Annotated in this window: 97 protein-coding genes, 1 tRNA gene, 1 other RNA gene, 3 pseudogenes and 1 riboswitch (2 of these 103 only partly in view); of the genes and pseudogenes, 36 read left to right on the top strand and 66 right to left on the bottom strand. The window is 65.3% G+C overall.

Annotated features, from left to right (window positions below; genetic code table 11):
- From ACVIHF_RS32610 to ACVIHF_RS32590, 5 genes are all read right to left on the bottom strand, one after another.
- Positions 1 to 194, bottom strand: the 5' portion of a protein-coding gene (locus ACVIHF_RS32610; protein WP_456793140.1) for a GNAT family N-acetyltransferase. It extends 358 nt beyond the left edge of the window; only the first 194 of its 552 coding nucleotides appear in the window; the start codon lies at positions 192 to 194; the stop codon falls past the left edge of the window.
- A 7-nt stretch (positions 195 to 201) separates the two neighbouring features.
- Positions 202 to 735, bottom strand: coding sequence for a phage tail protein (locus ACVIHF_RS32605; RefSeq protein ID WP_456793139.1), 534 nt, complete (start codon positions 733 to 735; stop codon positions 202 to 204).
- 12 nt (positions 736 to 747) lie between these two features.
- A complete protein-coding gene (locus tag ACVIHF_RS32600; RefSeq protein WP_076834878.1) occupies positions 748 to 1272 on the bottom strand; it encodes a phage tail protein in 525 nt (174 codons plus the stop codon).
- 12 nt (positions 1273 to 1284) lie between these two features.
- A complete protein-coding gene (locus ACVIHF_RS32595) occupies positions 1285 to 1785 on the bottom strand; it encodes a phage tail protein (protein ID WP_225162022.1) in 501 nt (166 codons plus the stop codon).
- Positions 1786 to 2122: 337 nt separating this feature from the next.
- Positions 2123 to 10108, bottom strand: a complete 7986-nt coding sequence (locus ACVIHF_RS32590; RefSeq protein WP_456793138.1) for a cadherin domain-containing protein — start codon at positions 10106 to 10108, stop codon at positions 2123 to 2125.
- An 832-nt stretch (positions 10109 to 10940) separates the two neighbouring features.
- Here ACVIHF_RS32590 and ACVIHF_RS32585 point away from each other — a divergent pair.
- The 3 genes from ACVIHF_RS32585 (at position 10941) to ACVIHF_RS32575 (ending at position 16788) form a co-directional block, all read left to right on the top strand.
- Positions 10941 to 12158, top strand: coding sequence for an efflux RND transporter periplasmic adaptor subunit (locus ACVIHF_RS32585; protein ID WP_253609858.1), 1218 nt, complete (start codon positions 10941 to 10943; stop codon positions 12156 to 12158).
- Positions 12155 to 15328, top strand: coding sequence for an efflux RND transporter permease subunit (locus ACVIHF_RS32580; protein ID WP_225642972.1), 3174 nt, complete (start codon positions 12155 to 12157; stop codon positions 15326 to 15328). Before ACVIHF_RS32585 ends, ACVIHF_RS32580 begins: the two co-directional genes overlap by 4 nt.
- A 269-nt stretch (positions 15329 to 15597) precedes the next feature.
- Positions 15598 to 16788 (top strand): ABC transporter substrate-binding protein, encoded by a 1191-nt coding sequence (locus ACVIHF_RS32575; RefSeq protein ID WP_057021219.1) that lies wholly within the window; start codon positions 15598 to 15600, stop codon positions 16786 to 16788.
- Between the two features lie 42 nt (positions 16789 to 16830).
- Here ACVIHF_RS32575 and ACVIHF_RS32570 read toward each other — a convergent pair.
- A pseudogene (locus ACVIHF_RS32570) lies at positions 16831 to 17817 on the bottom strand (IS30 family transposase); the annotation flags it as partial.
- 197 nt (positions 17818 to 18014) lie between these two features.
- Here ACVIHF_RS32570 and ACVIHF_RS32565 point away from each other — a divergent pair.
- The gene (locus ACVIHF_RS32565; RefSeq protein ID WP_253605065.1) at positions 18015 to 19052 is read left to right on the top strand and encodes an IS110 family RNA-guided transposase; all 1038 of its coding nucleotides are present in this window, start codon (positions 18015 to 18017) and stop codon (positions 19050 to 19052) included.
- Between the two features lie 305 nt (positions 19053 to 19357).
- Here ACVIHF_RS32565 and ACVIHF_RS32560 read toward each other — a convergent pair whose 3' ends face one another.
- The 5 genes from ACVIHF_RS32560 to ACVIHF_RS32540 all read right to left on the bottom strand — a co-directional run bounded on the left by ACVIHF_RS32560 (position 19358) and on the right by ACVIHF_RS32540 (position 24996).
- Complete coding sequence (locus ACVIHF_RS32560; protein WP_057021220.1) at positions 19358 to 19747, bottom strand: MAPEG family protein; 390 nt, start codon at positions 19745 to 19747, stop codon at positions 19358 to 19360.
- A gap of 266 nt (positions 19748 to 20013) precedes the next feature.
- Complete coding sequence (locus ACVIHF_RS32555) at positions 20014 to 21099, bottom strand: lipocalin-like domain-containing protein (RefSeq protein ID WP_253606183.1); 1086 nt, start codon at positions 21097 to 21099, stop codon at positions 20014 to 20016.
- The gene (locus tag ACVIHF_RS32550) at positions 21089 to 23548 is read right to left on the bottom strand and encodes an FtsX-like permease family protein (protein WP_456793137.1); all 2460 of its coding nucleotides are present in this window, start codon (positions 23546 to 23548) and stop codon (positions 21089 to 21091) included. The genes ACVIHF_RS32555 and ACVIHF_RS32550 overlap by 11 nt, the downstream gene beginning before the upstream one ends.
- A complete protein-coding gene (locus ACVIHF_RS32545; RefSeq protein WP_253606185.1) occupies positions 23545 to 24198 on the bottom strand; it encodes an ABC transporter ATP-binding protein in 654 nt (217 codons plus the stop codon). Before ACVIHF_RS32545 ends, ACVIHF_RS32550 begins: the two co-directional genes overlap by 4 nt.
- Positions 24199 to 24234: 36 nt before the next feature.
- Positions 24235 to 24996: a class I SAM-dependent methyltransferase gene (locus ACVIHF_RS32540; RefSeq protein WP_253606187.1), complete on the bottom strand. Its 762-nt coding sequence runs from the start codon at positions 24994 to 24996 to the stop codon at positions 24235 to 24237.
- Between the two features lie 223 nt (positions 24997 to 25219).
- Between ACVIHF_RS32540 and ACVIHF_RS32535 the strand changes: the two genes are divergently transcribed.
- On the top strand, positions 25220 to 26548 hold the full coding sequence (locus tag ACVIHF_RS32535) for an MFS transporter (protein WP_253606189.1): 1329 nt from the start codon (positions 25220 to 25222) through the stop codon (positions 26546 to 26548).
- Between the two features lie 223 nt (positions 26549 to 26771).
- On the opposite strand, the gene ACVIHF_RS32530 is transcribed toward ACVIHF_RS32535, so the two are convergent.
- The gene (locus ACVIHF_RS32530) at positions 26772 to 28490 is read right to left on the bottom strand and encodes an N-acyl-D-amino-acid deacylase family protein (RefSeq protein ID WP_253606191.1); all 1719 of its coding nucleotides are present in this window, start codon (positions 28488 to 28490) and stop codon (positions 26772 to 26774) included.
- Positions 28491 to 28656: 166 nt separating this feature from the next.
- Entirely contained in the window at positions 28657 to 30477 is a 1821-nt protein-coding gene (locus ACVIHF_RS32525; RefSeq protein WP_253606193.1) for a chloride channel protein, read from the bottom strand.
- Positions 30478 to 30553: 76 nt separating this feature from the next.
- Here ACVIHF_RS32525 and ACVIHF_RS32520 point away from each other — a divergent pair, with 76 nt between their 5' ends.
- Complete coding sequence (locus tag ACVIHF_RS32520) at positions 30554 to 31006, top strand: MarR family winged helix-turn-helix transcriptional regulator (protein ID WP_456793136.1); 453 nt, start codon at positions 30554 to 30556, stop codon at positions 31004 to 31006.
- Positions 31007 to 31034: 28 nt separating this feature from the next.
- Here the strand turns inward: ACVIHF_RS32520 and ACVIHF_RS32515 are convergent, their stop codons facing one another.
- The gene (locus ACVIHF_RS32515; protein WP_253606195.1) at positions 31035 to 32273 is read right to left on the bottom strand and encodes an MFS transporter; all 1239 of its coding nucleotides are present in this window, start codon (positions 32271 to 32273) and stop codon (positions 31035 to 31037) included.
- Between the two features lie 162 nt (positions 32274 to 32435).
- On the opposite strand from ACVIHF_RS32515, the gene ACVIHF_RS32510 reads away from it, so the two are divergent.
- Complete coding sequence (locus ACVIHF_RS32510; RefSeq protein WP_253606196.1) at positions 32436 to 33683, top strand: ATP-grasp domain-containing protein; 1248 nt, start codon at positions 32436 to 32438, stop codon at positions 33681 to 33683.
- 18 nt (positions 33684 to 33701) lie between these two features.
- On the opposite strand, the gene ACVIHF_RS32505 is transcribed toward ACVIHF_RS32510, so the two are convergent.
- The 3 genes from ACVIHF_RS32505 to ACVIHF_RS32495 all read right to left on the bottom strand — a co-directional run bounded on the left by ACVIHF_RS32505 (position 33702) and on the right by ACVIHF_RS32495 (position 37467).
- Complete coding sequence (locus ACVIHF_RS32505) at positions 33702 to 34694, bottom strand: ABC transporter substrate-binding protein (protein ID WP_253606197.1); 993 nt, start codon at positions 34692 to 34694, stop codon at positions 33702 to 33704.
- A gap of 204 nt (positions 34695 to 34898) precedes the next feature.
- Positions 34899 to 35072, bottom strand: coding sequence for a hypothetical protein (locus ACVIHF_RS32500; protein ID WP_253606198.1), 174 nt, complete (start codon positions 35070 to 35072; stop codon positions 34899 to 34901).
- 112 nt (positions 35073 to 35184) lie between these two features.
- Positions 35185 to 37467: a TonB-dependent receptor gene (locus ACVIHF_RS32495; RefSeq protein ID WP_253606202.1), complete on the bottom strand. Its 2283-nt coding sequence runs from the start codon at positions 37465 to 37467 to the stop codon at positions 35185 to 35187.
- Between the two features lie 109 nt (positions 37468 to 37576).
- Positions 37577 to 37774, bottom strand: a riboswitch (cobalamin riboswitch).
- A 112-nt stretch (positions 37775 to 37886) separates the two neighbouring features.
- On the opposite strand from ACVIHF_RS32495, the gene ACVIHF_RS32490 reads away from it, so the two are divergent.
- The 3 genes from ACVIHF_RS32490 to ACVIHF_RS32480 all read left to right on the top strand — a co-directional run bounded on the left by ACVIHF_RS32490 (position 37887) and on the right by ACVIHF_RS32480 (position 40722).
- A complete protein-coding gene (locus tag ACVIHF_RS32490; protein WP_253606204.1) occupies positions 37887 to 38930 on the top strand; it encodes a FecCD family ABC transporter permease in 1044 nt (347 codons plus the stop codon).
- Positions 38927 to 39700: an ABC transporter ATP-binding protein gene (locus ACVIHF_RS32485; RefSeq protein ID WP_253606205.1), complete on the top strand. Its 774-nt coding sequence runs from the start codon at positions 38927 to 38929 to the stop codon at positions 39698 to 39700. Before ACVIHF_RS32490 ends, ACVIHF_RS32485 begins: the two co-directional genes overlap by 4 nt.
- Positions 39701 to 39906: 206 nt before the next feature.
- On the top strand, positions 39907 to 40722 hold the full coding sequence (locus ACVIHF_RS32480) for an ABC transporter substrate-binding protein (protein ID WP_253609859.1): 816 nt from the start codon (positions 39907 to 39909) through the stop codon (positions 40720 to 40722).
- 88 nt (positions 40723 to 40810) lie between these two features.
- On the opposite strand, the gene ACVIHF_RS32475 is transcribed toward ACVIHF_RS32480, so the two are convergent.
- The 8 genes from ACVIHF_RS32475 to soxX form a co-directional block, all read right to left on the bottom strand.
- Complete coding sequence (locus ACVIHF_RS32475) at positions 40811 to 41854, bottom strand: MBL fold metallo-hydrolase (RefSeq protein WP_253606207.1); 1044 nt, start codon at positions 41852 to 41854, stop codon at positions 40811 to 40813.
- A 339-nt stretch (positions 41855 to 42193) separates the two neighbouring features.
- Entirely contained in the window at positions 42194 to 42649 is a 456-nt protein-coding gene (locus ACVIHF_RS32470) for a DsrE family protein (protein WP_253606209.1), read from the bottom strand.
- A complete protein-coding gene (gene soxB / locus ACVIHF_RS32465; RefSeq protein WP_253609860.1) occupies positions 42646 to 44394 on the bottom strand; it encodes a thiosulfohydrolase SoxB in 1749 nt (582 codons plus the stop codon). The genes ACVIHF_RS32470 and soxB overlap by 4 nt, the downstream gene beginning before the upstream one ends.
- Before the next feature lie 34 nt (positions 44395 to 44428).
- Positions 44429 to 44743, bottom strand: a complete 315-nt coding sequence (locus ACVIHF_RS32460) for a hypothetical protein (RefSeq protein WP_253606211.1) — start codon at positions 44741 to 44743, stop codon at positions 44429 to 44431.
- A complete protein-coding gene (soxA, locus tag ACVIHF_RS32455) occupies positions 44740 to 45663 on the bottom strand; it encodes a sulfur oxidation c-type cytochrome SoxA (RefSeq protein WP_375167045.1) in 924 nt (307 codons plus the stop codon). Before soxA ends, ACVIHF_RS32460 begins: the two co-directional genes overlap by 4 nt.
- The gene (gene soxZ / locus ACVIHF_RS32450) at positions 45660 to 45971 is read right to left on the bottom strand and encodes a thiosulfate oxidation carrier complex protein SoxZ (RefSeq protein ID WP_057021236.1); all 312 of its coding nucleotides are present in this window, start codon (positions 45969 to 45971) and stop codon (positions 45660 to 45662) included. The genes soxA and soxZ overlap by 4 nt, the downstream gene beginning before the upstream one ends.
- Positions 45972 to 46041: 70 nt before the next feature.
- Entirely contained in the window at positions 46042 to 46536 is a 495-nt protein-coding gene (gene soxY, locus ACVIHF_RS32445; RefSeq protein ID WP_168859289.1) for a thiosulfate oxidation carrier protein SoxY, read from the bottom strand.
- Positions 46537 to 46570: 34 nt separating this feature from the next.
- Entirely contained in the window at positions 46571 to 46861 is a 291-nt protein-coding gene (gene soxX / locus ACVIHF_RS32440) for a sulfur oxidation c-type cytochrome SoxX (RefSeq protein WP_253609862.1), read from the bottom strand.
- 265 nt (positions 46862 to 47126) lie between these two features.
- On the opposite strand from soxX, the gene ACVIHF_RS32435 reads away from it, so the two are divergent.
- Positions 47127 to 47801 (top strand): DUF938 domain-containing protein, encoded by a 675-nt coding sequence (locus ACVIHF_RS32435; RefSeq protein WP_253606213.1) that lies wholly within the window; start codon positions 47127 to 47129, stop codon positions 47799 to 47801.
- A gap of 6 nt (positions 47802 to 47807) precedes the next feature.
- Here the strand turns inward: ACVIHF_RS32435 and ACVIHF_RS32430 are convergent, their stop codons facing one another.
- A complete protein-coding gene (locus ACVIHF_RS32430; RefSeq protein ID WP_253606216.1) occupies positions 47808 to 48680 on the bottom strand; it encodes a protein-L-isoaspartate O-methyltransferase family protein in 873 nt (290 codons plus the stop codon).
- Positions 48681 to 48766: 86 nt separating this feature from the next.
- Here ACVIHF_RS32430 and ACVIHF_RS32425 point away from each other — a divergent pair, with 86 nt between their 5' ends.
- The 3 genes from ACVIHF_RS32425 to ACVIHF_RS32415 all read left to right on the top strand — a co-directional run bounded on the left by ACVIHF_RS32425 (position 48767) and on the right by ACVIHF_RS32415 (position 52139).
- Positions 48767 to 49258, top strand: a complete 492-nt coding sequence (locus ACVIHF_RS32425; RefSeq protein ID WP_225162000.1) for a type II toxin-antitoxin system HicB family antitoxin — start codon at positions 48767 to 48769, stop codon at positions 49256 to 49258.
- A gap of 304 nt (positions 49259 to 49562) precedes the next feature.
- Positions 49563 to 50807 carry an MFS transporter gene (locus tag ACVIHF_RS32420; RefSeq protein WP_076834898.1) on the top strand — a complete coding sequence of 415 codons (1245 nt, stop codon included), beginning with the start codon at positions 49563 to 49565 and terminating at the stop codon, positions 50805 to 50807.
- Positions 50808 to 50924: 117 nt separating this feature from the next.
- Positions 50925 to 52139 carry an MFS transporter gene (locus tag ACVIHF_RS32415; protein WP_456793135.1) on the top strand — a complete coding sequence of 405 codons (1215 nt, stop codon included), beginning with the start codon at positions 50925 to 50927 and terminating at the stop codon, positions 52137 to 52139.
- Between the two features lie 180 nt (positions 52140 to 52319).
- On the opposite strand, the gene ACVIHF_RS32410 is transcribed toward ACVIHF_RS32415, so the two are convergent.
- The gene (locus ACVIHF_RS32410; RefSeq protein WP_456793134.1) at positions 52320 to 52757 is read right to left on the bottom strand and encodes a helix-turn-helix domain-containing protein; all 438 of its coding nucleotides are present in this window, start codon (positions 52755 to 52757) and stop codon (positions 52320 to 52322) included.
- A gap of 82 nt (positions 52758 to 52839) precedes the next feature.
- Here ACVIHF_RS32410 and ACVIHF_RS32405 point away from each other — a divergent pair, with 82 nt between their 5' ends.
- Both ACVIHF_RS32405 and ACVIHF_RS32400 read left to right on the top strand, forming a co-directional pair.
- The gene (locus ACVIHF_RS32405) at positions 52840 to 53703 is read left to right on the top strand and encodes a class I SAM-dependent methyltransferase (RefSeq protein ID WP_456793133.1); all 864 of its coding nucleotides are present in this window, start codon (positions 52840 to 52842) and stop codon (positions 53701 to 53703) included.
- Positions 53696 to 54199: a DUF2938 domain-containing protein gene (locus ACVIHF_RS32400; protein WP_076834901.1), complete on the top strand. Its 504-nt coding sequence runs from the start codon at positions 53696 to 53698 to the stop codon at positions 54197 to 54199. Before ACVIHF_RS32405 ends, ACVIHF_RS32400 begins: the two co-directional genes overlap by 8 nt.
- Before the next feature lie 366 nt (positions 54200 to 54565).
- On the opposite strand, the gene ACVIHF_RS32395 is transcribed toward ACVIHF_RS32400, so the two are convergent.
- Together ACVIHF_RS32395 and ACVIHF_RS32390 are read right to left on the bottom strand one after the other, a co-directional pair.
- A complete protein-coding gene (locus ACVIHF_RS32395; RefSeq protein WP_456778591.1) occupies positions 54566 to 55060 on the bottom strand; it encodes a VOC family protein in 495 nt (164 codons plus the stop codon).
- A 135-nt stretch (positions 55061 to 55195) separates the two neighbouring features.
- Positions 55196 to 55741 carry a carboxymuconolactone decarboxylase family protein gene (locus tag ACVIHF_RS32390; protein ID WP_028343517.1) on the bottom strand — a complete coding sequence of 182 codons (546 nt, stop codon included), beginning with the start codon at positions 55739 to 55741 and terminating at the stop codon, positions 55196 to 55198.
- A 170-nt stretch (positions 55742 to 55911) separates the two neighbouring features.
- Between ACVIHF_RS32390 and ACVIHF_RS32385 the strand changes: the two are divergent.
- Positions 55912 to 57098 (top strand): annotated as a pseudogene (locus ACVIHF_RS32385) (acyl-CoA dehydrogenase family protein).
- A gap of 152 nt (positions 57099 to 57250) precedes the next feature.
- Entirely contained in the window at positions 57251 to 58390 is a 1140-nt protein-coding gene (locus ACVIHF_RS32380; RefSeq protein ID WP_253606230.1) for an acyl-CoA dehydrogenase family protein, read from the top strand.
- Positions 58391 to 58745: 355 nt separating this feature from the next.
- Here ACVIHF_RS32380 and ACVIHF_RS32375 read toward each other — a convergent pair whose 3' ends face one another.
- The 9 genes from ACVIHF_RS32375 to ACVIHF_RS32335 all read right to left on the bottom strand — a co-directional run bounded on the left by ACVIHF_RS32375 (position 58746) and on the right by ACVIHF_RS32335 (position 67019).
- A complete protein-coding gene (locus ACVIHF_RS32375) occupies positions 58746 to 59783 on the bottom strand; it encodes an amino acid ABC transporter substrate-binding protein (protein ID WP_456778593.1) in 1038 nt (345 codons plus the stop codon).
- 59 nt (positions 59784 to 59842) lie between these two features.
- Positions 59843 to 60436 (bottom strand): L,D-transpeptidase, encoded by a 594-nt coding sequence (locus tag ACVIHF_RS32370; RefSeq protein ID WP_253606232.1) that lies wholly within the window; start codon positions 60434 to 60436, stop codon positions 59843 to 59845.
- Positions 60437 to 60606: 170 nt separating this feature from the next.
- Positions 60607 to 60735, bottom strand: a complete 129-nt coding sequence (locus ACVIHF_RS32365) for a DUF2474 domain-containing protein (protein WP_156436394.1) — start codon at positions 60733 to 60735, stop codon at positions 60607 to 60609.
- The gene (gene cydB, locus ACVIHF_RS32360; protein ID WP_057018993.1) at positions 60735 to 61736 is read right to left on the bottom strand and encodes a cytochrome d ubiquinol oxidase subunit II; all 1002 of its coding nucleotides are present in this window, start codon (positions 61734 to 61736) and stop codon (positions 60735 to 60737) included. Before cydB ends, ACVIHF_RS32365 begins: the two co-directional genes overlap by 1 nt.
- The gene (locus tag ACVIHF_RS32355) at positions 61733 to 63139 is read right to left on the bottom strand and encodes a cytochrome ubiquinol oxidase subunit I (RefSeq protein WP_253606234.1); all 1407 of its coding nucleotides are present in this window, start codon (positions 63137 to 63139) and stop codon (positions 61733 to 61735) included. The genes cydB and ACVIHF_RS32355 overlap by 4 nt, the downstream gene beginning before the upstream one ends.
- Positions 63140 to 63330: 191 nt before the next feature.
- Positions 63331 to 63909, bottom strand: a complete 579-nt coding sequence (locus tag ACVIHF_RS32350) for a thioredoxin family protein (RefSeq protein WP_076834906.1) — start codon at positions 63907 to 63909, stop codon at positions 63331 to 63333.
- 17 nt (positions 63910 to 63926) lie between these two features.
- Entirely contained in the window at positions 63927 to 64682 is a 756-nt protein-coding gene (locus tag ACVIHF_RS32345; RefSeq protein WP_456794142.1) for a cytochrome c biogenesis CcdA family protein, read from the bottom strand.
- Positions 64683 to 65093: 411 nt separating this feature from the next.
- Positions 65094 to 65705, bottom strand: a complete 612-nt coding sequence (locus ACVIHF_RS32340; protein WP_057018990.1) for a sigma-70 family RNA polymerase sigma factor — start codon at positions 65703 to 65705, stop codon at positions 65094 to 65096.
- 246 nt (positions 65706 to 65951) lie between these two features.
- A complete protein-coding gene (locus ACVIHF_RS32335) occupies positions 65952 to 67019 on the bottom strand; it encodes an acyltransferase family protein (RefSeq protein ID WP_456793132.1) in 1068 nt (355 codons plus the stop codon).
- Between the two features lie 211 nt (positions 67020 to 67230).
- On the opposite strand from ACVIHF_RS32335, the gene hrpB reads away from it, so the two are divergent.
- The 3 genes from hrpB to ACVIHF_RS32320 all read left to right on the top strand — a co-directional run bounded on the left by hrpB (position 67231) and on the right by ACVIHF_RS32320 (position 72083).
- Entirely contained in the window at positions 67231 to 69699 is a 2469-nt protein-coding gene (hrpB, locus tag ACVIHF_RS32330) for an ATP-dependent helicase HrpB (protein WP_253606239.1), read from the top strand.
- A 219-nt stretch (positions 69700 to 69918) separates the two neighbouring features.
- The gene (locus tag ACVIHF_RS32325; protein WP_057018987.1) at positions 69919 to 71370 is read left to right on the top strand and encodes an NCS1 family nucleobase:cation symporter-1; all 1452 of its coding nucleotides are present in this window, start codon (positions 69919 to 69921) and stop codon (positions 71368 to 71370) included.
- 212 nt (positions 71371 to 71582) lie between these two features.
- Positions 71583 to 72083 (top strand): TIGR02281 family clan AA aspartic protease, encoded by a 501-nt coding sequence (locus tag ACVIHF_RS32320; protein WP_316398627.1) that lies wholly within the window; start codon positions 71583 to 71585, stop codon positions 72081 to 72083.
- A 276-nt stretch (positions 72084 to 72359) separates the two neighbouring features.
- Here the strand turns inward: ACVIHF_RS32320 and ACVIHF_RS32315 are convergent, their stop codons facing one another.
- The 3 genes from ACVIHF_RS32315 to ACVIHF_RS32305 all read right to left on the bottom strand — a co-directional run bounded on the left by ACVIHF_RS32315 (position 72360) and on the right by ACVIHF_RS32305 (position 74020).
- The gene (locus tag ACVIHF_RS32315; protein ID WP_143029463.1) at positions 72360 to 72845 is read right to left on the bottom strand and encodes a hypothetical protein; all 486 of its coding nucleotides are present in this window, start codon (positions 72843 to 72845) and stop codon (positions 72360 to 72362) included.
- Between the two features lie 9 nt (positions 72846 to 72854).
- On the bottom strand, positions 72855 to 73580 hold the full coding sequence (locus tag ACVIHF_RS32310) for a hypothetical protein (RefSeq protein ID WP_253606243.1): 726 nt from the start codon (positions 73578 to 73580) through the stop codon (positions 72855 to 72857).
- A gap of 236 nt (positions 73581 to 73816) precedes the next feature.
- A complete protein-coding gene (locus tag ACVIHF_RS32305; protein WP_253606245.1) occupies positions 73817 to 74020 on the bottom strand; it encodes a hypothetical protein in 204 nt (67 codons plus the stop codon).
- A 261-nt stretch (positions 74021 to 74281) separates the two neighbouring features.
- On the opposite strand from ACVIHF_RS32305, the gene ACVIHF_RS32300 reads away from it, so the two are divergent.
- A complete protein-coding gene (locus tag ACVIHF_RS32300; RefSeq protein WP_253606247.1) occupies positions 74282 to 75781 on the top strand; it encodes a phosphomannomutase/phosphoglucomutase in 1500 nt (499 codons plus the stop codon).
- Positions 75782 to 75901: 120 nt separating this feature from the next.
- Here the strand turns inward: ACVIHF_RS32300 and ACVIHF_RS32295 are convergent, their stop codons facing one another.
- From ACVIHF_RS32295 to ACVIHF_RS32270, 6 genes are all read right to left on the bottom strand, one after another.
- Entirely contained in the window at positions 75902 to 77368 is a 1467-nt protein-coding gene (locus ACVIHF_RS32295) for a methyl-accepting chemotaxis protein (protein ID WP_253606249.1), read from the bottom strand.
- Positions 77349 to 77660, bottom strand: a complete 312-nt coding sequence (locus ACVIHF_RS32290; RefSeq protein ID WP_253606251.1) for a hypothetical protein — start codon at positions 77658 to 77660, stop codon at positions 77349 to 77351. The genes ACVIHF_RS32295 and ACVIHF_RS32290 overlap by 20 nt, the downstream gene beginning before the upstream one ends.
- A 160-nt stretch (positions 77661 to 77820) precedes the next feature.
- On the bottom strand, positions 77821 to 78321 hold the full coding sequence (locus ACVIHF_RS32285; protein WP_016848075.1) for an Lrp/AsnC family transcriptional regulator: 501 nt from the start codon (positions 78319 to 78321) through the stop codon (positions 77821 to 77823).
- Between the two features lie 76 nt (positions 78322 to 78397).
- Complete coding sequence (locus ACVIHF_RS32280) at positions 78398 to 79345, bottom strand: sugar kinase (RefSeq protein WP_456793130.1); 948 nt, start codon at positions 79343 to 79345, stop codon at positions 78398 to 78400.
- A gap of 78 nt (positions 79346 to 79423) precedes the next feature.
- Positions 79424 to 80374: an NAD(+) diphosphatase gene (nudC, locus tag ACVIHF_RS32275; RefSeq protein ID WP_076834914.1), complete on the bottom strand. Its 951-nt coding sequence runs from the start codon at positions 80372 to 80374 to the stop codon at positions 79424 to 79426.
- 7 nt (positions 80375 to 80381) lie between these two features.
- Positions 80382 to 80801, bottom strand: a complete 420-nt coding sequence (locus ACVIHF_RS32270; protein ID WP_016848078.1) for an HIT domain-containing protein — start codon at positions 80799 to 80801, stop codon at positions 80382 to 80384.
- Positions 80802 to 80912: 111 nt separating this feature from the next.
- Here ACVIHF_RS32270 and ffs point away from each other — a divergent pair.
- From ffs to ACVIHF_RS32245, 5 genes are all read left to right on the top strand, one after another.
- Positions 80913 to 81009, top strand: an RNA gene (gene ffs / locus ACVIHF_RS32265) — signal recognition particle sRNA small type.
- A gap of 111 nt (positions 81010 to 81120) precedes the next feature.
- Entirely contained in the window at positions 81121 to 82974 is a 1854-nt protein-coding gene (locus ACVIHF_RS32260) for a DNA polymerase III subunit gamma/tau (RefSeq protein WP_456793129.1), read from the top strand.
- A 23-nt stretch (positions 82975 to 82997) separates the two neighbouring features.
- Complete coding sequence (locus ACVIHF_RS32255; protein ID WP_028335943.1) at positions 82998 to 83318, top strand: YbaB/EbfC family nucleoid-associated protein; 321 nt, start codon at positions 82998 to 83000, stop codon at positions 83316 to 83318.
- A complete protein-coding gene (gene recR, locus ACVIHF_RS32250; protein ID WP_028335942.1) occupies positions 83319 to 83924 on the top strand; it encodes a recombination mediator RecR in 606 nt (201 codons plus the stop codon). It abuts the gene before it with no gap.
- A 147-nt stretch (positions 83925 to 84071) separates the two neighbouring features.
- Positions 84072 to 84515, top strand: a complete 444-nt coding sequence (locus tag ACVIHF_RS32245; RefSeq protein WP_456793128.1) for a hypothetical protein — start codon at positions 84072 to 84074, stop codon at positions 84513 to 84515.
- Between the two features lie 423 nt (positions 84516 to 84938).
- Here ACVIHF_RS32245 and ACVIHF_RS32240 read toward each other — a convergent pair whose 3' ends face one another.
- On the bottom strand, positions 84939 to 86309 hold the full coding sequence (locus ACVIHF_RS32240) for an AmpG family muropeptide MFS transporter (RefSeq protein ID WP_229192583.1): 1371 nt from the start codon (positions 86307 to 86309) through the stop codon (positions 84939 to 84941).
- A 195-nt stretch (positions 86310 to 86504) separates the two neighbouring features.
- Positions 86505 to 87725: a DNA recombination protein RmuC gene (locus ACVIHF_RS32235; RefSeq protein WP_225649462.1), complete on the bottom strand. Its 1221-nt coding sequence runs from the start codon at positions 87723 to 87725 to the stop codon at positions 86505 to 86507.
- Positions 87726 to 87895: 170 nt separating this feature from the next.
- On the opposite strand from ACVIHF_RS32235, the gene def reads away from it, so the two are divergent.
- The 3 genes from def (at position 87896) to truA (ending at position 90246) form a co-directional block, all read left to right on the top strand.
- Complete coding sequence (def, locus tag ACVIHF_RS32230) at positions 87896 to 88423, top strand: peptide deformylase (protein WP_038385628.1); 528 nt, start codon at positions 87896 to 87898, stop codon at positions 88421 to 88423.
- Between the two features lie 150 nt (positions 88424 to 88573).
- On the top strand, positions 88574 to 89509 hold the full coding sequence (gene fmt / locus ACVIHF_RS32225; RefSeq protein WP_253606256.1) for a methionyl-tRNA formyltransferase: 936 nt from the start codon (positions 88574 to 88576) through the stop codon (positions 89507 to 89509).
- Positions 89509 to 90246 (top strand): tRNA pseudouridine(38-40) synthase TruA, encoded by a 738-nt coding sequence (truA, locus tag ACVIHF_RS32220; RefSeq protein WP_253606257.1) that lies wholly within the window; start codon positions 89509 to 89511, stop codon positions 90244 to 90246. The genes fmt and truA overlap by 1 nt, the downstream gene beginning before the upstream one ends.
- Positions 90247 to 90385: 139 nt before the next feature.
- Here the strand turns inward: truA and ACVIHF_RS32215 are convergent, their stop codons facing one another.
- From ACVIHF_RS32215 to ACVIHF_RS32195, 5 genes are all read right to left on the bottom strand, one after another.
- Positions 90386 to 91732, bottom strand: a complete 1347-nt coding sequence (locus ACVIHF_RS32215; RefSeq protein ID WP_456793127.1) for an IS5 family transposase — start codon at positions 91730 to 91732, stop codon at positions 90386 to 90388.
- Between the two features lie 296 nt (positions 91733 to 92028).
- Positions 92029 to 93195 (bottom strand): succinyl-diaminopimelate desuccinylase, encoded by a 1167-nt coding sequence (gene dapE, locus ACVIHF_RS32210; RefSeq protein WP_456793126.1) that lies wholly within the window; start codon positions 93193 to 93195, stop codon positions 92029 to 92031.
- Positions 93196 to 93212: 17 nt separating this feature from the next.
- Positions 93213 to 93824 carry a DUF805 domain-containing protein gene (locus ACVIHF_RS32205; protein WP_225649466.1) on the bottom strand — a complete coding sequence of 204 codons (612 nt, stop codon included), beginning with the start codon at positions 93822 to 93824 and terminating at the stop codon, positions 93213 to 93215.
- Positions 93825 to 94035: 211 nt separating this feature from the next.
- Positions 94036 to 94881 carry a 2,3,4,5-tetrahydropyridine-2,6-dicarboxylate N-succinyltransferase gene (gene dapD / locus ACVIHF_RS32200; RefSeq protein WP_028335932.1) on the bottom strand — a complete coding sequence of 282 codons (846 nt, stop codon included), beginning with the start codon at positions 94879 to 94881 and terminating at the stop codon, positions 94036 to 94038.
- Between the two features lie 252 nt (positions 94882 to 95133).
- Entirely contained in the window at positions 95134 to 95829 is a 696-nt protein-coding gene (locus ACVIHF_RS32195; RefSeq protein ID WP_456793125.1) for a pyrimidine 5'-nucleotidase, read from the bottom strand.
- 210 nt (positions 95830 to 96039) lie between these two features.
- Here ACVIHF_RS32195 and ACVIHF_RS32190 point away from each other — a divergent pair, with 210 nt between their 5' ends.
- A complete protein-coding gene (locus ACVIHF_RS32190) occupies positions 96040 to 97077 on the top strand; it encodes an IS110 family RNA-guided transposase (protein WP_253605065.1) in 1038 nt (345 codons plus the stop codon).
- Positions 97078 to 97383: 306 nt separating this feature from the next.
- Here ACVIHF_RS32190 and ACVIHF_RS32185 read toward each other — a convergent pair whose 3' ends face one another.
- From ACVIHF_RS32185 to rpmH, 7 genes are all read right to left on the bottom strand, one after another.
- Positions 97384 to 98370, bottom strand: coding sequence for a DUF1036 domain-containing protein (locus ACVIHF_RS32185; RefSeq protein WP_253609864.1), 987 nt, complete (start codon positions 98368 to 98370; stop codon positions 97384 to 97386).
- 59 nt (positions 98371 to 98429) lie between these two features.
- Positions 98430 to 99323 (bottom strand): acetylglutamate kinase, encoded by an 894-nt coding sequence (argB, locus tag ACVIHF_RS32180; RefSeq protein ID WP_016848093.1) that lies wholly within the window; start codon positions 99321 to 99323, stop codon positions 98430 to 98432.
- Between the two features lie 224 nt (positions 99324 to 99547).
- Positions 99548 to 99916 (bottom strand): DUF423 domain-containing protein, encoded by a 369-nt coding sequence (locus ACVIHF_RS32175; RefSeq protein WP_253606264.1) that lies wholly within the window; start codon positions 99914 to 99916, stop codon positions 99548 to 99550.
- Positions 99913 to 100566: a ribosome biogenesis GTP-binding protein YihA/YsxC gene (yihA, locus tag ACVIHF_RS32170; protein ID WP_253606271.1), complete on the bottom strand. Its 654-nt coding sequence runs from the start codon at positions 100564 to 100566 to the stop codon at positions 99913 to 99915. Before yihA ends, ACVIHF_RS32175 begins: the two co-directional genes overlap by 4 nt.
- A gap of 113 nt (positions 100567 to 100679) precedes the next feature.
- Positions 100680 to 102551: a membrane protein insertase YidC gene (gene yidC / locus ACVIHF_RS32165; protein WP_253606273.1), complete on the bottom strand. Its 1872-nt coding sequence runs from the start codon at positions 102549 to 102551 to the stop codon at positions 100680 to 100682.
- A gap of 3 nt (positions 102552 to 102554) precedes the next feature.
- Positions 102555 to 102950: a ribonuclease P protein component gene (gene rnpA, locus ACVIHF_RS32160; protein WP_438075607.1), complete on the bottom strand. Its 396-nt coding sequence runs from the start codon at positions 102948 to 102950 to the stop codon at positions 102555 to 102557.
- Positions 102951 to 102982: 32 nt separating this feature from the next.
- Complete coding sequence (gene rpmH / locus ACVIHF_RS32155) at positions 102983 to 103117, bottom strand: 50S ribosomal protein L34 (protein WP_008542748.1); 135 nt, start codon at positions 103115 to 103117, stop codon at positions 102983 to 102985.
- A gap of 365 nt (positions 103118 to 103482) precedes the next feature.
- Here rpmH and ACVIHF_RS32150 point away from each other — a divergent pair, with 365 nt between their 5' ends.
- Positions 103483 to 104961: a sensor histidine kinase gene (locus ACVIHF_RS32150; protein WP_057018967.1), complete on the top strand. Its 1479-nt coding sequence runs from the start codon at positions 103483 to 103485 to the stop codon at positions 104959 to 104961.
- 152 nt (positions 104962 to 105113) lie between these two features.
- Positions 105114 to 105190 (top strand) — tRNA-Arg (locus tag ACVIHF_RS32145).
- Positions 105191 to 105238: 48 nt separating this feature from the next.
- Here ACVIHF_RS32145 and ACVIHF_RS32140 read toward each other — a convergent pair.
- Positions 105239 to 105760 (bottom strand): methyltransferase family protein, encoded by a 522-nt coding sequence (locus tag ACVIHF_RS32140; protein WP_456793124.1) that lies wholly within the window; start codon positions 105758 to 105760, stop codon positions 105239 to 105241.
- Between the two features lie 259 nt (positions 105761 to 106019).
- Positions 106020 to 106344 (bottom strand): annotated as a pseudogene (locus ACVIHF_RS32135) (recombinase family protein); the annotation flags it as partial.
- Between the two features lie 226 nt (positions 106345 to 106570).
- Here ACVIHF_RS32135 and ACVIHF_RS32130 point away from each other — a divergent pair.
- Genes ACVIHF_RS32130 through ACVIHF_RS32120 form a run of 3 tightly spaced genes read left to right on the top strand, consistent with a single transcriptional unit; the run spans position 106571 to position 108079 of the window.
- Positions 106571 to 107380, top strand: coding sequence for a sterol desaturase family protein (locus ACVIHF_RS32130; protein ID WP_225161513.1), 810 nt, complete (start codon positions 106571 to 106573; stop codon positions 107378 to 107380).
- Positions 107367 to 107654, top strand: coding sequence for a DUF5658 family protein (locus tag ACVIHF_RS32125; RefSeq protein WP_225161514.1), 288 nt, complete (start codon positions 107367 to 107369; stop codon positions 107652 to 107654). The genes ACVIHF_RS32130 and ACVIHF_RS32125 overlap by 14 nt, the downstream gene beginning before the upstream one ends.
- Positions 107655 to 107701: 47 nt before the next feature.
- Positions 107702 to 108079: a hypothetical protein gene (locus tag ACVIHF_RS32120; RefSeq protein ID WP_310881098.1), complete on the top strand. Its 378-nt coding sequence runs from the start codon at positions 107702 to 107704 to the stop codon at positions 108077 to 108079.
- Positions 108080 to 108158: 79 nt separating this feature from the next.
- On the opposite strand, the gene ACVIHF_RS32115 is transcribed toward ACVIHF_RS32120, so the two are convergent.
- The 3 genes in view from ACVIHF_RS32115 to ACVIHF_RS32105 are tightly spaced (each overlapping or abutting the next) and all read right to left on the bottom strand, a layout consistent with a single transcriptional unit that may run on beyond the window.
- On the bottom strand, positions 108159 to 109655 hold the full coding sequence (locus ACVIHF_RS32115) for a sugar ABC transporter ATP-binding protein (protein WP_212054233.1): 1497 nt from the start codon (positions 109653 to 109655) through the stop codon (positions 108159 to 108161).
- Positions 109652 to 110749, bottom strand: coding sequence for a hypothetical protein (locus ACVIHF_RS32110; RefSeq protein WP_456793123.1), 1098 nt, complete (start codon positions 110747 to 110749; stop codon positions 109652 to 109654). The genes ACVIHF_RS32115 and ACVIHF_RS32110 overlap by 4 nt, the downstream gene beginning before the upstream one ends.
- Positions 110746 to 112803, bottom strand: partial view of an ABC transporter permease gene (locus ACVIHF_RS32105; RefSeq protein ID WP_456793122.1) — the 3' portion only. It continues 69 nt past the right edge of the window; the window shows 2058 of its 2127 coding nt (coding positions 70-2127); its start codon lies off the right edge, out of view — the gene reads right to left on this strand; it ends in the stop codon at positions 110746 to 110748. Before ACVIHF_RS32105 ends, ACVIHF_RS32110 begins: the two co-directional genes overlap by 4 nt.

The following is a 112803-nucleotide window of genomic DNA, read 5'->3' as shown; positions in this document are numbered from 1 at the left end:
TGCTGTTCGAGAAAGGCGGCCTTGTCGGCCTCGCTCCACGGCACCGGCGCAAGTTCTTCGGTGCGCGTCGAGGCATAGAGGCGGCTGAGGAACGGCAGGTCCGCCTCCGACAGGCGGCGAAAGCCGCAACCGACTTCGGCCGCGCGCGCCCAGCCGAACGCGGGCATGATGGTGCCTGGCGCTTCGAGAGCCAAAACGAGCTCAGCCTCGCGCCGGGAAGACGCCCTGCAGTGCGATGCAGAAGTTCAGCGTGAGGTAAGGTTGCATGTTGTTGTGCGGAAGGTTGCCGCCCGTCATGCCGATCATGGTGGCGTTCATCTGCGACAGTGTTGGCGCCGGGCTCCCGGGCACGTAGGCGAACGCGTTGGCCGATTTGCCGAGGATGCGGGTCGGGCTCGGGACTTGAACGTCGGCCGTGTCCTGCGTACCGACGTTCACGGGGTGGTTGTGCTGCGGTATCTGGTTTTGCAGCAGCGTCACATTGGGGGAGCCGATGGTCTCGCCGAGGTCATACAGCGACAGCCCCGGGCCCTGTCCGGGCGCCAGCGGCGCGTTGCCCTGCATGTTGGGAAGCGCGAAATTCGAGGTGCCGTTGCCGCCATAGGTGACGCCGAGCAGCGAAAACAGCGCCGTGTTCTGCGAGATCGGCAGGATCTGGCCGCTGCAGAAGGCCCAGCCCTTGGGAGCGAAGTTGAACGGAAAGATGCGGATTTCGGCGACGAAGGGGTCGGCCATGGTGTCGCGCTCCTAACCCTGGCTCGGGAAAATGCCGGACAGCGAAATGATGAAGGTGACGCAAAGCAGCGGCTGCAAATTGCTGTGCGGCAGGTTTCCGCCGGTATTCGTCAGCATTCCGCCTGCCATGGGCCCGTCGGGCGGCTGGCCGTCGATATACATCGCGATTGTGCCGGTCGTCTGATCGAGAATATTTCCCTGCGGGTTCGACGCGGTGCCGGTCTGCTTCGCGGCGATGAAGGCGTGCGAATGCTGCGGGATCGTCTGCGTCGTGAGTGTTACGTTTTCGACGCCGCCAGTCTGCCCCATGGCATAGGTCGTGCCGCTGCTGGCGGTGCCCGTGTGGATTGGCACACGGCCGCGCAGATCGGGGACCGCGAAGGTGGATTGGCCATCGCCGCCATAGGTGGTGCCGATCAGATTGAACAGCGCGTCGTACTGGGAGATCGCCAACAGGCTGCCGTCACAGAAATTCCATCCGACCGGGGCAAAGCTGCCGCCGAACATACGGATTTCGCCTAAATAGGATTCTGACATCGGCGCTTCTCGTCAATTCTGCGAGGGGAAAATGCCCTGGAGGGCAATGCTGAAATTGATCGTCAGGAACGGTTGCATGTTCTGATGGGCCTGGCTGCCGCCGGCATTGCCCACGGTCAATGGATTGAGCGGGGTGATGTCGGTCGTCGACGTGCTGTAGCCGTTGTTGAAGGCACCGAGATAGGCCCCCGAATCGAGCGGCTGGCTACCGTTGCTGTTGGTGGCGTTGGCCAAATGATTGTGCTGCGCCATCTCGTTGATCGTGAGCGTGTGGCTCTCCTCGCCGCCGCGTTGGCCGAGCGTATAGCCGGGGCCCATACTTATCGGCACCCGGCCTCGAAGGTCGGGCAGGCCAAAAGTGACGCGCCCGTCCCCGCCATAGGTCGTACCTAGCAACGAGAACAGTGCCTGATTCTGAGCGATGGGAAGCAGTTGGCCGTTGCAAAATGCCCAACCCTTGGGCGCAAAGCCGAACGACATCATGCGGACTTCGGAAAGAAACGGATCGGCCATCGGTCCTCCGCGAATACGTCGTACGATTTGTGAAAAATTCGAAGCAATGATGCTGCGTGTGCAACGTCTGCACGATAGCGTGTTTTGCGGCTAGTGCAACCTCAACGATTGTCTGGTTTCCGCGATTTTTTCGATTCCGCGGCCGCGCGAGCCATTCGCAGTTCGCGACGAGACGGTATCGCTGCTGACGGGACCGTTGTCACGAATCGGACATGTCCAAGCGGACATCATGAGGCGATTGAAGTTTGCCGGGTCGACGGAAGCGCGGATCCCATCCATCTGAGGCAAGCCTGCCGGAACGCTTCGGCAGGCGTTGTGTAGTCGATACGGTGCCCGGTCAGACGATCAGGTCATGGTGCAACTGGGCGTGGTTGTCGGTTTGCGTGCCGCCCATGGCGGCGAACGTCGCCTCATGGCCGACCCACCAAGGGGTGCCGGCATTGGCGTGCCCGCTGAACAGATCGGACCAGGTCTGGGTGTTCGCGGCCGGGTCCGCGTGGCTCGTGCTGGCCTGCGACGGCGTCTGGGTGAACGACGAGAAGTCGAAGCCGTCGCGGTTCAGAGTCGAGGATGTGCTGCTCTGCATGGGCATCGCCTTCGCCGATCCCACGTTGGCCTGCGTGACATCCGCGGCGGTTGGGAGCCGCCGCTCGCCGTCGGTGAGACTGATATACATCAGGTCGTTGGCATCGGATGATGACGTCAGGTCGGGGAGGCCGAGCACGTGTCCCAACTCATGGACCACGGCGGTCAATAGATCGAGATGACCGGCTGCGGCCGTCGACGAATCGGTCTGCAGATCGGAGCCGGAAGCATTGAGCGCGTGGGGGAACTCAAAATTGTCAAACGGTGTCGAATCGACGAACCAGCCATGGCCGGCGGCATCGGCATCGATCGTAATGTGGCCGGCGCTTTCCAGGCCGACCACCTGGCCGGCGAGATCAGCGACGCTGAAGGTGACGGCATGCAGCGCGGCCAGTTGATCCGCGTCCACGCCAGCCTTTGCCCATTGGGTAATGGCCGCCGATACGACCGAGTCGAGCTGGCTTTGCGTCAGGTGGGTTTCACCCGGGGTCGCGACGGCGGCCTGCACGCCGCCATCCGCGGCGAGCAGCGGCGACGAGCCGAAGCCGTTGGTGCTGCCCGCCGTGACGCTGATGGTCGGCGCCGTGGTGACCGTATTGTGCGCCAGGACGTAGCTCGAGATTGCGGCGGTATCGGTCGCGCCGCCGCCATAGGACGAGCCGTCGCCCGCGTGCAGGCCGACGGTGGTGGCAAACCGATCGCGCAGCCGGATGTCGGTGCCGGTCGCGCCCGAACCGAGGAACTGATTTTCCTGGGCGCCGGTGCCGCCCAGCGTCAGCGAGACGCTCTGCGCATCGCCCGCGACCGTGCCGGCATTAAGTTCGAAGCCATGAGCGCCGAACGCACCCGGGTTGGACACCGTGTTGCCCATGACGATCGCGGTCAATAGGGCGTTGCCGCCGTTCGCAGCGTCACCGGTCTGCAGTTCGATTCCGTCGTTGTTGTACTGATACAGATGATTGTTGGTGATCGTGACGCTGGAATTGGCCCCGCCCATCGTGACGAAGCCGATGTCACTGCCCTGGGCGGAGCCGCTGTTGGCGACGCCGGCGACGCCGATCGTGTTGGAATCGATCGTGCCGTTGAACGAGCTTGCTCCTGATCCCGTGCTGATGCCGAGCGCGGTGCCGAGGGCATCACGCATGGTATTGTTGGCGATGTTGAAGGTCAGGTTGGCGTGGTCGCCGGTCCCGCCGGAGCTGATGGTGATGCCGCCGCCGCCCGAGACGATATTCTGGTTGTTGTTCGAGAAACTGTTTCCGTTCAGCACGAGGTCCGAGTTGACGCCGCCGTGCAGATCGAGCTGGAACAGGTCGCCGCGCGCCGACGTGAATGTCGAATTCTGGACGGTCGCGTTGAATGTTCCGTCGGTGGCCTGGAACACCAGGGCATCGCCCGAGCTGTTTCCGGCCGCCGAATTGGTCGCGAAGGTCGAGCCGGTAATGGTGATGCGGTTGAGTGTCTGACCGCTGTTGTTGAAGACGTGGAACGCATCGAGCGCTGCGCCCGTGAAGGTCGAATTCGTCACCGACGCCGTGCCGGACAGGCCGGTGAAGTAGACGTCGCCCTCGCCGATGCCGCCGACGTTGGTGCCGTTGGTGCCGGTCACCGTGGTGTTGCCGAGGGTAAAGCCGGTGACGCTGGTGCCGACGATGCCGTAGTTCTGGAAGTCGTGCATCGCCAGATAGGACAGCTGAACGTCCTTGGTGTTGTTCAGGTAGACGCCGCTGCCCTGCGTGGTGCTGCCGTCGGCGCCGGTCTTGTTGGCGATGGTGCCGCCGCTGCCCGCCGTCGAACCGTCGCCGGTGATGTGCAGGCCGCCATTGCCGGCGGCCGTGCCGGTATTCGACAGGATGATGCCGTTGTTGGACCCGCCGCTCGAGGTGATGCTCTTGAGGATGAGGTTGGACGAGCCGATCTGGGTGTTCTCGACATCGAGCGCGGTGCCGGTGCCCGACGTGATGGAGTTGTTGGTGCCGGTCAGCGTGATGGTGCCGCCATGGGTGAAGCTCATGCCGGTGCCGCTGGCAGTCTTGACCGTGATGTCGGACATCGTGACGGTGCCGACATTGTTGTTGTCGTCGCTGATGCCCATGCCGGTCGAGGCCGAGGTATCGATGCTGACGCCGCTGATGCTGTGGCCCGAGGTGCCGAGCAGGTCGATGCCGTTGTCGGCGCCGGTCACCTTGATCACCGGATCGGTGCCGGTCGCAGTGTTGGCGGTCACCACGGCGCCGGTCGCCGGATTGGTGAACGTCAGGGAGTGACTGCCGCCGACCAGGTTGACGCCATTGGCGAGGTTGATGCCGTTGGCCTCGGTATAGGTGCCGGACCTCAGCACGACATAGTCGCCAGAGCCGGCCGGATTCGCCGCGTTGAAGGCGGCAATCGAGGTGTATGGATCGGCCGCGGTGCCGAGATTGGCGCTGTTGGCCAGCGCCGTGGGCGAGTTGTCGATATAGAACACCTGCGGGACCACGCCGACGTGGAAGGTCTGGGCGCCCGACGTGAGCGGCCCGCCGGTGCCGGTGTTGCCGTTGTCGTTGATGTTCAGCGTGACGGTATCCGAGCCGGTGAAGCCGTCGTCGCTGTTGTATGTCAAGGTCGCCAGCGCGGTGTTGACCTGTGCGACGGTGCCGGTCAGCGTCACCGTGTGGCTGCTGTTGTTGGTGGAGCTGGCGAGCCCGGCGGTATTGAAGGTCAGGTTCGCATGGCTTGAGGCAATCGTCGCCGTGACGTTGCCGCTGGCGGCATCGATGTCGGCGACCGAAAGTCCTGAAATCGCGAAGTCGGTGTGCGAGAATGCCGTGCCGATCGAATTGTCCGCCGGCACCGACGCGGTGGGTCCGTCGTCCACCGCGGTGACGCTTCCCGTCGTCGATCCCGTCCCGGTGTTGCTGCCGCCATTCGCGGTACCGCCGTCATCGTGCACGGTCAGGCTGTAGGAGCGCGCGGTGGTGTCGGGGTTTTCGCTGGTGTTGTTGAACTGGATCAGGTCCAGCGCCGCATTGTAGTGCGCAAGCGTGTCGGTACCGGTGAAGCTGATCGTTTCGGTACCGGCGGTGCTGGTGATCTCGAAGTGGATGCCGCCGATATCGCCGCTGTTGCCGGCGTGGCCTGCGATCGACAGCGCATCCGACGGCTTCAGATTGTTCAGAACGAAGGTCGCATTGGTCAGGTTATTGTCTTCGGCGTCCGTGATCGTCAGGTTCGGCGTGATCGTGACCGGCGTCGAGTTCGCTGCCGGCGTGCCGTTCGGCGGCTCGGAGAAGCCGGTGATGGCACCGAAGCTCACGACCGGCGCATCGTTGACCGGCGTGACGTGGATGGTCGAGGTCGAGGTGTTGCTGCTGTCGGTGCCGTCGTTGACCGTAAAGCTGACGGTGCGATCCGCCCCGGATGGGTTGTCGCTCGAGTTGAAATAGGTGATGGAATCGAGCGCGGCCTTGTAGTTGGCGACGCTGGCGGAGCCGGTCAGCGTCAGCACGCCGGTCCCGGAATTGTACGAGCCGGTGATGCCGCTCTGGTTGACGAAGCCCAGCACGTCCTGGCCGGCGGCGAAGCCGCCGGTGATCTGCACCGTCGCGCCGGTCAGATTGGCGCTGTCGACGTCGGTCACGTTGACCGACGCATCGATCACGGTCGCGGCCTGGTTTTCGGTGTAGTTCAGCGTGCCGCCGGCGGTCGTGACCGGCGGATCGTTGACCGGCGTGACGTTGATGGTGCCGGTAACCGGCGTGGAGGTCGCCGTGCCGTCGTTTGCGATGATCGTGACGGTGCGCGCCAGGCCCGACGGGTTGTCGCTGGTGTTCTGATAGGTCACCGAGGCGAGCGCCGCCTGATAATCGGCGACGCTGGCGGTGCCTGTCAGCGTCAGCATGCCGGTTCCCGCATTGAACGAGCCGGTGATGCCGTTCTGGGACGTAAAGGCGAGGACGTCCTGACCGTTGGCGTAGTTGCCGGTGATCTGCACCGTCGCGCCGGTCAGCGTAGTGTTGTCGACGTCGGACACGATGATCGCCGGGTCGAACGCGGTCGCGGCCTGGTTCTCGGTGTAATTGAGGGTGTGACCGGCGGTGACGACGGGCGGGTCGTTGACCGGGGTGACGTTGATGGTGTCGGTGACCGGCGAGCTGTCGAGCGTGCCGTCATTGGTCGTGATGGTGACGGTGCGCGCCAGCCCGGACGGATTGTCGCTGCTGTTGATGTAAGTCACCGACGCCAGCGCGGCCTGGTAGTTCGCGACGCTGGAGGAGCCGGTCAGCGTCAGCGTTCCGGTCGCGGCATTGAACGAGCCTGTGATGCCGTTCTGGTTGGTGAAGCCGAGGACATCCTGGCCGCTGGCATAGTTGCCGGTGATCTGCACCGTCGCGGACACCAGATTGGCGTCATCGCCGTCGGTGACGGTGATCGCCGAATCGATCACGGTCGCGGCCTGGTTCTCGGTGTAGTTCAGCGTGTGGCCGGCGGTGACGACCGGCGCCTGGTCGACCACGACGGCGATGGTGAAGGTCTGCTGGCTGTGCAGCGTACCGTCGCTCGCATCGACCGTGACGTCATAGGACGGGTCGGCAATGTTGATCTTGCTGGGATCGGCGACCGTGATCTTGCCGGTGGTCGCATCGATGGTGAAGCCGCCGCCGGAAGTGTCGCCGACCAGCGAATAGGTCACGGCGGGGCCGTTGACGTCCGTCGAGGATGCCGTGACGCTGGTTCCCGCGCCGACCGGTGCGTTGACCGCAACGCGGTTGGCGCCGGCGTCGGCATCGACCGGGGTCGACGGCGCGACGTCGGTGACGGCGATGGTGAAGGTCTGCGAGCTCGTGAGCAAACCGTCGCTGGCCTGCGCGGTGACGGTGTAGGCGTGCCCGGCCGGGCTTTCGTAATCGATCTTGGAGCTGTCCGCGACGGTGATGACGCCCGTCGTCGCGTTGATGGTGAAGCCGCCGCCGGAGGTGTCGCCGATCAGCGACCAGGTCACGGCCGGGCCGTTGACGTCGGTTGCCGCCGCGGTGATGCCGACGGTCGAGCCGTTGGCAGCGCCTTCGGCGATCGTGTTGGTGCCGGCGTCGGCATCGACCGGGGTCGACGGTGCGGCGTCGTTGACGGCGATGGTGAAGCTCTGCGAGCTCGCCAGCGTGCCGTCGCTGGCCTGCGCGGTCACCGTATAAGAATGGGTCGGGCCGCTGCCCTCATAATCGATCTTGGTCGGGTCGGCGACGGTGATGACGCCGGTCGTCGGGTCGATGGTGAAGCCGCCGCCGGAGGTGTCGCCGATCAGCGACCAGGTCACGGCCGGGCCGTTGACGTCGGTCGCATGCGCGGTGATGCCGACCGCAGTGCCGGCGGCCGCGCCTTCGACAACGCTGTTGGCGGCGGCGTCGCCGTCGACCGGCGTCGATGGCGCAACATCCGCGATGTTGATGGTGAAGGTCTGCGAACTCGCCAGCGTGCCGTCGCTGGCTTGCGTGGTGACGGTGTAGCTGCCGCCCGAGCTTTCGAAATCGAGCTTGCTCGAATCGGCGACCGTAACGACGCCGGTTGCGGCATTGATGGTGAAGCCGCCGCCGGAGCTGTCGCCGATCAGCGAATAGGTCACGGCCGGACCGTTGATGTCGGTCGCCGACGCGGTGATACCGACGGTCGAGCCGTTGGCTGCGCCTTCAATGACGGTGTTGGCGCCGGCGTCGGAGTCGACCGGGGTCGACGGCGCGACGTCGGTGACGGCGATCGTAAAGGTTTGCGAGCTCGCCGTCGTGCCGTCGCTGGCCTGCGCGGTGACGGTGTAGGAATGGGTCGGACCGCTGCTCTCGTAATCGACCTTGGTGCTATCCGCGACGGTGATGACGCCGGTTGTCGCGTCGATGGTGAAGCCGCCGCCGGAGGTGTCGCCGATCAGCGCATAGGTCACCGGCGGGCCGTTGACGTCGATCGACGACGCCGTGACACCGACGGTCGAGCCGTTGGCGGCGCCTTCGGCGATCGCATTGGCGCTGGCGTCGCTGTCGACCGGGGTCGAGGGCGGGGCTTCGGTGACGGCGATGGTGAAGGTCTGCGAGGTCGCAAGGGTGCCGTCGCTGGCCTGCGCGGTGACGGTATAGGCGTGGCCGGGCGCGCTTTCGTAATCGAGCTTGCTCGGGTCGGCGACGGTGATGACGCCTGTTGTCGCGTTGATGGTGAAGCCGCCGCCGGAGCTGTCGCCGGTCAGCGAATAGGTTACCGCCGGGCCGTTGATGTCGGTCGAGGATGCGGTGACGCCGACCGTGGTGCCGACGGCCGCGCCTTCGACGACGGTATTCGCGGCAGCATTGCTGTCGACCGGGGCCGACGGCGCAACGTCGGTGACGTTGACGGTAAAGGTCTGCGTGCTGGTCTGCGTGCCGTCGCTGGCCTGCGCGGTGATCGTGTAGGCGTGGCCGGGCGCGGTTTCGAAATCGACCTTGGTGGGATCGGCGACGGTGACGACGCCGGTCGCGGCGTTGATGGTGAGGCCGTGGGCATCACCGACCAGCGAATAGGTCACGGTGCCGCCATTGATGTCGGTGGCGTGCGCGGTGATGCCGACGGCGGTGCCGATGGCGGCGCCTTCGACCACTGTGTTGGTCGCGGCGTCAGAGTCGGTGGGAGCCGACGGCGGGGCGTCGGTCACGCCGATCGTGAAGGTTTGCGTCGTCGTGGTCGCGCCGCTCGTCGCCTGCACCGTGATGGTGTAGGCGTGGCCCGGCGCGCTCTCGTAATCGAGCTTGTTCGGATCGGCGACGGTGACGACACCCGTCGTGGCATTGATGGTGAAGCCGCCGCCGGAGGTGTCGCCGGTCAGCGAATAGGTGGTTGCGGGGCCGTTCGGATCGACCGCGGAGGCGGTGATGCCGACCAGCGTGTTGACGGCTGCGCCTTCGACGACGCTGTTGGCGGCGGCATTGACGTCGACCGGGGTGCTGACCGCCACGTCGTTGACGTTGATCGTGAAGCTCTGCGAGCTGACGCCGCCATGGCCGTCGCTGGCCTGGACCGTGATGGTGTAGGCGTGGCCCGGCGCGGTCTCGAAGTCGATCTTGGCGGAATTGGCGACGGTGACGATGCCGGTGGTGGGATCGATCTTGAAGCCGCCATTGGAGGAATCCGATGTCAGCGAGTAGGTGACGCCGGGGCCGTTGACGTCGGCCGACGACGCGGTGATGCCGACCGAGGTGTTGACCGCGGCGCCCTCGTTGACGGCGTTGGCGGTGGCGTTGCCGTCGGTCGGTGTCGAGGGCGGCGCATTGCTGACCGCGATCGTGAAGCTCTGCGACGAGACGAAGATACCGTCGGTCGCCTGCACATTGACAACGTAGCTGCCGCCGGAGCTCTCGAAATCGACCTTGGAGGGATCGGCAATCGACACGACGCCGGTATTCGGATCGACCTTGAAGCCGCCATGCGAGGAATCGGACGCCAGCGAATAGGTGACCGGAAGACCGATCAGGCTGGTGGATTGCGCGGTGATGCCGACCGATGTACTGGCTGCGGCGCCCTCAACGACCGTGTTGGCGCCGGAATTGGCGTCGGTCGGAGGCGATAGGAAGCCGGGCACCGGCGGCCACGGCGTGCCGGGAGGACAGCCCAGGTAAAGATATTGCAGACCATACGTATTGACGAACGCCTGCGCGGCCGGATCCAGAATGATATTGCCGCTCGGATCGAGATGAAGCTCGGGGCGGGTTAAACCACCGATTGTATAGGCAGGTATGGTCGTCATGAGCACTCCCGCGATCGGCGTGAAAGCCGATCAACTAACTACAATTTTTGGGGACGACGAGGTGTGAAGCAGTTCACACGTTGAGGTTGATCACTTGCGATCCGAGATCGCACCGGTCCGCTCGCAATATGCGGACACCGCGACGGTTGCGGAGTCCCGACATCAGCAAGTTCAAATGCGCTTGCCATTACGTAATCGCTTCCACTCACTCACGCCGCGAGAAAAGCCCAATGAATGTTCGAGAAAAGCGCGGCGGCCAAGAAAATTTACCGGTTGGCAACCACGACCGTATTGTCGATGCTTCCGAGTGTCAATGTGTGTCCACGTGACACCGCGCCGTTAACCACGATTCGGCCATGCAGCGGGAGGTAGAGTGTGGGAACTCGACCATTTTTAATCTTGTGCGACCCCCGGTGGTTTCTGCGCCGCAGGCGGAATTGTCGTTGTGTGACGAACATGTGTCGGTGATTCGCCTTGGGATTGATTCCCGGCAAGCCGTCTGTGATCTCTCCTCACCCGAAAGGCCAGTGAATCTGTCCCTTCCTGTCGTCACGGCTTCGCGATCACGTCGTAAGGCTTTCAGATTGCGCAACTATTCGCTTGATCCGGCGGCCATCTTGAACAGACTGGGGAGCGGCTACATCTGTGACGTCCGCTGCCGCGACATTGCGGTGGTCCATCCGCGTTGAATCACCGCAAGTTTAATTGCGACTTTCGTAGCCCTGCACTGATCCTTGGGGAGAGGGAATTGAGTTCGATTGACAGAACGGGGCGTGTGGCTCCGGTGACCGGCGTCGAGCGTCATTCGCTTCGCCGCCATGCCTCACGCGGCCTGTCGCTCAGGCCTTGGCTTGGCCTTGCGCCGATCGGGCTGCTGGCGGCGCTGGCGCTCGGCGGCTGCGACAACAAGAGCGCGCAATCGCAGGCCGCGCCTGCGCCGCCACCCGTGACCGTCGCGCAGCCGGTCAAGCGCACCGTCACCGACTGGGACGAGTTCACCGGCCGCTTCGAGGCGATCGAGGAGGTTCAGGTCCGCGCCCGTGTCGGCGGCTTCGTCAACAGCGTCGAGTTCAAGGATGGTGCGATCGTCCACGCCGGCGATCTGCTCTACATTATCGACCCGCGGCCGTTCGAGGCGGTCGTGCTGCAGGCCGAAGGCCAGCTGGCCGACGCGCGCGCCAAGGGGGAGCTTGCCAAGCGCGATCTCGAGCGCGGGCTGAACCTCGTGCAGACCAGCGCGGTCTCGGAGCAAGTCGTCGATCAGCGCCGTCAGGCATTGCAGGCGGCGCGCGCCGCCGAGACCCAGGCCGAAGGCACGCTGAAGGCCGCGCAGCTCAATGTCGAATTCACCCATGTGCTGGCGCCGATCACCGGCCGCGTCAGCCGGCATCTGGTCACTCCGGGCAATCTCGTGCAGGGCAGCGAGGGCGGCGCGACGCTGCTGACCTCGATCGTGTCGCTCGATCCGATCTACATCTATTTCGACGTCGACGAGGCGACCTATCAGCGCAACAGCAAGCTGTGGTTCGAAGGCAGGCGGCCGAGCTCGCGCGACACGGCGAACCCGGTGCAGATCGCGTTGACCGGCGAAACCAAGCCCTCGCATGAGGGCAAGATGGACTTCCTCGACAATCGGCTCGACGTCTCGACCGCGACGCTGCGCAGCCGCGCGGTCGTTCCGAACAAGGATCTGTCGGTCCTGCCCGGCCAGTTCGGCCGCGTCCGCATCATCGGCTCCTCGCCCTATGAGGCGCTGCTGATCCCGGACAGCGCTGTTGCCACCGACCAGTCGCGCAAGATCGTGTTCGTGGTCAAGGACGACAATACGGTGGAAGCAAGAGCTGTCACGCTCGGGCCGCTCGACGATGGCCTGCGCGTCGTCCGCGAAGGCCTCAAGGCGGAGGATCACGTGATCGTCGACGGCCTGCAGCGCGCCCGCGTCGGCGCCAAGGTGACGCCGAAGATGGCGCAGGCTCCGGCGGATTCCAAGCCCGCGGCAGGCGACAAGCCCGCGGCCGCTGACAAGCCCGCCGCAGGTGCCAAACCATGAATCTCGGCAGGCTCTCCATCAACCAGCCCATCCTCGCGATGGTGCTGTCGATCGTGCTGCTGATCGTCGGCGCGATCGCCTATCCGACGCTGCCGGTCTCGGAATATCCGCAAGTGGTGCCTCCGACCGTCGTGGTCACCACGCAATATCCGGGCGCCTCGGCGCAGACTGTGTCCGATACCGTCGCTGCGCCGATCGAGCAGGAGATCAACGGCGTCGAGGACATGCTGTATCTCTACAGCCAGGCGACGTCGAACGGCCAGCTCACCATCACCGCGACCTTCAAGCTCGGCACCGACCTCGACAAGGCCCAGGTGCTGGTGCAGAACCGCGTCGCGATCGCGCAGCCGCGGCTGCCCGAAGAGGTGCAGCGCAACGGCGTGACCACGCGCAAGAACTCGCCCGACATCCTGATGGTCGTGTTCATGCTGTCGCCCGACGACACGTTCGACCAGCTCTACATCTCCAACTACGCGCTGCTGCAGGTCCGCGACCAGCTGTTGCGGCTCGATGGCGTCGGCGACATCCAGATGTTCGGCGCGCGCGACTATTCGATGCGGCTGTGGCTCGATCCCGACCGGATCGCCAATCTCGGCCTGACCTCGACCGAGGTGCTGGCGGCGATCCGGGCGCAGAACCTGCAGATCGCCGGCGGCCAGATCGCCGAGCCGCCGATCGCCGATCGCGCATTCCAGCCGAACCTCGTCTTCACCGGCCGCCTCAAGGACATCAGGCAGTTCGAGGACATCGTGGTGAAGGCCGGCTCCGACGGCCGCACGGTACGTCTGCGCGACGTCGCCCGCGTCGAGCTCGGCGCGCTGTCCTACGCCACCAACAGCTTCCTGCTGCGCAAATCCGCCGTCGCGCTGCTGGTGACGCAACGGCCCGGATCGAACGCGCTCGCGACCGCCAAGAGCATCTCCGACACGATGGAGCGGATGAAGGCGAGTTTCCCGAAGGGGCTCGACTACAATATCGGCTACAACCCGACCGAATTCATCGCCCAATCGGTCCACGAGCTGATCAAGACGATCTACGAGGCGATGGCGCTCGTCGTCATCGTGGTGCTGGTGTTCCTGCAGGGATGGCGGCCTGCGATCATCCCGATCATCGCGATCCCGGTGTCGCTGGTCGGCACCTTCGCGGTGATGGCCGCGCTCGGCTTCTCGATCAACAATCTGACACTGTTCGGCCTCGTGCTGGCGGTCGGCATCGTGGTCGACGACGCCATCGTGGTGGTCGAGAATGTCGAGCGGCATCTCGAGCACGGCATGAGCAGGCGCGACGCTGCGCTCAAGACCATGGAGGAGGTCGGCGGCGCGCTGGTCTCGATCGCGCTCGTGCTGTGCGCGGTGTTCGTGCCGACCGCCTTCCTCGGCGGCATCTCCGGGCAGTTCTTCCAGCAATTCGCGGTCACCATCGCGGTCGCGACCGCGATCTCCTGCTTCTGCTCGCTGACGCTGTCGCCGGCGCTGGCCTCGCAGATCCTGGTGCCGCATGAGGAGAAACGCCCGCCGGCGCGCTGGAACATCATCGCGCGCGGCTGGGACAGCTTCACCGCGCTGTTCAACCGGGTGTTCGACCGGCTCGCGCACGGCTATGCATCGGTGGCCGACTTCGTGATCCGGCATACGGTGGTGATGCTTGCGCTCTACCTCGTACTGATCGGCAGCGCCGGCTGGCTGCTCGCGACCACCTCGCAGGGCTTCATTCCGGCGCAGGATCGCGGCTACGTCATCATCTCGGCGCAACTGCCGGGCGCCGCGTCGCTGGCGCGGACCACCGCTGTTGTGCGCGAGATCGAGCGGATCGCGCTGGATACGCCGGGCATCGTTCGCGTCGCGGCGTTCGCCGGCTTCTCCGGTGCGACGCGCACGCAGCAGGGCAACGCCGCGGCGCTGTTCCCGGTATTCGACGAGCCGGAGGCGCGCCTGAAGAAGGGGCTGACGGCGAACGCGATCACGGCCGAATTGCGCAAGCGTCTGTCGGTGATCCAGGGCGCCTTCATCATCGTCATTCCGCCGCCGGCCGTGCCCGGCATCGGCACCGGTGGTGGCTTCACCATCCGCGTCCAGGACCGGCAGGGGCGCGGACCCGAACTGCTGGCTTCCGCGACCGATGAACTGGTGACAGCCGCGCGCAAATCGCCGTCTCTCACGTCGGTGTTCTCGCCGTTCACCGCGAACACGCCGCAGCTGTTCGTCGACATTGATCGCGTCAAGGCGCAGAAGCTTGGGGTGCCGATCGCCAACATTAATGACACGATCCAGACCTATTTTGGTTCGACCTATGTCAACGACTTCAACCTGTTCGGCCGCACCTATCACGTTACCGCGCAAGCCGATCTGCCGTTCCGGAAAGACAGCCCCGATCTCGCAAGGCTGCGCACCCGCAACGTCGCCGGCGACATGGTGATGCTCGGCAGCATCGTGGACTTCAAGGACGTCTCGGGACCCGACCGCGTCGCGCGCTACAATCTGTACTCGGCGTCCGAACTACAGGGTGAGCCGGCACCGGGCGTGAGCTCGACGACGGCGCTCAACACCATCAAGCAGCTCGCCGACCAGACATTGCCGAGCGGCTTTTCGTTCGAGTGGACCGACCTGTCCTACCAGCAGGTCACCGGCGCCAATGCCGGCCTCTACGTGTTTCCGATCTGCGTGCTGTTCGTCTATCTGGTGCTGGCCGCGCAATATGGCAGCTGGACATTGCCGTTCGCGGTGATCCTGATCGTGCCGATGTGCCTGTTCGCGGCCACGATCGGCGTGCGCCTGATGGGCCAGGACGTCAACATCCTGACCCAGATCGGCTTCGTGGTGCTGGTGGGGCTGGCCGCCAAGAACGCGATCCTGATCGTCGAGTTCGCACGCGACATCGAGCTCGAGGGGAGGTCGCGGCTGGACGCGGTGATCGAGGCTTGCCGGCTCCGTCTGCGGCCGATCCTGATGACCTCGTTCGCCTTCATCCTCGGCGTGCTGCCGCTGGTGGTGTCGACCGGTTCGGGCTCGGAGATGCGGCAGGCGGTCGGCGTTGCCGTGTTCTTCGGCATGCTCGGCGTCACCCTGTTCGGCCTGGTCTTCACGCCGATCTTCTACATGGTGGTGCGCAACCTCGCGGAAGGAAAGAACGAGGGCAAGCCGGCCGAGCCCAAGGCAACCGTGGCGGGGTGAGGGCGGCACCCAACGTTCCGCAGCAGCAAGTCCTTCCCCGTCATCCTGAGGAGCCTGCGAAGCAGGCGTCTCGAAAGACGCACGGCCACCGGCCGGGCCGTCGACCCTTCGAGACGCGCGTTCCGCGCTCCTCAGGGTGACGGGAAGTTAGCAAGTGCTGTCGACGCGAGCCCATACTTTTGGCTGAGCGGAAAGAGATGGGCAGGCGTGGGGTTATAAAATAATGTCGCGCCGATTTTTCCTGATAGAAACTGCTGGGAGAGCATAGAATGAAGTCCGGATTTTTGGCCGCGGTCGCGGCCTGCAGCCTGATGCTTGCGGCGCCGGCGATGGCCCAGGGCGTCAAGATCGGCATCCTGAACGATCAGTCCGGCGTCTATGCCGACTACGGCGGCAAATATTCGCTCGAAGCCGCGCGGATGGCGGTCGAGGATTTCGGCGGCGAGGTGCTGGGACAGAAGATCGAGATCGTTACCGCCGACCATCAGAACAAGCCGGATCTTGCGACCGCGATCGCGCGGCGCTGGTACGAGGTCGAGAACGTCGACATGATCACCGAGCTCACGACGTCGTCGGTCGCGCTCGCGGTGCAGGAGCTGTCGAAGGAAAAGAAGAAGATCGACATCGTGGTCGGCGCGGCGACCTCCCGTATCACCGGCGATGCCTGCACGCCCTACAGCTTCCACTGGGCCTATGACACCCGCGCGCTCGCCGTCGGAACCGGCGGTGCGCTGACGGAAGCCGGCGGCAACACCTGGTTCTTCCTGACCGCCGACTACGCCTTCGGCTACGCGCTGGAGAAGGACACCAGCGACATCGTCACCTCAAAGGGCGGCAAGGTGGTCGGCTCGGTCCGCGTGCCGCTCAATTCGTCGGACTTCTCGTCCTTCCTGCTGCAGGCGCAGAGCTCGAAGGCCAAGATCATCGGGCTCGCCAACGCCGGACTCGACACCACCAACTCGATCAAGCAGGCGGCCGAGTTCGGCATCGTGCGCGGCGGCCAGAAGCTTGCCGGCCTGTTGATGACGCTGTCGGAGGTGCACGGTCTCGGGCTCGAGGCGGCGCAAGGTCTCGTGCTCACCGAGGGCTTCTACTGGGACCACGACGACGCCTCGCGCGCCTTCAGCGAGCGCTTCTTCAAGCGCACCAGCCGGATGCCGAGCATGATCCATGCCGGCACCTATTCGGCGACGCTGAGCTATTTGAAGGCGGTGAAGGCCGCCGGCACCAAGGACAGCGAGGCGGTCGCCGCCAAGCTGAAGGAGCTGCCGGTCGATGACGCCTTCGCCAAGGGCAAGGTGCTCGCGAACGGCCGCATGGTGCACGACCTCTATCTGTTCGAGGTCAAGAAGCCCTCGGAATCGAAGAAGCCGTGGGACTATTACAAGCAGATCGCCGTGGTGCCCGGCGACAAGGCCTTCTTCACCGCCAAGGAAAGCGGCTGCCCGCTGACCAAGTGAGGCGAATATCCACGGGTGGTGTCGTCCTGGCGAAAGCCAGGAGGTGGATTCACATTCGAAGTGCAACACTTGAGCAAAGGACTCGGCAGGCGTGCGGTAGTCAAGGCATTTGCGCGGGGTGTTGTTGTAGGCGGCGATGAACTGGCGGAATCTGGCGGTCGAGAGGGTTACGAGATCCGTCTTGCGGGGAATAAAGCGGCGCATCCTGCCGATGGCGTTCTCGATGCCACCCTTCTGCCAGGGGGCATGGGGATCGCAGAAGAAGGTCGCGATCGAGAGGCGGTGCAGCGCCAGGTGACCGGCGAACTCGGTGCCGTTGTCGAAGGTAACGCTCTGGCGCAGCTCTTGTGGAAGGGTCGCGAAGAAGCCCACGAGATGGCGGGCGACACCGCGCGCGACCTTGCTGGCAAGGCGGATGCCGAGCAGCAGCCGCGAGGTGCGCTCGTGCACGGCCAGCACGGCCTGACCGTATTTCGAGAACATCATCAGGTCGGCCTCCCAGTGTCCGGGCACGCTGCGGTCGGCCGCTTCGAGCGGCCGATTTGCCAAGGGTACACGGCCTTCGATGAAGCTTGCGGGGCTGCCGCCCCGCTTGCCGCGGCAGCCGCGCTTGCTCTTGGCGCGCGGCAGATAGCGCCGCCAGTTGAAGTCCGTGGTGCGCCTGAGTTGGCCATAGATGAAGCGGTAGATGGTCTCGTGGGAGATCACCTTGCGCCCGCACTCGCGGGCCAGCCGGCCAGCGACCTGCTCGGGCGACCAGCCGCGGCGAAGGCGTTGCAACACCGCGCGGCGCAGGCCGGGCTCCCGTTCGAGGCGTCCGCCCGTCCAGCGCCGCGCTCGCATCTGGTGCTGGGCATAGCTCGGCTTGTAGCCGACCTGGCTCCCCCGATTGCGCCTCAGTTCCCGAGAGATCGTTGATGGCGAGCGATCCAGAGCTGCCGCGATTTGCCGGACCGAGCTGCCATTGGCCGATAGGCAGGCAATCTCGCATCGGTCGTCCAGAGAGAGCTGCTTGTAAGTCCGCCCCATGGCAACACCTCCTCAAGGAAGTGTTGCACTTCGTTTGTGAACTCAGGGGACCCATTACCCCGATTGGATGTTGTTGCACCACGCTGTGGCCATCAGATTGCCCATAACCACGCTCTGTGGTTGATGGTGTGGACGGCCCCCTACGGCATCAGTGTGCCAGAATGAGGTTGTCTAGATCTCATACATGGGAGCCGTCCGTGAACCAGATTATCCGCATTGGGATTGATACGTCGAAGTATATTTTTGTGCTGCATGGGGTTGATGCGGCGGAGCAGGTGGTGCTGCGCAAGAAGCTGTCGCGCAAACAAGTGCTGGAGTTCTTCGCCAAATTGCCGCCGACTGTGATCGGGATGGAGGCCTGCGGGGCTTCGCAACATTGGGCGCGTCAGCTTTCCAAGCTCGGTCACGAGGTGAAGCTGATGGCACCGCAATTGGTCAAACCCTACGTGATGCGGAACAAGAATGACGGGCGGGATGCAGAAGGCCTGTGTGAAGCGATGAGCCGGCCGAGCATGCGCTTCGTGCCGGTGAAGACGGCCGAGCAGCAGGCCGCGCTGATGCTGATGGGTGTCCGCGACGGATTGATCGTCCGGCGCACCCAGCTGACCAATACGATACGCGGCCACGCGGCGGAGTATGGCCTGATCGCCCCCAAGGGACTGGACGCGATCGAACCCCTGCTGGTGCGGATTGCGCAGGACGAGACGCTTCCGGTTCTGGCGCGCGAGCTGTTTGTGGTGCTGGGCCGGGAGCGCGTCAGGCTCGAGGGTGAGTTGGAGGCGGTTGAGGCCAAGCTGATGGCCTGGCACCGCGCCGATGCCACGGGCCGGCGCTTGGCTCAGATCCCCTCGGTCGGTCCGATCGTTGCAACCGCGCTGGTGATGAAGACACCTGATCCGCGCACGTTCCGTTCTGGTCGTCATTTTGCGGCCTGGCTGGGATTGACACCCAAGGACCACTCCACCGCTGGCAAGACCAGGCTTGGCAAGATCACGCGGGCTGGCGATGAGAACTTGCGCCGTCTGCTGGTGGTCGGGGCCACAGCGGTGATCCAGCAGGCCAGGCGGGGACGCGGTCATCACTCGCGCTGGCTGCTGGCCCTGATCAAGCGCAAGCCGCCGAAGCTTGCGGCCGTGGCGCTCGCCAACAAAGTGGCCCGTATCGCCTGGAAGCTGATGGCAACGGGCGAGAGTTACGAGGCGGCACGGATGAATCCCATGACAGCCGCCGCCTAATCGATTAGCCGGCGGGCTCGCTCGCCGGCCGACCGGAGCTGCAAGAGCAGATGGAGCGATCGATCGAGCAACGATGCGAGACAGTCCGCAGGACCCATCGGCCGCCAACAGGCCGCGTGGTTGTTTGGAACTCGCATCGCGCAAACCATCTTGGCCAGCGATCCATTCGATCGCACCCAACAGGCCGGACATATGGATGCAAGCGATCCGATCTCACCAAACAGCTCTTGTGCCACGGGGGCCGTCCACATATGGGTCCTGGCTTTCGCCAGGACGACGGTAGTGGTTATGGCGCGACCGCGCCTTCAATGCGCCAGCCGCCACACCGCGCCGCCGATCGCGCCAACCCAGAGGATGACGCAGGCGAGCGCCTGGATGGCGAAGCCGGGGCTGCGTTTTGCCACTGCTTCGCGATAGCCGATGAAATAGACGATGCGGCCGATCACCCAGATCGCGCCGACCGCCGCCGCGGCGGCATCGCCGACATAGACCGCGAACAGCCAGAGCGACGGCAGGAAGATCGGCATCCATTCCAGCGTGTTCATCTGGATGCGGTAGATGCGCTCGAAATCCGGATTTCCCGTGATCGCCGGCAGCTTGACCCCGTAGACCGCGCGGGCGCGGGCGACCTGCAGCGCGAAGAAGAAGTGCAGCGCGACCGCAAGGCAGGTGACGATGGCGGTGTAGTGGTACATGTCAGGCATTTCCTCTTTCCAATGGCCCCGATGTCATGACGGGTCAGCGAGGCCCGGTGTGACATGCGGCCTCGCTTTACCTCTCCCCGCGCGCGGGGAGAGGTCGGAACGCATCGTCAGATGCGTTCCGGGTGAGGGGGACCTCGGCGACACCAGCTGTCACCGGGTACGCGGAGACGGCCCCTCACCCCAACCCTCTCCCCGTAAGAACGGGGCGAGGGAGCACAGTTATGCCGCGGCCCCATTCGGACCAATTCCGTCACGTCCTAGTACCCCGTCATCTCAAGATAGCCGATTCCGGCGTGGCTGCCTGCAAAGCGGATCGGGCCTTCCCAATAGGGGAAGCTGGTTCCCATCCAGGCCTTCGGATTGAGCGGCGTGGTCTCGATGGCAAGGCCGCGTGCGGGCAGGTTGACGCGCCATGATGTCGGCAGCTTGCGGCCGTCGATCTCGGTGGTCGCGAGCGGCGCGATGCTGTTGCTGCCGGCGGCGATCTCGGCCGAGCGGCCGTCCGGCGTGATCCAGTTGCCGAACAGGTTTTCGCGGCCGTCCTTCTGGCGCAGCCGGTACAGCATCAGCTTCTCGTCGCCGGGCAGATGCAGCGAGAACCAGTCCCAGCCGGTCTGATCGGCCGCCAATGGCTGGCTGCTCCATTCGCGATCCATCCAGGCCATGCCCGTGACATCGATCGGTCTGTCGTCGATCACGATGCGGCCGGACGCCTTGTAGAACGGCTGGCTGTAATAATAGGAGGCCTGCCCGCGATCCGACTTGCGGCTGTAGCCGTGGTCGCCCTGCAGCACCAGGGCGCGGTCGGCGTCGAGCCGCAGCGCGGTGCTGAAGTCGGCGGCGGAGGCCTTGAGCTCGAGCGGTGCGACGCGCTGGGTATCGAACGCATCGCGCCCGCGCAGCTCCCAGGCGTCGATCCAGGCGCGGAACGGCGTGGCTTCGACCGCGGCCTGCCCGACGCCGCCGCGGGCAAAGGTCTCGCTGAAGCGGTGCGTGCCGGCGCTGGTCACGGCGGCGTGGCCCATCCAGAGCTGCTGATTGGCCCAGCCCTCGGCCGGTCCGCCCGCTTTCATCGCCTGGCGGAACAGCGTCCATTGCGCGCCATAGGCCGCGCCGCTCGTGTCGGACAGGTTGGCGGTCACGTACCACCATTCGATCCGGAATTCCGGATGCGGGCCGTGGTCCGTGGGGAACGTGAATGGCTTGCCCGGCGTGACGGCGGCAAATCCTTCCGCGGTCTCGCCGAGCCCGGCGAAGCCCTGCGCGAACGTCTTGCCGCCGAGCGCCAGCCCCAGCGCACCGCCGGCAAAGGCGCGACGGGTGATGGTGCCGCTAGCGCTCATTGACAAAGATCCTGATCAGGCTGGCGGGCTGCATGCGCGCCAGCCTCGCGACCGGAAGCGCCGCGGCACAGAATGCGGCGGCCAGCGCCACCGCGAGCAGCTCGATCAGCTGCAGCGGGAAAATGTGGAACGGCAGCCGCCAGCCGAACGCCTTGACGTTGACGATCGCAAGCAGGCACCACGCCACCAGCAGGCCGAGCGGCAGCGCAAACAGCGCGGTGATCAGCGCGACCGCCATGGTCTTCAACAGTTCGAGCGCGGCGAGCCGCCGCCGGGTCAGGCCGATCGCCCACAGCGGCGCCAGCTGCGGCAGCCGCGAATTGGCCAGCGTGAGCAGGCTGGTCAAAAGCGCAATGCCGGCGACGCCGAGCGTGAAGGCGTTGAGCGCGGCGGTCACCGAGAAGGTGCGGTTGAAGACCCGCTTCGATTCCGTTTTCATCCTGGCCTGGTCGGCGATGTTGTGATCATCGAGACCGAATTTCTCCTGTAGCGCGGTGATCAGCGGTGCGATCTTATCCGGTGCCACGCGGAGGCCCATCCGTGTCATTGGTGTCTGCGGGAAGCGCCGGGTCAGCGCGGCGAAGTTGACCGCGATCTGGCCCTTGGGGTTGCCGTAATCGGCATAGATGCCGACGATCTCGAGCGGCCAGTTGCCGCCGGGGGCGGGTACCTCGATATGATCGCCGATCGCCAGCTTCATCCGCCGCGACAGCTGCTCGCTGACGAGGCAGGTGTCGCCGGGCCGCAGCCGAACCCACGCATTTGCGACGCTTTCGAGCAACGGCCAGCTGTCGTGATAGGTGGCGTGGTCGGGCAGGCCGAGCACCTCGATCGGCGCGCCGTCGAGCTGGGTGTCGGCGCGGCCGCCGGGCAGGATGGCCTGAACCTCGGGCCGATCGCGCAGCCAGGCCTTGATCTCCTTTGCCTGCTGATCGCTGGCGGCGCTGATGTAAACGTCGGCGGCGAGCCTTCCGTCGAGCCAGACCAGGAAGGTGCGGTTGAAACTTTCCACCATGGTGCCGACGCCGACATTGACCGCGAGCGCAAGCAGCAGCGCCATCAGCGCCAGCGACAGTCCCGACAATTGCTGGCGGCTGTCGGCCCAGAACCAGATGCCGACCGGCGCCCGCGCGCTGCGCTGCCCGAAGGCCAGCGCAATCTGCAGGACCATCGGCAGGATCAGCGCCGCGCCGAGCATCAGCGCGGCGAGCACGGCGAAGCCCGCGATCAGGGAATCGCCGAACCAGATCAGGCCCGCGGCGACCGCAAACACCGCGAGTGCCGCCGCGCTCTGGAGCAGCAGCCAGCGCCGCTGCGCCTGCTGCCAGGCCTGCGGCTGCGCCGTCGCCAGCACCGGCATCCGGATCGCCTTGGCAAGGCTCGCAGCCGCCGCGGCGAGCGCGCCAAGAATGCTGATAGCGATGCCGGCGAACCACCAGGCGGGTTTAAGCGAAAGCTGTCCGGGAATCTGCGCGCCATAGAGCCCGCGCAGCGAGGCCGCGACATCCGGCAGCAAGGCAGCCGCAATGAAGTAGCCGCAGACGAGGCCGATGAGGCCGGCGACCAGCGCCAGCGACACCAGCTCGATCACCAGCACGGTGTTGAGCATTCGCGCCGAGACGCCACAGGCGCGCAGTGTGCGCAGCATCGGCAGCCGCTGCTCGAAGGCGAGGCCGATCGCGGAGTTGACGATGAACAGGCCGACGAAGAACGACAGCAGGCCGAACGCAGTGAGGTTGAGATGGAAGCTGTCGGTGAGGCGTTCGAGGTCGCTCTCCGCGCTCGGCTCGACCAGGCGGAGCTTGTCACCCGCCACGCTTTCGAGCGTTGCGTGCGGCGCTTTGGACCTGCCAACGAGGAGGCGCGAGACCTGGCCGGGCATTTTGAGGATGTCCTGCGCGATACCGATATCGACGATCAGTGCGCCGGGCGCGAGCTCGGCCTGTACGCGCAGCGGCGGCAAGCTCATGCCGTTGGCCTGCGGCTGCTCGCCTTCCTTGAGGCCGAGATCGCGTAGCGTTTCCGGGGCCACCAGCATTTCGCCCGGCGGCGTGACGAAGGATTGCAGGCTGCCGCGTCCGACCGCCGGCGCGTTGCCGACCTCGGACGGCAGCGTCACCGGCTCGATGCCGAGCAGGCGGAAGCTGCGCCCGTCGATCTGGACCCGGCCCTCCAGCATCGGCGACACCGGCCAGCCGGCACGGCGCAGATCGACGAACAGTTGTTGCGGGAAGGTCGCGCTGTCCCTGGCGACCAGCATTGCAGTGCGCGATCCGCCGAAGGTCGCGGCAGCGCGGTCATAGGCGATGCGGGCCTGCTGGTTCAGCGCCTGCACGCCGCTCCACAGCGCGGTGGCCGAGATCAGTCCGATCAAGAGCGTTGCGAGCTGCATCGGATGCCGCCGCCAGTGGCTGAGCAGCACCGCAAGGATCCACAGCGCGCGCCTCATGCGACGATCCCGGCATGCAGGGTGACCTGGCGGTCGAGCGTCGCCGCAAGCCGCGCGCTGTGTGTGACCATCAGGAAGCCGCAGCCGGTGCGGGTCACCAGATCGCGTGCCAGTGCCAGCACCTCGTCGGCGGTGTCCTCGTCGAGATTGCCGGTCGGCTCGTCGGCGAGCAGCAACAGCGGCTTTGGCGCCAGCGCGCGGCCGATCGCGACGCGCTGCTGCTGACCGCCGGACAGTTGCTCGGGATAGCGCCTGAGCAGGCTTCTCAGGCCGAGGCGCTCGACCAGTTCGTCGTGCCAGGCGGCGTCATGCCGGCCGGCGATGCGCGACTGAAACACGAGATTGTCCGTGACCGTCAGGCTCGGGATCAAATTGAATTGCTGGAACACGAGGCCGAGCCGGTCGCGGCGTAATTCGGCGCGGCCAGCGTCGTTGAGGTCGGAGACGACGGTGTCGGCGAGGGCGATCTCGCCGCTGTCGGCGGCATCGAGCCCCGCGATCAGATGCAGCAGCGTGCTCTTGCCGCTGCCGGATTCGCCCGATAGCGCCACGCTCTCGCCGGTCGCAACGGCAAGGTCGACGCCGCGCAGCACAGCGACGTCTTCGCCGGCAGAGCGGTAACTCTTGGTCAGTCCGGTGACGCGAAGCACTGCGGCGGTCTGGTCAGATGAAACGATGGCCGTGCCTCATTGCGGCTTCTGGTATTTCAGGACGAACTCGTCGATCGGCACCGGTGCCTTGAAGACGGGAATGTCCTTGGGGTCCTCCGCATGATGCAGGAAATCGCCCTCGGCCACCAGCTTGAAGCCGGCCGCCTCGATCTCCTGCTTCAAGGTGCTCTCCTCGATCCGGTGCAGCGTCTTGGCGACATTGGTGCCTTCGCCCGTCTTGGCGGAGTGATCCGCGATCACGAGGAAGCCGCCCGGCTTGAGCGCGGCGAACATCTTCTTGTTCATCGCGGCGCGGTCGACCGGCAGATAGGTGATGTCGTGATAGAAAAAGAAGAAGGTGATCATGTCGAGGTCCTTGACCTCGGGCGGGATCGGGTCGTCATAGTCCCGCACCACATGGACGACGTTCTTCATCGCCGGCGCCTTGGCGCGATTGTCGAACTTGTCCTTGACGAAGCGCTCGAGCACGGTCGCGGAATCCTGTGCGTAGACCTTGCCCGACGGGGCTACGGTGCGCGCCAATAGTTCGGTGCTGTAACCCGCGCTCGCCGCCATGTCGAGGATCGTCATACCGGGCTTGACGCCGGCAAAGGCGAGCATCTTGGCCGGCTGCCGGCGCTGGTCGACCTGACGATCCGCATCGCTGCGATCGGGTGCGGCGACGATCGCGGCGTAGTCGGGATTGGCGGCGTCTGCCGCGCGAACTTGAGGCGCGGCAAGCAGCGCGGCGGATACAAGTGCTGCGCAGGTGGCGGCACATAGGATCAATCTGTTCATGAAATAACCCCGGGCTTTTCGTTGGCCCTGAACATAGCAGTCGGGACATGACAGTTCACCGCTCCACTGGCGCGACCGACGCGATCGTGATCGGGCCGTTAGAAGCGCTCCGGGGCGCACAACCCCGAGGAAATGCGGTGTTGCGTTGCACGGCGAGGCGTGGCTAGCATCGCCGGACGGGGCCGATTTACGAAGCCAAAAACGAAACGACGGGGAGCCGGACATGACGACGCAAGCGACGCCCGAGAGGACGTCAGAGGGGCTGTCAAAGGGGACGCCGAAGGGCGCCTGGCAAATCACCTTCCTTCTATTCCTGTTCATGGTGGTGAACTTTGCCGACAAGATCGTGGTCGGGCTCGCCGGCGTGCCGATCAAGAAGGAAATGGGCCTCACCCAGGAGCAGTTCGGCGATCTCGGCTCGTCATTCTTCCTCTTGTTCTCGATCTCGGCGATCGTGGTCGGCTTCATCGTCAACCGCGTCGCCACCCGCTGGGTGCTGCTGATCCTGGCGGTGATCTGGTCGCTGGCGCAATTTCCGATGGTCGGCACCGTCAGCTTCACGACGCTGGTGATCTGCCGCATCATCCTCGGCGCCGGCGAGGGGCCGGCGTTCTCGGTCGCGGCGCACGCGATCTACAAATGGTTTCCGGACGAGAAGCGCACGCTGCCGACCGCGATCCTGTCGCAGGGCTCCGCGTTCGGCGTGATCCTCGCGGTGCCCGCGCTGAACTGGATCATCGTCAATCACAGCTGGCATCACGCCTTCGGCGCGCTCGGCATCGTCGGCCTGATCTGGGCCGTCGCCTGGTTCGCGCTCGGCAAGGAAGGGCCGCTGGTGTCGACGTCTGCCGTGACGGCCGACGAGCCGCGGATTCCGTATTGGAAGCTTTTGACCTCGCGCACCTTCATCGGCTGCGTGGTGGCAACCTTCGGCGCCTATTGGGCGCTGTCGCTCGGGCTCACCTGGTTCACGTCCTTCATCATCGAGGGGCTCGGCTTCTCGCAGCACCAGGCCGGCTTCGTCTCGATCCTGCCCTGGATCTTCGGCGCGACGATCGTGCTGCTGACCGGCTGGATCTCGCAGCTGATGCTGGCGCGCGGCTTCACCACCCGCGGCGCGCGCGGCGTGCTCGGCTCGGTGCCGCTGATCTTCGGCGGCGCCATCCTTGCGATGCTGCCCTATGCGCCGCCCGGCGGGATCATGATCGCGCTGCTGGTGATCGGCTCCGGCCTGTGCGGCTCGATCTACGTGGTGTGCCCGCCGATGCTCGGCGAGTTCACGCCGGTGTCGCAGCGCGGCGCGATCATCGCGATCTACGGCGCGCTCTACACGATCTCGGGCATCCTGGCGCCGATGGTGATGGGCAATGTGATCCAGCACGCGGCCACGCCGATGGCCGGTTACATGTCCGGCTTCACTATCAACGCGGCGATCATGGCCGGCTCCGGCCTGCTCGGATTGCTGCTGCTGTGGCCGAACAGCGAGCGGGCGCGGCTGACCGGCACGTCGCAGCCGGCAGGCACGATCAAAGGCGCGATGTCGCCGACGTAAGGGGCGCACCTCTGGCAACTCGCTCCACTTCGCCTCTCCCCTTGTGGGAGAGGCCGGATTTCGCGCGTCAGCGGGAAATCCGGGTGAGGGGTCTGCCTCCGCGAGCTCCGTCCCTCGAGAGACCGCAACCCCTCACCCGGATCGCATTGCGCTCCGCTGCATGCGATCCGGCCTCTCCCACAAGGGAGAGGCGGGAGTCCCGTAGCCCGGATCGCTGCGTCTCTCAATTCATCCCCTGCGCGCCGCGCACCAGTCTGCCCGGGCGTGCGCCGGTGGCCTTGCCCTCGCGCTGGGTCACGATGCCCGACACGATGGTGGCGTCATAGCCGTCGACCTGCTGCAGGAGGCGGCGGCCGCCGACCGGCAGGTCGTAATGCACCTTCGGAGGGTGCAAATGCAGCCGGTCGTAATCGATCACGTTGACGTCGGCCTTGAAGCCAGGAGCGATCACGCCGCGATCATACAGACCGACCGACAGCGCGGTCTTGCGCGACTGCGCCGCGACCACGAACGGGATAGAGAGCTTCTCGCCGCGGCTGCGGTCGCGCGTCCAGTGCGTCAAGAGATAGGTCGGGAAGCTGGCATCGCAGATGATGCCGCAATGCGCGCCGCCGTCGGACAGGCCGGGCACGGCACTGGGCTCGCGCAGCATCTCATGCACGGCGTCGAGGTTGCCGTCGGCGTAATTCAGGAACGGCACATAGAGCATGCCGCGACCCTCGTCGGTCAGCATCGCGTCATAGGCAAGCTCTTCCGGCTGACGGCCCTGGCGCCGCGCCTGCGGCCCGAGCGCGTTTTCCGGCGGCTGCTCATAGTTCGGCGGATTACCCAAGAGATACATCTTGTCGTAGTTCGGCCGGAAGAACAGCGGATCGTCGGTCGCCGTCGCGCTCTCGCTCAGGATCGCCGCGCGCACCTCGGGCCGACGCAGATGCGCGAGCCGCTCGGCCAGCGGCAATTTGGCGATCTCGCGATAGCTCGGATGGGTCTGGAACGGATTGCGCGACAATTCGAGCCCGAGCAGCAGCCCGACCGGCCGTGCCGCGATCTGGGTCGTGATCGACAGGCCGCGGGCGGCGGCTTCATTGATGGTGTCCATGGTCTGCCGCCAGCGCCGCGGCGCCTTGTCGGCCTGTGCGACAGAGAACGAGATCGGGCACCTTGTGTTCTCGGCGACCCGCAGCATCATCGGCAGGTCTTCGTGCACGGTGCTCTGGTCGAGCACGAATTGCAGCACGCTGCGGCCGACGCCATGCATCGCGCCGGCGATCGCGGTCAGTTCATCTTCGCCGGCTTTCAGCGTCGGCGTGTAGTCGCCGGTCGAGGTGCGGTGATTGAGCGTGCGCGAGGTCGAGAAACCCAGCGCGCCCGCCCGCACTGCGTCGCCGGCGAGCGCCGCCATCGCCTTGTTGTCCTCGGCCGTTGCCGGATCGCGGCGCGCGCCGCGCTCGCCCATCACATAGACCCGCAGCGCGGCATGCGGCAGCTGCGCGCCGATATCCATGTCGAAATCGCGCTTCGACAGCCACTCCATGTAGTCGGGGAAGCTCTCCCACGCCCAGGGAATGCCGGCGGAGAGCACCGGCTCCGGAATGTCCTCGACGCCTTCCATCAGCTGGATCAGCCTGGTGTGGTCGCTCGGCCGGCACGGCGCGAAGCCGACGCCGCAATTGCCCATGATCGCCGTGGTGACGCCGTTCTGCGACGACGGCGTGATGTCATGGCTCCAGGTCACTTGGCCGTCGTAATGGGTGTGGACGTCGACGAAGCCGGGCGCCACCAGCTTGCCGCGGGCGTCGATCTCTTCCTTGCCCTTCGCCGAAACCTTGCCGACTTCAGTGATCTTGCCGCCTGTGATCGCGACATCGGCTTCATAGAGGTCGCCGCCCTTGCCGTCGGCGATGGTGCCGCCGCGGATCACGAGGTCTGGGGTCGAGGTCATGGCATTTCATCCCGAGGCTGTTTTTGGTTGACGGCATCATGGGTCAGCCCCCGATGCTGTCAACCAGCGCCGATGAAGCTCTGGGATGCGCTGTTGCTGATTTGCCAGCAGGGATCGAGCGTTGCCGTCCGGCGGAAATTTGTTCCGCCGGCAACCCGCCGCGAACCTATCGCGCGCCGAAGAACGCTGTCTTCTGGGTCTCCTCGGCCTGCAGCCTGGCGCGGACGCGCATCAGGTCCTTCCAGCCGATATAGCCGACGAGGCGCTGATCCTCGCGCGAGATCACAGGCAGATGCGAGACGTTGACCTGCATCAGGCGGTCGGCGAGCCGGTCGAGATATTCGTCGGGATAGGCGACGGTGATCTTGCTGCCGGCCAGCAGCTGCCTGAGCGTCGCGGTGCGATGCTTGCCGGCGCGGCGCCAGCGCAGCACGGACGGCGGGTCGATCACGCCGAGCACGTGATGGTTGGCGTCGACGACGGGAAAGCTGGGGTGACCGGTCTTCGGGTTGGTCAGGAAGGCGGCCGCGCCGTGCAGCGTCATGGTGTCGGCGACGGTCTCGACCGCCTTGGTCATGACGTCGCGCACGCGGGTCAGCGCGAACGGATCGACACGGTACTCGCGCACCAGATGATGGCCGCGCCGAGCCACCTTCTCGGTCAGGATCGAGCGCCGCATCAAAAGCACCGTGACGCCGTGCGCGGTGCCGCAGGCCGCGATCAGCGGCAGCAGCACATGGGTGTTGCCGGTCAGCTCGACCGCGAAGAAGGTTGCGGTCAGCGGCGAGCGCATCGTGCCGCCCATCGTCGCCGCCATCGCCAGCAGCGCCCAGAAGCCGGGGCTCGCTTCAGGCAGATAGCCGCTCAGCGCCGTTCCCATCGCGCCGCCCATGATGAGCAGCGGCGCCAGCACGCCGCCCGACGTGCCCGAGCCGAGCGCGACCGACCAGATCACGGCTTTCACCACGAGCAGCAGCAGCGCGGCCTTCAGCACCACATCGCCTTGCAGCATCGACGCGAGGTTGTCATAGCCGACGCCGAGCGCCTGCGGCTCGATCAAGCCGCCGAGGCCGACGACCAGGCCGCCGATCAGCGGCCACCACATCCAGTGGATCGGCAGCTTGAGGAAGATGTCCTCGCAGCCATAGACCAGCTGGGTGAGCACGCCCGACAGCAGCCCGGAGAGGATCCCGATCAGCATCCAGGCGCCGAGCTGCAGCACCGAGATGTCGACGCCGCCGGTGAACGGAAACAGCGGCGCGGGCATGTGCAGGAAGGTGCGTCCGACCGCCGCCACCACGGCGGCGACGGTGACGGGAATGAAGCTGCGCGGCGTCCATTCGAACAGCAGCAGTTCGACCGCGAGCATGATCGCGGCGATCGGCGTTCCGAACACCGTGGTCATTCCGGCGGCGGCGCCCGCCACCAGCAGGGTCTTGCGCTCGTTGTCGCTGACCGGGAGCATCTGCGCGATCAGCGAGCCGATCGCGCCGCCGGTCATGATGATCGGGCCCTCGGCGCCGAACGGGCCGCCGGTGCCGATCGACACCGCCGACGACAACGGCTTCAGGATCGCCACCTTGGGGTCGAGCCGGGAACGGCCGAGCAAGATGGCCTCGATCGCTTCCGGAATGCCGTGCCCGCGGATCTTCTCGCTGCCGAAACGCGCCATCAGCCCGATGATCAGCGAGCCCACGACCGGCACCAGCACGGTCCAGAGCCCGAGCGGCGAATCCTGCAATTTCAGGTCGGCGAAGCTGAACTGGCCGAAATAGGCGATGTTGGTGGCGAGCTTGATCAGCTGCAGCAGTCCCGCCCCGGCCAGCACGCCTGCGGCGGAAACAAACACGGCGATCGCCGAGATCACCACGACGCGCGGATCGGTCGTGAAGTCGCTCAGGAGGTGGCTGGCCTTCTCGCCGATTTTGGCGGTGTTTGGGGCGGTGTTCGTAGCGGAGGCGCTCGATTTGGTGGAAATGACGCTCATTGGTGGCGTAAGGCTCGGGTGAAGTGGACGCGGCGTAATATCGCATTGCGATATAATTACAAGCGGGAGACATCGAATGGCAGCGTTGAAAGGACCGTCGAAATCGCCGAGGCAGGACCAGAAGCGGGTTCCCAGCCAGGGCGATTACGAAACGCTGTCGCAATTTCGCTATCTGATCCGCCGGTTTCTGGAGTTCAGCCAGGACGCCGCGAAGGCCGCAAGCCTGACACCGCGGCAGCATCAGGCATTGCTGGCGATCCGGGGGTATCCGGGCGGCGGGCCGGTTGCGGTCGGTGATCTGGCCGAACGGCTGCGGCTTCGTCACCACACCACGGTCGAACTGGTCGACCGGCTGTCCGAGGCCGGACTGGTCGAGCGCGTGCTCGATCCCGCCGACCAGCGGCGGGTGCTGCTGAAATTAACCGGCCTTGCGGCCGATCATCTCGCCGAATTGTCGGCGGTCCATCTCGATGAGCTGTCGCGGATCGAGCCGCTCCTGAAGCAGGTGCTGTCGCGACGGTCGGAATGACCGCGCCGCGTGCGCAACGTTTCGCGTTTCAGGCGCGCGGGCTGGCGGTCTCGGCCTCGTATCCCGAAGCCTGCGGCTTGCGCTCGGTGACGAGGGCAAGCAGCACGGTCAGCACCATGAAGACCACGGAGGCGCCGAACACCCAGTGCGGCATGTGCTGGTCCATGATCCAGCCGAACAGCAGCGGGCTCACGATGCCGCCGAAGTTGAAGCCGGTGGAGACGATGCCGAAGGCGCGGCCGGCGGCGCCGGGCGGCGCCGCGTTGCGCACCATCATGTCGCGGGACGGCGCGATCACCCCGCCGAGGAATCCGGCGAGCCCCATCGCCAGCGTGAGCGCCACCGGCGGCAGGTCGAGCAGCGCAATCAGCAGCACGAGGGCGGCATTGACCGCGAAGCAGGCCGCGGCGACCTGGCTGTGGCGGTGGGTCCAGTCGGCGAGATAGCCGCCGGCGAGCACGCCGGCCGCGCTGGCGCCGAGGAATGCAGTCAGCGCGATATTGGCCGTCGAGAACGACGCGCCGTAGCCGCCCATCAGTGCGACCACGCCGAAATTGTTGATGCCCGAGGTCGACAGGCTGAGCAGCGTGAAGAAGGCCGTCAGCACCATCAGCGCCGGCGTGATTACGCTCGCCTTCGGCGCGGCGCCCTCCTTTGCCTTGTTCTTGTTGGCGCCGGCATCGGGAATGCCGAGCACGATCAGGAACAGCGCCACCAGCGGCCCGACCGCGCCGGCGACGATCAGCGCGCCGAGGCCGCCGATCGAGGCCACGAGCGCCGCCATGATCGCGGGCGCAACCGCGCCGCCGAGGAATCCGGCGAAGGTGTGGATCGAGAAGGCGCGGCCCATCCGCGCCTCGTCCATATGCGCCGAGAGGATTGCATAGTCAGCCGGATGATAGACGCTGTTGGCGAGGCCCAGCAGCACCGCGCAGACGATCAGCGACGTATAGCTGAGATGCAGGCCGAGCCCGATCAGCGCGCAACCGCCGACGGTCAGTCCGATCAACAGGATCTTGCGCGCGCCGATATGGTCGGCGAGGTAACCGATCGGCGCCTGGGTCAGCCCGGAGACCACCGCGAACACCGTCAGCGCCAGGCCGAGCTCGACATAGCCGACGCCGAGCTGCTGCTTCAGGAACGGGAACAGCATCGGCAGCACGAAGATATGGAAATGGCTGACCCAATGGGCGACCGAAATCCCCGTCAGCGTGCGCAGCGCACTGTCGGCTTTCGCTTGCTGCGGTGCGGCCAAAACGTCGACCATGTGCCTGAAAACCCTAATTCCGGAAAGCCCGCCGAAAATAGAGATTGGCCGCTAATTGTCCATGAACGCGGGCGCATGGCTGCCCCCGGCGCGGGCGTGCCGGATCGACACATGCGGCATTAAATGCGGCGACAAAGCACGGCAGCACGGCGATGATCGGCCATGATCGACCCCAAAAAGCAGCTCCGCGTGCTGGTGTCGGAGGGCTCCAGCACCTCCGGCCGCGAGGCGATCACGATCCTCGGACTGGCCGGCCATCACGTCGAGGTTTGCGACCCCTCGCGCTGGTGCCTGGCGCGCTACTCGCGCTTTGTCCGCAAATACCACCATTGTCCGCCGCTGCGGTCGGATCCGGCCGGCTTCCTGCGCTTCGTCGAGCGCCTCTTGGCGTCGCGGCATTTCGATGTGCTGCTGCCGATCCATGAACAGGGATTTCTGTTCGCCCGCGCGGCGGCGGGGCTGGCATCACGTGCCGGCCTCGCGCTGCCGGATTTCGCCAGCTATCGCGCCGTGCACAGCAAGGCCGGCTTCAGCCGCCTGCTCGACCGGCTCGGGCTGCCGCAGCCCCCGACCCGGATCGTGAACTCGGCCGAGGAGCTGCGCGAGGCGGTGCGGTTTCCATCCGTTGTCAAGACGTCGGTCGGCACCGCCAGCCGCGGTGTCTGGTTCGTGCGCGATGCTGGTGATCTCAATCGCGCGCTCTACGACCTCGAGTCCTCAGGCGATTTTGCCGGCGAGGTGCTGGCGCAGGATCTGATCACCGGCACGGTCGAGAAGGCGCAGTCGGTGTTCTGCCACGGCACGCTTGTCGGCTTCCATGCCTACCGCCAGATTGCGGCCGGTGTCGGCGGCGGCGAGGCGATCAAGGAGAGCGTGAGCCGGCCGGCGATCCGCGCCGGCCTCGAGACCATCGGCGCGCATTTTGGTTGGCACGGTGCGCTCTCGGTCGACGTCATCATGCCGCTCGACAGCGCGACGCCGCTGTTGATCGACTGCAACCCGCGGCTGGTCGAGCCGATGAACGCCTTTCAGTCGGGCGTCGATCTGGTCGATCTGCTGCTGCGCGTCTCGCGCGGCGAGACTCCGGCGCCGCTGCCCGAGGGCCGCGCCGGCGTGCGGACGCATCTGGCGATGCAGGCGCTGCTCGGCAGTGCGTCGCGCGATGGTACGCGGCGTGACCTGATCCGGGAATGCGGCCGCATCGCCGCGGGCGAAGGGCACTATCGGGGAAGCAGCGAAGAGCTGACGCCGGTGCGGCTCGACTGGCTCAGCGCCGTGCCGCTGGCGATGACGACAGTGCTGCTGCTGGCATCACCGCAGATCGCCTCATCGCTGGCGCGCGGCGGCTTTGGCGCGCATCTGCTCGATCGCGGCAGCATCAAGGCGATCGAGAACGGCGATTTCCGCTAGTATCCCTCCAGCGCGAATTCACCGCACGATCTTGTCTGCGCGCTTCAAGAGCTCCGGTGGAATCTCGACGCCCACGGCCTGGGCCGCCTGGAGATTGAATATCAGCTCTCGCTTGGTGACGACGCCGACTGGCAGGTCGCCCGGCTTCGCGCCCTTGAAAATCTTGTCGGCGAATGTCGCAAACTCGCGCCATGTATCGGCGACGTTGGCCCCATAAGTAATCACCCCGCCCGCGTCCGCCTGGCCGCCGGGAAACATTGCCGGCAAGCGGTTCTTGATGGCCAGTTCACCGACTCGTTTTCGATTGCTCCAGGGCACCGGCACTTCAAGGACCAGCAGCGCCTCCGCGCGCTCCTTTGCCATCCCGGCAATCGCGGCCTCCAGATCGTCCGCACCCTTGACCTTCACGATTTGCGGCTCCAGCCCCAGCGCCTTGGCTGCGGCCTCGTTGGCGCGGTCAATCGGGGCGAGCCCGCGTTCATCCGCGCCGGGGATCGTTTGATCACTGAGAATCGCAACGCGCGTGATCCCGGGGAATGCCTCCTTCAGAAGCTTGAACTGGTCGCTGGCCTGCTGCTGATCAAGGTTGGTGAGGCCCGTGACATTGCCTCCTGGCTTGTCCATCGAGGCGACAAGCTTCAACGCGACCGGATCGGTGACGATCGCAAAGATCACCGGGATCGTCGACGTGGCCTTCTGCGACGCCACCGACGCCGGGCCGCCGAGTGCAAGGATAACATCCACATTCGCACCGACCAGCTCCGAGGCGAGGCCCGGAAGGCGCTCGAGCTTCGATTCGGCAAATCGCGGTTCGATGACGATGTCGCGTCCTTCGAGATAGCCGCGGTCGGCGAAGTCGCTCAGAAGATTTTTCTTGATGGAATCGAAGAGCGGCGACGGGCCGCCGTTGACGAGGATTCCTACTTTCCTGGGAGCTTGTTGCGCATCGGACGGGTCGCACATCGACGCGATCATGCAGAAGACCGTGAGCACTGCCTTCGCAAATCTCATGGCACCGCCCCCCAGCAAGGACCCAGCGTCCATGCGAGCCTAGCATTCAGGGGGTGGGCAACCAATCCGGAAGGGTGGTCCGGCCCATGACCTCGCTGCGACCTAATGTCTGCTTGGCGAGGATGAGCCGGGCTCGGTAGTTCGCAACCTACGAGGCCGCCGCGCGCGACTGCGCGGGATCGGTCGATCGATCTTCGCCGCGCCTCACAACGGCTCGTCATCATTGCCGTAGCGGTCGAGCTTCGGCGTGGCGATGTCGCCGTCCTCGTAGTACTCGTCGTCCTGTAGCGCTGCGGGTGGCGGAGGTTTCTTCGACTTGTCGTCGGCCTTGTCTTTGGTCTTCGTGCCGCCCTTGGTCTGCTTCCCGGCCTTGGCCATGCGTTTCCCCTGCGCGGGTCAAATCAGCTGCCGGAACTCTACCCCAGTTTCCGTGCGTTTGTAATATTCGGAGACGGTGCGGCGGGGCACACCCGCCCCACCGGATCATGCTCTAGAACGTCGCGCCGGCCTTTACCATGTAGGTGCGGCCGGGCAGCGGGTAGGCCGAGAAGCGGCCCTCGGTGAACGTGCTCGCGATGGCGTAGTCGTAATAGAGCGCGTTGAACAGGTTGTTCACGCTCAGCGACCAGAAGAAGCGGTCAACTTGCCCGCTCAGCTTGATATCGGCGGTGGCGTTGCCGGGAATCCGGCTCTGGGTGTTGGCCTGGTCGTTGTCCATGATGCGCGAGCTCCAGGCCCGCACCGTGGCGTCGAACACCAGATAGTTCTGCCAGATATTCCAGGTGACGCCGAGATTGCCGGTGTAGCGCGACACCAGCGGCACGTCGTTGCCGGCCCAGATGCCTTCGCGGAACACCGCGCGGGTGATCGCCATGCCGCCGCGCAGGGTGACGCTGTCGCTGACCTTGAGCGCCGCGCTGGTCTCCGAGCCGTAGCGGCGGGTGGGGTCGAGGTTGGTGTTGAAGAACAGCACCGGGTTGAAATGGATCTCGTTCTCGAGATCCATCAGATAGACGCTGGACTGGACCTGGAAGCGGTTGGTCCTGACGCGAAAGCCGCCCTCGACATCCTGCGAGGTCTGGGTCTTGAGCTGGAAATTCTGCGGGATCGGGGCGAAGGTCAGTGGGTCGAATGACGGACCCGACGCGACGCGTTCGTCGACATCAGGCGTGCGGAATGCGCGTGCCGCGCGGCCGAACACCGAGAAAGTGTCGGTCAGGCGATGCTCGATGCCGACATGCAGCGCGTATTGCGTCTCGTTGCTGTCGAGCGGTGCCGCCTGGGTGTCGAATGCGAATGGCGCATTCGGGTCGTAGCGATCGCGCGCCGAGATGCTGGTGTTCTGAACCCGCGCGCCGTAGGAGAAGTCGGTCGTCGGCAACAGGCCCAGCGTATGTTGCCAATAGCCGGCCACGGACTGCTGCTCGATACTGTAGATGTGGAACGGGTCGACGCCCTGATAGGCGCCGCGCGCCTCGCGGAAGGTCGAATCGTAATAGTCGATGCCGGTCAGGATCGTCGACGGCACGCCCAGCATCACGTTCTTGACGCTGAGCCGCGGCGTCAGCGACCAGGTCTGCAGCGCGGCGTCATTGTAGGTCGAGGCGAAGCTGATGGTCGGCACCGTGCCGAAGAAGCCGCTCTGCGTCTCGCGCTGCCGCCAGCCGCCGTCGACGATGAGGTCGACGCCGTTCATCAGCGTCTTGGTGAAGCCGGCGGTGACGCTGGCGGTCTGCTGGTTGGCATAGTCGAAGGGCGTCGCGGCGCCGCGGCGATCGGTGAGCAGCTCGTTCACGCCGATCGACGGATCGACCAGCCGTCCGCCGGGTAGGCCGAGCTTCTGGTCGCTGCCGGTGACGGTCAGGAAGGCGGTGAGATCCGGCGTCGTGTAGTTGATGTTGCCGACGGCGTTGCGCTGGTCGAGCGCATTGTTGACGCGGTAGCCGTCCGACTTGATGCCGTTGCCGTAGAACGAGGTGGACCACGGGCCGGAATTGAGTGCCGCGGAGACCGCGGCCATGCGGGTGTTGAACGAGCCAACTCCGGCCTCGGCCCGCATCGTCGTCGGCGGGCCGCCGACGCCGGTCTTGGTGATGATGTTGACGACGCCGCCCACCGCGTTGTCGCCGTAGAGCACCGCGCCGCTGTTGCCGCGCGTGATCTCGATGCGCTCGATCGAATCGAGCGGAATCGTGGTGAGGTCGAAGCCGGCCTTGTCGACGTCGTTGAGGCGGCGGCCGTTGAGCAGGAAGAGGGTATTGTCGGTCGCGAACGCGCCGAAGCCGCGCAGGTCGACCGACGTCTTGGCGCCGTTCGGTCCGCCATAGGGCGTTTGCAGCTGCACGCCCGGCACCTGCGCGAGGATCTCGGGCAACGACTGCACCGGCGAATGCGCGATGTCGTCGGCGGTGATCACGGCCGAGGAGGTGCCGACAATGCCGGCGAACTGGCGGCCGCCGGTGCCGCCCGTTCCGGTGGCCACACCGGTCCCTGTCGTGCCCGATCCGGCTCCGCTGCCTGTATTGTTGCCTTGCGAGGTGCCCGGCGCCGGGCGTCGCGGCGCCGGCGCTTCGTCAGCGGCCGGCCTGGCGCGCGTGACGTTCTGGTCGCCCGGCTTGGTGACTTCGATCGCCGGCAGCTGATCGGGAGCGGGTGCCTGCTGCGCCCGCGCTGCGGAGACAAGGAATGCCGGCGCGAGCATCGTCGCCGGCGCGATCATCGTCGACGCGAGCAGAAGCGCGCGGCGCCGCCGATGGAAAGGGAAGGAGAACATAAGAAAGGCCTCGGCAACGTCAGTGGCACGTCACCGCGAACCAGTCTCACCATCGTGCTCACAGCATCAGGTGAAGCTCATGCCTGTACTCCCCGACCGGCAGCATCGCGTGTGACCACGGCTGACGGCAGGTCTCCTGGCTCGCGGGTCGTTACCCTTCGTCGCCTTCCCAGGACCGAGATTCCCAGTGGCCTGTGACGAAGGATTCACCGCATACAGTTGCGGGGGCAGCCGCGGCGTTGGGGAAGTTTCCCCGTACCGCATTCCCTTTTCATCTCATGAAAGAACCGTCATGTTCATCTAGGGTTCGGCCGGGTAGCAAAGTCAATCCGGCGGAAGTCGGGCAATGGCCGTGCGGCCACGGTTTTTGTCGAGTGTCGCTTGTCTGCCACGACGATCGCTGTAAGAGCATGGATCCGATGAGCGTGCAGGATTTTGCCTTGGCGGCCGAGGTCGCGGCGCGGCGCCGGTGGGGCGCCACCGCGGCGCTGCTCGCGCTTGTGCTGCTGCTGCTGGTGATCTCGCTCGGCATCGGGCCGGTGCGGCTGTCGCCGCTCGCGGTGATCGAGGCGCTGTTCGGCGGCGGCAGCGATGTGGCGCAGGTGATCGTGCGCGAGATCCGCCTGCCGCGCACCATCCTGGCATTCGCGATCGGCGGTATTCTTGGGCTGTCAGGCGCGGCGCTGCAAGGGTTGCTGCGCAACCCGCTGGCCTCGCCGTCGCTGTTCGGCGCGCCGCAATCGGCCGCCTTCGGCGCGGTGCTGGTGATCGCGCTGGGCCTCGCCGATGTGCGCTCCTACGCGCTGCCGGTGGTGGCGATCATCGCCGCGTTCGGCTCGGTGTTCGCGCTGCTTGCGATCGCCGGCCGCAATGCCGGGCTGTTGATCCTGATCCTCGCCGGGCTCGCGATCTCGAGCTTTGCGGGAGCCGCGACCGCGCTGGTGATGAATCTCTCGAGCAATCCGTTCGTGGTGCTGGAGATCGCGTTCTGGCTGCTCGGCTCGCTGGAAGACCGCAGCTTCCAGCACGTCGCGCTGGCGCTGCCCTTCATTATCGCAGGCGCCGCCATCCTGCTCAGCCAGGCGAGCGCCTTCCGCGCGCTGACGCTTGGCGAGGAGGCGGCGCAGAGCCTCGGCGTCGACGTCGGGCGGTTGCGGCTCTTCGTGATCACGGGCGTGGCGCTCGGCGTCGGCGGCGCGGTCGCAGTCACCGGCACGATCGGTTTCATCGGCCTCGTCGCGCCGCATCTGATGCGTCCCGTGATCGGTCACGATCCGGCGCGGCTCTTGGTGCCGAGCGCGCTCACCGGCTCGGCGCTGCTGCTCGCCGCCGACATCGCGGTGCGCATCATTCCCTCGACCTCAGACATCAAGGTCGGCGTGCTGACCTCGATCATCGGCGTGCCGTTCTTCCTCTATCTGATCATGCGCGAACGCCGCGCGCTCGGCGGAGGCGTGGCATGACGCTGCTCTCGGCTGCCGCGCTCAATGCCTCGCTCGGCAGCCGCAAGGTGCTGCACGATGTCTCCCTGTCGTTGCCATCGGGCCATCTGGTCGCGCTGGTCGGGCCGAACGGCGCCGGCAAGACCACGCTGCTGCGCGCGCTGGCCGGGCTGATCCCGTCGGGCGGCGAGATCCGGATCGGCGGCGATGCGCTGGCGTCGCTGCCGCTGCGCGAGCGCGCGAAACGTTTCGCCTATCTGCCGCAGGGCCACATGGTGCACTGGCCGCTGCCGGCACGCGATATCGTCGCGCTCGGCCGCTATCCGCACGGTGCGACCGATCCGGCGCGGCTGTCGCAGACGGATGTGGAGGCGGTGCTGCGCGCGATGCAGGCGGTCGACGTCGCTGAGTTCAGCGATCGCCGCGTCACCGAACTCTCCGGCGGCGAGCGCAGCCGCGTCGCACTGGCCCGGGTGCTCGCGGTGGAGGCGCCCGTGATCCTCGCCGACGAGCCGACGGCCTCGCTCGATCCGCGCCACCAGATCGACGTGATGCAGAAGCTGCGCAACGTTGCCGACACCGGCGTGCTGGTCATCGTGGTGACGCATGACCTGGGACTCGCCGCGCGCTTTGCCGATCACGTGCTGGTGCTCGCGGAGGGGCGGCTGGCCGCGCAGGGCGCGCCCGTCGAGGCATTGTCGGAGAGCGTCCTCGCCAGCGTGTTCCGCATCAGCGCCTATCGTGCCGAATTTCAGCGCGAGGTCGTCATCGTGCCGTGGGCGGACGTGTGATGTGGCCACGGCCTCACCACGAGCTCAGTTCACCTCTCCCGCTTGCGGGGGAGGTCGCTGCGCGCGAAGAGCGCAGCGGGTGGGGGCTCTCTCCACTCAAAGAGCGTTCATTGCGGCACGACCCCGACCCCAACCCTCTCCCGCAAGCGGGAGAGGGGGCGCACCTTCAGCGTGGCAGCCATCTCGCTTCGCTTCATCTTGGTGCGGTGGTCGCGATACTGCTGTGGCTTATTTCCGCCGGCGCCGCGTTCGCCGCCGGACCGCGCATCGTCTCGATGAATGTCTGCAGCGACCAGCTCGTGCTGTCGCTGGCCGACCCGGACCAGATCATCGGCCTCAGCCGCTTCTCGCGCGATGACTGGCAATCCTGGGCCGCGGAGAAGGCGCGAAACTTTCCGCGCCTGTCCGGCGAGGCCGAGGACGTGCTGCTGCTCAAGCCCGACCTCGTCGTGGTCAGCCTGTTCGACAAGCGCGCGACCCGTGATCTGTTGAAGGCCCACGGGCTGCACCTCGTCGAATTCACGGTGCCGCGCACGCTGGACGAGGTGAAGAACCAGATCCGCGCGATGGGCGATGTGGTGCAGCATCCCGATCGCGCAGAGGCCGAGATCGCGCGCCTCGATGCGGCCACCGCCCGGGCGCGCGCTGCGGCGAGCGCGCATCACTACCGCGTGTTGCCGCTGGAGCGGCGTGGCTTTGTGCCCGGCGACGGCAGCCTGGTCAGCTCGCTGCTGGCGGCAACCGGTCTCTCCAACGCCGCCGGCGAACTTGGCGTCGGCGCAGGCGGGTTTGCTTCGCTGGAGGCGATCGTAAAACTGCGGCCGGATTTCATCCTGGTGTCGGAAGCCGGCGACCGCGCCGAGGATGACGGCCGCGCCTTCCTGCTGCATCCGGCGCTGGAGCGCTTCTATCCGCAAAGCAAGCGCATCGTGCTGCCGGAGCGGCTCACGGTGTGCGGCGGCGTGATGCTGGCGGATGCGCTGGATCGGCTGACGGAAGAGCTGAAGCGGGTGACGCGGTAGCCTTGTAGCCCGGATGAAGCGAAGCGCAATCCGGGGCCACTCAATCCGCGGATGGGCTGATCCCGGATTGCGCTGCGCTTCATCCGGGCTACGGAGTTATCACCACCGGCCCGCCGGCCTTCTTCCAGGCGTCGATGCCGCCATCGATATGCGCGGTGTTGGCCAGTCCCGCCTTCTTCGCGGCGGCCACCGCCATCGCCGAGCGCTCGCCGAAGGCGCAGAAGAACACGACGCGGCGGCCGGTTGCGGCCGCGACCTCGCGCAGCATGCCGCCGGGCTGCAGGGTGGCGCAAATCCCCGGATAGGGCGCGTGCAGCGCGCCCGCGAGCGTGCCGTGCTTGGCCCGCTCGGCGCTCTCGCGCAAATCGACCAGAAGGATATCGGGCCGGCCGAGGCTCGCGATGGCGTCGCGCGCGCTGAGGGAGAGGCCCTCCTTGGCGAGTTCGTCCTGGTGCAGGCCGACATGCATGTTGGCGGGCACCACGACGTCCATCAGCTTCGGGTTCGGCAAATTGAGGTTGTTCATCAGCTCGACATAGTCGTCGATCGATTTGACCTGCAGCCGCGGATTGTAGCGCTTCTCCTCGCCGATGGTGGAGACGGTGTCGCCCTTGTAGTCATGCGCGGGGAACACCATGGTCTCCTCCGGCAGCTTCAGCAGGCGGTTGAAGATCGAATCGTACTGCGCCCGCGCGCTGCCGTTCTGGAAGTCGGTGCGGCCGGTGCCGCGGATCAGCAGCGTGTCGCCGGTGAAGACGCGGTCGCCCATCAGATAGCTGTAGGAATCGTCGGTGTGGCCGGGCGTGTACAGCGCCTCGAGGCAGAGGCCCTCGATCGTCACCTTGTCGCCGTCGGAGACTCGCATCGACACCACGTCGGCCTTGCTCTGCTCGCCCATGATGGTGATGCACTGCGTGCGGTCGCGCAGCTCGCCGAGGCCGGTGACGTGATCGGCATGCAGGTGCGTATCGACGGCCTTGACCAGCCTGAGGTCGAGTTCCTGCAGCAGCTTGCAGTAGCGGTCGGCCTTCTCCAGCACCGGATCGAGGATCAGTGCCTCGCCGCCGGCGCGGCTCGCGAGCAGATAGCTGTAGGTTCCGGATACGCTGTCGAAGAGCTGGCGAAAGATCATGACGGCTTACCTATTCTCCGGGCCGAGTCACATGGAGGATATTATTCCATAGATAGGGTCCGTTCAAAGCAAATCCATCCCCACCCCAGCCGGATCCCGTCACCCTGAGGAGCGCGCTCTTGCGCGCGTCTCGAAGGGTGGACGGCCCGGGTCTTTCCGCGAATGGGACAAGGCATCTGGGCCGTGCATCCTTCGAGGCTCGCTCCGCTCGCGCCTCAGGATGACGGGATATGCATCGAGGTCGTGGAAGAGACGAAGTTACGGCCGCACGTAACTCCAGCCCTGCTCCCGCGGGCGCGCGTTCGCGCGACCCGTTGGCTCGCAATGACGACGGGGCCGTTACGGCCGGACCAGCGTGTATCCATTCTCGGTGAGCAGCAAGATCTGTGCGACGCCGACCTGCACGGGGGTGGCGGCGGCGATGTAGTCCGGCCGCTTGCCGCTGTCGCGTTCGATCGTGTCGACGGTGTTGAGGCAGATGTCGACCCGCGCGCCCTGCGCGATCAGGCTCTCGACCAGCTTGCGGTTCGGGTTGTCGGGCTTGAGCAGGTCGATGCCCGGGCCGAAGGCGACGATCTCGACCGCGACCTTGTCGGGGTCGTAATGCTTCATCAGATTGTTGGCGACGCTGATGACGAGGCCTTGCTTCCTCGGATCGTTGTCGGAGAGCTGCAGCACGACCTTGTGCTCGGCGAACGGCTTGTCCTGCAACGGCGCCTGCTGGGCACGCGCGAGCGGCGTCGCCAGCGCGAGCGCAGCAAGGCCGAATGCCGCGATCAGCGCGCGGCGCGTCATCCGTGCCTCGCGATGCCCGGGTTGTCCTCGACGCCTTTCAGCGTCACGCCGGGTTCGTCGCGGTTCGGCGGCCGGCCGGAGCGCAGATGCCTGGCGACGACATCCCAGATCGGCGCGCCGCTCTGCTGGTTGACCGAGGCCCAGCCTGCGACCTTGTAGTGCTTGCCGGCTTCGAGGTGCTTGCCGTTGCCCAACTTCAGCTCGGAAATGCGCTTGCCGACAGTCTCGGCCGGCGTGCAGGTGTAGGCGAGGCCGCCGACGCGAACCATGTCGCCGCCCTGCTGATAATAGGGATCGACGTTGAACAGATTGTCGCAGACGTCTTCCAGCACATCCTTGATCTGGCTGCCCGTCATCTTGGCGACGTAGGTCTCCGGATAGGTGATCGCGGTTTCCGACAGCACGTCTTCCATGGTCAGCGGCTGGCCGGCGAGCGTGGTGATGCCCCAGCGGAAGCCCGGCGACAGCGCGATCTCGGCGTCGAGCTCGTTCAGCAGCGCATCGCAGATCAACTGGTCGACGGTGCCGGAGAAATTGCCGCGGCGGTAGAGCAGCCGGTCGGCCGAGGCCAGCTTGGTGTTCCATTCGTCGACATGCGGATCGCGCATCTTGTCGATCAGCGTCTGCATCGCAGGATCGGGCTTCAGCAATTCGGCGAACACCGGCAGCAGCCGGTAGCGGACGTTGGCGACCTTGCCCTTGGCAAGATCGAGATCGAGCACGCCGATGAACTTGCCGTTGGAGCCGGCATTGGTCACCAGCGTGACGCCGCCGGCATTGGTTACCGTGATCGGGATCGGGATCGCGTCGTGGGTGTGGCCGCCGAGAATGACGTCGATGCCGGTGACGCGGCTGGCGAGCTTGAGGTCGACGTCCATGCCGTTATGCGACAGCAGGATCACCGCCTCGACCTTGTCGTTGTTGCGATGGCCGTCGACGAGCTTCTGCAGCTCCTCGTCGCGGATGCCGAACTTCCAGTCCGGCGTGAAGCGCTTCGGATGGGCGATCGGCACGTAGGGGAAGGCCTGGCCGATGATAGCGACGCGATGGCCGCCGATCTCCTTGACGAAGGACGGCTTGAACACCCGCCCCGAAGCCGGGTCGAACGCCTTGGCGTCGTTGAACGCGGCTTCCTCGGTCAGGAACACGTTCTGCGCCAGGAACTCGCCCTTGAAGCGGGAGAGGTTGTCGCGCAGCACCTGCTCGCCATAGGTGAATTCCCAGTGCCCTGTCATCGCCTCGATGCCGAGCAGATTGGCGGCCTCCACCATGTCGGCGCCGTTCATGGCGTTGGCGAGCGCCGAGCCCTGCCAAAGGTCGCCGCCGTCGAGCAGGATCGAACGCTTTTCGCCGACATCGGCGCGCAGCTTGTCGACCAGCGTCTTCAGGTGGGCGAAGCCGCCGAGCCGGCCGAAGCGGCCGGCGGCCTTCTCGAATTCGACGCAGGTGAAGGCATAGGCGTCGGCGCTGTCGGGCCGGATGCCGAAGCGGTCGAGGAAGGCCTTGCCGACGAGGTGCGGCGGCTGGCCGGCCATCGCGCCGACGCCGAGATTGACGCCGGGCTCGCGGAAGAACACCGGCTTCAGCTGCGCATGCGTGTCGGTCATGTGCAGGATGCGCGCGTTGCCGAACCGCTCGAGGTCGTAGACGCTGGCGGTGTCGGCGCTGCGCGCAAGGCGGGGCAGACCGGCCGTCAGCGTTGCGGCGGCCGCAGCTTTCAGGAATTCCCGGCGGCGGATGATCATCATTCTCTCCGCGCGGCCCCTGGCCTGCGCGCTCTTAACGAACTTCCATGTCCTTCCAGCGTTCCTTCTCGCTGGTGGCCTGGAAGATCGAGGCCTTTGCCAGTGCCTCGGCCTCCTTGGCCCTGGCGACTGCGGTGTCGAAATCACCAGCCTCACCGGCCTTTTTTGCGGCAGATAGTGTCGAGGCGGTGGTGGTCCACTGGTTGCGCAGGCTGCCTGCTTCCTTGTTGGCGGCTTCGGCGGCGGCGTAGGCGGCCTTGTAGTCGGCCTCGGAGGCGGCGAGGGCGCCGGTCGCCGCTGCGATCAGCAGGGCTGATGCTGCGAGGACAGTTTTGATGGCCGCGCTCATGGCCGTGCTCCCGGACCCGAAATCGGCAGCCCGTTGCTGACATAGGACAGATAGTATTCGAGGTTGCGGTACTCGTCGTCCTGCGGATTGAGCGGCACGCCGCGGATCTGGCTGTTGCAGGTGGTGAAGCGGCGGCTGGTCGTCCCCATGCCGCTCCATTCCGAGCGGTAGATCGGCATCGCGTTCAGGATGCCGAGCGCCGGCGCCAGCACCTCGGCGCGGATCCGCTCGCCCGGGCTCTGGATGTGGCAGGTTGCGCAGGAGAAATTGAGCTGGCCGCGGCGGGTGTAGAAATACTCCTTGCCCTTCTGATAGGCCTCGAGCGCGCGCGGATCGTTCGGGATCTTGATGTCCATCGGCTTGCCGCGCGAGGTGAAGGCCATGTAGGCGGTGAGCGCCGCCATGTCGTCCTTCACATAGGAAAACGGCGCCTCGCCATTGGTTTCGCGGCAGCGGTTGAGCGCGAGCTCGAGCGTGACGACCTTGCCTTCCTTCTCGTCGAAATAGGGATAGTTCTGGCGGATACCGATGCCCTTGTTCGGGAAGCAGTCGGCGTAGGTCTTGCCGTTCTTGAACGGCGTCGCGAACATCTCCTTGCCGGCTTCGAGCGAGAACTCGTAGGGCGGAAACTGCTCCTTCTCCTCCCACTGCCTGCGCAGATCCTCATTCATCGAATAGGGACCGTTGACGAAATCCTCGAGCTTCAGCTTGGGGAATTTGCTGGTGAAGAATTTCTGGAACGCCGCCTTGTCGGCGGCGGGATCGACGGTGTCGGCTGCGCGCGCGGCCGGCGCGAGCGTCAGCACGCCGAGCGCGAACGTTGCAATTAGATTTTTGCTTTGACGCGTTTTCTTCACGCGAACCGGCGTCCACTTCGCTCGAAAACGCTCTAGAGCACGGATTGCGAGGCGCCGCGTCATTGAATCTTCGCCGTGGCGGTGTCGGTCGCGCCCTTGTTGTCGACCCAGCTGACCTTCAGATCGTCGCCCTTCTTGCCGCCCTTGAAGGCGAACTTGACATAGGGGTCCTTGGAGACGCCGCCGCCCCAGTCGGCGACGAACACCGGCTTGCCGTCATATTCGAAGGTGAGCTGCTGGATGAAATGCGGCGGAATGATCTCGCCCTTGGCGTCCTTGACGAAGCCGGAATCCATCGGATGCTGGATCAGCGCCTGCACCTCGGTGGTGTCGCCGTTTGACGTGGCGCGCACGCGAATGCTCGATGCCATCTGATTATCCCTATTGTTTGCGCATGATCTTGTCGGAAAACCGGTTCCCACTTTTCCGGATCATGCGTACTCAGCCGCCGCAGCCGCCGACGGTGACCTTGATTTCCTTTTTGGCGCTGTAGAGCTTGCCGCCGGCCTCGACGATCGCGGTGACGTTGCTGGTCTTCGCCATCTTGATGCGGTTGGAGACGGTCGGCAGCGTGCCGGCCGGAATCCTGTATGAGGCGACCAGCGAGATCGGATTCTCGCTCACCAGAAACGAGATCGAGGTGACGTCGGCCAGCGTCGTGGTGGCGGAGATCGGCACCACCGCGCCGTTCTCGGCGATCTCCGGCGCATCCATCTTGATCTTGTCCGACGGCTCGGCGGTCTTGCCATAGAGCGCCTTGATCGCGTCGGCCTCGTTCTTCTGCTTGAATGCGTCTTCGGGATATTTGTCGTTGGCGGCGGCGAGCGCCTGCGGCACGTCGAACGGAATGCCCCCGAGGCCGATCAGCGCGGCGATGCCGGCGCCCTTCAGCACCATGCGGCGCGCTTTGAAAAATTCGGTGGTCGTGATGTTCATCGAAAAAAAATCTCCTCAAGCGACGGTCGCGGCGTCACAGCGTCTGCAGGAAGTCCACCACCGCGTCGATTTCCTTCTCGCTCAAAATCCGGTTTCGGCCGAACGGCGGCATCACCGTCTGCGGATTGCGCTTGGTTTCGTCGGTCACGATCGCGATCAGCTCGTCACGGCTGTATTTGGCCTTCAGGCCGCTCAGCTCGGGGCCGATCGTGCCGGGCAGGTCGCCGCCCTTGATGACGTGGCAGGTCAGGCAATTGCCCTTGCCGCGGTCGAAGGCGAGCTTCTGTCCCTCGGCGGCGGATTGGGCCTTGGCGGGCGCGGCCATGGCGGTGCTTGCCAGCAGCGCCAGGACGAAGGCTGGCTTGGAGAAAGTGGCGATCAAGGACGTTTCCCGGGCTTCAATCTCGATGATCCCAACGCAATATAAAGAGTGGAAAGCACAAAGGCCATCGGCTGGCAACACGGAGAATAGGCGCGCTGCGACGGGGTTAATGCCACAGGGGCAGTCCGGCACTGGAGCGCATGTCCTGCGCCTTCCGCCTGTCATGTTTGTGCGGTTGAGATGCGGCTGAGGCGTAGGGAGAAGCGCGGTGGCAGAATTCGTGGCGGAGTTCGGCAAGGACGGCCGGCCGGTCGAGGCGGACGGGCGGCTCGATGCGCCGGCGTTCCATCGCAACCATCAGCCGATCTGGACCGTCCTGAAGGACTACCTCGCCGGCCAATCCGGCGACGTGCTGGAAGCCGGCAGCGGCACCGGCCAGCATGTCGTCTCTTTCGCCGGTCAGGCGCCCGACATCACTTGGTGGCCGAGCGATCTCCATGCGGCGCACCTGCGCAGCATCGAGGCCTGGCGCGCGCATGCGGGCCTTGCCAACATCCGGCCGCCGCAGCCGATTGATCTGTCCGACCCGGCTTGGTCGCCGGCGCCGCCGGACGGCAAAGGTCCGGACAAACTGCTCGCGATCTTCTGCGCCAATGTGATCCACATCGCGCCGTGGCGCGTGGCCGAGGGCCTGTTCGCCGGCGCCGCGCGGCACCTGCGCGCCGACGGCCGGCTGTTGCTCTACGGCCCGTTCAAGCGCGGCGGCAAGCACACCGCGCTCAGCAATGCCGTGTTCGACACGTCGCTGCGCGAGCGCGACGCCGAGTGGGGGGTGCGCGATATCGCCGATCTCGAGACGCTTGCGGAGCGCGTCGGGCTCAAGCTCGCCGGCAGCTTCGAGATGCCGGCCAACAACATGATTTTGGTCTTTGCCCGCAAGTAGCCGCGCTCAATCGTAAGCCAGGCACCAGCCTGGCCCACGCAGCCAGCAACGTTCATCGGGGATCCCGGCGTCGCGATAGAGCCGCGTCACTTTCTGCCAGCCGCCGCGGGCGAAGGCTTCGGCGAGCGTTTTTTCGGACGTCTCGTCCCGGCCGCCGTCGCAGGGAATGATCGCGACCGGTGATATCCAGTCCGCCTGGTACGCTGCCTCCTCGCGCCGGATCCGGAACACGGCGCCGGATCGCGCCACCTGCTCCGGCGCGCCGCCCTTGAATCCCTCATCCGAAGTCAGCGGCAGGATCAGGCGGCCGCTGGCGGCGAGCCCGTCGAGCCATCGCGCGACAGGCCGGGTGCAGCCGGCGTTGACATAGATCACGTCGGCGGACTCGAACGCGACCTGTGTGCCGTCGCCCTGGATGATCTCGACATTTGCGCAAGCGGCGAGATTGGCGCGAGCGTCTGCCGCAAGGTCCGGATCGTATTCGATGCCGGTCACGCGGCCGGACGGTCCGACCAGATGCGCGAGGATCGCGGTGTAGTACCCCGTGCCCGTACCGATATGCACCACGTGCTCGCCGGCGGTGGGTGCGGCCTGGTGCATGAGATAGGCATGCAGTGACGGCTGGCCGTTGTTGAGACGTCGCTCGGGTCGCAAGGCGACGAGATCGTTGGTGTAGAGATAAACCGGGTCGGCATCGGGCGTCGGCGCATAGTCGCGGCTCCACCAGCGCAGCATCATCCATGGTCCCGGGCCGACGAAGTCCTCGCGGCGAATGGCGGCGAAGGCCTCCGTCAGCCGCGGATTGATGGTGTTGGCGGCGGCCAGGATCTGCTTGGCATAGGCCGCGCGGACGATGCGGAGTTCGGCTTGCGGGTCCATTGCCGCGCGCTCCCACGATGTCGCGTGTTGTGTGATTTGACACACCGAGGTGTGTGAAATAGCATACTGCGGCGACGGAGGCCAGAATGAAGAGACGGCTTTATCCGGCCGTGCTGGAGCGCGGTCCGCGCGGCGCGTTCGGGGCGTGGTTTCCGGACTTTCCCGGCTGCGTCGCCGCGGGACGATCGCAGGAAGACGCGATCGAGCGCGCCGAGCAGACGCTGGCGCAGACCGTCGACGGCTGGGTCGAGCAGGGCAAGCCATTGCCGGAGCCGACCCCGATCGAGCGCATCGTGCCGCCGAAGGGCTCCGACGTCGCCGCCTTCTTCATGGTCGGCGTCGATCCGCCCGACCCGTCCGAGCGCGTCAACGTCTATTTGCCGAAGAGCCTGATCACACGGATCGACAAGCATGCCGCCGGACTCGGCATGAGCCGCTCGAGCTTTTTCGGTTTCGCCGCGACGCTTGCGCTTGAATGGCACGTTCACAAGCCGCACCTCGTCGGGCCGCGCTCCAAGGTGCACAAGACCGGCGCGCTGCGCGCCGAGAAGCGGCCTGGCAAGAAGCCGGCGCGGTAGGCGATCGATCATCGAGCGACAGCTCTCTCACCGTCACCCTGAGGAGGCCGCAGAGCGGCCGTCTCGAAGGGTCGACGGTCCGGCTGTTGGCCGTGCATCCTTCGAGACGCGCTACGCGCTCCTCAGGATGACGGTACTGATAGAAGTGCCGGGCTGCTGTGACGTCGCTCTGTGAGAGCAAGCGATCCCCTCGTGCGCCTCCTGCATGGCGTACGTCCGTTTGCGCCGGTTGATCGGCTTCGACCCGCTCTCCATAGTGCGCCCGATTGGGGGCTCCCGCCGGGGCTTCGAGGCGGGACCACCGATGATTGACGTGACAGCTGCGGATGAGGCGAGCGACGACGCGCGGGCGCGCAGCAATGTGTGGCGGCTTGCGGCGGCGCAGGCGCTGACCGGTGCCAATTCGGCCGTGATCTTCGCCACCGGCTCGATCGTCGGCGCGACGCTGGCACCCGACGTCTCGCTCGCGACGGTGCCGCTCTCGATGTATGTGCTCGGGCTTGCCGCCGGCACGCTGCCGACCGGCGCGATCTCGCGCGCCTACGGACGACGCGTCGCCTTCATCATCGGCACCTTCTGCGGCACGCTCACCGGCGCGCTCGGCGCCTGGGCGATCCTGCATTCATCGTTCTGGCTGTTCTGCGGCGCGACCTTCCTCGGCGGGCTCTACGGCGCCGTCGCGCAGTCCTACCGATTTGCTGCGGCCGATGGCGCCAGTGTCGCGTTCCGGCCCAAGGCGGTGTCCTGGGTGATGGCCGGCGGCGTGTTCGCCGGCGTGCTCGGGCCGCAGCTCGTGCAATGGACCATGGACATCTGGCCGCCCTATCTGTTCGCGTTCTCCTTCGTGATGCAGGCGCTGGTCGCGCTGGTGGCGATGGCGGTGCTCTCGGGCGTCGACGCGCCGAAGCCTGCGGCGGCGGACCTGCATGGCGGCCGCCCGCTGCTCGAGATCGCAAAGCAGCCGCGCTTCATTGCCGCGGCGCTGTGCGGCGTGATCGCCTATCCGATGATGAATCTGGTGATGACCTCGGCGCCGCTCGCCATGAAGATGTGCGGGCTGTCGGTCAGCGATTCCAATTTCGGCATTCAGTGGCACATCGTTGCGATGTACGGCCCGAGCTTCTTCACGGGCTCCTTGATCGCGCGGTTCGGCGCGCCCGTCATCGTTGCGCTCGGGCTGGCGCTCGAGGCGGTCGCCGCGATGATCGGACTGTCAGGCGTCACTGCGCCGCACTTCTGGGCGACGCTGTTCGTGCTCGGGATCGGCTGGAATTTTGCGTTCGTTGGCGCTTCGGCGCTGGTGCTGGAAACGCACCGGCCGCAGGAACGCAACAAGGTGCAGGCGTTCAACGATTTCCTCGTGTTCGGCATGATGGCGATCGGTTCGTTCTCGTCGGGCCAGCTGCTCGCGCATTACGGCTGGAATGCCGTCAACTGGGTGGTGTTCCCGCCTGTGCTGCTCGGCCTTGCCGTGCTCTCGTTCGCTTCATTCGCCAAGCGACGCGCGAAATTGCGCGCGGTGGAAGAAATCCCGGATCCCAGCATCTGATCCCTGCTGCCAATTGCTGACACTTCGATCAGCTTCGAAATGATCCGCTTGCAACGCTGTTCACATCATGGGATCGGGTTGGTCCGGCCATGACGATGTGAGAAGCAAGAGCAAGAAATGGACGCATCCTCAGCCACGCTGCCTGATGAATCCTCGCTTGGCTACGAAGGCTGGCGCATCGTCGTCGTCTGCTTCCTGCTTGCGACCTTCGGCTGGGGATTGGGCTTCTACGGACAGAGCGTCTATGTTGCCGAGCTGCAGCGGCTGCACGGCTGGCCGGCGTCGCTGATTTCGTCGGGCACGACCTTCTTCTATCTGTTCGGCGCCGCGCTGGTTGCCTTCGTCAGCGAGGCGATCAAGGCGTTCGGCGCGCGCAGCTGCCTGATCGCCGGCACCTTCGCGATGGCGATCGCGGCGGTTGCGATCGGCGAGGTACGCAAGCCCTGGCAGCTCTATCTTGCCGATGCGCTGCTGGCGTTCGGCTGGGCCGGCACCAGCCTCGGCATCATCACCAACACGCTCGGCCTGTGGTTCGACAAGAAGCGCGGCATGGCGATCAGTCTGGCGCTGAACGGCGCGAGCTTCGGCGGCATCGTCGGCGTGCCGCTGCTGGTGGCGGGGATCGGCGCTTTCGGCTTCTCCGGCGCGATGATCGCGGCCGCGGGGCTGCTGATCGTGGTGATGGTGCCTGTGATCCTGATCTTCGTCGGGCAACCGCCGGTGCATCTGCACGCGGTCACGGCCGCCGCTGCCGACGCGCCGTCGGCGACGCAGGTGCGCAGCCGGGCGCTGCGCGACATCCGCTTCCTCTCGGTCTCGATTGCCTTCGCGCTGGTGCTGTTCGCCCAGGTCGGCTTCATCGTGCATCTGATCGCCTATCTCGATCAGGTAATCGGCCGCGAGCGCGCGACGGTGGCGATGGCGCTCTTGACCGCGATGGCCGTGGTCGGGCGCGTCTCGTTCTCCTTCGTGATCGACCGGCTCAACCAGCGGCTGGCATCGGCGCTGTCCTTTGTCAGCCAGGCGGTCGCGCTCGCCGTCATCATCAATGTGCACAATGACGCGGCGCAGATCGCCGCCTGCGCGCTGTTCGGCTTCTCGGTCGGCAATCTGATCACGCTGCCGGCGCTGATCGTGCAGCGCGAGTTCGATCCGCGTGCGTTCGGCGTGCTGGTCAGCCTGATCACCGCGATCAACCAGATCACCTACGCCTTCGGCCCCGGCGTGGTCGGGCTGCTGCGCGATCTCTCCGGCAGCTATTCGCTGCCGTTCTACGGCTGCATTGGCCTGGAGCTGATCGCAGCGGCGACGATCATGGCGAAAGGGAAGTAGCTTTCCACCTCCCCTTGAAAAGGGGAGGTCGCTTTGCTCGCAGAGCAAAGCGGGTGGGGATCTGCTCTCTCCACTTGCAGCAGAGCCCGCGGCTGACCCCCATCCCGACCTTCCCCCTTTCAGGGGGAAGGGGAATAAAGACCTGTCCCCGGATATCGCTTCCCTTATCCGGGCTACGTTCTACGACTTGCGGCGTGACTTCCGCGCCTTCTTCGGCTCGCTGATCTTGCCGGCCGCCGCGACCCGCAGCAGGCGGCGGAAGGTCGGGCATTCCACGTGGCTCGGAGCCGGGCAGGCGGCGGCGTGGCGCAAGCCGTCGCGCATCGCGTTGAGCCTGCGGATGGTGCGGTCGAGCTCGTCGGCCTTGGCAGAAAGCATTTTCCGGTCGATGCGCGGTCTTCCATCGGGCGCGAACATCCTTGCGATCTCGTCGAGCGAGAAGCCGGAGGCGCGCCCGAGCGCGATCAGCGCCAGCCGGTCGAGCACCGCCGGATCGAACAGGCGGCGCAGCCCGCGCCGGCCATGCGAGGCGATCAGACCTTTCTCCTCGTAGAAGCGCAAGGTCGAGGCGCGCACGCCCGATAGCTCCGCCACCTCCGCGATATCGATGTCCCGCATGGCCCTTGACCTCAAGTTCACTTGAACTGGCAGTATCCAGCCTATCGCTTGCGTAAGGCAAGCATCAACAAGGACGAGAATCATGGGTGTCGCAGCGCAAGTCGACGACGAGCAGGTCAAACTCTGGAACGGCGCCGCCGGCCGCGCCTGGGTCGAGACGCGCGAGGTGCTGGAAGGGATGTTCAGGCCGCTTGAAGAGCTGCTCGTTCAGGCGGTGTCCGATGCCGCGGCAAGCCGGGTGCTCGATATCGGTTGCGGCACGGGCGCCACGACTTTCGCTGTGGCCCGCGTGCTCGGCCGTCAAGGGCATTGCACCGGCATCGACATTTCCGAGCCGATGATCGCGGCGGCGCGCGCCCGCGCGGAGCGGGAGGGGCGGCCGGTCAGCTTCATCTGCGCCGACGCGCAGACCTATCCGTTCGCGCCCGCGAGCTTCGACATGATCATCTCGCGCCTCGGCGTGATGTTCTTTGCCGATCCGGTGCAGGCTTTCGCCAATCTGCGCCGCGCGGCCCGGCCGGATGCTGCGCTCCGCTTCATCGCCTGGCGCGGCGCCGCCGAGAACCCGTTCATGACGACGGCGGAACAGGCAGCGAAGCCGTTGCTGCCGGATCTTCCGCCGCGGCGTCCCGATGCGCCGGGGCAGTTCGGCTTTGCCGACCGGAAGCGGGTCGAAACTATCCTGGAGGATAGCGGCTGGGACGCGATCGCGATCGAACCGGTCGATGTCGCCCTCGGCTTTCCGGCATCACAGCTGGCCCACTATGTGAGCTGGCTCGGCCCGGTCGGGACGATGCTGCAGGCGATGGAGGAGCCGCGCCGCACGCGAGTGATCGAGACCGTGCGCGGTGCGTTCGATCGCTACATCCACGGGACCGAGATTCGCTTCACCGCCGCCTGCTGGATGGTCGCGGCACGAGCGCCGGCGGAGGCCGCGCATGGTTGAAGCCGCGGAATTTGTGGCGAGCGCGGTGCTGACCGGGATCGGTGCGACCGTCGTGATGGACATCTGGGGGATGGTTCGAAAGCGCCTGCTTGGCATCCCGTCGCTGGACTATGCCCTGGTCGGTCGCTGGCTCGGCCATCTCGTATCCGCTCGCCTGCGCCACGACCGCATCGCCGCGTCACCACAGGTCGTGGGCGAACGGGTCATCGGATGGACCGCGCATTATCTGATCGGGATCGGCTTTGCCGGCGTGCTGCTTGCGATCTTCGGCCTCGATTGGGCGCGGCAGCCCACCATCGCTCCGGCTCTGATGGTCGGGATCGGCAGCGTGGCCGCGCCGTTCCTGGTGATGCAGCCCGCGATGGGCGCCGGCATTGCCGCGAGCCGTACGCCCCATCCATGGGCGGCGCGGCTGCAGAGCCTCGTGACGCACACGGTGTTTGGGATTGGGCTTTATGCGGCCGGCTGGCTCGCGCACCCGTTCCTGAACTCGTAGCCCGGATGAGCGAAGCGCAATCCGGGAACAGTATCACCCGACGGTGCCAACCCCGGATTTCGCGGAGCCTGTCATCGGGCGCGCGCTCGCGCGACCCGTTGGCTCCATCCGAGCTACCTCTTCACCTCCCCTTGGAAAGGGGAGGTCGCTTTGCTCGCAGAGCAAAGCGGGTGGGGATCTGCTCTCTCCACTTGCAGCAGAGCCCGCGGCTAACCTCCATCCCGACCTTCCCCCTTTCAGGGGGAAGGGGAAAGCACTCGTAGCCCGGATGGAGCGAAGCGTAATCCGGGAGCAGTATTACCTCATGGAGCGAACCCCGGATTTCGCTGCGCTTCATCCGGGCTACGAAATTATCGCCTTGCGGAATTACGCCGCACGCTGTTTCAGCAGGTCGTCCAGGTCCAGCCGTCGCGTGAACATCGCGAGCTTGCCGTCCGCGCTGCGCGGCCATTCGGCCTCGGGGCGATCCCAATAGAGCTCGACGCCGTTCTCATCGGGATCGCGCAGGTACAGCGCCTGGCTGACGCCGTGGTCGCTGGCGCCGTCGAGCTGGATGCCGGCCGACAGCACCCGGTGCAGCGCGTCGGCGAGCGCCGGGCGGGTGGGATAGAGGATGGCGGTGTGGAACAGGCCCGTGGTGCCCGGCGGCGGCGGATGGCCACCCTTGCTTTCCCAGGTGTTGAGGCCGATGTGGTGGTGATAGCCGCCGGCCGAGATGAAGGCCGCGTCCGCGCCCAGCCGCTGCTGCAGCTCGAACCCGAGCACGCCGCAATAGAAGCCGAGCGCCCGCTCGAGATCGGCCACCTTGAGGTGGACATGCCCGATCCGGGTGCCCGCGATGATGGGGGGATTCTCTGGCATGAGCGGACTCCGTTGACGTCAATGCCCCCGCCATCAGGGGCGAGCTTTCGCCGCCTGATATAGTCCGGATTTGCCGACGCCGGAGCGTTCGATCCGGAAACGCAGCGTTTCCGAAAGGCGCCACGGTCGCCGGGCCTAGCAGAGCTCCGACAACTCGCCGCCGGGCAGCTGGAACTCGAACGTGTTCAGCGTCATCGACACCATCGTGTAGTAGCCGCAGAGGCCGATCACCTCGACCAGGCCGCGCTGGCTCAGCACCTCGACCGCCTCGTCATACAGTGCCTTCGGCAGGCCGTGACCTTCGTGCAGCGCCTTGGCGACGTCGTAGATCACCCTGGCCTTGGGATCGTCGAAGCTCGGCGTCCGGCGCACGCGAATGTCCTCGATGATCTTCGGGTCGAGGCCGCCCTTCAGCGCCAGGCGCTTGTGGGCATACCACTCGTAATGCGCGGTCCAGTGCCGCGCGGTGACGAGGATCGCGATCTCCGACAGCTTTGGGGGAAAGATCGTGTCGAAGCGCAGCACCTCGCCGAGCCGCGTGGCATGCCGTGCCATCTCCGGGCTGTTCAGCCAGGCCATCATCGGCGCGGGTGGCGCACCGCGCTTGCCGGCGATCGACTCGTCGTAGGTTTCTTTCTGGGCGGCGTTCATTTCGCTAGGCGAAAGCAGCTTCAGCCGCATGTCCGTTTCCTTTTGTTTTTCAAGCGTTACCCCATCTCGGCGATACACCCGATCGCGCGAGGTGAGTAGCGACGCCAGAGCATGGCGCGGCCGTGAGGCATATTGAATTCGGCGGCTGCGTAGGTCTAAGGTCGAATCCAATTCGACGATTTTTTGACTGGAAACGCACCATGGCCGACCTCGAGAAATTCCGCGCGGAGACCCGCGCCTGGCTGGAGCAGAATTGCCCGCCGGAGATGCGCAAACCGATGACCTCGGATGGCGACACCTTCTGGGGTGGCCGCAACACGAAATTCTCGTCCGAAGCGCAGCGCGTCTGGTTCGAGCGGATGCGCGACAAGGGCTGGACCGTGCCGCATTGGCCGAAGGAATATGGCGGCGGAGGCCTCGACGGCGAGGAGGCCAAGATCGTGCGCCAGGAGATGGCTGCGATCGGCGCGCGTCAGCCGCTGACCTCGTTCGGCATCTCGATGCTCGGACCGGCGTTGCTGAAATACGGCACCGAGGAGCAGAAGAAGGAGCATCTGCCGAAGATCACCGCGGGCCTGATCCGCTGGTGCCAGGGTTATTCCGAGCCGAATGCCGGCTCCGACCTCGCCTCGCTGCAGACCCGCGCGGTCGGCGACGGCGACGACTACATCATCAACGGCCAGAAGATCTGGACCTCCTACGCCAACTACGCCGACTGGATCTTCTGCCTGGTGCGCACCGATCCCGCGGCGAAGAAGCACGACGGCATCAGCTTCATTCTGTTCGACATGGCCTCGAAGGGCGTGTCGACCAAGCCGATCCTGCTGATCTCGGGTTACTCGCCGTTCTGCGAAACCTTCTTCGACAATGTCCGCGTACCGAAGTCGCATGTCGTGGGCACCGTCAATCGCGGCTGGGATGTCGCGAAATATCTGCTGCAACACGAGCGCGCGATGATCTCCGGCATGGGCGAGCGCGGCGTCGGCCGTCCGCTCGGCCAGATCGCCGCCGACTCGATCGGTGCGGACGCGCAGGGCAAGCTCGACGACGCGCAGCTGCGCAGCCAGATCGCGAGCTTCGAGGTCGACGAGGCCGCGCGCTCGCCGCCGCCGCCGAGCGCGCGGTCGATCTCGCCAAGGCCGGGCAATCGCATCCGGCGTTCTCCTCGGCGATGAAATATTACGGCACCGAGCTCAACAAGCGCCGGTATGAGATCCTGATGTCGGCCGGCGGCATCGACGCGCTGGAATGGGAGAGCGACCGCTCCAAAGGCGGCGCCCGCCCGCGCGCCTGGCTGCGCACCAAGGCCAATTCGATCGAGGGCGGCACCTCGGAGGTGATGCTCGGCATCGTCGCCAAGCGCATCCTCGATTTGCCGGGCGCGTGATCGCTGCACCGTCGTTCCGGGGCGTCGCGAAGCGGCGAACCCTAATGCGCAGTTGCGCATTGTGGAACCTCGAGATTCCGGGTTCGATGCTGTCGCATCGCCCCGGAATGACGAACTCAGACAGTTGCTTAGTACGTTAGATCGGATTTCCAATGGCCCTCGTCCTCACCGAAGAACAATCCATGCTGCGCGACAGTGCGCGCGGCCTCATCAGCGACAAGGCGCCGGTGGCGCATTTGCGGTCCTTGCGCGATGCCAAGGATGCCACCGGCTTCTCGCGCGATCTCTGGAAGACATTTGCGGAGATGGGCTTCTCCGGCCTGCTGGTGCCGGACCAGTTCGGCGGCAGCGGGCTCGGCTGCGTCGAGGCCGGCATCGTCATGGAGGAGATCGGCCGCACCTTGATGCCGTCGCCGTTCCTCGCGACCTCGGTGCTCGCCGCCTCGGCGCTGTCGCGCGGCGGCAGCGAGGCGCAGAAGGCGCAGCATCTGCCGAAGATCGCCGACGGCTCGCTGCTGGCGGCGCTCGCGATCGATGAGGGCGCCAAGCATCGCCCGCTGCAGACGAAGTTGCAGGCCACGCGCTCCGGCAACGGCTTCAAGCTGTCGGGCGACAAGGCCTTCGTGGTCGACGGCCACACCGCCGACCTCCTGATCGTGGCGTCGCGCACGGCCGGCGGCGCCGGCGACAGGAACGGGCTGACGTTGTTCCTGGTCGATCCGAAGGCGAAGGGGCTCGCGGTCGAGCGCACCGCGATGGTCGATTCGCACAACGCGGCGCGCATCGTGTTCGACAATGTCGAGGTAAACGCCGACAGCGTGCTCGGCGAAGTCGATCAGGGCTTTGGGCTGCTCGAGGGCGTGCTCAATATCGGCCGCGGCACGGTGGCGTCCGAAATGGTCGGCCTCTCCGACGAGGTGTTCGGCCGCACCGTGGCCTATCTGAAGGAGCGCAAGCAGTTCGGCAAGGCGATCGGCGAATTCCAGGCGCTGCAGCACCGTGCCGCCCAGCTCTATATCGATATCGAGATCACGCGCGCCGCCGTGCTGAAGGCGTTGCAGGCGCTCGATACGGATGTCGACAAGGCGGCCACCGCGGTCGCGGTGGCAAAAGCGCGTGCCGGCACCACTGCGACGCTGGCCGTGCAGGAGGGCGTGCAGATGCATGGCGGCATGGGCATGACTGACCAGTTCGACATCGGCTTCTTCATGAAGCGCGCCCGCGTCTGCCAGGAGCTGTTCGGCGACAGCAACTTCCACACCGACCAGCTGGCGAGCGGCAAGGGGTATTGATCTTCGCCGCGTCATTGTCGCTACGCAACACGCTGTCATCGCCCGGCTCGCCGCCTTCGCTCAAGCTTCGGCGCGCCTGAAAGCGAAAGCCTCGTCGAAGCCTTGGCGTAGACGGGACCGGGCGTTCCAGTATTCCAGAGACGTCGGCGCTTGAGCCGAGAAGCCGCGGCGTACTGGATCACCCGCTTTCGCGCGGGTGATGACAGCGGTGAGGGCGGCTTGGCATAGGCTCGTCATTGCGAGCGAAGCGAAGCAATCCATCTCTCCACCTGTGGCGAAATGGATTGCTTCGTCGCTTCAGCGCAAAATTGTTTTGCAATTCTGTCGCGAGCTCCTCGCAATGACGATGGAGAGTCTACCGGATCGGCGGCGCGTACTGGACGCCGCCGGCGTTCCAGAGCTGGTTCATGCCGCGCGGGATCTTCAGCTTGGAGTCGGCGCCGACGTTGCGGTCGTAGACCTCGCCGTAATTGCCGACATGGCGGATGATGCGCACCGCCCAGTCCTTGGTCAGACCGAGATCCTCGCCATAGCTGCCCTCAGTGCCGACCAGCCGCATCACCTCCGGCTTCTTCGACTTCAGCGCCTCGTCGATGTTCTTCGAGGTGATGCCGAGCTCTTCGGCGTTGATCATGGCGTACAGCGTCCACTTCACGATCATCATCCAGTCGTCGTCGCGCAAGCGCACCACCGGCGCCAGCGGCTCCTTGGAGATGATGTCGGCGAGGATCGTGTGGTCGCTCGGCTTGGCGAGGTTGAGCCGCAGCGCATAGAGCTGCGAGGCGTCCGACGTCAGCGTATCGCACTGGCCGGAGTTATAGGCCTTCACGACGTCGTCCAGCTTGTCGAACTTCATCTCCGTGTACTTCATGTTGTTGGCACGGAAATAGTCGGCGAGATTGAGCTGCGTCGTGGTGTTGGCTTGCACGCAGACCTTGCTGCCGTTCAGGTCGAGCGCGGAATCGATGTTGCGCGAGCGCGGCAGCATGAAGCCCTGGCCGTCATAATAGGCGACCGCAGGGAAATAGAGGTCGTAATTGGTCTCGCGCGACATGCTCCAGGTGGAGTTGCGCGAGAGGATGTCGACCTTGCGATTCTGCAGCTCCTTGAAGCGCTCGCTGGCGTCGAGCGGCACGAACTTCGCCTTCGACGGGTCGTCGAAGATCGCCGACGCGACCGCGCGGCAGAAGTCGACGTCGAAGCCGCTCCAGTTACCCTTGTCGTCCGGAATCGAGAAGCCCGGCAGGCCCTTGTTGACGCCGCACAGCACGTCGCCGCGACGGACGGTGCGCTTCAGCGTGCGGGTGTCGTAACGCTCATAGGTGATGGCGGCGGCCGCAACCAGCGCGGCGATCGCGAGCCCGATCGTCAGGCCGCCTCGAAATGTACGCATGGGTTCTCTCTCGCGAAGGATCGGGGAAAATCAGGGCGGATATCGAAGGCGGGTAGAGCTCAGAGTTCGGGCTTCTGCCGGATGATCACCTTGGTGCCGACCGGAACGCGGTTGTAGAGATCGGCGACGTCGTTGTTGACCAGGCGGAAGCAGCCGGAGGAAACGGCGGTGCCGATGGTGTCGGGCCGGTTGGTGCCATGGATGCGGTAGACCGTGGTGCCGAGATACATCGCGCGTGCGCCGAGCGGATTGCCCGGGCCGCCCGCCATGAAGCGCGGCAGATAGGGCTGGCGCGCGATCATTTCCGGCGGCGGCACCCAGTCCGGCCACTCGGCCTTGCGGGTGATGCTCACCAGGCCCTGCCATTGAAAGCCTTCGCGGCCGACGCCGATACCGTAGCGGAGCGCGCGGCCATTGCCCTGCACCAAATAAAGGTGACGTTCGGCCGTCGCGACGATGATGGTGCCCGGCGCCTCATTGGACCGGTAATACACGACCTGCTTCTGCCATTCCGGGTCGAGCTCGTAGCCGTCGTCAGCAACAAGGCCGGGCTCGTCGGCGTCCGGGCGGTTCTGGGCGAAGCCCTGCGACGTCGACAGCACGAGCGCGCCCGTCGCGATCAACATCCAGACCAGGTGACGAAACTTCGTCATTGAAAGCTCTCCTTGTTGGCACGCGGCCAAATGGTTGCTCCACCCGCAAATCAGGCAGCATCAAATCTCAGCGGCAGCTTGATGGCAAGCTTAGGGCGGCATCACAGGTATATCCCTGTAATGCTTCTGTTTTTTGTCATTGATTGTCGCGGCACGTTGCGCGGGCCGCCTCATTTCGGCGCGATCCAGAGTCGCAAGGCGAACGAGATCAGCGCCACGGTGCCGACGCCGCCGAGCCACAGCGCTGCGAACCACAGCAGGCGCTGGCCGAGCGGCCGCTGATTCGAGCCCTCGGGCATCAGTGGTATCCGTGGCCGGGGCGCACCTTGCCGCGGAACACCCAATAGGCCCAGGCGGTGTAGCCGAGGATCAGCGGCACCAGGATCGAGACGCCGACCAGCATGAAGACCTGGCTGTTGGTCGGTGCCGCCGCCTGCCAGATCGTGATGCTCTGCGGCACGATGTACGGATACATGCTGATGCCGAGTCCGGCATAGGACAGCGCGAACAGCCCGAGCGTCAGGAAGAACGGCTGGTGGTCGTTCTTGTTGCTCAGCGCGCGCAGCAGCAGTGCGGTGACGGCGGCGACCGCGATCGGCACCGGCGCGGTGAGGATGATGTTGGGCCAGGCGAACCAGCGCTGGGTGTACTGCACGCTGAGGAAAGGCGTCGCGATGCTGACGGCGCCGATTGCGCCCAGCATCGCGACCAACAACATCCAGCTCAGATGATAGGCGCGGTCGCGCAGCTCGCCCTCGGTCTTCATCACCAGCCAGGTCGCGCCGAGCAGCGCGTAGCCGATCACCAGCGCGACGCCGGTCAGGACGCTGAACGGCGTCAGCCAATCCCACCAGCCGCCGGCGTACTGGCGGCCCTCGACATGGATGCCCTGCAGGATGGCGCCGAGCGCGATCCCCTGCGCCAGTGTCGCAAGCAGCGAGCCGCCGGCGAAAGCGATATCCCATTTGTTGCGCGCCTTCTGGGTCCGCCAGCGGAATTCGAAGGCGACGCCGCGGAACACGAGGCCGAGCAGCATCGCGATCATCGGCGTGTAGAGCGCCGGCATCAGCACCGCATAGGCCAGCGGAAACGCCGCCATCATGCCGCCGCCGCCGAGCACCAGCCAGGTCTCGTTGCCGTCCCACACCGGCGCCACCGTGTTCATGATGACGTCGCGGTCGGTCTTTTGCGGAAACAGTGGGAACAGGATGCCGAGGCCGAGATCGAAGCCGTCCATCACGACATAGACGAACACGGCAAAGGCGATGATGAAGGCCCAGATCGTGGCGAGATCGATCATCGCGCGCCCTCCACGGCTGCGCCCGCCGCCGGCGTGATGCCGGCCGCGCGGGCCGGAAGATCCTTCGTCGGGCCCTGCTCGCCGGGATGCGGCGGCTGCGCCATCAGCCGCAGGATGTAGATCACGCCCGCGGTGAACACGGCGAAATAGACGATGATGAAGGCGATCAACGACGAGCCCACCGCGGGCGCTGCCAGCGGCGACGCCGAATCGGCGGTCCGCAGCAGCCCGTAGACCGTGAACGGTTGCCGCCCGGTCTCCGTGGTGATCCAGCCCGCGAGCACCGCGATGAAGCCGGCGGGGCCCATCAGCACGGCGAAGCGATGCAGCAGCGGCGACTGGTACATCATCCCCCGCCAGCGCATCAAAAGGCTGAGCAGGCCGAGCCCCATGATCAGGAAGCCGAGGCCGACCATGATGCGGAACGACCAGAAGGTGATCGGCACCGGCGGCCAGTTCTCGCGCGGCACGGTGTCGAGGCCGGCCAGCGGCGCGTCGAGCGAATGCTTCAGGATCAGCGACGACAGTTTCGGCACCTCGATCGCATACTTCACCTTCGCCTCACGCTGGTCGGGCCAGCCGAACAGGATCAGCGGCGCGCCGTCCTTGTGGCTCTGGTAATGGCCTTCCATCGCCATCACCTTGGCGGGCTGGTGCTCCAGCGTGTTGAGGCCGTGCTGGTCGCCGGCGAGGATCTGGATCGGCGCCACCAGGGTGGCCATCCACATCGCCATCGAGAACATCACGCGCGCTCCCGCCAGATGCTGGTCGCGCAGCAGATGCCAGGCACCGACCGCGCCGACCACGAGCGAGGTGGTGAGGTACGCCGCCAGCACCATGTGCACGAGGCGATAGGGGAACGACGGATTGAAGATCACCTTGAGCCAGTCGGCGGCGACGAACTGGCCGTCGGCGTTGACGGCGTGGCCGGTCGGTGTCTGCATCCAGGAATTGGCCGACAGAATCCAGAACGCCGAGATCAGCGTGCCGATCGCGACCATCAGCGTCGCCACGAAGTGCAGCCTGGGGCCGACGCGCTCGAGCCCGAACAGCATCACGCCGAGGAAACCGGCTTCCAGGAAGAATGCGGTCAGCACCTCATAGGCCATCATCGGGCCGATCACCGGCCCGGTCTTGTCGGCAAAGGACGACCAGTTGGTGCCGAACTGGTAGGACATCACGATGCCCGAGACCACGCCCATGCCGAACGCGACCGCGAAGATCTTCAGCCAGTAATTGAACAGGTTGATGTAGACCTCGCGCCTGGTGGCAAGCCACAGCGCTTCCAGCACCGCGAGATAGCTCGCAAGCCCGATCGAGAATGCGGGAAACACGATGTGGAACGACATCGTGAAAGCGAATTGCGCGCGGGCGAGTACGACCGCATCCCAGCCTTCGAACATTACGCACCATCCGTCGTCGACCTGGCGTGGACCTTACCACGTCAGCTGTGACGACAAAGAGGGCGGATTGTCCGACTAGAGCGGGTTGAGTTTTGGCTGGATCGGCTTGGCGCGGTCCCGGTTCACCTCTCCCCGTCGGGGAGAGGTGAGCTTTCGACGCCGTTCCAGCTCAACCTGATTTTCATCAGGCTTTAGCTATTGGCGTTGAGCAGCCGCGCGACGGTGCGGTCGATCTCGTCGTACTGTCCCTCGCCGGCGTGCTGGAACACGATCTTGCCGTTCTGGTCGATCACGTATTGCGCCGGCCAATACTGGTTGCGGTAGGCGTTCCAGGTCTGCGAATTGTTGTCCTGCGCCACCGGATAGAGGATGCCGTGCCGCTTCAGCGCCGCCTGCACGTTGGAGGCCGAATGCTCGAACGGGAATTCCGGCGTGTGGACGCCGATCACGACGAGGCCGCGATCCCGGTACTTCGAATAGAGCTGGGTGACGTGCGGCAGCGTGTTGACGCAGTTGACGCAGCCATAGGTCCAGAAATCCACCAGCACGACCTTGCCGCGCAGGTCGGCGAGCCTGAGCGGCTGCGAATTGAACCAGTTGCTGATGCCGACGAATTCGGGCGCGGTCTGGCTCTGTCCGGTTGTCATGGCGATCGCCCGCGGCACTGGCTGTGCCGGCGCGTCTGACTCGGTGCAGAGGCCGGGAATGACGGCGCCGCCGAGGCCAAGGCCCGTAACCAGAGCGGATACGGCAATCAAGCGCAGGGACATCGATATCTCATTTGGGCTTACAGGCCGATCTGGCCGTTGGGATAGAACTGGGTCAGCCACGCCACGATCAGCGTGTCGTATTGCAGGTAGGACAGCGCGGCGAATGCGACGATCACGACGCCGAAGCCCTGCTGCAGGCGCGGCGCGATCCGCGCCATGCTGCGCACGCGCGTGGTGACGGCCTGTCCGCCATAGGCAATCGCAAGCATCGGGATCGCGGCGCCGATCGCGTAGGTGACGAGCTGCAGGCTCGCCCACGCGGTGTCCTTCGAGGTCGCGACGATGGTCAGGATCGAGCCGAGCACGGGGCCGGCGCACGGCGTCCACACCAGGCCGAGCGTAGAGCCGAGCACGAAGCCGCCGAACAGGCTTTGCGACGGCGCGGCATGACCGAGGCTGCCCTGTTGTTTAGACGCGCTTTCTTGACGCGAACCGGTATCCACTTCGCCCGAAAACGCTTTGGTAGCGCCGGTGAGCCGGATCGACAGCCATTCGAACGGCGCCGGCCAGATCATCAGGAGGCCGAAGCCCGCGAGCAGCACGGCCGCGCCGGTCCGCAGCACGTTCGGATCGAAATCGAAGGCGCGCGTGATCGCGCTCAGCAGCAATGCCACCGCAGAGAATGACATCACGAAGCCGAGCGCGATCATCGCGGGCCGCGCCTTGCCGGTCTGGCCTATCGATACCCCGAGCAGGATCGGCAGCATCGGCAGGGTGCAAGGGGCGGCGACGGTGGCGACACCGGCAAGCAGGGCAAGGGCAAGGCTGAGCATCGTCATCCGTCCATCAGAGTCCCGGCGCGCCAGAGGGCCGTGCCGGGTACGCCTGATGTTCTTCGCGAGGACGGTTTGGCCGTTACGGCGGGCCGGTCGCGGGCCGCGTCACGTCTGTGTGAGGCGAGGTGCACTCGGCTTCACGACGTCGCGTCAAATACAGAGCGACCCGGCTGGGGGGCATCCCGGCCGGGTCGTTGGAGGCTACTTGGGAGGTTAGAACGAAGAAGTATCGAAACCGGTTCAGTGAATTGGGGTTGGGGTTGCGTCGTTGGATATAGGTATAGAGGTCGCGTTTTTCCGGGTGATGTCGTCGATTGTTTCAATTGTTTCGTCGCCTGAATTTTTCGGCTTCGTGAACAATTGCCCGGTTCGCGTGATTTCCATTTAAGGTATTGAATTTGCAGTCTTTTATGCGGCGACGCTATCCACGCCGGCACCCCGCAGGAGGTCGGCGAGCTGCTTGCGGGCATAGAACATGCGGGTCTTCACCGTGCTCTGCGGGATCCCGATGATCTGCCCGGCCTCCTCGACCGACTTCTCATGGTAGTAGACCAGATTGATGATCTCGCGGTGAGCCGGCGACAGCTTGGCTACGCAGGCGCGGAGGATCTCGCTGGTGGTGGCGCGATCGAGCGAGGTTTCCGGCGTGTCGGCGCCGTCGGCGATCTCCAGCACGTCGTCCTGGTCGATGTCCTCATGCTTGCGCTGGCGTAGCGCGGTCAGCGCCTTGAAGCGGGCGATCGAGAGCAGCCAGGTCGAGACCTGCGAGCGGCCCTCGAATTGGGCCGCGGTGCGCCAGACGTCCAGGAACACCTGGCTCACCAGGTCCTCGGCCATCGTGGTGTCGCGCACCATGCGGAGCACGAAGCGGTAAACCCGGACGTTATGACGGGAATAGAGCGTGTGCATCGAGGTGCGGTTATTCTTGGCGATACGCGCGAGCAGCGTTTCATCCGAGGTCGCGCGAGCAGCGTCGATATGCTTCGTGGCTGCAGAGTTGATGGCGATGACGTTCGGCATGACAGGCTCCCAGTTCGCCGTTGGGCGGCGGTTCGTTGGGAGAATTGTTAGTTACGGCCCGTTTCCGGATGTCTGCGCGAAAAGCGGAAAATGGTTTCGTGAACGGGAGAATTGTTTCGTCGCCGGCCCGACGACGAAACATTCGGGACCAAAAAGCCAATAATTTCAATGCGAGGAAAATTCGAACGGCCGGATTCCCGCCGTCGGAACGAATCCGGCTGTTATGACTTCTGGCACTGTCGGGGCTTATTCGGCCGCCTGCAGCGAGGGCGCCGCCTTTTTCGGGGCAATCCAGAACGCATCGGGCCGTTCGAACAGGAAATTGGCCCGCGCCGCCAGCGCCAGCCGCCAGATCAAGAGCGAGCCGGCGACGCCGACCGCGGTCACGATCAGCGAGATCAGGCCGATGTCGTGGATGACGCCGAAGCGCAGCAGAAGGGTGCGTGACGCCGCCATCGGCAGGAAGAAGGCGAGATAGATCACGATCGAATGCTCGCCGCAGAAGCGCAGGAAGCCAAGCCAGTGCGCGCGCGCCAGCAGCGTGCCGGTCACGATGATCGCGCAGGCGCCGGCAAAGCCGAGTGCCAGCGAGACGACCGGCCATTCGCTCACCTCGAGCGCAACCAGGCCGCCATTGATCAGCGCCCAGAGCCCAAGCCCGAGCAGGGCAAGCGCAGGCCGTGCCCGCGCGCGGTCCGAGAGCGCGAACACGTAATCGGCGAGGACATAGCCGGTGTAGAAGTAGACGAAGCGGGAGCAGAACTCGTCGATCACGGTCCAGCCGGTCGCGACATGCGCGGTCTCCAGCGCTGTTGCGATCAGCCAGATCACGAGCGGGTGGACGTTGCGCGCGAGCTTGGTGACGACGAAGAAGATCGGCAGCAGATAGATGAACCACAGCGTGCCGAACGGCTCGATGAAGGATTCGAGGTATTGCAGTCCAACCTGGGCCCAACCGGTCTCGGCGGCCAGCGACGGCGCCTTGAAGCCGAACTGGATCGTCACCCAGAGCACGTAGAAATAGGCGAAGTGCATCACCTTGCGGTCGAGATAGGTGCGCCAGTCGCGATCGATCACGACCGACAGGAACAGGCCCGAGATCAGGAAGAAGTCCGGCATCCGGAACGGCTTCGCGAACATCACGACGTAGTGCATGAAGCCGGTCTGGTCGGCGGCCTTCTCGACCCCCAGCACCGAATGCATCATCACGACCATGATGATGCAGATGCCCTTGGCGTAGTCGACCCAGTCGACGCGTCCGCTCGCGCCTGGGGCGGAACGATCTGTCGCAGCGGCTGTGCCGTTCGTGGTCATCTTTGTCTCGTTCCGGCGTGATCGTGCCTATCATCGGCCCGATCGGTTGCTTTCTCCTTTATTGATACAAATGGTGTGCCACCAAACCGGACCTTTCCGCGGGTTTCCCGTAGCCGGCGAATGGTCTAAGAGGCCGTGGAATCCAAGAGAAGAGACCGTTTGTTAACCATGGGACGCACCGGCCCGAGCGCCGCTGCGATGATGAGAATCCTTGCCGCGCCAATTCGATAGTCCGCTGCCGATCGACGCCGTGCTCGACGAGCTCGATCGCACGCTCGAGGGCCACAACGCCGCGGTGCTGGTGGCGCCGCCGGGCGCCGGCAAGACCACGCGCGTGCCGTTGGCGTTGCTCGATGCACCCTGGGCGAGGGGCAAGAAGATCATCGTGCTGGAGCCGCGCCGCATCGCCGCGCGCGCCAGCGCGGAGCGGATGGCGAAGACGCTCGGCGAGCGTGCCGGCGAGACCGTCGGCTATCGCGTGCGCTTCGGCTCGAAAGTGTCGCGCGCGACTCGGATCGAGGTCGTCACCGAAGGCATCTTCTCGCGCCAGATCCTCGACGATCCCGAGCTCAACGGCGTCGCCGCGGTGCTGTTCGACGAATTCCACGAGCGCTCGCTCGATGCCGATCTCGGGCTGGCGCTGGCGCGCGACGCGCAGACCGGCCTGCGCGAGGACCTGCGGATCCTCGTGATGTCGGCAACGCTCGACGGCGCACGCGTCGGAAAACTGCTCGGCGACGCGCCGGTGGTCGAAAGTGAGGGGCGCGCCTTTCCGGTCGAGACCCGTTACGTCGGCCGCAAGGTCGACGCGCCGCTGGAGCGGCAGATGGCCGAGACGATCGCGGCCGCGCTGCGCGCCGATGCCGGCTCGGTGCTCGCCTTCCTGCCGGGCGCCGCCGAGATCCGCCGCACCCAGACTTTTTTGGCCGAGCGCGTGCACGACGCCGCGGTCGAGATCGTGCCGCTGTTCGCCGCGCTCGATGCCAGCGTGCAGGATCGCGCCATCGCGCCGGCGCCGAAGGGCACCCGCAAGGTGGTGCTGGCGACCTCGATCGCCGAGACCTCGCTGACCATCGAGGGCGTCCGCATTGTGGTCGATTCCGGCCTCGCGCGGGTGCCGCGCTACGAGCCAGACATTGCATTGACGCGGCTCGAGACTGTGCGGGCGTCGCGCGCCGCGGTGGATCAGCGGCGCGGCCGCGCCGGCCGCATCGAGCCCGGCGTCTGCTACCGGCTCTGGGACGAGCCGCAGACCGCGTCTCTACCGGCCTACACCGCGCCCGAAATCCTCTCCGCCGATCTGTCCTCGCTGGTGCTCGACCTCGCGCAATGGGGCGTCAGCGATCCCGCGGGCCTTGCCTTCCTCGATCCACCGCCGGGACCGGCGCTGAAGGAAGCCAGATCGCTGCTGTCGGAGCTCGGGGCGCTCGACGGTGATGGCCGCATGACAGAGGAAGGGCAGAGCCTGCGCGCGCTGGCGCTGCCGCCGCGGCTGGCGCGCATGATCGTGGATTCCGCCCGCTTCGGTATGGGCGAGGAGGCGGCCGAGATCGCCGCGGTTCTGACCGAGCGCGGGCTCGGCGGCGACAGTGTCGATCTCGACGTCAGGCTCGACCAGTTCCGCCGCGACCGTTCGCAGCGCGCATCGAGCGCTCGCAGCATGGCGGCGCGCTGGGCCGCGCAGGTGAAGTCGGCTGTCGGCGAAGCGAAGGATCTCTCCACCGGCGTCATGCTGGCCTTCGCATTCCCGGATCGGGTCGCCAGGAACCGCGGCAATGGCAGCTTCGTGCTGGCCAACGGCCGCGGTGCCGCCGTCGAGCAGACCGCGGCGCTGGCGCGGCTGCCTTATATCGCGGTCGCCGAACTGACCGGCACGGCCGCGAGCGGCCGCATCCTGCTGGCGGCGCCGATCACCCAGGAGGAGATCGAGCAGCGTTTCGCCGACCAGATCGAGAACGTGGAAGAGGTGACGTTCGACCGCGGCGCGATGGCGCTGCGCGCGCGGCGCCGGCGTTCGCTGCACGCGATCACGCTGTCGGAAGCACCGATGTCGCTGTCGCCCTCGGCCGAGACCGCGCGCGTCTTCGCCGACGGGCTCATCGCGGCCGGGCTCGACCGGTTGCCGTGGTCGAAGCACTCCAAGCAATGGCGCGACCGTGTCATGTTCCTGCGCAAGGCCGAGGACGAGAGCTGGCCCGATCTGTCCGACACCGCGCTCGCCGCGCGTGCCGACGACTGGCTGGTGCCGGCGCTCTGCGACAAGACCGCGCTGAAGGACCTGTCCGCCGGCGACCTGTCGGACGCGTTGATGGCGTTGCTGCCGTGGGAATTGCGCGCGCGGCTCGATCGCGAGGCGCCGACGCATTTCGAGGCGCCGACCGGAACGCAGCTCGCGATCGATTACGAGGCCGAGCAGGGCCCGACCATCGCGGTGCGGCTGCAGGAGCTGTTCGGGCTCAACACCCATCCCTCGATCGCCAAGGGCGCGGTGCCGCTGGTGCTGGAACTGCTGTCGCCGGCACAGCGGCCGGTGCAGGTGACGCGCGATCTGCCCGGCTTCTGGCGCGGCAGTTACGCTGCGGTGCGTTCCGACCTGCGCGGCCGCTATCCGCGCCATCCCTGGCCGGAAGATCCCGCCAGCGCGATGCCGACCAGGCGCGTGAAACCGCGCGGCACGTGACGGGTCGCGAATCTCATGCATCGCCGTCATTGCGAGGAGCGATAGCGACGAAGCAATCCATCGTTCCGCGCATGCCGCACGATGGATTGCTTCGCTTCGCTCGCAATGACGGGCATAGACCCGCACCATCCGGGACGTAACGCTGGCGAGCGTCCGCAAACGGTGGTTAGATTTGCACGCTGGGATGGGATCACGGGCTCGCAGTTTGGGGAGGTCACCGTGGAGATCAAGAACGCATCGCCGTCGCTGTACAACGAAGACCTGGCGCCGGCCAAGGAACGCAACTGGGGCGCCTTCAGCATCTTCAACGTCTGGACCTCGGACGTGCATAGCCTGTGGGGCTATTATCTCGCCGCCAGCCTGTTCCTGCTCTGCGGCAGCTTCGTCAATTTCATCCTCGCGATCGGCGTCGGGTCGCTGGTGATCTTCGTGCTGATGAGCCTGATCGGCAATGCCGGCGTGAGGACCGGCGTGCCCTATCCGGTGCTGGCGCGCGCCTCGTTCGGGGTCTGGGGCGCCAACATTCCGGCGCTGGTCCGCGCTGTCGTCGCCTGCTTCTGGTACGGCGCGCAGACTGCGGCGGCCTCGGGCGCGATCGTTGCGCTGCTGACGCGCATCGACAGCTTCAAGGCGTTCCACCAGTCCAGCCATATGCTCGGCCATTCCACGCTCGAGGTGATCTGCTTCGTCGTGATCTGGGCGCTGCAGCTCCTGATCATCCAGCGCGGCATGGAAACGGTGCGGCGCTTCCAGGACTGGGCGGGACCTGCGGTGTGGTTGATGATGCTGATCCTTGCGATCTATCTGTGCATCGCGGCCGGCGGCATCTCGCTCACCGCGCCGATCCCGCAGGACGTGCTGCTGGAGAAGACCAAGGAGGCTGGCGTACCCGGCGTGCCCGGCTCGTTCCCGGCGCTGTGCGCCGTCGCCGCGACCTGGATCACCTATTTCGCCGCCCTCTATCTCAACTTCTGCGACTTCTCGCGCTATGCGCCCGATGCAGCCGCGCTGCGCAAGGGCAATATCTGGGGCCTGCCGGTCAATCTGATCCTGTTCTCGCTGGTCGCCGGCGTCACCACGATCGCGGCGTTCAACGTCTATCACGAGGTGCTGCTGCATCCCGACCAGATTTCGGCGAAGTTCGACAGCTGGTTCCTGGCGCTGCTCGCGGCGGTCACCTTCGCGGTGGCGACGCTCGGCATCAACGTCGTCGCCAATTTCGTCTCGCCGGCGTTCGATTTCTCGAACGTGTTTCCGCGGCATATCGACTTCAAGAAGGGCGGCTATATCGCGGCGCTGATCGCGCTGGCGCTGTATCCGTTCGCGCCCTGGGAGGGCAGCGCCGCCTCGTTCGTCGGGCTGATCGGCGCGACGATGGGACCGATCTTCGGCGTCATGATGGTCGACTATTACCTGATCGCCAAAGGCCGTGTGAACGTGCCGGCGCTGTATCAGGAGAACGGCGAATATCGCTTTCAGAACGGCTGGAACGTCAGCGCGCTGATCGCCGCCGGCATCGGCGCGCTGTTCTCGTCGGTGCTGCCGAACTTCACCTCGATCCTGCCGGCGTGGTGGGCGGTCTATGGCTGGTTCTTCGGTGTCGGGATCGCGGGCGCGGTCTATTACGCGCTGCGCGTTGCGATGCCGAGCCCGGTCGCCAGGACGGCCTGAGAGACGGCCTGAGAGACGGCCTGAGGGCCGGAAATTGCGGCCCTCGCGGGCGACCGACGTCATTCGGCCGCCCCTTGGGGCTCGCATTAACCCTTCGCTCATCCTTTTCGCCAAAATGGCAGGCTCGTGCCGCCGCCCTCGCTCGCGGCGGGGCGGGCGGCGTGGTGAAATTGCGTGTTCGGTTTTCCGAGTATGGTGTCATGCGTAACCTGATGATTTTCGCGGCCATCCTGATCGGGCTGGGCACCTTCATGGCTCAGATGGCCAGCAAGATGTCGCCCGCCGCCGCGACCACCACAAAGCAGATCATGGCCCCAGCCGTCACGGTGGCGCAGGCCAGCGCCCGCACGCTCAGTATTGCGCCCGATCCTCGCGGTCATTTCGCGACCGACGGCCGGATCGACGGCCAGCGCATCAACTTCATGGTCGACACCGGCGCCTCGGTGGTAGCCCTGAACGAAACGTCCGCGGCACGCTTCGGCCTGCGTCCGGTGCCGGGCGATTACACCTCGCGCGTCACCACTGCCAACGGCACCATCAAGGCCGCGCGCGCCCGCATCGCCATGATCGAGATCGGCGGCCTCACCGTGCGCGACGTCGACGCCCTGGTGCTGCCCGACGAGGCGCTGTCGGAAAACCTGCTCGGCCTGTCCTTCCTGTCGAAGCTGAAGCGCTTCGAATATGCCAACGGCAAATTGTTGCTGGAGCAGTAAGGCCGATTGGCATCAAAGCCTATCCAAGTCTTCCGCTGGATGTCTTCCTCCGTGATGCGCATCGTCTCCTCAGAACGGCAGAAATTCCGCCGAAACTGAGGAAGGCGGACACACAAGTCGCCGCGAGGGAATTCAGTGCGCTGCTTGTTCACATTTTGGGAATGAGAGCGTAGTCGAGTCGATCTTCGCGACGGCGCGGCATTTGCGCCAGACGTTCGCGGGCAACGTCAGACCTGAGGCGCTTTCGCAGAGCGTCGCGCCGATCTCCCGGCGTGCTCACTGTAAATCCCTACTGCACTCTCTGATATAGCCGGGCGGGTCGTCGACATTCGGGCAGCGCACGACCTGAACGCAAAAGACTTCATCACCGTGTTTGAATATCGAGACTTTTAAACGCTCGCCTCTCTCCGTCGGTTTCCCAATAATAGCTATGCCTAGGCCGGCATCGTCACCCGATAGCGACACCTCATCTTCCCCAAAAGGAAAAACGGATAGACACTCTTTCGGCACATCAATCCATTGCCCATTGTGTTCAATGCGCATCGACCGTTCCAAGCCTACCCCAAACCCTTTCTTTTCCGGGTTTCGGTCGCAAACTGCCTTGAGGGTGCGAAGTTCGATCTTCGCAAGATCCCCGCCTTGTTGATTTTTGAAAGTCAAAGTCACGACATCCGGCTTACACCAGGGGCCCGAGTTTGCCTTGCATACCGTTGAATTGGCGAGCAGAAGGCATAAGGCTCCGGCGAGCACGAACATTTTCATCGGCATGACTCAATATTTGTATCGATTCCAATCAGGCATTCTCGACCCCGTTGGCTTGCCGTGAAGCCAATACAAATAGCTCCCATCCCAAGATCCAACCCACGCTCGATAATCCGGAGTTTTCTGCGAATAAGCCTTCGCATTGTCTAGATCTCCATCACTCTCGTGCTGATCATCCCAGTGCATGTGCCGACGTGCCACCGCACCGCTGTCGCCAAACCCCACACCACCGCCCAGCGCTCCGTCTTGGAATCCGCGCGCTATCTGATCGTAGTAATATAGTCCGCCGCGCTTATGAATTTCCACGCCCAGTTCCGGGATAAAACCCCTGCTCTTGGTCTCTTCCGGGTAATATTGGGCACCAAGGTCTATCATTTCCTTACGGGCAGCGTCCCATGCGCGCTCCGCGCTCTCGAAACCGATCCCCGCATTGCGGCTCGGAAAGTCGCCACCTTCGGCGCCGCCAAAGCGCTTGATGCCAGCGACGCCACCCGATCCGCTGGGGCTGTTGCCCGTCGCCGGCCCGTTGACGCCGGGCTGACCGGCTGCTGTCGCAGGCTGTTGCGGCTGGGTTTGCGGCTGTGGCCGCGTTAGTTGAGTCGATGTCGGCGGCTGTTGAATCTGCGCCTGTTGAGTTACGCCATCCGCGGCGAACGGATCGTGGTCAACGGGAACGAGCGAGTAGTCATCGAAATCCGGCTGATGGTCCACCGGCACCAGAGAGTAATCAGGCATTGATCATCACCTACAGATATTGCGGGCATCTTCGGGCGAGCGCGTGCGGCGCGCCTCGCGGAGAGTGCTGGGTTGGCTTTGAGTGTTTGAAGGCAAGTGCTTGAAGGCAAGTGCTTGAAGGCAAGTGCTTGAAGGCAAGTGCTTGAAGGATAGCTTGCGCGGCGGCGCGGAAGTGTCGCTTCCGGCTCGGCTTGTCCATCGTGTTCGCCGGACCGCCGCCTGTCGGCGAGGTCGGCTCAGTTCGTTGCGGTGGCCAATTGCGGCGCGCCCGGCAGTGGATTGGCCGACAGCGTCTTGTCCAATTCAAAAAGCCCGCAGCGGATTTTCCGGTGCGGGCTTAATTGTTGCGACGATGAAATATATCGGTGAGTTGCCCGACGTGTCAATTGTTCGACGCGCAGATTGCAGAGCGCCGGGAGCGGCTGAAATAACAACCGCACGGCAATGCCTGTCCTTGCCTAGCGCCGCCCCTGCAGAAACCATGCTGGGTCAGAGCGATTAGCGGTCAAGCAGCTCGCAGGGCGCAACGGCGTGGCGTGTTGCGCCGCCGTGCAAGGATGGGTGGATGACGACAGTATTTCGCCGACGCCAAATCTGCCTTAATTATTGGCCACAAGCCGTCAATCCTGCCTTCCGCTGCGGCGATGCATTCGCTAAAGCCAGCGGCATCGCTCCTCCGCATTTCCACGAGGCCATTTCTGATGTTTCCCAAGCCGAAACCCGCGCTGGTTCCGAACACCTACGCCTTCGAATCCGAGCCGATGGTGAAGCCGACCGGGTTTCGCGAGTACGACGCGCGCTGGCTGTTCAACAAGGAAATCAACCTGATGGGCGTGCAGGCGCTTGGCATGGGGCTCGGCGCGCTGATCGCGGAGCTCGGCGTCCGCCAGGAGATCGTCGCCGGTCACGATTTCCGCGGCTATTCCGCCTCGATCAAATACGCGCTGATCTCGGGCCTGATGGCGGCGGGCTGCAAGGTGCATGACATCGGGCTCGCGGTGACGCCGATGGCCTACTTCGCGCAGTTCGATCTCGACGTGCCCTGCGTCGCCATGGTCACCGCCTCGCATAACGACAATGGCTGGACCGGCGTCAAGATGGGCGCTAACCGCCCGCTGACCTTCGGTCCGGACGAGATGTCGCGGCTGAAGGAGATCGTGCTCAACGCCGAATTCAACAACAAGGCCGGCGGCTCCTATCAATTCCACGAGAATTATCCGGCGCGCTACATCGCCGACCTCACCAGCCGGCCGAAGCTGAAGCGCAGGCTGAAGGTCGTCGCGGCCTGCGGCAACGGCACCGCGGGCGCGTTCGCGCCGCAGGTGCTGGAGGCGATCGGTTGCGATGTGATCCCGCTCGACACCGAGCTCGATCATACCTTCCCGAAATACAATCCGAATCCGGAAGACATGGAGATGCTGCACGCGATCCGCGATGCGGTGCTGGCGCACAAGGCCGATGTCGGCCTCGGCTTCGACGGCGACGGCGACCGCTGCGGCGTGGTCGACAACACCGGCGAGGAGATCTTCGCCGACAAGGTCGGCGTCATGCTGGCGCGCGACATGTCGGCGATCAATGCCAACGCGCAGTTCGTCGTCGACGTGAAGTCGACCGGGCTGTTCGTGACCGATCCCGTGCTGCAGAAGCAGGGCGCGAAGACGGTCTACTGGAAGACCGGCCATTCCTACATGAAGCGGCGCACCAATGAACTGGGCGCGCTCGCCGGCTTCGAGAAGTCCGGCCACTTCTTCTTCAACAAGCCGTTCGGCCGCGGTTATGACGACGGCCTGGTGTCGGCGATCGCGATCTGCGAAATGCTCGACCGCGCCCCCGGCAAGTCGATGGCCGACCTGAAGAACGCGCTGCCGAAGACCTGGTCGTCGCCGACCATGTCGCCGCATTGCGCCGACGAGGCGAAGTACGGCGTCGTCGACGCTGTCGTGAAGCACTTCGAGGCGTTGCAGCAGCAGGGCGGGAAGGTCGCGGGCCAGAACATCCGCGACCTCGTCACCGTCAATGGCGTGCGCGTCACGGTCGAGGACGGCAGCTGGGGCCTGGTGCGCGCATCCTCGAACAAGCCGGAGCTCGTGGTCGTGGTGGAAAGCCCGGTCAGCGAGCGGCGCATGCACGACATGTTCGAGGCGATGGATGCCGTGCTGCGCACGCATCCCGAGGTCGGCGAGTATAATCAGAAGATTTGAGCTGGGTGCTCCTGGGTCGTCATTGCCGGGCTTGACCCGGCAATCCATCTCGGAAAAGCTTTCTTGAAAATCGATGGGCACGCGGGTCAAGCCAGCGTGCGACGGTCGGTGTCCGCAGCTTCACGCCGCCCGCAGCGAGGCCAGGAAGCGGTCCAGCTCGGTCTTCAGCCACTCCGATTGCGACGACAGGCCGTTGGCCGCATCGAGCAGTTGTGCGGTCGCGCTGCCGGCCTGCTCTGAGGCGTGGTTGACGTTGAGGATGCCCTTGTTGACATCCCGCGTGCGATCGGCGGCCTGCTGCAAATTGCCGGAAATCTCGCGGGTCGCCGCGCCCTGCTGATCGACGGCGGCCGCGATCTCGCCGGAGACCTGGTCGATCTCCGCGATCGTGGACCCGATGGTCCCGATCGCGCTGACGGCCGCGCCGGTCGCGCTCTGGATATCCTGGATCTGGGCCGAGATCTCCTCGGTCGCCCTGGCGGTCTGGTTGGCCAGTGCCTTGACCTCGCTCGCGACCACGGCGAATCCGCGGCCATGCTCGCCGGCGCGCGCCGCTTCGATGGTGGCGTTCAGGGCGAGCAGATTGGTCTGGCTGGCGATGCTCTGGATCAACGTCACCACCTCGCCGATCTTCTGCGTGCCGGCGGCAAGGCCTTCGACGACGCTGTTGGTGCGGCGTGCCTCGTCGGCGGCCTTGGCGGCGATCCGTGCCGAGCGCGTCACCTGCTCGGCGATGCTGTTGATCGAGGCCGTCAGCTCTTCGGTCGCGGACGCGACGGTTTCCACATTGCTCGAGGCCAGCGTCGATGCGGAGGCGGCGGCGGTGGCCTGGCGGATGGTTTCGGCGTTGCTGCCGTTCATCGTTGCCGACAGGTCCTGCATCGCGCCCGCCGCCACCGCGACGGCCTCGACGACCTCGCCGATCTTGCGCTCGAAGCCGGCGGCGAGCTCGCGCCGCGCGGCATCGCGATCCTGCTTGGCGCGTTCGGCCTCGATGCGCTCGGCATTGGCGCGCGCCTCGGCGGCACCGGCGGCCTCGGCTTCCGCCGCCTTCAGCGCCGACGTCCTGAACAGTTCGGCAAGCGTGTGCGCGAGCCAGATCAGCACGCCGGCCTCGATCAGCAGGATCACGGCGTGGAGAACGACGCGACCGAAATCGGCGCCGCCGGGATAGATCGCAGCCGGCAGGATGAAATTCAGCGTCAGGTGGTGCAGGGCAACCGCCAAAGTGCCGGCGACGATCGGCCGATAGTCGCAATAGGCGACGAGGCACGCCAGCGCGGCGAAGAAATACATGTGCATGTCGACCTGCCAGCGGTGGCCGGCAAACTGGTAGACCAGCATCGACACGCCGGCCATCAGGGCCACGGCAACGATCAGGCGGGTTGAAACGCCGTTCCCCGAGACGCGCCACGACAACGTCGCGGCCAGCGCCATCGCGACCATGAAGCCGGCCGGCATCAGCCAGTCGGTGTGTAGCGTCATGCCGACGATGATCGCGATCGGAACGTGCAGCCAGAGCACAACGAGCAGGATCTTGCTGGCCGTCTCGCGCAGGGCCGCCATTTCATCGCCTTCGAAGGTCATCCCCAACCCCCAGATCGTCATCCGCCCCGAAGCAGCCGGCGATCGCCTGCGGATCCATGGTCAGCAAGGCGCCGGCCTCGTACAGCCGGCCCAGCCCGCCATTGCGGTCAGGCCGCACCACCAGCAGGGCCGGGATCGCGGTCATCCGAACGATCGACGCATCGGCGGATGCGGCGGCCAGCAGCGCGCGCTCGGCGCGCCACCATGGCGGAAAGGCCACGGCCACCACATCGCTGCCCGCACGCACCTGCAACGACAGCGTTGCGACCGCGATCCAGCTCGCGATCAGCAATGCGGCCGCGCCCAGCCAGGCAGGCCGTCGTTTCGCTGGGATGATCTCCCCCGGCTCCATCGCAGCAGAATACCGCTGCCGGCGCTAACTTCAGGTAAATGCCGAACCGGCGAACTACCTGGGGGCGTATCGACCTGTCGTGTGGGGTGTGCGGCTGCGCTTACGCCGCGGGCACCGGCAGCGCCGTCACCGACTTGATCTTCTCCATCGCGAAGCGCGAGGTGACATTCTTCAGCGGCACGGCACTGATCAGCTTCTTGTAGAAGACGTCGTAGGCCTGCATGTCCGCGACCACGACGCGCAGCATGTAGTCGACGTCGCCGGCCATCCGGTAGAACTCCATCACCTCGGGCATGGCGCTGACGGCGTCGGCGAATTTGCGCAGCCAGGCTTCCGAATGGTCGGCGCTCTCGACCGAGACGAACACCGAAATCCCGAGGCCGATCTTGTTCTGGTCGACCAGCGCCACGCGGCGCAGGATCACGCCGTCGGCCTCCAGCCGCTGGATGCGCTTCCAGCACGGCGTCGACGACAGGCCGACCCGGTCGCCGATCTCGGCGACGGAGAGCGACGCATCCTCCTGCAACACGGTCAGAATCTTGCGATCGATCGCATCGAGGCGGCGGCTGTTGTCATGAAGCTGAATGGCGACATCGGTCATAGAAGAAAGTTCCATATGAAGGTTCAATATCCCTCATATAGAGAAGAATCTTCCAAATCAAGCGATTCGTGACGGCTCAGGCCGGCCTGGCGTCGGCGTGCTGACCCAAAAACTCTTCAACTTCAGTACGTTGCGGTGCGGCATAAGCACCCCCGAAGCGGGTGCATTTCAGCGCTGCAGCGGCCGAGGCGAAGCGGAGTGCGTCGCGCAGCGGCTGCTTCTCGGTGATGGCGAGGGCGAACGCCCCGTGGAAGACGTCGCCGGCCCCGAGCGTGTCGACGGTATGGACCGGGAAGGCCGGGGTTTCCTCGGGCTCGCCGTTCTCGTTGAGCCAGATCGTGCCCATCGGCCCGCGGGTGCCGGCCAGGAAGGAGGGGGTGAGCTTGGCGAGCTTGTGCAGCGCCTGGCCGTCGTCGGTGACGTCGGCGGTCTCCTGCAGCGGCTCGCTGGAGAACACCAGATGGGAGGAGGCGGTGAGCAGCCCCTCCCGCATCGACATCGCGCGGTCGACGTCGACCACCACGGGGATGCCGCGCTTGACCGCCTCGGCGCAAAGCTCGGTGCAGAACGGCGCGCAGCGGCTCTCGGTCAGGATCGCCGCGCAATCCTCCAGCAACAGCTCGGTCGGCGGCAGCTTGACCTTCCAGAGTTCCGGATCGCGGAAGGTGACGATGGTGCGTTCGCCGCTGTCGTCGATCATGATCGCCGAGATCGGGGTGACCAGGTTCGGCATGTGGATCAGATGATTGGTCTCGATGCCTTCCTGGGCGAGCTTGTCGAAGATGTAGCGGCTCGAGGTCTCCTGCGAATCGCCCATCGGTCCGCAGATCGAAGCGCGCCCGCCCAGTCGGACGATGCCGATGGCGGCGTTCAGCGCATTGCCGCCGCAGATCTCGTCGAAATGCGTCGCATTCTCCTTGGAGCCGCGCGCCGGGACGCTGACGCGAAAGGTCAGGTCGCGCACCGGCAGGCCGATGCAGAGGATGCGGGGCGGGACTTTCGGGGCGCCGTTCTGAAAATTCATGCGGGGATCCGTCGCAATGGTTCCGTTACTGCCAGAACTGTGTCCAGCTTTAATCGGCAGAACGATGTCCGGTTCCCGCTATTTGTCCAACGGGTTCTGGTGATGCACCCAGCGGCCGAGCAGATGATGGGCAATCGCGAACGGATGCGGGCCGGCGAGCCCTTCGGGATGCTGGCGCTTCAGCATCAGCGACGCCTCGGCATGGTCGAACCAGCGCGCATCTTCCAGCTCGGTGCGGTCGACCACGATGTCCTCGTTGGTCGCGCGCGCGGTGCAGCCGATCATCAGCGATGACGGATAGGGCCAGGGCTGCGTCATGTAGTAATTGACGTCGGTGCAGCGGATGCCGGACTCCTCGAAAATCTCGCGCCGCACGGCGTCCTCGATGGTCTCCGCGGCTTCCACGAACCCGGCGAGGCAGGAATACATGCCGGGCATGAACTGCTTCTGCCGTCCCAGCAGCACCTTATCGCCATACGTGACCAGCATGATCACCACCGGGTCGGTGCGCGGAAAGTGCTCGGCCTTGCAGCTCGGGCATTCGCGCTTCCAGCCGCCGTCCTTCATCGCCGTGCGGGTGCCGCAGTTCGCGCAGAAGCCGTGGCGCTGATGCCAGGTCACCATCGATTTCGCCATCGCGATGGCCGAGAGCTGCTCGGGCGGCACCACCCCCTGCATCGCCATGCCGCGCAATTCGGTGATCGCGACGTCGGCGCGTCCGACCAGCTTCTCGGCCGCCTGCGGCGCGATCCCCATGCCGAAGATCGGCGCGGCGTCGCGCAGCCCGAGGAAGATCGTGCCGGGATTGGCGCCGTAGCTGCGGGCTTCCTCCAGCGAAAGCAGTGCGCGGGCCCCGCCATCCTCCTGCTTCACGACCAGCGAGTCGCGATAGATCACATAGGCTCTAGCTTCGCGGTGGCCCTCCAGCGCGAACAGCTTCTCGTCGTTGGTGCGCAGATGCGCGGCGCGGTCCAGCACGTGGGTGACGAAGGCCGGCTGGCCGAGCGGAAATGAATCGAATGCAGACATTGAATGTTCAACCCAACCAGATCTTGCGGCGAAGCGCGCTGATGAAATTCTGCACTTCCTCGGCGTCATGCGCCAGCGGCGGCATCACGCCCCAAACGGGACGCGGCCATGCAGCGTCGCTGGTGCGGCGCGCGATGACGTGGACGTGCAGCTGCGGGACGAGGTTGCCGAGCGCGGCGACATTCAGCTTGTCGCACTTGGTGACCTCTTTCAGGGCCCGGGAGACGCGGGTGATTTCCGTCATCAGCTGCGCCTGCGCGACCTCGTCGAGGTCGATGATCTCGACCGCGCCGTCGCGCCGCGGCACCAGCAGCAGCCACGGATAATGCGCATCCTTGATGACGAGCACCTTGCACAGCGGCAGGTCGCCGATGTCGATGGTGTCTTTCTTGAGCTGCGAATGCAGCGACCAATTGGAGGCGGACATGGGGGGCAAATAATGCCTTTCCGTGTTCCCAGACAAGTCCCACAAAGCCAGCCTTACAAAGCCGGGTCAGGCCGCTTGCTTTCCGGCGGTTTTGGCCCCAAATAGGGATCGGGAGATTGGCGGTGGACGAGCCACTCGCCAACCGGGTCAGGTCCGGAAGGAAGCAGCCCTAACGAGGTCCGGATCGGGTCGCTCGTCAGTCTCCTACCTGTTTTTCGAGCGAATCGCGCTGGAATGGCGGTCTCCGCGCCCGGCGCTCGATTTTGGCTCCTATCCGCACGCCGGCTGAAGAGACAATTCCCAAGTTGCGGATCGATGCATGAATGACGCTGGCGACCCCTCCCATCCGTCCGACGGCGCAGGCAAAGGGAGCCTTGACGGCGGTTTCGATCTCGGCGGCGCGCCGGACGCCGCAAAACCCTACCGCGTTCTTGCTCGCAAATACCGCCCCTCCAGCTTCGAGGACCTGATCGGCCAGGAGGCTATGGTGCGCACGGTCTCGAACGCGTTCGAGACCGGGCGAATTCCGCAGGCCTGGATTCTCACCGGCGTCCGCGGGGTCGGCAAGACCACCACCGCGCGCATCCTCGCTCGCGCCTTGAACTACGCCAAGCCGGACGGCTCGGTGCAGGGGCCGACCATCCACATGCCGGACCTCGGCATCCACTGCCAGGCGATCATGGAAAGCCGGCACATGGACGTGCTGGAGATGGACGCCGCCTCCCACACCGGCGTCGACGATGTCCGCCAGATCAATGACAGCGTGCGCTACGCGCCGGCCAGCGCACGCTACAAGGTCTACATCATCGACGAAGTCCACATGCTGTCGACGGCGGCCTTCAACGCCTTCCTGAAGACGCTGGAGGAGCCGCCGGAGCACGCCAAGTTCGTGTTCGCCACCACCGAAATCCGCAAGGTTCCGATCACGGTGCTGTCGCGCTGCCAGCGCTTCGACCTGCGCCGCGTCGAAGCCGACGTGCTGATGAAGCATCTCGGCAATATCGCGACCAAGGAAGGCGTCGAGGTCGAGCCCGAGGCGCTCGGCATCATCGCGCGCGCGGCCGAGGGATCGGTGCGCGACTCGCTGTCGCTGTTCGACCAGGCGATTGCGCATGCCGCCGGCAATGTGAAGGCCGACGCGGTCAGGCAGATGCTCGGCCTCGCCGACCGCACCCGCGTGATCGATCTGTTCGAACAGCTGGCGCGCGGCGATATCGCCGCCGCCTTCGCCGAATTCCGCGCGCAATATGACGTCGGCGCCGATCCGGTCGTGGTGCTGTCCGACCTTGCCGAGTTCGTCAATTTCGTCACCCGCGTGAAGTTCGTGCCGGGGACGGCCGACAATGTTGCGTTCGGCGAGACCGAGCGGGTGCGGGCGCGCGAGTTCGCCGCCAAGCTGTCGATGCGGGTGCTGTCGCGGATGTGGCAGATGCTGCTCAAGGGCATCGCCGAGGTGCAGACCGCGACGCGCCCGGCCGCCGCGGCCGAGATGGTGCTGGTGCGGATCGCCTATGTCGCCGATCTGCCGACGCCGGATGAGGCGATCCGGATGATCGAGCAGAATGGCGGCGGCGCGGCGCCCGCGACGTCGGGTTCCGCCGCGTCGTCACCGTCACGCAGCGCACCGAGCTCGGCGATGTCGGCCATGCCGTCGGCGCCGGTGCGCACGCCGCAGGCCGCGCCGCGCGGCGATCTCGCCGCGCGTCCGCAGATGGCAGCGCCGGCCGCCGATGCCGCGCCGGCGCTGCGGATATCAAGCTTTCCGCAATTGATCGCGCTCGCCGGCGAGAAGCGCGACATCATGATGAAGAGTGCGCTGGAGGCCGATGTGCGGCTGGTGCGCATCGAGGACGGCCAACTCGAGATCGCCCTCGAGCCGAAGGCGCAGCGCGCGCTGGTCACCGATCTGTCGCGCAAGCTCGAACTATGGACCGGGCGGCGCTGGACCGTGATCATCTCCAACGAGGCCGGCCAGCCCACGGTGCGCTCGCAGAACGAACTGGCGCGCAGCGAGCACCAGCGCGCCGCCGAGGCCGATCCGCGCGTGCAGGAGGTGCTGGCGCGCTTCCCCGGCACCAAGGTGGTCGAGGTTCGCCGCCTTGCCGCCGAGGTTCCGGTTTCGGATGCCACCGGCGAAGACCCGATTGAAACTTCCGACAGCGACGACGATTGATATTTGGCTACAGGGACGCACGCATGGCTGATTTTCTCGGCATGATGAAGCAGGCAGCGCAGCTGCAATCCAAGATGCAGGAGATGCAGGAACAGCTCGGCAATGTCGAGGTCGAAGGCATCTCCGGCGGCGGCCTGGTCACGGTGCGCATGACCGCCAAGATGGAAGTGAAGGGCATCAAGATCGATCCGTCGCTGATGAAGCCGGAGGAACGCGAGGTGCTCGAGGATCTCCTGGTCACCGCGCATGGCGATGCACGCCGCAAGGCCGAGACCGCGATGCAGGAGAAGATGATGGCGCTGACCGGCGGGCTCGGCCTGCCGCCGGGATTCGGTCCGACTTAAATGGCTGCAAGCGTTGCCGGCCCCGAGATTGAACGCCTGATCCAGTTGCTGGCGCGGCTGCCCGGGCTCGGGCCCCGTTCGGCGCGGCGCGCGGCGCTGCATCTGATCAAGAAGCGCGAAGCCCTGATGACGCCGCTGACCGCGGCGCTGCAGGTCGCGATCGACAAGATCCAGGTCTGCAAGACCTGCGGAAACATCGATACACAAAACCCCTGCACCGTGTGCACGGATCCGCGCCGCGATCCCTCGATCATCGTCGTGGTCGCGGACGTCGCCGACCTCTGGGCGCTGGAACGCGCCAATGCGACCAATGGCCGCTATCACGTGCTCGGCGCGACGCTGTCGCCGCTCGACGGCGTCGGTCCACAGGATCTCACCATCGATCAGCTGGTGGCGCGTGCGCATGCGCCCGAGGTCAGCGAGATCATTTTGGCGCTCAATGCGACCGTCGATGGCCAGACCACCGCGCATTACATCACCGACCTGTTGTCGGAGGCCAATGTGCGGGTGACGCGGCTGGCGCATGGCGTGCCGGTCGGCGGAGAGCTTGATTACCTCGATGAAGGTACGCTATCTGCAGCCATGCGGCAGCGGACGCTGTTCTAGCGCGCGATGCTGGCGCCGAGCACGCGTCAGGCGCCAAGCGATCGGTCACAATCCGAAAAGATCGCACCGAAACAAAATGGTAGGGTGGATGCCGATTCGGGGACGGTCATTCACGCTCTGACGAATCAAGATACGGAACCACTGACAATGACGGCACACCGATTCGGCGTACGCTTGTTCGGCGTACGTTTGGGCTTTGCGCTTCTGGCGGCAACGTTCGCCGCGCCTTGTGCGCTCGCGCAACAGGCCGACGCGCCGCAGAAGCCCGGCAAGATGATCCGGGCCGGCGACGTGCTGTCGGGAGAGCTCGGCGTCATGAAGGTGCGCGACGCCAAGAACCGCGGCAAGCGCGTCGCGACCTACCAGATCACCAGCGAGCCGCGCCGCCTGCCGCCGCCGAACGGTCTGTGCAATCTCGAGACCGGGCCGGAAACCTTCCAGCTGATTCCGACCAACGACGCCCAGGCCGCGCAGCTGAAAAGCCTCTCCGGCAAGGAAATCTCGGTGAAGGTCGATGAGGTCGCCTGCGCCAAGGACGCCGGCGAGATGAGCGAAGCCATCGTCACCAAGTGGAGCGTAGTGGCGAAGTAGCTGCCTCAATTGCGGTGTCATCGTCCGGATGCGCGGGTAACGACACCGCGCTGTTTCTTGAGTTGCGATCCATCCTCATCGTCGTCCTGGCGAAGGCCAGGATCCATAACCACCGGCCTTGCTTGTCGGATGGATCGTGGCCCCGAGATCGCGCAACAATTCGCATTTGGGGTAATGGGTCCTGGCCTTCGCCAGGACGACGCGCGGAGAGAGTGGTTCCGCGGCTTCTCCGCTGAATTACGAACGCCTCTGGAATACTGGATCACCCGGTCGAGCCGGGTGATGGCAGCCTGTAGCCCGGATGGAGCCAAGCGAAATCCGGGACGGTCGTGCCGGTCGAGAGATTTCCCGGATTGCGCGGAGCCTGTCATCGGGCGCGCGTTCGCGCGACCCGTTGGCTCCATCCGGGCTACGGCGGCTGGGCTAAACCCGCACCGGCCCCAACTCGTCGAAATGCCCGCGCCGCTGCAGCCAGGCGAGCAGGATCAGGCTCGGGATCGCGACCAGCACGCAGATCACGAAGAACATCTGCCAGCCGACGGCCTTGGCCACATAGCCCGCGCCCGACGACAGATAGGTCCGGCCGACCGCCGCGAGCGCCGTGAGCAGCGCATACTGGGTCGCGGTGTGCAGCGGATTGCGGCACAGCGCCGACAGATAGGCGACAAAGATCACGGTGCCGATCGCGCTGGTGAAATTCTCCGCGGTGATCGCAAGCGCGAGCGCCCATTGATCGACGCCGACATGGGCGAGCCAGGAGAATGAGAGATTGGCGACCGCCTGCAGCACGCCGCCGATCCAGAGGCTAGTCGCGAGCGAATAGCGCCGCGCCACGAAGCCGCCGGCAAAGCCGCCGATCAGGGTCGCGGCAAGGCCGACGCCTTTCACGATCGCCGCGTAATCGACCTTGGAAAAGCCGATGTCGATCACGAACGGCGCGGTCATGGTGCCCGAAAACGCGTCGGTGAACTTGAACAGCACCACAAAGGCGAGCGCCGCGAAGGCGTCCTTGCGGCTGAGGAACTCGGAGAACGCGCCGAGCGCGGCGTGTAGCACGCGTTCGGCCGCGTTTTGCGCATGCGTGGCGGCTTCCGCGCCCTTCGATTGGGTCGGCTCGGTCGCCGCGAGTGCGGTGACGATGCCGATCACGACCAGCGCGGCCATCACCACATAGCCCCACATCCACGCCGACAGGCGCACGAGGCCAGCGGACTCGAAGCCGCTGACGATGAACAGCGCGCCGGCGGTCGAGACCAGCATGCCGACGCGATAGGCCGCGACATAGGACGCCATGCCGGCGGCCTGCTCGCTTTCGGGCAGGCTTTCGACGCGGAAGGCATCGACCACGATGTCCTGCGTCGACGAGGCGGTTGCGACCAGCAGCGCGGCAAAGGCCGCGAACCATGGCGATCGCGCCGGATCGGCCATCGCCAGCACCAGGATCGCCGCGATCAAGAGCAGCTGCGAGAACAGCAGCCAGCCGCGGCGGCGGCCGAACATCTGCGTGAACAGCGGCACGTGCAGCGCGTCGACCAGCGGCGCCCAGAGGAATTTCAGCGTGTAGGGCGTGCCGATCAGCGCCAGCAGCCCGATGGTGCCGAGATCGACCCCGGCCTCCTTCATCCAGACCTGCAGCGTCGAGCCCGACAGCGCCAGCGGCAGCCCCGAGGAGAAGCCCAGCAGCAGCACGATCAGCACCCGCGGCTGCAGGTACACCGCAAAACTGTCGCGCCAGGAGGTGGCGGCGGGGGGATTCTTTTCCGATTGGGTCGCGGTCACTTCGGGCGCGGTCATGCCCCTCTGTTAGCAGATTCGACCGCGGCTGCCTTGGCTCCCTCTCCCCGCTCTATCGCGGGGAGAGGGTTGGGGTGAGGGGCTTTCTCAGCGAATTATGACGGGTGCAATGTGCGGAAGCTCCCCCTCACCCGAAATTCGCGCGAAGCGCGAATTTCGACCTCTCCCCGCAAGCGGGGCGAGGTGACTTCGAGGCTACTCCCCCGCCTGCAGCTTGCGCGGGGCGGGGAACAGGTCGGACGTGCTGGGCTTGACGAAACGGGGGACCTCGATCGGGGTCTCGGACTTGCTGAAGTCGAGTTCCTCGATGCGGCCGGCGCGCTTCTCGATCTTGTCGGCGGAGATCAGGATCTGCCTGACGTCCTCGTTTACCTGGCCGAAATGGGTCTGCAGCTTGAGCACGCGATCGCGCAGGCGGCCGAGGTCGTCGCCGAGATGCATCACCTCGTTGCGGATCTGGTCGGCGGCATCGCGAATGCGGGCGTCCTTCAGGATCTGCTGCATCACCTGGATCGCCAGCATCAAGAGCGACGGCGACACCAGCACGACGCGGGCGCGATAGGCCTTCTGGATCACGTCGTCGAAGCCGTCATGGATCTCGGCATAGACCGATTCCGACGGCACGAACATCAGCGCGGTGTCCTGGGTCTCGCCCGGGATCAGGTACTTCTCCGCGATGTCGCTGACATGCTTCAGCACGTCGGCGCGCAGCCGCTGGCTGGCGAATTTTCGCTCCTCGTCGCTGCGCGCATCGTGCAGCGCGGTCATGGCCTCGAGCGGGAATTTCGCGTCGATGCAGAGCGGGCGCTGGTCGGGCAGAAACACCACGCAGTCCGGCCGCTTGCCCGACGTCAGCGTGTACTGGAACTCGAACGAGCCCTTCGGCATGCCGTCCTGGACGATCGCCTCCATCCGCGCCTGGCCGAAGGCGCCGCGCGATTGCTTGTTGGCGAGCACGTCGCGCAGCGTCGTCACCTGGGTGGTGAGTTCGTTGAGGTTCTTGTGCGCGTGGTCGATGATGCCGAGCCGCTCATGCAGCACGCGCAGCGAATCCATCGTGTTGCGGGTCGATTGCTCCATCGACTGGCCGACCCGGTGGGTCACCGAATCGAGCCGCTCGTTGACGGCCCGGGCCATCTCGGCCTGGCGGCCGGCCAGCGCCTGCGCCATAGTATCAACCTTGGCATCGACCCGCCCGGAGGATTCGCTCTGGGCCCGCAGCATGTCGGCGAGGCGCTCCTCCAGCTCTTCGGCGCGGATGGCCTGGGCCATTGCGAGTTCCGCGCCGCGCCGGCTGGCGCGTGCGATCACCACCGCAATGGCGAACAGCAGGATCAGCGCCAGCGCCCCAAGGCCGATCAATGCGTCGGAGACACGGACGGGAAGGTCGCCAATCGTGAGGAGAATCTCGTTCATGCCGGCAGTTGTAGCCGATTCGCGGCCAGGTGCGAACGAAGAGGGAACGCTTATGGTAAATGCATTCCTGATTTTCACGGTTAATGCGGGGTGAAGAAACGTGGTTAACGTTGTCCTAACGGGTTCCTGAGCGCATTGACCCCATGAAGTCAGCAGCTTAAATCGCCGCCATGGCATTAAGAGAAATCATCATCCTGCCGGACAAGCAGTTGCGGCTGGTGTCGAAACCGATCGAGAAGGTGACGCCGGAGATCCGCAAGCTGGCCGACGACATGCTCGAGACCATGTATGACGCGCCCGGCATTGGGCTCGCGGCGATCCAGGTCGCGCAGCCGCTGCGGCTGATCACCATGGACCTCGCCAAGCGCGACGAGAACGGCGAGACCACGGCGAAGCCGCGCGTCTTCATCAATCCGGAGATCATTGCGCGTTCGGAAGAACTGTCGGTGTACGAAGAGGGCTGCCTGTCGATCCCCGAATATTACGAGGAGGTCGAGCGGCCGGCGCGGGTGCGCGTGCGATTCACCGATCTCGACGGCACGGTGCATGAGGAGGATGCGGAAGGGCTCTACGCCACCTGCATCCAGCACGAAATCGATCATCTCAACGGCGTGCTGTTCGTGGATTATCTGTCGAAACTGAAGCGCGACCGCGTGTTCAAGAAATTCGAGAAGGCCGCCAAGCGCGCGGCGGAGTAGGCGCGGTCGCTTTCCCGGACGCGTCATGGCCGGGCTTGACCCGGCCATCCACGTCTTGCTTCGCTGTCGCCGAAAACGTGGATGCCCGGGGCTTCTTGTGCGAAGACGCGCTTCGCGCTTAAGCACTCCAACTGCTACCGAGCCTGTCTAATGCCTCTCCGCCTGATCTTCATGGGCACGCCCGATTTCGCGGTGCCGACGCTGCTGGAGCTCGTGGCCCATGGCCATGAGGTCGTGGCGGTCTACACCCGCGCGCCGAAGCCGGGCGGGCGACGCGGCCTGCAGCTGGAGCCGACGCCGGTCGAGCAGGAGGCGCGCCGCCTCGGCATTCCCGTGCTGACGCCGAAGACCCTCAAAACGCCGGAAGCACTCGAGGAGTTTCGCGCGCATGACGCAGACGCCGCCGTCGTCGTCGCCTATGGCATGATCCTGCCGCAGGCCATTCTCGACGCGCCGAAGCTCGGCTGCTTCAACCTGCATGCGTCGCTCTTGCCGCGCTGGCGCGGCGCCGCACCGATCAACCGCGCCATCATGGCGGGCGATGCCGAGAGCGGCGTGATGGTGATGAAGATGGATGTCGGCCTCGACACCGGCGACGTCGCGATGGCCGAGCGGTTGCCGATCACGGACAGCATGACGGCATCCGATCTGCACGACGCGCTGGCGCCGCTCGGTGCCGACCTGATGGTGCGCGCGATGGCGGCGCTCGGGCGCGGCGGCTTGCAACTGACGAAGCAGAGCGCGGACGGCGTCACCTATGCGGCCAAGATCGAGAAGGCCGAGGCGCGGATCGACTGGACACAGCCGGCGCATATGGTGCTGCGGCACATTCACGGGCTCTCGCCGTTTCCCGGCGCCTGGTGCGAGCTTGCCGGCGAAGGCGAGCCGGTGCGGCTGAAAATCCTGCGCTGCGAGCAGGCGAAAGGCTCGGGCGCACCGGGCGCTGTGCTCGACGACAATTTCGCGATCGCCTGCGGCGACGGCGCGATCCGGATCCTCGAACTGCAGCGCGCCGGCAAGGCGCCGATGAAGGCGGCGGACTTCTTGCGCGGCACGCCGCTGAAGCCGCCTGCGCGGCTCAGCTGATGCCGCGCTACAAGCTCACCATCGAGTATGACGGCACGCCGTTCTCCGGCTGGCAGATCCAGGACACCGCGCCGACCGTGCAGGGCGCGCTGGAGACGGCGGTCAAGGCGATCTGCGGCGAGGACGTGCGCGTCCATGGCGCCGGGCGTACCGATGCCGGCGTGCATGCGCGCGGCCAGGTCGCGCATTGCGACATCGCCAAGCATTTTCCGCCCGGCCGCTTCCGCGACGGGCTGAACGCGCATCTGCGGCCCAATCCGATCGGCGTGCTCGCAGCTGACATCGTGCCCGACGATTTCGAGGCGCGGTTCTCGGCGACCAGGCGGCACTATCTCTATCGCATCACCAACACCCGCGCGAACCTCGCGCTCGACATCGGCCGGGTCTGGCGCGTGCCGCGCGCGCTCGATGCTGACGCGATGCACGCCGCCGCGCAGCGCCTGCTCGGCAAGCACGATTTCACCACCTTCCGCGACACCGAGTGCCAGGCCAAGTCGCCGGAGAAGACGCTCGATCAGCTCGACGTCACCCGCGAGGGCGCCGCCGTCAACATCGTGACGTCGGCGCGCTCGTTCCTGCACAGCCAGGTGCGTTCGATGGTGGGCTCGCTGGTGTGGGTCGGCGAGGGTCGCTGGAGCGCCGACGATCTTGCCGGTGCGCTCGCCGCCCGCAACCGCGCCGCCTGCGGCCCCGTGGCGCCGCCGGACGGGCTCTATCTGATGCGGGTGGACTACTAGGCGGTGTGAATGATCTTGTAGGATGGGTGGAGCCAACGAGTCCGCGCAACGCGCGGCCCGATGATAAACCCCGCGAAACCCATCACTTCGAATCCGCGGCGCCCATGATGGGTTTCGCTGCGCTCTACCCAGTCGGTCGTTAAGAAGCCGGATTAAGCCGAGCTGGACAATTGAGTGTGCGCCATAGCGAGATCAGCAACAGGCACAAAAGTTCTCTGAACCAGGCGAGGATGCGACGGAAGTTGTGGCCGACGGCTGAGAGGACGACGTTGGCGGCATCGCCGGCGCGTCCTTTGAGGTAGCACCGGCCGAGGTGTCCTTCGGCTTTGAGATGTCCGATGATAGGTTCGATGGCGGAGCGGCGGCGCAGCTCGCGCTTGATGGCGCCGAAGATGCCGCGCTTCTGGCCGGAGATGAAGACGCGGCGGGGATTTTGCGCGTCGTGGCCGCGGTAGCCCTTGTCGACATAAGCCCGCTCGATCGTGCAGCCGGTGAGTGTCTCGGTGCGGTCAATAACGTCCCGCAAGGTGTGACCGTCGTACGGGTTGTCGGGCAACGACTTGGCGTGCAGCACGAACAGGCCGCCGGGAGCCCGGCGATTGTTGGTGACGATGGAGGCCTTCACCCCGAACTCGTAAGGCGCGGCCGCTTTGCCCTTGCCGATGCACTCCACCTCCGGGGCATGGAAGGAATACAGCTTCCAGCCGCGCTGGCGCTGCTGCTGCGAGCGGATCTGCGTGGCCCGGCCAAGCGGGAGGGCGAACGCCTCCTCCAGTGCCGGCTGGCCCTCGATCTTGCGGCGGATGTCGCGGATGATCCGGCCCAGCCGGCTGCGCAGGATGCGCAGCTGTCGCTGGTGCCGGTTGAACTGTTTGGCATGAGCGTAACGGCCCGCCATCATCGCCGCGGCTTTGGCCACGCGAGAATAGGATTGCCGCAGCCTGACCCCGTGCTTCCTCGCCAGGCGGTTCAGCCCCCGGATCGCGGCATGCAGCAGTTTAGCGTCGGTCGGGAAGCTGATCGCCTTCGGTTGCACTGTGGTGTCGACCGTGACCCGCTTGAGGTCCTGGCTGCGTAACGCACCGGTCTCGTGCGCCACCCGAAGGCTCTCGGCCAACAACCGCTCCAGCTTGTCGCCGAGCCGCTTGCGCCAATGGCTCAGGTCCGAGCGCTCGTGCGGGAAAACATGCTGGAAAAACTCTTCGCCGGTAAAGAACTGGAAGTACGGATCGTGGACCCAGCGCTCGCACACTCCCTCATCGGACAGCCCGTAAATGTGCTTGAGCAACAGCAGCCCGATCATGAAGCGGGTCTCGATCCCCGGCCTGCCGTTCTCGCTGTAGAGCGGGGCGATCTCGGCGTCGATCCATTCCCAGTCGATCTTGCCGGCTAGCAGAACAAGCTCGTGCTTCATGTTGATGATCTGGTCCAGCCGTGCCCGGAACAGATCGTTCGATCCCGTCGTCTTGTGCTTCTTCGGTCGCATCGTCCCTCCGATGCGCCACAGAAGCACGGTTCACAACGGAGAGGAATCCACAAAACGAAATTGCAAGGTTTGCGGCGCCCAAGCCTCAAATCCCTGCAATCTCAAACGACGTCAAATCCCAAAAACAGACTCCCGCTCAATCGCTTACAGGCTTGTTCACAGCCGACTACCCATCCTACGGATGTGAGCCTACCCGAAATACCACGCTGTATCTGGTGCAGGTGGATGACTCGTAGCCCCAATCCCTACTGTGCATGGGGTTGTTTTCGATGTTTTTGCCCAGCCGGGCGGCTGGCCTACCCGAAATACCGCTCCAGCACGCCGCGATAGATCTTCGTCAGCTTCTCCAGATCGGCCACCGGCGTGCGCTCGTCGACCTGGTGCATGGTCTGGCCGACCAGGCCGAACTCGATCACCGGGCAATAGCTCGAGATGAAGCGCGCGTCCGAGGTGCCGCCGGAGGTCGATAGCTCCGGCCTGCGGCCGGTGATCTCCTCGATCGCGGCGACCGCGAGGTCGGTGAACGGGCCGGGCTGGGTGACGAACACGTTCGAGTTCGACGGTTGCCAATCGATATGGGCGCGGATCCGATTGCCGCAGGCTTTCGCCAGCCGCGCATCAACCAGCTGCCGCAGGCTCTCCTGGGTGTGGTTGTCGTTGTAGCGGATGTTGAATTTCGCCCGTGCCTGGCCGGGGATCACGTTGCTCGCGGTGTTGCCGACATCGACGGTGGTGAATTCGAGGTTGCTGGCCTGGAACTGCGCGCTGCCGTGATCGAGCGGCTCGTCGCTCAGCGCCACGATCAGCCGCGAGATATCCGGCACCGGGTTCGAGGCGCGGTGCGGATAGGCGACGTGGCCCTGCACGCCGTCGACGACCAGCGTGCCGGATTGCGAGCCGCGCCGCCCGATCTTGATCATGTCGCCCAGCACTTCGACATTCGAAGGCTCGCCGAGCACGCAATGATCGAATGTCTCGCCGCGCTCGGCGCACCATTTCAACAGCTTGACGGTGCCGTTGATCGAGACGTCTTCCTCATCGCCGGTGATCAGGAAGGAGATCGAGCCGTTGCCATTCTCTTGTGGCTTGCCGTCATGGTCGCCGAGATATTGCAGCACAGCGGCGACGCTGCAGGCGATGCCGCCCTTCATGTCGACGGCGCCGCGGCCATAGAGATAACCGTCCTTCACCTCGCCGGAGAACGCGCCGAGCGTCCACGCGGCTTCATCGCCGGGCGGCACCACGTCGGTGTGGCCGGCGAAGGTGATATGCGGCGCCGAGGTGCCGATGCGCGCATAGAGGTTGTCGATATCGGCGGTGCCGGGCTCGGAGAAGGTCACGCGGTGGACTTCGAAGCCTGCGGCTTTCAGCAGGTTTTCGAGAACGCCAAGCGCGCCGGCGTCGGCCGGGGTGACGGAGGGGCAGCGAACGAGATCGCGGGTAATCGAGACGGCATCACTCATGCGCCTCGCTTAACACGTCACACGGCGGGTGGACCAGCTTTGTGCGGCACGATATCGAGCTCGCTCTGCTGATCCCAGCCGCGCGCGGAGCGCGACCCGCTGTCGCGGCCTTGCCGCACATGGGTTTTCCCAAGCGGATTGGGGCCATAGCGATTGGGGTAGCTGGTGCCGCGCAAAAAGGCGAGCTCGATGAAGCCCCAGACATAGAGCACGAAGACGATCAGGCCCGCGGCCATCACCCAATAGGATTCATCGGGGAGCCGATCCGAGAACTGGCTCACGAGACCCGGGATCGCGAAGAACGGGACCATCCACCAGCCGCTCTTGTCGCGGTCGTGCAGGCGCTTGATCGAGACCGCGACATAGACCCAAACGAACAAGAACGTTCCGCAGGCCTTGACCAGCAATGCCGGCAATCCGGCCCAGCTCAGCGATTTGTAGCTGTCGGGGTCGAAGGCCCGGAAGATGTCGTCGACATTGAAGCTGAACCCGTTCTTGCCGCCGAGGCCGGCCGAGACCGCGAGTAAAGCCAGGAACATCATCCAGCAGACGATGATCAGCCCTGCGAGCCAGAATTTGGCCCGGTTGACGCGGCCCTTGAAGCCGAACAGGTAGTTGGCCCAGTCCATGAAAATAAGCTCCGGGCTGCGGCAATTCTTCGCGGCCCGGAGATATGTCGTTTTCGAGAGGTGCTTGGTTCGAAATGTGATCCGTCACCCTGAGGAGCGCGTAGCGCGTCTCGAAGGGTGAACGGCCACGGTGGGGCCGTCGACCCTTCGAGACGGCCGCTTCGCGGCCTCCTCAGGGTGACGGTGATAGATTATTGCAGCGGAAGACCGATCAGTCCCGCAGCAGCTCGTTGATGCTGGTCTTGGCGCGGGTGCGCTCGTCGACCCGCTTGACGATCACGGCGCAGGCGGTGGCAGGTCCCGGCTGGCCGTTCTTCAGCGGCTTGGCCGGCAGGGTGCCGGGCACCACGACGGCATATTCCGGGACCTCGCCGACGAAGATTTCGCCGGTCTCGCGGTCGACGATCTTGGTCGAGGCGCCGAGGAACACGCCCATCGACAGCACCGCGCCCTTGCGCACGATCACGCCCTCGGCGACCTCCGAGCGCGCGCCGATGAAGCAGTCGTCCTCGACGATCACGGGCTCGGCCTGCAGCGGCTCGAGCACGCCGCCGATGCCGACGCCGCCGGAGATGTGCACGCGCTTGCCGATCTGGGCGCAGGAGCCGACCGTCGACCAGGTGTCGATCATGGTGGCTTCATCGACATAGGCGCCGAGATTGACGAAGGAGGGCATCAGCACGACGTTGCGGGCGATGAAGGCCGAGCGGCGCACGATCGCGCCCGGCACGGCGCGGAAGCCGGCGTCGCGGAAACGGTTCTCGCCCCAGCCCTCGAACTTCGACGGCACCTTGTCCCACCACGATGCCTTGCCCGGGCCGCCCGCGATCTGACCCATGTCGTTGAGGCGGAACGACAGCAGCACGGCCTTCTTCAGCCACTGATTGACCTTCCACTTGCCGCTCGTCTCGCGCTCGGCGACGCGGGCCTCGCCCTTGTCGAGCAGCTCCAGCGCGTGGTCGACCGCCTCGCGGACCTCGCCCTTGGTCGAGGTCGAAATGCCTTCGCGGGCGTCGAACGCGGTGTTGACGGTGGTTTCGAGGGCGGACAGCGACATCGGGACAATCCTTGGCGTATCGGGGATTATGACGGGATTTTGCGGGGCTTTTTCGGAATTTGGGGCCGCGGAGTCAAGGCAAACTCCTCCGTCGCCGAGTGGTCTCTTTTCCGTCGTCCCGGCCAAGCGAAGCGCGAGCCGGGACCCATAACCACGAATGCCAGCGTTGCGGCACGCTGGGGCCACGGCGCGTAGCCACACAGAGATTGGTGGTTATGGGTCCGGCTTTCGCCGGGACGACGTGGGGAGAGGTCAGGGCTTTCCGTTCAGCCGCTGCAGGAAGCCGGTGAGATCGTCCGTGACATGATCGACATGGGCGGCGTCGCGGCCTTCGAGCTCCCAGGCCTCGCGCACCACCTGCTGGCTGCCGTCGGGCACGACCAGCACGGTGGCCATGCCGAGCTCATGCGGCACCACCAGGTTGCGCGCGAGGTCCTCGAACATCGCAGCCCTCGCCGGATCGACGTCGTGGAGCCTGAGGAACTTCTGGTAGGTCTGCGGCGCCGGCTTCGGCTCGAGATCGGCGGCGATGATGTCGAACACGCCGTCGAAATGGTTGCCGATGCCGAGCCGGCCCAGCACCGCATCGACATGGTCGACCGAGCCGTTGGTCAGGATCAGCTTGCGTCCCGGCAGCCTGGCGATCGCAGCCCCCATCGCCGGATTCGGCTGCAGCGGCGAGTGGTCGATCTTGTGCACATAAGCGAGATAGTCGTCGGCCTGCACGCCGTGCTCGGTCATCATACCGCGCATCGTGGTGCCGTAGCGCAGGTAATAGTCCTTCTGCAGCCGCCGTGCTTCCTCGGGAGAGATCTTCAGCCAGTTGCTGACGAACTCGCCGATCCGCGCATCGACCTGCTGCCACAGGTTGACGTGATGCGGGTACAGCGTGTTGTCGAGGTCGAACACCCAGGTCTCGACATGGCCGAAGCTGCGGGGAGTATTCATTGTGGCTCTCCACTTGTCAGCGTGAACGTCGTTCCGCCCTCCGCCGTCGTCCTGGCGAAAGCCAGGACCCATACCGCGGAATCTATCAATGTGGCACGGTGCTCGTCGTTCTTCGCCAAACGCAGTCTTGTGGTTGATGGTGTGGACGGCCCCCTACGGCATCAGTGTGCCAGAATGAGGTTGTCTAGATCTCATACATGGGAGCCGTCCGTGAACCAGATTATCCGCATTGGGATTGATACGTCGAAGTATATTTTTGTGCTGCATGGGGTTGATGCGGCGGAGCAGGTGGTGCTGCGCAAGAAGCTGTCGCGCAAACAAGTGCTGGAGTTCTTCGCCAAATTGCCGCCGACTGTGATCGGGATGGAGGCCTGCGGGGCTTCGCAACATTGGGCGCGTCAGCTTTCCAAGCTCGGTCACGAGGTGAAGCTGATGGCACCGCAATTGGTCAAACCCTACGTGATGCGGAACAAGAATGACGGGCGGGATGCAGAAGGCCTGTGTGAAGCGATGAGCCGGCCGAGCATGCGCTTCGTGCCGGTGAAGACGGCCGAGCAGCAGGCCGCGCTGATGCTGATGGGTGTCCGCGACGGATTGATCGTCCGGCGCACCCAGCTGACCAATACGATACGCGGCCACGCGGCGGAGTATGGCCTGATCGCCCCCAAGGGACTGGACGCGATCGAACCCCTGCTGGTGCGGATTGCGCAGGACGAGACGCTTCCGGTTCTGGCGCGCGAGCTGTTTGTGGTGCTGGGCCGGGAGCGCGTCAGGCTCGAGGGTGAGTTGGAGGCGGTTGAGGCCAAGCTGATGGCCTGGCACCGCGCCGATGCCACGGGCCGGCGCTTGGCTCAGATCCCCTCGGTCGGTCCGATCGTTGCAACCGCGCTGGTGATGAAGACACCTGATCCGCGCACGTTCCGTTCTGGTCGTCATTTTGCGGCCTGGCTGGGATTGACACCCAAGGACCACTCCACCGCTGGCAAGACCAGGCTTGGCAAGATCACGCGGGCTGGCGATGAGAACTTGCGCCGTCTGCTGGTGGTCGGGGCCACAGCGGTGATCCAGCAGGCCAGGCGGGGACGCGGTCATCACTCGCGCTGGCTGCTGGCCCTGATCAAGCGCAAGCCGCCGAAGCTTGCGGCCGTGGCGCTCGCCAACAAAGTGGCCCGTATCGCCTGGAAGCTGATGGCAACGGGCGAGAGTTACGAGGCGGCACGGATGAATCCCATGACAGCCGCCGCCTAATCGATTAGCCGGCGGGCTCGCTCGCCGGCCGACCGGAGCTGCAAGAGCAGATGGAGCGATCGATCGAGCAACGATGCGAGACAGTCCGCAGGACCCATCGGCCGCCAACAGGCCGCGTGGTTGTTTGGAACTCGCATCGCGCAAACCATCTTGGCCAGCGATCCATTCGATCGCACCCAACAGGCCGGACATATGGATGCAAGCGATCCGATCTCACCAAACAGCTCTTGTGCCACGGGGGCCGTCCACATATGGGTCCTGGCCTTCGCCAGGACGACATCGATGTTTGCGGCCTCATTATCTTCATCACGGCATCGCAAAGCGCAGCGTCTTGCCGCCGCTGGTCATGTCGACGGTGGTGAAGCCGAGCGCGGCGAGGCCGCGGGTGCTGCAGTCGCCCTGTTCGTTGATCTCGAACTTGCTTTCGCGGGTGCAGAGCTGGACCCCGCCGCCCCAGTTCAGCGGCTTGTCCCTGATGCGGATGGCCCGGTTGTCGTTGTCGACCGCTTCGGCAAACGAATAGATCTGCTTCGGCGCGCCTGATACGTCGGGATGCAGGCACTTGCCGGGGTCGATGCGATACCAGCCGCGGCTGGTCACCACCTTGCCGTCGTCGGTTGCAACCGCGGCCATCACCTTGTGCGGCGTGTCATTGCACCAGGTCAGCCCCGATGGCGACGGCTTCTGCACGGCATCGATCATGGTGGCGAAGAAATTCGGCGACTGCACGATGTCGCTGGCGAGCCCGCGACTCCTGAGGAACGCCGACAGCGCACTCTGGGTCTTCGGCCCGTCGACGCCATCGATCGGCGCGGCATCGTAGCCCGCGATCACCAGCAGGCGCTGGATGCCGGCGAGGCGCGCCTGCTCGTCGTCATATTCGCTGTCTTCGGCGAGATAGGCGACCAGATGGCCGTCGTCGGTCTTCGTCGGCGTGATCTGGGTGAATTGCGCGGGCATCTGGCCGGAGCGGCATTGTCGCGCGGCGGCGATCACGAAATTGTCCTGCGCCACGCAGAGCGTGTCGGTGCCGTTCTGCGGGATCGGCGAAGCGCCATAGACGCCAAGCGCCCGCGCATTGAGCAGCACGCGGTCGGCGGTGAGCGCGCCCTGCACCACGACCCGGCAGGTCGCGGGATCGATGCGGAACCAGCCGCGTGTCGCGGTCGCGGCCTTGTCGTCGATGCCGATCGCGGCCTCGATCACATAGCTCATGCGGTTGCAGAGCTTGAGGTCGGCATGCGCCGGCGCCGACGAGAACAGGAACGACACCAGCGCGGCCGGCAGCGCCATCGCGAGCCGCGCCGGCAGCGACCGGCGAGGAATCCTCGCCGTGTGTCCCGCGTCTGCCATTACTTGTGGATCAGCGTGCCGGTGCCCTGGTTGGTGAAGAGCTCGAGCAGCACCGCGTGCTGCGTCTTGCCGTCGATGATCACGACGCCCTGCACGCCCTGTTCGAGCGCGTAAATGCAGGTCTCGACCTTCGGGATCATGCCGCCGGAAATCGTGCCGTCGGCGATCAGCTTGCGGGCTTCCTTGATCGACAGGTCCGGAATCAGCTTCTTGGACTTGTCGAGCACGCCCGGCACGTCCGTCAGCAGCAACAGGCGCTTGGCCTTGAGCGCGCCCGCGATCGCGCCGGCGAAGGTGTCGGCGTTGATGTTCAGGGTCTGGCCGTCCTGCGAGGTCGCCAGCGGCGCCAGCACCGGGATCAGCTCATAGCCGATCAGCTGATTGAGCAGCGTGAGGTCGACCTTTTCGGGGTCGCCGACGAAGCCGAGATCGATGGCCTTCTCGATGTTGGAATCCGGATCGACCATGGTGCGCGTCGTCTTCGACGCCTTCACCATGTTGCCGTCCTTGCCGGAGAGGCCCACGGCCTTGCCGCCCGCCTCGTTGATGTAGCCGACGATCTGCTTGTTGACCGAGCCCGCCAGTACCATCTCGACGATCTCGATGGTCGCGGCGTCGGTGATGCGCAGGCCCGCGGCGAATTCCGACTGGATGCCGAGGCGCTTCAGCATGGTCGCGATCTGCGGCCCACCGCCATGCACGACCACCGGATTGATCGCGGTCTGCTCGAGCAGCACGATGTCGCGCGCGAACGCCTTCGCGGTGTCCTCGGCGCCCATGGCATGGCCGCCATATTTAATGACGATGGTTTCCTCGTCATATTCCTGCATGTGCGGCAGCGCCTCGGACAGGATGCGGGCCTGATCGAGCGGGCTGATGTGCTGGTCGGTCATGGGGCTGGTCTCGTCGTCAGCGGAGGGGTGGCGCGGTTCTATCTGATTGGCGGGCAGGGCGCAAAGCGGTCTTGACCCTCTCCCCTTGTGGGAGAGGGTGGCTTCGATGCGACGGCATTGAAGCCGGGTGAGGCGTTTGTCTCCGCGGATAGAGACCCCTCATCCGGCGCGGATTGCATCCGCGCCACCTTCTCCCACAAGGGGAGAAGGAAGTATGGCGGTCATCACCGCTTCGGCCACACCGCCGCGACCGCCAGTACCAGCCAGCTCAGGATCAAGAGCGTTCCGCCGGTCGGCGCAGCCATCGGAAACAATCCATGGCCGGCATATTGGCGCAGCACGAGGTCGCCCGCGAACAATGACGCCGCGATGACGAAGCCGGCCGCCGCCACGACTGCGAGCTTCGCATGGATGATCGTGCGATCCGCGACCGCGATGGTCGCGACTACGGCGGGTGCATGGAACAGCAGCATCGAGGATGCCGCCGCCAGCCGCGTGGCGTCAGGCAGATGGGCTGCGGCCGCCGCCAGCATCACGCCGCAAGCGCCCATGATGGCGGCAAGGCCGATCAGGAAGCGGGATGCCCCGCTCATCGGCGCCGTTCCTCGATCAGGCGCACCATGGCGGCACGCAGCTCCGGCATGCCGTCGCCGGTGCGCGACGAGGTCACCAGCACTTCGGGGAAGGCGGCGGGATGTTTTGCGAGCGTTGCTGACGTGTCGGCGATGACGGTCTTGAGTTCGCCGGCCTTCACCTGATCGGCCTTGGTCAGCACGACCTGATAGCTCACCGCGGACTTGTCCAGCGTCTTCAGCACGTCGAGATCGACGTCCTTGATGCCGTGGCGCGCGTCGATCAGCACGTAGACCCGTGCCAGCGTCGCGCGCCCGAGCAGGAATTTGTGGATCAGCGCCGTCCACGACGCCACCTTGGTCTTCGGCGCCGAGGCGTAGCCGTAGCCGGGCATGTCGACCAGGCGGAAGGCGGCCTTCTCAGGCCCCTCGAAGAAGATCAGTTCCTGGGTGCGGCCGGGCGTGTGCGATGTTCGCGCCAGAGCGCTGCGGCCGGTCAGCGCGTTGATCAGGCTCGACTTGCCGACATTGGAGCGGCCGGCGAAGGCGACCTCGAGGCCGGCCATCGGCGGCAGCGTCTCGATCGAGGGCGAGGCCCAGATGAAGCGCCAGTCGCCGGCGAACAGCTTTCGGCCTTGCTCGATCAGCGCCGCATCGGGTTCGGTGCTCATGCGCGGCGCCCCACTCTCGTTCCGTCATTGCGAGGAGCGAAGCGACGAAGCAATCCATTTCTCCTCGTGTTGAGGCGTGGATTGCTTCGCTTCGCTCGCAATGACGGTGCTACCTAGGTCGTCTTCTTGGCGAACGTCGCCTTCAGATTGTCGAACAGCTCCACCTTCACGCCATTCTTGCGCATAATGAAGCTCTGCTGCAGCACCGACAGCAGGTTGTTCCAGGCCCAGTAGATCACGAGACCCGCCGGGAAGCCGGCCAGCATGAAGGTGAAGATCAGCGGCATCCAGTCGAAGATCATCTTCTGGGTCGGATCCGGCGGCGCCGGATTGAGCTTCATCTGGACCCACATCGTGATGCCCATGATGATCGGCCAGATACCCATCACCAGATAGGCGCCGAAATGCGGTCCGAGCAGCGCGATCGGATCGAACGGAATCAGGCCGAACAGCGTGAACAGATTGGTCGGATCAGGCGCCGAGAGGTCCTTGATCCAGCCGAAGAACGGCGCGTGCCGCATTTCGATGGTGATGAACAGCACCTTGTAGAGCGAGAAGAACACCGGGATCTGCAAGGCGACGGGAAGACAGCCCGCGATCGGGTTGATCTTCTCCTTCTTGTAGATCTCCATCATCTCCTGCTGCTGCTTCACGCGGTCATCAGGATAGCGTTCCTTCAGCGCCTGCAGCTGCGGCTGCACCGACTTCATCTTCGCCATCGAGGCGTAGGACTTGTTGGCGAGCGGGAAGAACAACAGCTTCACGATCACGGTCACCAAGAGGATCGCGATGCCGAAATTGCCGACCAGGCGATAGAACCAGTCGAGCGCCAGGAACATCGGCTTGGTGATGAAGTAGAAATGGCCCCAGTCGATCAGGAGATCGAAATGGTTGAGGCCGAGCTGCTTGTTGTAGCCGCCGAAGCCGACCAGCGGGAAGTTGAGGCCGACCGTGGCGGCCTCCTTCGCGCCGGCGAACAGCCGCCCGTTGGCAACGCCGGTGCCGCCGATCGGAATGGTCTGCGCGCCGAGCATGTAGTCGGTCTGGTAGCGCTTGTCGCCGGTGGTGAAGCGGGCGCTTTCGAGCGTTGCGGTGGTCTCCGGCAGCAGTGCCGTGGCCCAGTATTTGTCGGTGATGCCGAGCCAGCCGTCGGTGACCTTCGTGAACACGATGCCGCGCGAATTTCCGCCGGTCGAGGTCTTGGCCTCGTCGATGTTCTTGTAGCTGAATTCCTGCAGGCCGTGTTCGCCGAGATAGCCGATCGGGCCTTCATGCAGAATCGCGTAGCCGGAGACCGGCGGCTTGCCGCCGCGCGAGATCAGACCGAACGGATACAGCGTCACCGGCGCGCTGCCTTGATTGATGACCTCGTCCTTGATGCTGAAGAGGTAGCGATCGTCGATCGAGATGGTGCGGCGGAAGGTCAGGCCCTGGCCGTTCTCGTATTTCAGAATCACCGGGGTGCTCGGCGACAGGGTGTTCGATCCCTCCTGCTGCCAGACGGTTTCGGCGTTCGGCGTCTTCACCGATGAGCCGTTGGCGGTCAGCCACAGGAACTCGGCGTAATAAGGCTCGGCCGTGCCCGACGGGGAAAGCAGCACGACAGCCGGCGATTTGGGATCGACCGTCTCGCGGAACTGAACCAGCGCCAGGTCGTCGATCCGGGCGCCCTTCAGCGCGATGCTGCCGGTGACGCGCGGGGTCTCGATCTTGATGCGCGGGCCGGAGGCAAGCACCGTCTCGCGGCTCGCGACCGGAGCGTCAGCAGCAGGCGCGCCGGGAGCCGGAGAGGGAGTCGCCGAGGTACCCGGAGCGGTGCCGGGAGCAGCACCCGGAGTCGCCTGCGGCGCCGGCTTCTGCAACTCCGCCTGGCGCTGCGCCTCGCGCTGCTTCTCCATCTGCGGCACATTGTAGAAATATTGCCAGGCGATCAGGACGAGGCCGGACAGAATGACGGCAAGGATCGTGTTGCGGTTGTCGGACATCTCTTAGGGTCTCGTCATTCCATTCGGATTGGGCGCGCTCTTGTTACCCGCCTTGTTGGTACCCGTCTTGGGCGCAGGCCGGTCGAGGCGGCGCAGCGCCGACCGCAGGTCGTCAAGCATGGTCGCAAAGTCGCGGGTCAGCGCGTCACGACGGCCCACTAGCACATAATCATGGTGCGGCCGCATGAATACGGCGTCGACCTGTCTCATCACTTCGCGAAGCCGGCGGCGGATGCGGTTGCGCTCGGTCGCGGTGCCGTTCTTCTTGGTGACGGTATAGCCGACGCGGATCGGGCCCTGATCGTCGCGGCGGCGGCCCTGCAGCACAAAAGCTGTGGTATTCGCCCGTGCGCCATTGGCAACGGCGAGGAAATCCGCCCGCTGCCTCAGCCGATCCATAATGGGTATCTCCGGAGAGGAGACGTCCGGGCTCAGGCGCTCAGGCGCTTGCGGCCACGCGCGCGGCGCGCAGCGAGGACCTTGCGGCCGCCGGCCGTGGCGAGACGGGCGCGGAAGCCGTGACGGCGCTTGCGCACCAGTTTGCTGGGTTGATAAGTCCGCTTCACGGGTAATTCTCCGCTGACCGGGCAATTTGCCGTTGTATTGAGATGGAGTCCGGTGATGCTGGCGGGCCCAAACGAGCCGTTGACGGCCCCAAAGAGCCGCCCCCGGGTCAAGAACCGGGCCATCGCGGACAGTTGGCGCGGCTTATAAGGGAGCGCCCTGTTTTCGTCAATGTCACAGGCCGTCGCAAAAAGGCTTCTTCGAAACGTCGCAATTGGGGCGAATATATCTGATTTCGCGGGGTATTTGACGGTATGGAGACGCTTTGGGGCGTTCGGGGAACCGCCCACATTAGCGATCCGTAATTTGACCGGCTTGGGGGCCGGGCCCCATCTTCCGACCCCTAAGCCAAACAAGGCCTTATCTTGTGGCTCTAACTGACGATCAGGCGACCGCGCAGAAGCAGCGGCCCAAGCCGTCCCCCCGGCTCGGGCTGTCGGGCAAGCTTTTGCTGCTGACGATTCCCCTGGTGATGATCGCCGGGCTCCTGATCTACGTCCCGGCGATCGCCAACTTCCGGATGAACCGGCTCAATGACCGCCTGGCCGCCGCCAATACCGCGGCGCTGGTGCTCGATGCCGCCCCGTCCGGCCTGGTGCCGGATTCGCTGGCGCGGCAGATCCTGACCAGCATCGGCGCCCGTGCCGTCGCCATCAAATTGGGACAGCAGCGCCGGCTGCTCGCCAGCGCCGACCTGCCGGCCGCGATCGACCATGACGTCGACATGCGGACCATGACGGTGTGGTCGGCGATCGTCGATGCCTTCGAGATCATGCTGGAGCATGGCGACCAGACCATCCGCGTGGTCGGACCCGCGCCGGGCCAGGCCCAATTCATCGAGGTCGTGATCGACGAGAAGCCGCTGCGGCAGGCGATGTACCGCTTCTCGCGCAACGTTTTGGTCGTCGCGCTGTTGATTGCCGGCCTGACCGCCGGCCTGGTCTATCTGGCGCTGCATTATCTGTTCGTGCGCCCGATGCGGCGGCTGACCGCGAGCCTGGTCGGCTTCCACGAGAATCCGGAGAGTTCGGCGCGAATCATCGTGCCGAGCCAGCGCGGCGACGAGATCGGCGTTGCCGAGCGCGAGCTGTCGGACATGCAGCGCGACCTCGTCTCGATGCTGCATCAGAAGAGCCGGCTTGCCGCGCTTGGGCTCGCCGTCTCCAAGATCAACCACGATTTGCGCAATCTGCTGGCGTCCTCGCAATTGCTGTCGGACCAGCTCGCCAGCGTGCCCGACCCGCGGGTGCAGCGCTTTGCGCCGAAATTGTTGCGCTCGCTGGAGCGCGCCATCGCCTTCTGCCAGTCGACACTGTCTTATGGCCGCGCGCAGGAGGCGGCGCCTGATCGCCGCGTCATCATGGTGGAGCCCGCGGTCGCCGAGGTGCGGGAGTCGGCCGGGCTTGCCACCGATGTCTCGATCACCTGGATCAGCGCGATCGAGCGCGGCCTGACCATCGACGCCGACCCGGACCAGCTGTTCCGCGTGCTGCTCAATCTGGTGCGCAACGCGGCGCAGGCGCTGGAAACCCGGCCCGCAGGCGACGGCGGCGCGCAGCAGATCCGCATCACCGGCCGCCGCGAGGGGACGGTTGCGATCATCGAGGTCTCCGACACCGGTCCGGGCGTCCCGACCAAGGCGCGCGAGCATTTGTTCGAGGCATTCCAGACCTCCGGTCGCCCCGGCGGCAGCGGGCTTGGCCTTGCCATTGCCGCCGAACTGATCCGGGCCCACGGCGGCCACATCCACCTGGTCGAGGGCACGATCGGCGCCACCTTCCGGATTTCGATCCCGGATCGTCCGGTGGAACTGCTGTCGGTCCGCAGCGAGCGGGCGAGGGCCTGAGGCCGTTCCGGTATTCCGGGGCGGCCAAAACTGCGGCCGAAATTGGCGTTTCCAGACCTTGCCAACCGGACCCGGAGCCTGTAGCTAGAGCGCTCTTTCGCGACGTTCCGGGCCTCCCGGGACCATGCGGGCTCAAGCCCACCCGCGAAAATGCGCCCGTAGCTCAGCTGGATAGAGCATCAGACTACGAATCTGAGGGTCGGACGTTCGAATCGTTCCGGGCGCGCCATTTTACGACAGGGCGCGGTACCACGCCCTTCCCGCGGTGGCGCCCGCGTCACGAATGATTCCGGCGTCGTGCGGCTCGCCAGGCCGTGAGCCGCGGAATCCAGCGCGGGACATTGGCCCGGAAATCCTCGTACTCCGTTCCGAACATACGAACGAGCGCCGGCTCCTCGTACCCCACGACAAACGCGTGGAAGGCGAGCCACACCAACACACCGTACCCAAGAAGGCGCTGGTCGCCGAACAAGACCGCTTGGCCCAGAATGACGGCGACAAGGGCAACGTAAATAGGATTGCGCACATAGCGATAGAGACCCGTCACCACGAGGTTCTGCGTCGGTGCGACCGGCGCCGGCGTGCCCAATCCTTGCAGCGCAAAGCGTGCAAACGAGTCGACAAGCCCGGGTAGACCGGCGACGATCAACAGGATCCCGACGGCGCGCGTCGCGTCGAGATCGAAGAAGGGCGGCCGAAACTCCCAACGCGTAATCCACCAGGGAACGAGCCCCGCCACCGAGCTGGGCGCAACCGCAAAGAAGAGGGCAGAGCCCAATACCGCGATCGTTTTCGGCATGGGCACCTGCTTCCCGTCCTGTCGCAAGGCGGTCGGCAAAATTGAACCGTTGCATCATAGCGCCACGGCGAACACGTAGTGCCCATCTTCATCGGCCACGGCGCGCCATTCACGCAAGCTCCCATTGGTTCGGGCAGCTGATGCGTGCTCGTCTTCAGCAGAATAGCCTCAGACACTTCTGGATCGATTGCCTTCCACTGCACTCACACAGTCCGTGGCCGCGGTTGGAGGGCGCTGCGGGTGTCATTGGCTTCCCTCCTCAATCCTCAATAGCCCGGTCAACCGACGCGCGGCCAATCTTGAGCGTCTTCGCGATAGCGGACGCTCCCATGCCTTCAGCTTTGAGCGCCTTCACTTTGGCGGTGTCGATGGACGCTTTGCGGCCCTGGTAGATCCCGCGTGCCTTGGCCTCCGCGATACTCTCAAGCTGCCGCTCTCTGTGGAGGTTGGTCTCGAACTCGGTGAACACACCGAGCATGTCCAGGAAGCAGTTGCACGCCGCTGTGCTGGTATCGATGGGTTGCTCTGTATAGCCCCCTCAGGGATGCACCAGGCGCCTTCACGGTTCGCGCAATGTCCTGCAGGCGGGCGCGGGGTTCGCTTCGGCTGGCTGTCGCCGCACCGGATCGGAGACCGGCCCGGAAAAATGCGCTCGCGCGGGTCAGAATCGGGCCGAAGGCGAGGGTCGCCCCGTAAAAACCCTGCTTGTCCCCGCCGGAGCGTTGAGAAAAAATAAGCTTTTTCAGCTTATAGGCACAGAAATGTTTTTATTCTTATTGTCTGTCCTTTTGAGCCGGCGAGTCATCCCTCATGCAGAGTGACATCGCAAACGCCGTATTTTATGCGGCCGTATTTCTGGGCATCGTCTACACCAGTCGCATCCTGGAAAAAAGATGGCCGATTGCGGACGTTCCCTACGCCGAGTTTCGTGACGATTGGCTCGCGGTGATCGTGAGCCTCGGGTTGTCGTCCATGCTCGCTCCGATCGCGGCGATCACCGCGGGCAAAATTGCGAGCTATACCGGTCTCGGTTGGATCAAGCTGCCGACCGACGGTTACTGGTGGTACGTCTCACTCGCGATCATCGTGGTTGCATTCGATCTCTACAAGTACACATACCATCGCCTCCAACATGCGATCCCCTTTCTATGGGCGATGCACTCCTTCCATCACAGCGCGAACGGCGTCACGTTCATTACCGGCGGCCGGCATTTCTGGCTGGAGAGGGTGTTGTCCGACGCCTTTCTTCCGATCATGGCGATCCTGTTCCGCATCCCGCCGGACATGGTGATCGCGGTGGGATTTATCTTCTTCATGCCCGATGCGTGTGCCCATCTCAACGTCCGCATTCCGCTCGGTCGGTATGTGACATGGATCAACAATCCGCAATGGCACCGGATCCATCATTCGGTCCTTCCCGAGCACAGGGACAAGAACTTCGCTGCCTGCTTTCCGTTTCTCGACATTCTGTTCGGCACGGCCTGGATACCGAAGCCGGGCGAATATCCTGCAACGGGCCTCGTGCCGGCTGAGCGCGTGGACATCATCAACAGTGTGATCTGGCCAATCCGGCATCTTCGGCATTACTGGCATCGGGAGTCTCGGAATGAATTGGGTTAAGGGTCTTTTGGTGCTCCTCGCTCTGCTGCTGGGTTACGCCGACCTTGAGTCGACGAATGTGATCCTGAGTCTCGGATTGGGTGAGTTGAACCCGTTCATGCATCTGGCGCAGACGTGGTTCGGTGTCTGGTGGCTGGTGCCCAAGCTTGGCTTGACGTTCGTGGTCACGTGGCTGCTTTGGCGGAGCAACAACGTTTACAACATCGCTCTCGTCGTCGCGTTCTGCTCCACGCCTGTCCTGAACAATCTCGTCATCATCGCGGGCACGAACTGAATCAATCCCTTCGCCGGTTGCCGCAACCGGCGACGTCAGGAGGATCAGTGAGGTCGGACAGGTTCGTCGTCGCCTGCATGGTCTGGTGTGCGCTGATCCTGGGGGCTCCGGGAGCGACCGTGCACGCGCAGACGCCGTCGAACTGCAAGGAGCCGCAGACCGGCACCAGCCGCGTCCCGATGCTGTCGCCGCCGCTGGCCAATGTGGTGACGGGCACGGGTCGGCTGCAATTCTACTCGGCGCCCAATCTGCACTGTCCGATCCACGGGGTGTTCGTCATTCCAAATGACGCGCTGATCGCGTATGCGCAAACCAGGGATGGCTGGTCGTCGGTGATGTACCTCAATCCGGGGACGGGCAACGACGTCTCGGGTTGGGTGAGATCGGCGAGGCTGAAGGTGACCGGAACCGTCGGACCGAAGTAGCGTGCGCCCAGGATCGCGGCAGGCGGCTTCCCGCGCCGCACCTGACGCTTCAACCAAAATTGCGTCGCGTTTCAGGGCATCAATGAATCGCCGCGTACATGATCTTCTCCTCGGTGGCTTCGAGCGCGGAGAATTCCTCCACCACCTTGCCCTGGCGCGAGACCAGGATGCGGTCGGATAGCGCCATGATCTCGGGCAGATAGGACGAGATCACCACCACCGCCTTGCCTTCGTCGGCGAGCTGGTTGATCAGCTCGTGGATCTCGACGATGGCGCCGACGTCGACACCACGGGTCGGTTCGTCGAAGATGATCAGCTCGGGCTCCTGCACCAGCGATTTGGCGATCACCACCTTCTGCTGGTTGCCGCCTGACAGCTCGACCACCTTGGCCTCGTCGCCGATGGCGCGAACCTTCAAACGCTGGGTCCAGGTCTTGCCGACCGAATTGGTCTCGCGCCGCGACAACATCATGCGGCCCCCGGGAAACTTCGAAAGCAGGCCGAGATAGATGTTGCGGGCGATCGAGGCGGTTTCGAAGAAGCCCTCGACCTTGCGATCCTCGGTCACATAGGCGATGCCGGCCTTGACCGCCGGCGCCGGAACCCGGTAGCGCACCGGCTTGTCGTGCAGCATGATTTCGCCGCCGTGGAAGAAGTCGCGCTTCAACACGCCGGAGACGATCTTGAAGGTCTCGGTGCGGCCCGCGCCGACCAGGCCGAACACGCCGGTGATCTGCCCGGCGAACACCGACAGCGAATTGTTCTTCACCATCGGCGCCATCTTGAGGTTCTGCACCGTGAGCACGCGCGCGCCGGCCGGCCGGACGCTGGTCTTCCGCGCGCCATACAGCGTGTTGGAGAGGTCGCGCCCGACCATCGCCTGCACGATCGCCGCCCGGTCGAATTTCGCCGCGTCGTCGGTGATGACATGCTTGCCGTCGCGCAGCACGGTGATGCGGTCGGCGAGCAGTAGCGCCTCTTCCAGCGCGTGCGAGATGAAGATGATCGAGACGCCGCGCTTCTTGAGGTCACGGACCAGGTCGAAGAAGTATTTCTTCTCTTCCGGCGTCAGCGACGCGGTCGGCTCGTCGAAGATGATGACCTTGGCCTTGTGCAGAACCGCACGCGCGATCTCCACCATCTGCTTCTTGGCGGCGCCGAGCCCGCTCACGGTGGCGGTCGGCGTCACGTCGAAATTCAGCGATTGCAGGAACTGCTGGGCGGCGATGTAGATGCCGCGCAGCCGGTTGTAGAATTTCTCCTGCCCGAGGAACAGGTTTTGCGCGACCGTCATGGTCGGCACCAGGCTGTTCTCCTGGAACACCATGGCGATGCCGAGATTGCGCGCCTCCAGAGGCGTCCGCGGCGCGACCTCCGCGCCATCGACACTCATGCCGCCCGAGGTCAATGTCACGACGCCGGCCATCACCTTGGTCAGCGTCGACTTGCCGGCGCCGTTCTCGCCGACCAGCGCGTGAATCTCGCCGCGGCGCAGATCGAAATCGACGCCCTCGATGGCGGGCACGCCGGCGTAGAGCTTGGTGGCCTTGCGCAGGGACAACACGGTGTCGCTCATGAGCCTGTCTCCTCGGCGAGCCCGGCGAGGGGCAGTTTCAGCACGCGGCTCGGTCCCTTGGCGATCAGCACAAGATCGCCGCCCAGCTCGAGCGCGGCGACGACGCCGTGATTGACGCCGTCGACCCGGCTGTGCAGCGAATACAGCGGCTTGCCGTCCTCGCTCAGCCGGATGACGAGGCCATAGGAGCGCGGCGGCGCCCACGGCTTGATGACGCCCATCGTCTTGATGTGGGCGCCCTGCATCGGTTCCTTGAACGAGAACCCCGAGCGCAGCCGCGGCGTCACCCAATAGGCCGGGTCGATCTCGGCCATCATGCGGCGCCGGTAGGCCGGCTCGCGCAGCACGAACTCGATCAGCTGGGTGCGTGCGGTGAATGCGGTGAGCCAATAGCCGCCGCCCGCGGCCTTCGACAGCCGCGACGGATAGACGGGCAAATGACCGAGCACGACCTGCGGCGGCCGTCCGTTCGAGACGAGGACGAGGCGATGCCGCCAGCTCTCGCTGACCAGCACGCCGTCGCCGCGCGCGCAGGCGCCGAAGGCGTAGCCGAGCTTCGACGCCAGCGGCTGCACCGACCTGGTCCTGGGGTCGAGCCGGAACACGCGGCCGCTTCGGTTCAGCTCCATCAGGTCGCGCGCCCAATCATCGATGCCGCAGCTCGCCGAGCCGTCGGTTGCGATCAGGGTGCCGTCGCCGGCCTGCGTCAGCGCGTTGATCGCGTTGAAGGCGGCGTCGTTGAACGTCACGCTCGGCTCGCCCGACGAGGGATCGGCGTAGAGCCGCACCTCGCGGCCGCCGAGCGCGACCGCGATGCCGCCGCCGGTGAGCGCGCAGAGCGCCGAAATCGGCTGCTCGAAGTTGCGCAGCTCGGCCGCTCCGCCGCCGTCGAGGCGCAGCAGGCGCCGGCCGTCGGCGACATAGAGGTTGCGGCCATCGGTTGCGAGATCCTCGGGCGCCTCGCATTCCAGCAAGGTGGTCGCAGATTCCAGTTTCTGGTTCGGTTTGAGTGCGCCGTCGAACGACGGCACGGTGATGGTGGCCTCGCCACGGCCGAGAAAGCGGTTGGCGAATTCCCTGACGGCCGCGATCACGACAGCTTCCCCCAGCGCTTGTCATACTGCACGAAGTTCGGGTCGGCGTTCTCCAGCTTGTAGCGGCCGATCCGGTTGTTCATGATGCCGCCGAGATAGAGATAACCGCGATGCTCACGCATCGAGGTGATCATCGGATGGTTCTCGCCGCGCAGGTCCCAGAACGATTCGAGAATCTTGCCCTGCTCGTTGAACTTGACCACGCAGCCGGTGTTGATGTTCGGGAACAGCCATTCGTCGACCGGGACGCGCTTGGCCATGCGGCGGCGGAAGCCCGGCATCTTCCAGGCGAGGTCGAGCGAGGGGCTGCGCATGCCGACCAGCGCCAGCCAGTAATTGCCGTCGGAGGCGAGGTTGATGTTGTCGGGGTAACCCGGCAGATTGTCCATCACCACCTCGACCTGGCCCTTCCTCGGCCCCGCGAACCACAGCCGCTTGATCGAGCAGCCGAAGGTCTCGGCGAACAGGATCGACTGGCCGTCGCTGGCGACGCAGATGCCGTTGGGGAATTTGAGGCCGCGCAGCGCCGTATGCGTGGCGCCGGTCTTGGTGTCGTAGCAGATGATGCGGCCGTTGCCGCGCGCCTCGAGGCCGTCGATCGGCCATTCGTCCATCTCGTAGCGCACGGTGGCTTCCGAGAAGAAGATCAGGCCGTCGTCGGTGATGTCGAGGTCGTCGGCCAGCCGCAGGCGGCTGTCGTCGTTCACCGAATGCATGCTGCGGTTGGTCTCGTCGGTCGCCTTCTCCACGGTGCCGTCGGGCGTGATGCGGTAAAGGCCCATGCCGCCGATGCAGACATAAAGATTGTCCTGCCGGTCGAACGCCATGCCGAGCGGCTGACCGCCGATATGGGCGAACACCTCCATGCGCTGATAATCGGGCGCATGGAAGCGGATGATGTCGCCATGGCGCGAGCCGGCGTAGAGATTGTTGTTGCGATCGAGGATCACGTCCTCCGGCGCCTCGATGCGGCCGAGGCCGATCAATTCGACGTCGCGCAGCTTGTCGTTCTGCTCGAACGGGCCGCCCTGGCCGATCTCGGTGGCCGGCGGCGGCGGCAGCAGCGCATGATAGGTCGGCGCGACATAGACCTTGCTGATGATGCGGGTGCGGTTCTTCTGCCAGCGGATGTCGACCATCGCTGCGACCAGCAGGATGCCCGCCAGCGCCATGCGGTTGATGCCGCCCCGCGCATTGAGCGTGGTCAGGCCGTTGGTGATCAAGAGCACGATCAGCACGCCGACCAGCGATTTTGCGACCGAGCCCTTGCCGCCGCCGAGCGTGATGCCGCCGAGCACGGTCGCGGTCAGCACGATCACCTCGAGGCCGACGCCGATATCGCCGCCGACGGTGCCGAGCCGGGCCGCGAAGAACAGCGCGGCGATGCTGGTCAGCACGCCGCTTGCGACATAGCAGAGCGCGATGGTGCGGCGGACCGGAATGCCGGAGTTGTAGGCGGAACGGCGCGAGCCGCCGATCGCGGTGATGTGCCAGCCCGGGCGCAGCCGCGTCATGAAGATATGGCCGAAGATGGCGATCGCGATGTAGACGATTGCGACGCTCGGAATGCCGAACACGTCGCCGCCGCCGATGAAATTCCAGGACGGAATGTCGGGGAAGGCCGCGGCGATCGAATTGGAATAGCGCTGGATCAAGAGATCGAACGCCGAGCGGTAGATGATCAGGGTGATCAGCGTGGTGATGAAGGCGCGTAGCCGCAAGTAGCCGATCAGGACGCCGTTGACGGCGCCGAGCAGTGCACCGCAGGCGAGGGTGGCGACCACTACCGCGGGAACCGGCCAGTTCAGCACGTCGAGCAGATAGAGCGCGCAGAAATCCGTCAGCGCGAAGATCGAGCCGACCGACAGATCGATGCCGCCGACAATGACGACCAGCGCCATGCCGAGGCCGATGAAGCCGATCTCGCCGGCCTGCCGCGCGGTGTCGGCAAGGCTCGACGGCGACAGGAAGTGATCGATGGAACGGCTGAGCGCGAAGCCGACGATCAAAAGCAGGATCACCGGTATTGCGGTCTCGGTCCAACGCTTGGACAG

Source organism: Bradyrhizobium sp. USDA 4506, assembly GCF_054058795.1.
Note: the sequence above shows the minus strand (reverse complement) of the source record. Positions and strands in the feature narration are given on the sequence as shown.

What these genes read in the sequence shown, in the direction of transcription:
- ACVIHF_RS32605 (WP_456793139.1), bottom strand. Translation starts at nt 735, where the DNA reads ATGGCCGACCCCTTCGTCGCCGAAATCCGCATCTTTCCGTTCAACTTC.
- ACVIHF_RS32600 (WP_076834878.1), bottom strand. Translation starts at nt 1,272, where the DNA reads ATGTCAGAATCCTATTTAGGCGAAATCCGTATGTTCGGCGGCAGCTTT.
- ACVIHF_RS32595 (WP_225162022.1), bottom strand. Translation starts at nt 1,785, where the DNA reads ATGGCCGATCCGTTTCTTTCCGAAGTCCGCATGATGTCGTTCGGCTTT.
- ACVIHF_RS32590 (WP_456793138.1), bottom strand. Translation starts at nt 10,108, where the DNA reads ATGACGACCATACCTGCCTATACAATCGGTGGTTTAACCCGCCCCGAG.
- ACVIHF_RS32580 (WP_225642972.1), top strand. Translation starts at nt 12,155, where the DNA reads ATGAATCTCGGCAGGCTCTCCATCAACCAGCCCATCCTCGCGATGGTG.
- ACVIHF_RS32575 (WP_057021219.1), top strand. Translation starts at nt 15,598, where the DNA reads ATGAAGTCCGGATTTTTGGCCGCGGTCGCGGCCTGCAGCCTGATGCTT.
- ACVIHF_RS32560 (WP_057021220.1), bottom strand. Translation starts at nt 19,747, where the DNA reads ATGTACCACTACACCGCCATCGTCACCTGCCTTGCGGTCGCGCTGCAC.
- ACVIHF_RS32555 (WP_253606183.1), bottom strand. Translation starts at nt 21,099, where the DNA reads ATGAGCGCTAGCGGCACCATCACCCGTCGCGCCTTTGCCGGCGGTGCG.
- ACVIHF_RS32550 (WP_456793137.1), bottom strand. Translation starts at nt 23,548, where the DNA reads ATGAGGCGCGCGCTGTGGATCCTTGCGGTGCTGCTCAGCCACTGGCGG.
- ACVIHF_RS32540 (WP_253606187.1), bottom strand. Translation starts at nt 24,996, where the DNA reads ATGAACAGATTGATCCTATGTGCCGCCACCTGCGCAGCACTTGTATCC.
- ACVIHF_RS32535 (WP_253606189.1), top strand. Translation starts at nt 25,220, where the DNA reads ATGACGACGCAAGCGACGCCCGAGAGGACGTCAGAGGGGCTGTCAAAG.
- ACVIHF_RS32530 (WP_253606191.1), bottom strand. Translation starts at nt 28,490, where the DNA reads ATGACCTCGACCCCAGACCTCGTGATCCGCGGCGGCACCATCGCCGAC.
- ACVIHF_RS32525 (WP_253606193.1), bottom strand. Translation starts at nt 30,477, where the DNA reads ATGAGCGTCATTTCCACCAAATCGAGCGCCTCCGCTACGAACACCGCC.
- ACVIHF_RS32520 (WP_456793136.1), top strand. Translation starts at nt 30,554, where the DNA reads ATGGCAGCGTTGAAAGGACCGTCGAAATCGCCGAGGCAGGACCAGAAG.
- ACVIHF_RS32515 (WP_253606195.1), bottom strand. Translation starts at nt 32,273, where the DNA reads ATGGTCGACGTTTTGGCCGCACCGCAGCAAGCGAAAGCCGACAGTGCG.
- ACVIHF_RS32510 (WP_253606196.1), top strand. Translation starts at nt 32,436, where the DNA reads ATGATCGACCCCAAAAAGCAGCTCCGCGTGCTGGTGTCGGAGGGCTCC.
- ACVIHF_RS32505 (WP_253606197.1), bottom strand. Translation starts at nt 34,694, where the DNA reads ATGAGATTTGCGAAGGCAGTGCTCACGGTCTTCTGCATGATCGCGTCG.
- ACVIHF_RS32500 (WP_253606198.1), bottom strand. Translation starts at nt 35,072, where the DNA reads ATGGCCAAGGCCGGGAAGCAGACCAAGGGCGGCACGAAGACCAAAGAC.
- ACVIHF_RS32495 (WP_253606202.1), bottom strand. Translation starts at nt 37,467, where the DNA reads ATGTTCTCCTTCCCTTTCCATCGGCGGCGCCGCGCGCTTCTGCTCGCG.
- ACVIHF_RS32490 (WP_253606204.1), top strand. Translation starts at nt 37,887, where the DNA reads ATGAGCGTGCAGGATTTTGCCTTGGCGGCCGAGGTCGCGGCGCGGCGC.
- ACVIHF_RS32485 (WP_253606205.1), top strand. Translation starts at nt 38,927, where the DNA reads ATGACGCTGCTCTCGGCTGCCGCGCTCAATGCCTCGCTCGGCAGCCGC.
- ACVIHF_RS32475 (WP_253606207.1), bottom strand. Translation starts at nt 41,854, where the DNA reads ATGATCTTTCGCCAGCTCTTCGACAGCGTATCCGGAACCTACAGCTAT.
- ACVIHF_RS32470 (WP_253606209.1), bottom strand. Translation starts at nt 42,649, where the DNA reads ATGACGCGCCGCGCGCTGATCGCGGCATTCGGCCTTGCTGCGCTCGCG.
- soxB (WP_253609860.1), bottom strand. Translation starts at nt 44,394, where the DNA reads ATGATCATCCGCCGCCGGGAATTCCTGAAAGCTGCGGCCGCCGCAACG.
- ACVIHF_RS32460 (WP_253606211.1), bottom strand. Translation starts at nt 44,743, where the DNA reads ATGAGCGCGGCCATCAAAACTGTCCTCGCAGCATCAGCCCTGCTGATC.
- soxA (WP_375167045.1), bottom strand. Translation starts at nt 45,663, where the DNA reads ATGACGCGGCGCCTCGCAATCCGTGCTCTAGAGCGTTTTCGAGCGAAG.
- soxZ (WP_057021236.1), bottom strand. Translation starts at nt 45,971, where the DNA reads ATGGCATCGAGCATTCGCGTGCGCGCCACGTCAAACGGCGACACCACC.
- soxY (WP_168859289.1), bottom strand. Translation starts at nt 46,536, where the DNA reads ATGAACATCACGACCACCGAATTTTTCAAAGCGCGCCGCATGGTGCTG.
- soxX (WP_253609862.1), bottom strand. Translation starts at nt 46,861, where the DNA reads ATGGCCGCGCCCGCCAAGGCCCAATCCGCCGCCGAGGGACAGAAGCTC.
- ACVIHF_RS32430 (WP_253606216.1), bottom strand. Translation starts at nt 48,680, where the DNA reads ATGGACCCGCAAGCCGAACTCCGCATCGTCCGCGCGGCCTATGCCAAG.
- ACVIHF_RS32425 (WP_225162000.1), top strand. Translation starts at nt 48,767, where the DNA reads ATGAAGAGACGGCTTTATCCGGCCGTGCTGGAGCGCGGTCCGCGCGGC.
- ACVIHF_RS32420 (WP_076834898.1), top strand. Translation starts at nt 49,563, where the DNA reads ATGATTGACGTGACAGCTGCGGATGAGGCGAGCGACGACGCGCGGGCG.
- ACVIHF_RS32415 (WP_456793135.1), top strand. Translation starts at nt 50,925, where the DNA reads ATGGACGCATCCTCAGCCACGCTGCCTGATGAATCCTCGCTTGGCTAC.
- ACVIHF_RS32410 (WP_456793134.1), bottom strand. Translation starts at nt 52,757, where the DNA reads ATGCGGGACATCGATATCGCGGAGGTGGCGGAGCTATCGGGCGTGCGC.
- ACVIHF_RS32405 (WP_456793133.1), top strand. Translation starts at nt 52,840, where the DNA reads ATGGGTGTCGCAGCGCAAGTCGACGACGAGCAGGTCAAACTCTGGAAC.
- ACVIHF_RS32400 (WP_076834901.1), top strand. Translation starts at nt 53,696, where the DNA reads ATGGTTGAAGCCGCGGAATTTGTGGCGAGCGCGGTGCTGACCGGGATC.
- ACVIHF_RS32395 (WP_456778591.1), bottom strand. Translation starts at nt 55,060, where the DNA reads ATGCCAGAGAATCCCCCCATCATCGCGGGCACCCGGATCGGGCATGTC.
- ACVIHF_RS32390 (WP_028343517.1), bottom strand. Translation starts at nt 55,741, where the DNA reads ATGCGGCTGAAGCTGCTTTCGCCTAGCGAAATGAACGCCGCCCAGAAA.
- ACVIHF_RS32380 (WP_253606230.1), top strand. Translation starts at nt 57,251, where the DNA reads ATGGCCCTCGTCCTCACCGAAGAACAATCCATGCTGCGCGACAGTGCG.
- ACVIHF_RS32375 (WP_456778593.1), bottom strand. Translation starts at nt 59,783, where the DNA reads ATGCGTACATTTCGAGGCGGCCTGACGATCGGGCTCGCGATCGCCGCG.
- ACVIHF_RS32370 (WP_253606232.1), bottom strand. Translation starts at nt 60,436, where the DNA reads ATGACGAAGTTTCGTCACCTGGTCTGGATGTTGATCGCGACGGGCGCG.
- ACVIHF_RS32365 (WP_156436394.1), bottom strand. Translation starts at nt 60,735, where the DNA reads ATGCCCGAGGGCTCGAATCAGCGGCCGCTCGGCCAGCGCCTGCTGTGG.
- cydB (WP_057018993.1), bottom strand. Translation starts at nt 61,736, where the DNA reads ATGATCGATCTCGCCACGATCTGGGCCTTCATCATCGCCTTTGCCGTG.
- ACVIHF_RS32355 (WP_253606234.1), bottom strand. Translation starts at nt 63,139, where the DNA reads ATGTTCGAAGGCTGGGATGCGGTCGTACTCGCCCGCGCGCAATTCGCT.
- ACVIHF_RS32350 (WP_076834906.1), bottom strand. Translation starts at nt 63,909, where the DNA reads ATGTCCCTGCGCTTGATTGCCGTATCCGCTCTGGTTACGGGCCTTGGC.
- ACVIHF_RS32345 (WP_456794142.1), bottom strand. Translation starts at nt 64,682, where the DNA reads ATGCTCAGCCTTGCCCTTGCCCTGCTTGCCGGTGTCGCCACCGTCGCC.
- ACVIHF_RS32340 (WP_057018990.1), bottom strand. Translation starts at nt 65,705, where the DNA reads ATGCCGAACGTCATCGCCATCAACTCTGCAGCCACGAAGCATATCGAC.
- ACVIHF_RS32335 (WP_456793132.1), bottom strand. Translation starts at nt 67,019, where the DNA reads ATGACCACGAACGGCACAGCCGCTGCGACAGATCGTTCCGCCCCAGGC.
- ACVIHF_RS32320 (WP_316398627.1), top strand. Translation starts at nt 71,583, where the DNA reads ATGATTTTCGCGGCCATCCTGATCGGGCTGGGCACCTTCATGGCTCAG.
- ACVIHF_RS32315 (WP_143029463.1), bottom strand. Translation starts at nt 72,845, where the DNA reads ATGAAAATGTTCGTGCTCGCCGGAGCCTTATGCCTTCTGCTCGCCAAT.
- ACVIHF_RS32310 (WP_253606243.1), bottom strand. Translation starts at nt 73,580, where the DNA reads ATGCCTGATTACTCTCTGGTGCCGGTGGACCATCAGCCGGATTTCGAT.
- ACVIHF_RS32300 (WP_253606247.1), top strand. Translation starts at nt 74,282, where the DNA reads ATGTTTCCCAAGCCGAAACCCGCGCTGGTTCCGAACACCTACGCCTTC.
- ACVIHF_RS32295 (WP_253606249.1), bottom strand. Translation starts at nt 77,368, where the DNA reads ATGACCTTCGAAGGCGATGAAATGGCGGCCCTGCGCGAGACGGCCAGC.
- ACVIHF_RS32285 (WP_016848075.1), bottom strand. Translation starts at nt 78,321, where the DNA reads ATGACCGATGTCGCCATTCAGCTTCATGACAACAGCCGCCGCCTCGAT.
- ACVIHF_RS32280 (WP_456793130.1), bottom strand. Translation starts at nt 79,345, where the DNA reads ATGAATTTTCAGAACGGCGCCCCGAAAGTCCCGCCCCGCATCCTCTGC.
- nudC (WP_076834914.1), bottom strand. Translation starts at nt 80,374, where the DNA reads ATGTCTGCATTCGATTCATTTCCGCTCGGCCAGCCGGCCTTCGTCACC.
- ACVIHF_RS32270 (WP_016848078.1), bottom strand. Translation starts at nt 80,801, where the DNA reads ATGTCCGCCTCCAATTGGTCGCTGCATTCGCAGCTCAAGAAAGACACC.
- ACVIHF_RS32260 (WP_456793129.1), top strand. Translation starts at nt 81,121, where the DNA reads ATGAATGACGCTGGCGACCCCTCCCATCCGTCCGACGGCGCAGGCAAA.
- ACVIHF_RS32255 (WP_028335943.1), top strand. Translation starts at nt 82,998, where the DNA reads ATGGCTGATTTTCTCGGCATGATGAAGCAGGCAGCGCAGCTGCAATCC.
- recR (WP_028335942.1), top strand. Translation starts at nt 83,319, where the DNA reads ATGGCTGCAAGCGTTGCCGGCCCCGAGATTGAACGCCTGATCCAGTTG.
- ACVIHF_RS32245 (WP_456793128.1), top strand. Translation starts at nt 84,072, where the DNA reads ATGACGGCACACCGATTCGGCGTACGCTTGTTCGGCGTACGTTTGGGC.
- ACVIHF_RS32240 (WP_229192583.1), bottom strand. Translation starts at nt 86,309, where the DNA reads ATGACCGCGCCCGAAGTGACCGCGACCCAATCGGAAAAGAATCCCCCC.
- ACVIHF_RS32235 (WP_225649462.1), bottom strand. Translation starts at nt 87,725, where the DNA reads ATGAACGAGATTCTCCTCACGATTGGCGACCTTCCCGTCCGTGTCTCC.
- def (WP_038385628.1), top strand. Translation starts at nt 87,896, where the DNA reads ATGGCATTAAGAGAAATCATCATCCTGCCGGACAAGCAGTTGCGGCTG.
- fmt (WP_253606256.1), top strand. Translation starts at nt 88,574, where the DNA reads ATGCCTCTCCGCCTGATCTTCATGGGCACGCCCGATTTCGCGGTGCCG.
- truA (WP_253606257.1), top strand. Translation starts at nt 89,509, where the DNA reads ATGCCGCGCTACAAGCTCACCATCGAGTATGACGGCACGCCGTTCTCC.
- ACVIHF_RS32215 (WP_456793127.1), bottom strand. Translation starts at nt 91,732, where the DNA reads ATGCGACCGAAGAAGCACAAGACGACGGGATCGAACGATCTGTTCCGG.
- dapE (WP_456793126.1), bottom strand. Translation starts at nt 93,195, where the DNA reads ATGAGTGATGCCGTCTCGATTACCCGCGATCTCGTTCGCTGCCCCTCC.
- ACVIHF_RS32205 (WP_225649466.1), bottom strand. Translation starts at nt 93,824, where the DNA reads ATGGACTGGGCCAACTACCTGTTCGGCTTCAAGGGCCGCGTCAACCGG.
- dapD (WP_028335932.1), bottom strand. Translation starts at nt 94,881, where the DNA reads ATGTCGCTGTCCGCCCTCGAAACCACCGTCAACACCGCGTTCGACGCC.
- ACVIHF_RS32195 (WP_456793125.1), bottom strand. Translation starts at nt 95,829, where the DNA reads ATGAATACTCCCCGCAGCTTCGGCCATGTCGAGACCTGGGTGTTCGAC.
- ACVIHF_RS32185 (WP_253609864.1), bottom strand. Translation starts at nt 98,370, where the DNA reads ATGGCGCTGCCGGCCGCGCTGGTGTCGTTCCTGTTCTCGTCGGCGCCG.
- argB (WP_016848093.1), bottom strand. Translation starts at nt 99,323, where the DNA reads ATGACCGACCAGCACATCAGCCCGCTCGATCAGGCCCGCATCCTGTCC.
- ACVIHF_RS32175 (WP_253606264.1), bottom strand. Translation starts at nt 99,916, where the DNA reads ATGAGCGGGGCATCCCGCTTCCTGATCGGCCTTGCCGCCATCATGGGC.
- yihA (WP_253606271.1), bottom strand. Translation starts at nt 100,566, where the DNA reads ATGAGCACCGAACCCGATGCGGCGCTGATCGAGCAAGGCCGAAAGCTG.
- yidC (WP_253606273.1), bottom strand. Translation starts at nt 102,551, where the DNA reads ATGTCCGACAACCGCAACACGATCCTTGCCGTCATTCTGTCCGGCCTC.
- rnpA (WP_438075607.1), bottom strand. Translation starts at nt 102,950, where the DNA reads ATGGATCGGCTGAGGCAGCGGGCGGATTTCCTCGCCGTTGCCAATGGC.
- ACVIHF_RS32140 (WP_456793124.1), bottom strand. Translation starts at nt 105,760, where the DNA reads ATGCCGAAAACGATCGCGGTATTGGGCTCTGCCCTCTTCTTTGCGGTT.
- ACVIHF_RS32130 (WP_225161513.1), top strand. Translation starts at nt 106,571, where the DNA reads ATGCAGAGTGACATCGCAAACGCCGTATTTTATGCGGCCGTATTTCTG.
- ACVIHF_RS32125 (WP_225161514.1), top strand. Translation starts at nt 107,367, where the DNA reads ATGAATTGGGTTAAGGGTCTTTTGGTGCTCCTCGCTCTGCTGCTGGGT.
- ACVIHF_RS32115 (WP_212054233.1), bottom strand. Translation starts at nt 109,655, where the DNA reads ATGAGCGACACCGTGTTGTCCCTGCGCAAGGCCACCAAGCTCTACGCC.